Raw genomic sequence first — 112,387 nt, 5'->3', positions numbered from 1 at the left:
AAGGGAACAGAAACATGGCCCATATCGACTATTACTTCGCAACTGTGTCGCCCTATACCTACCTCGCCGGAACGCGGATGGAGGTGGTCGCCGCCAAACATGGCGCGACGATTGCCTATAAGCCGTTGGACGTGATCGCCCTGTTCGGGCGGACCGGCGGCATCAAACCTGCCGAGCGTCACGAAAGCCGCAAGGAAAACCGCCTGCAAGAGCTGCGCCGCCAAGCCAAAAAGAACGATATGCCGATCAATCTGCAACCCGCGCATTGGCCGACGAACCCGGCGCCGTCGTCCTACGCCTTTATCGCTGCCCAAAAGGCGGGTGGCGGTGATCTGGGTGCGCTGGTCCATGCGATCACGCGGCGGTGTTGGGCCGAAGAGCAGAATATCGCCGAAGACGATGTGATCCGCGCGGCTTTGGAAGAGGCCGGGTTTGATCCCGCCCTGGCCGATACCGGCATGTTGGCAGGTGCCGAGGAATATGCCGCCAATCTTGAAGAAGCCGTGGCCGCGGGTGCCTTCGGCGCGCCCTTCTACGTCGTCGACGGCACGGAAAAGTTCTGGGGTCAGGATCGGATCGGCGATCTGGACCTGTTCCTTGCCGGAAAACTGTGAGCGTCAAAAGCTGGGGGAAGGGGCCGGAGACGGCGCTGATGCTCCACTGCACATTGGCCCAAGGGGGCGCCTGGGCGGGTATGGCGCGGCACCTTCTGGCACGGCTGACCATGGTCGCGCCCGATCTTCTGAGCCATGGCACGGCACCCAACGCCGACCGCAGCCGTGACTATCATCTGCAAGCGACCCAGGCCGCAGCAGCCCATCTGCCACAGACACCATGTCACTTGATTGGCCATTCTTTCGGCGCAACCCTCGCCTTGTGCATCGCGCTGGACCATCCGGATGCGATCAAAACGCTCACCCTGATCGAACCGGTCCTGTTCTGCGCCGCCAATGGCCCGGGGCGTGCGGCACATGACGCCCATGTCGCGAGACTGCCGGGCGGATATTCCGGCGCGGCGCCCGAAGTGATCGCAAAGCATTTCCTTGCGCTTTGGGGCGCAGAGCCTTTCGAGACACTTCCCCAGGCCCACCGAGACTACATGGCAGCCCGGGTCTGGATCCCAGCTGCAACCGAACCCGCGCTGATCCACGACAATGCCAACATTCTGCCGCGCCTGCCCGAACTGATAGCGCCCACGCTGCTGATCGAAGGCGCTGCAACACATCCGGTGATCGGCGAGATCAACGCAAGCCTGGCCACGGACATCCCCTACGCCCGCCGCCATGTGATCGCAGAGGCCGCCCATATGGCACCGATTACCCATCCCCGCGTCACCGCAACTGCCATCGCGACCTTTCTCGACACGCTCTAAACCGCCTGTATTTTCATCTTGGTCAGCAAACTCCGGGGGAGCGCAGCGGGGGCAGAGCCCCCTCCACCCGCGACCCCCTTGCGCCGCCGCCCCAAGTCGCGCATCTACTGGGGCGACGCGAAGGGACATCCATGGCTCTACCGGTTCGGCAACAGATCATCTTTTGGAGCATCGCCGCGGCGGTGTTCCTGCTGGTTTTGTGGCTGTTGGGCAATGTCGTGCTGCCGTTCATCGTGGGCGGGGCCATTGCCTATTTTCTCGATCCGGTGGCCGATCGGCTGGAACGCATGGGCCTGTCACGGATCTTGGCAACGATCGTTATCTTCGTCATTCTCATTTTGCTGGTGGTGCTGATTTCGTTGGTGGTGATCCCCCTGGTCGTCGAGCAGGCGACGGGACTTTTCGAACAGGCGCCAGAATTGATCCGCAATCTCTACACCTTCGTGGAAACGCGCTTTCCAGATCTGATCGTCGAGGATTCGCCGGTCCGCCAAGCGTTTGACAATCTGGGGGAAACGATCCAGGCGCGTGGGGCAGAGCTATTGCAGACCGCCCTCAGCTCAGCGGCGAGCGTGGTGAATGTGCTGGTCTTCATGCTGGTTGTGCCGGTCGTGGCCTTCTACATGCTGCTCGATTGGGACCGGATGATCGCCCGGATCGATGACTTGCTGCCCCGCGACCACGCCCCTGTGATCCGCAAACTGGCGGGCCAGATCGATGACACCTTGGCCAGCTTCATCCGCGGGCAGGGCACGGTCTGCCTGATCCTGGGCACCTATTACGCGGTGGCACTGATGGTGGTGGGGCTGCAATTCGGTCTTGTCGTCGGGCTGATCGCGGGCCTCCTGACCTTCATCCCCTACGTGGGTGCCTTGGTCGGCGGTGCGCTGGCGATCGGCCTGGCACTGTTCCAGTTCTGGGGCGAATGGTGGATGATCCTGATCGTTGCCGCGATTTTCCAATCGGGCCAATTGGTCGAGGGCAACATTCTGACGCCGAACTTGGTGGGATCCTCCGTAGGGTTGCATCCGGTCTGGCTGCTGTTCTCGCTGTCGGCTTTTGGTGCGGTGTTCGGATTCGTCGGCCTGTTGGTGGGCGTGCCCGTGGCCGCTGCCATCGGGGTGCTGGTCCGCTACGGGATTGAGCGGTATCAGGACGGTCTGCTCTATCAGGGCACCACCAATGGCCGTCCATCGATCCCGGACGACGACGGCGCATGAAACCCAAACAACTGGCCTTCGAGCTTCCCCCGGCGCGTCCAGCGATGGGGCGGGACGATTTTTTTGTCTCCACCGCTAACCAATCGGCGGTGGCGCTGGTGGATGGCTGGCGCGATTGGTCGGCGGGCAAGCTGGTGCTGACCGGCGATCTTGGGGCGGGCAAGACCCATCTGGCCCATGTCTGGGCCGCGCAGACCGAGGCGCCCATCATCGCGGCAAAAGATGTCGCCGACCTGCCGCTCGACGGGTTGCCCCCGGCTCTGGCGGTCGAGGATGTCGATCAAATCGCGGGAAATGCCACCGCCGAAGAGGCGCTGTTTCATCTGCATAACGCATTGTCGCAGATTGGCGCGCCGCTGCTGCTGACGGCCCGAACGGCACCCAGCCGCTGGGGCCTGACCCTGTCGGATCTGACCAGCCGGATGGCACAGGCAAGCCTGGCGCGGCTCGACCCGCCCGATGATCAATTGCTGATTGTACTGATGATGAAACATGCCGCTGATCGCAAATTGGATCTGACGCCGAACATGCTCCAACATATCGCCGCTCGCCTGCCGCGCAGCTTTGCCGCCGCTGACCGTGTGGTGGCGCGCATCGACGTCCATGCCCTGGCGGCAAGAAAACCGGCCAATATGACCCATGTCAGGGCGGCGCTTGCAGATATTGGCGATGATCCGTCATTCTAATGTCATGCAGCACGCCTAAGGCCTTGATCCCATGAGTTTTGCCGATTTTCTGAACGCCCCGCTTCCCGACCCTGTATCGCTGCCTGATGATCAGACCAGCGGCCCGCGGCGGTTCTTCAACCGCGAGATTTCATGGCTCGCCTTCAATTGGCGTGTGCTGGAAGAGGCCTCTAATCCGAAAGTCCCGCTGCTGGAACGGGTGCGCTTCGTCTCGATCAGTGCGGGCAATCTCGATGAATTCTACACCGTGCGCGTAGCGGGCCTGCGGGAATTGGCACTGGAGGGCAATCTAAACCCCGCTGCTGATGGCCGATCTCCGGCGGAACAGCTTGAAATGATCAATGACGACGCCCGCTCGCTCATGAAACGGCAGCAGGCAACCTGGACCGATCTACGCGCCGAATGTGAAGCCCAGGGCATCACCGTGGTCAGTCGCGATGCGCTCAGCAAGGCGGACCAGAAATATCTGACCGACGAATTCCTGTCGCGTGTCTTTCCGGTTCTGTCGCCCCTGGCCATTGATCCGGCCCATCCCTTTCCGTTCATCCCGAATGAGGGCGTGGCCCTTGCGCTTCAACTCAAACGCGCGCGAGACGGGCGGCAATTGCAGGCCCTTCTGCCGATCCCGGCGCAGATCGACCGGTTCGTGCCGCTGCCTGCCGCGGATAACAAATTGCGGTTCCTGCCCCTCGAAGAGCTGTTGATGCTGAATATCAGCGCCCTGTTCCCCGGCTATGAGATCAAGGGCAGCTGCATGTTCCGCGTGTTGCGCGACAGCGATCTGGAGGTCGAGGAAGAGGCCGAAGATCTGGTCCGCGAGTTTGAGACCGCCCTGAAACGCCGTCGCCGTGGCGAGGTCGTGCGCCTGCAGATCTCGGACGGGGCGCCAAGCGATCTGCGCGAAGAGATTATCGAACAACTCCACGTGGCCGAACATGAGGTGGTCGAGGTCAAGGGCATGATCGGTCTGGTCTCGCTGAAAGAGTTGGTGGTCGAGGCGCGGCCCGATCTGCTGTGGCGCAGTTTCACGCCGCGTGTGCCCGAACGGGTGCAGGACCACGATGGCAATATGTTCGCGGCGATCAGCCAAAAGGACATGCTGCTGCACCATCCCTATGAGACCTTCGATATGGTCATCCGGTTCCTGGCTCAGGCCGCGCGCGACCCCAATGTGGTGGCAATCAAGCAGACGCTTTACCGAACCTCGAACGAAAGCCCCATCGTCGAAGCGCTGTGCGAGGCGGCGGAAAACGGCAAATCCGTCACCGCTCTGGTGGAGTTGAAGGCGCGGTTCGACGAGGCCGCCAATATTCGGCAATCGCGCAAGCTCGAACGGTCTGGCGCCCACGTGGTCTATGGGTTCATCAATTACAAAACCCACGCCAAGATCAGCACGATTGTGCGCCGCGAAGGCGATACGCTGGTCACCTACACCCATTACGGTACCGGCAATTACCACCCGATCACGGCGCGGATTTACACTGATCTGAGCCTGTTCACCTGCGATGCGGCCCTGGGGCGCGACGCCACGAAAGTGTTCAACTATATCGGCGGTTATGCTGAGCCGGATGGGTTGGAGAATTTGGCGATCTCGCCGCTCTCGATGAAATCCAGTATCATCGCGAATATCCGCGCGGAGGCCGAGCATGCCCGGGCGGGCAAGCCCGCAATGATCTGGGCCAAGATGAATTCACTGATCGAGCCTGACGTGATCGATGCCCTTTACGAGGCCAGCCAGGCGGGCGTGCGGATCGATCTGGTGATCCGTGGCATCTGTGGGTTAAGGCCGGGCGTCAAAGGCATGTCGGAGACTATTCGCGTCAAATCCATTGTCGGTCGCTTCTTGGAGCATTCGCGGATCGTGTGTTTTGGCAACGGCCATGGGCTGCCGTCGAAAAAGGCGCGGGTGTTCATCAGTTCAGCCGATTGGATGGGGCGCAACCTGAACCGGCGGGTCGAAACCTTGGTGGAATGCACCAACCCCACGGTGAAGGCGCAGATCGTCAGCCAGATCATGGCCGCGAACCTCGCTGATATGGCGCAAAGCTGGGTCTTGCAGGCCGATGGCTCGTTTCAACGCCCCGATCTCGAAGCCTTGGAAAACCCGTTTAACTGCCACCGCTTTTTCATGGAAAACCCCTCGCTATCGGGCCGCGGCAGCGCGGGGGCAAAGGATGTGCCCGAACTGACCCACAGCCACGATTGACCCGGCCCGCGCCATCGTGCCAGACATTCGGTCGGGGGACTGACGGGAGAGCGCCGATGAATGCCGAGCAGCAGGCCGAGTTTGGCCCGTTTGGTGTGCCCGTTTTCGACGGCCCCGAGGCGCGGTCGCTGGCGCGGGTGGGCGTGATCGATATCGGCTCCAATTCGGTCCGGTTTGTGGTCTTTGACGGCGCCGCACGGTCGCCTGCCTATTACTTCAACGAAAAGATCCTCTGCGGGTTGGGCGCGGGCTTTGCCGAGACGGGCCGTCTGAATGCTCGCGGCCGTGCGCGGGCCTTGGTGGCGTTGCGCCGCTTTGCAGCACTCGCCGCGGGTATGGCGGTGTCGCCTTTGGTCACCGTGGCCACGGCAGCGGTCCGGGATGCCGAAGACGGGCCGGAGTTTCGCGAGGATGTGTTGCGCGAAACCGGACTCAACATCCGCATTCTCGACGGCGAAGAAGAGGCGCGCCTCTCGGCCCAGGGCGTGCTTTTGGGGTGGCCCGGCGCCGAGGGGCTGATCTGCGATATCGGCGGATCGTCGATGGAATTAGCCGAATTGCGCGGCGAGGGCGAGGTCGGGCTGCGGCGGACCTCGGGCCTTGGTCCGTTGAAGCTAATGGGCATGAAGGGCGGCAAGAAGGCTCTGCGCGCCCATATCAAATCCGAGATAGCGGAGTTAGCAGATGATTTTCCGATGCGCCCTAAGCGCCTGTTTCTGGTGGGTGGATCCTGGCGCGCGATCGCGCGGATCGACATGGTGCGCCGCGGCTATCCGCTGAGCGTGCTGCATGAATATCGGATGACACCAAAGACTATTTTACAGACGATCAAATATATTGAAGCGACGGATGTGGATACGCTGCGCGCGCAAACCGGCAATTCAGCCGAACGGATGCGATTGGTGCCACTGGCCGCGCAGGTCTTGCGCGGGCTGGTTCGGCAGGTGCGGCCGGAAGAGGTGGCGATCTCAAGCTATGGGATCCGCGAGGGCCTGCTTTACGATCAGATGTCCGACACGTTGCGCCACCGTGACCCGCTGATCGAAGCCGCGCGCCATGCCGAGGCATCCTCGGCCCGCGCGCCGGGTTTCGGGCGTGCGCTTTATCGGTTTGTGGAGCCGTTATTTCCGCGCGCCAAGCCTGCCAAACAGCGGCTGATGCGGGCGGCCTGTCTGCTGCATGATGTCAGTTGGCGGGCCCATCCCGACTACCGGGCCGAGGTCTGTTTCGACAATGCCACCCGCGCCAATCTGGGCGGGCTGACCCATGGCGAGCGGATCTATCTGGGCCTGGCCTTGTTGCACCGCTACAAGTCCAACCGCGCGGGCACCGGGTTCAATGCCGAGCTTCTGTCGCTGCTGCCGGAGACACAGGTTCTGGAGGCTGAAATCTTGGGCCGCGCCATGCGGTTCGGCGCGATGTTTGCCGTCGCCAACCCGGTCGATCACGGTCGGCTAACCCTGCGCCCGAAGCGGCGGGAGGTCATCCTGAAGCTGACCTCCGACGAAGGGCGCGACCTGTTCGGCGAGGTCGCGGAGGCGCGCTTTAAGTCCCTGGTAACCGCGATGGAATGTGAGCCGATCATTCGCGGTCGCGCTTAACGCAAGGGTAGGGATTCCCGCAATAGTGTCCGCCTCAGCGATGGTCTAATCCTGGTTCATCGCGAAGGAACACTTCGTTGGAGAATCCACATGACCACGCTGAACTACATCGCCGTTTCAACTGTCCTAATGATCCTTGTGATGTTTGTTGTCATGATCGTCGCCCCTGAGGTGCCGGTGGAAAGCTCTCTGTTCTAAAGCGATTATGTCCCTAAGGATCTGGCCTGGCCCATTGTCCCCGGGCTGGCCAGATCCACCCTTGTCCCTCGACTTAGCGGCCCCATCCCCCGGGGCCGCTTTTTTCTTTTGAATCAGATGATTGACGCAGGGGTAGGGATACCCTGCCTGTCGGCACCGCGTTGGGCTTGTTAAAGGTTATGCACGATCAAGGGGAGATCCTGCCATGTCTTTGATGAATATCTTATCCGCCACTCTGATCCTGCTGATTATCGCCGCCATCGCCGCGTTGGTCCTGGGTATGCGCAGTGCCGAGGCGGGTCCTTGGTCGGGCGCGCATCTCTCGACGCCCGCAATCATGTGGTCCGATGATGTTGCGACTGTCTAGGACACCATCGCCCGGCCGCCTGCATTTGATCGCCACGCTTATCTTGCTGGCAACGCTTGCGGCCCTGACGTTCGCGCAGGCCGCGGGCTGGGCGCTCTAATGGGTTAAGCGACGCATTGCCGGGGCGCTTGTGAGCCTTTTTCCTTTGGCGTAGACCGGCTGGGACGACATTTCTTAAAGGTCCCGCCCGATGCGCCTGTCCCGCTATTTTCTTCCCGTTCTCAAGGAGACGCCCGCCGAGGCGCAGATCGTCAGTCATCGGCTGATGTTGCGCGCGGGGATGATCCGCCAAGCCAGTGCAGGGATCTATTCGTGGTTGCCGTTGGGCTACAAGGTGCTGCGCAATATCGAGCGGATCGTGCATGAAGAACAGATCCGCGCGGGCCACATTCCAATGCTGATGCCGACCGTGCAGTCCGGCGAGCTGTGGCAGAAATCGGGCCGGCATAACTCCTACGGTCCTGAAATGCTGCGATTTCACGACCGCCATGGGCGCGAGATGCTCTATGGCCCCACCAACGAGGAAATGATCACCGATATCGTGGCGAGCTACGTGACCTCTTACAAGGCGCTGCCGCTGACACTCTATCATATCCAGTGGAAATTCCGCGATGAGGTGCGGCCCCGGTTTGGCGTGATGCGCGGGCGCGAATTCCTGATGAAGGACGGCTATAACTTTGATTTATCAAAGGAAGCGGCGCTGCACGCCTATAATCGCCACCTGGTCAGCTACCTGCGCACCTATGAGCGGATGGGCTTGCAGGCGATTCCGATGCGCGCCGATTCCGGCCCGATTGGGGGCGACTATACCCATGAATTCCTTGTCCTGGCCGAGACCGGCGAAAGCGAGGTGTTCTATGACAGCGAGATCACCGATCTGACGCTGGGCAATCGTGACATCGACTACGATTCCGTCGATCAATGTCAGGCCGTGATGGATGAATTCACCAGCCGTTACGCCCGCACCGACGAAACCCACGACACCGCCGAATTCGACAAGATCCCCGCCGAACGGCAACGCTCGGCCCGTGGGATCGAGGTGGGGCAGATCTTCTATTTCGGAACGGAATATTCCGAGAAATTAGGGGCTTACGTGCAATCGGACAGCGGTGAGCGGGTGCCTTTGCATATGGGGTCCCACGGGATTGGTGTAAGCCGTCTACTGGGCGCGATCATCGAGGCGTCCCACGATGACAAGGGTATTATCTGGCCCGAGGGTGTGACGCCGTTCCATTGCGGGATCGTGAACCTGAAACAGGGCGATGCGGAGGCCGATGCGGCCTGTGAAAGCTTGTATGACGCGCTGTCGGGCCATGGTCTTGAGCCGCTTTACGACGACCGGGACGAGCGGGCGGGGGGCAAGTTTGCCACGATGGATCTGATCGGTCTGCCCTGGCGGATCACGGTTGGCCCACGCGGCCTGAAAAACGGTGTCGTGGAACTGACCAGCCGCCGGACGGGCGAGAGCGAAGAGCTGTCGCCGGAAGCCGCCGTGGCCCGCGTGGCAGAGATCTATGCCGCCCATAAACCGGTCAATTCCGGTGTATAGAACCGGTATATCTGACGGATATCTGCGGTGTATCCTCGGGCCATCCACACAATTTTAAGAAAACCACACGAATGTGGTCCCTCACCATCTGAGGGGCCATTCTGATGCACACCAAATTCGTCGACAAATCTCCGAACAAGACCGAACGCCACCACCACTATTACATGGTCGATGCGATGCGGCGGTTTGAATACGATATGCACGACGCGATTGCGATGAATGGGCGCGTGCCCCATGCATGGCATGACATTGCATCGCGCCGGGAAAGCGCCACGAAGAAGATCTGTTTTTCGGTCGATGAGGACGTGTTGAAATGGTTCAAATCGATGGGCCCGAAATACCAGCCGCGGATGAATGCGGTGCTGCGCTCGTTTATGCATGCCAAACTGATGGGATTGTTGCAGGGTGACGAGACATTGGACATGTTTCGGGACCCGATGCACGCCGACCACACCCAACCCGAATGGGGCGATGCCGAGCGGCTGATGCAGCGGAAAGACCGTAGATAGGAGAGCGCTATGCGTTTGTCTTTGATGATGGTGGCGGTGCTGGGCCTGAGCGGCTGCATCGTGGTGCCGATCCCGGTTGCGACCGGGCCGGTGGCGATTGGCCGGACCTCGGCTGAGACGCTGCCCGACTACGATTTCATCGACGGCGATGGCTGCCGAGTGGTGGTGAACCGAGACACGGGGCAGGAATTCCGCACGTGTGGATGATTGCACATAGCTGCGGCGCATAACGAGAGCGAGCGACCATGCCGAGTTGGATGCGATGGGCCCTGGCCATTTGTGCGATATGTGCGAGCGCTGTTCTTGTCGCGACCCGCTTTTACCTGCCGGGGATGGTGACTGTCGGTCCGGCCCAGCGGGCCGTCTTATCAGAAGGCGGCGCCGTGGTATCGCTGCTTGATCCGGGCTTGCATGCTTATAATCGCGCGACCCAGCAACTGACGATCTATGACGCACATGTTTCGCAACAGCTTCGGGTCCGGGGCGCTGTGATGGTCGAAGACTGCCCGGCAGACGTGACCGTCACATATAATATCGGGGACGTTTTGGTCTTTCATCAATCGGGTGGGAATGCGGACCAGATCGCTGCGATGGTATCCACGATCCGTGGCGTCTTGGCGGACATGGATCTGCGCTTGGACACGCCACTTGGTGAGGCGATGAATGCGGTGCGACAAGAGTTGCGAGAGATCGCCTCCGACGGAATGAACATAAGTCACGTTGCGGCTGATTTGGGAGAATGCGCGCCGCCGCCGCCGCGGATCCTCACGGATCGTGTCGAACGTTTGCCGATTGAGCTGGGCGGTGTTTTGGGGGCTCAGCGCGCAGATATGCCTGACTTGGAATTGTTCATGACCGATTCCGTGCGCCTGCAGCTTTTGAATGCCGTAGCGACCTACGATGTGGTCGATCCTAATCTGTCGGCGACATGTTTCGGCGAGAGAGGCGCTGACACCATTGTGACGGATTTTACTGCGGGCAGGCTGCGGTATCGGCTTGCATCGTATCCCAGCACGGAACTGACCACGGGTTTTGAAGCGGTTGCCGAGGCATTGGAGTCGGAAGGTGCCGATCTGGTAGAGCAATGTGGGGTTGAAGTTGGCGCGATTGATGTCAGCGACGCGGTGTTGTGGCGGATCGAACGCGTGAATTGCACCGAGACCCCGGAGGCCGAGATTTGCTTGGAAGCCGATTGACGCGTCTATACGCGACCGAGGCGCGGTTGGGGCGGCGCAAGACCGCCCACGTCGCGTCTATTTCGTTACAATCACCGGGACTTGCGTGGTGGCGCCGGGGGTGAGGGTTTCGAATTCGGCGGCGATGTCTTCGGCATAGACCGCCACGTTGCGGTCATAGGGTTGATCGGGCTGCGCATCGGTGCGGCTTTCGACGCCGACGATCCGGTAGTGGTGGCTGAACGGTTGGTTTGGTCACGTCGACTGACATGTTGGTCACCGCAGCGCGTTCGGGGTGATTTGACCGCGCAGCCCTTGCCGTACCGGAAGGTGACGAACCTAAGGCTCACCTGAAGGCGTGAAACCCGTCGCTCGTCAGAAACCATAGAAGCTTTCGGCTGCTGAAGCGGCCCGAACGATTGTTTCGCTCCGCAGACTGAGCGTTGGGCTGGCGCAGAGCGACGCGTTTGCATCGCATGGCGACGATATGGGCGGCGATCACAGAACAGCGTCGCCGCGCCGAGTGACCTCTATTGGTCGATATCGGTTCGCAGAGTTTGGCAAACGCGGCAATCAGCCACGATGCGGCGCGCCTTGGCCGGTATCCAGATATGTCTTGAGGCTGTCCAGGAAGAACAGATCCCAGCCCGCTTCGCATATATCGTAGCACAGCAATTGTGGGGTGAGCCCGGCATGTTCCAATTGGATCCGCGCACCGTCGGCTTGCCCGCTTATCTCCCACAGCACTTTGGTGTTGAGCCACTCGGTTTCGATTTCCTTTGGCTGGCCCTCATGGATATGCAGGGCGTCGACACAAGTCCATTCCACCTGTGAGGGCCGGTCCAGGCCGGTCAGTTCGAAGGTCCAGTACGACACGCCCGGCGGGAAGGTGAACTTTGCGCGATCGCCAAGGTGAACAAGCGGCTGATCCGGGCGGGTCCACCAATGTTCGACGCCGCGAGTGACGGCTTCGAATGCGGCGGCGGGCTCTGCGGCGACGTCGATGGATTTCTTGTAGTTCTGCGTGGTCATCTTGGCGCTCCTCAGGCGGCATCGGCCCAGTGGGGCGGGAAGGTTTGTGCGACGTTGGGAAGGGCTTCGACCCGGTGGACCCAATCCGCGATCTCGGGCGACAGCGCGTTCAAATCGGCTAGGCCGAGGTCTTGCATGATTTGCGGCTTCGTCTCCATCGCCCGTTGGATCAGGCGGACATGTGGGAAGGCGACGGCGTCGGCCGCGCCCGGACGTGCGCCCGACAGAAAGCGGTGACGGGCCAGAATATCGGTCAGATGGGTGAGTTCGGATCGCAAGGTTTCGGAGGCGATTTTCAGATCATTCGTGGCCTCACCTGCGCCTTGAAAGAAGATTGGGGACAGCACGGCACTGGTGGCGCCCGGCAGATAGTCGAAAATCTCCATGGTGCGCTGCCAGATGAGCCCTGCATCTTGCGGCGTCTCGCCGAACAGTGGCGCGGCCGGGTATGCGCGGTCGAGCCAGGCGAGGATCGCGATGGACTGACCCAGGGTCATGTCCCCTTCTTTCAGGGTCGGGACGGTGCCGCGCGGATTGATGGAGAGATAGGCGTCCGACTTATGCTCCTTCTGCCCGGCGGAGAGCAGGTGGACGTCATAGTCGAGACCTTTGAAGGCCATGCCGAGCGCTGCGCGCCAAGGGCTGGGTGCGCCGCTTACGGTCCAAAACTGCAAGGTCATGATCGAAGTCCTCTGTCGATGCGTGTTTACAGAGGCTTACCCGCGACAGTATGATCGGAAAAGTAGGCAGTATTTTTGTATATACTATCAAAAATAGTACTATTGAGGAAAACAGATGTCCGAGCCCCTTACGGCCAAGATCGTCTCCCCCGTCTCAGACGAAGTCCCGTGCCCTGCACCGCGGGTAATCGGGATGATTGGCGGCAAGTGGAAGCTGCTGATTCTGCAAATCCTGATTTTTCAGGGCACGAAAAGATTTGGGGAACTGCGTAGATCCATAGACGGGATCACGCAGACGATGCTGACCAACCAGCTTCGGGCGCTGGAGGCGGACGGGTTGGTCATCCGCAAGGTATATGCCGAGGTGCCGCCGCGGGTCGAATACTCGGCCAGCACGGATGGGTTGACCTTGGCGCCGGTGTTCACATCGATGCATGAGTGGTGGGTGAACCGTTCAAATGGTTCTTAGTGCCTGGTCGACACGGTCGATCTCGGCCTGATACCACGCGATGGCGGCTGCAGGATCTTCGGTAAAGCCCGCTGCAAATGAGGCGGGCGCCTCGGTCACCTCGTCATATCGCGTGGCCCAGACCATCATGGAAATCAGCGCAGGCAGGAAATCCTTGGCCTTCTGCGTGGGGAAGTAGCACACGCTGCTGGCCTTTCGCGGATCGGGCTCTCGGGTGAACATGCCGAGCGCTTCAAGCTTGGCAAGGCGGTTGGCCAGGATGTTGGTCGAGATGCCTTCGGGCGAGGCCAGAAACTCGCGGTAGGTGCGCTTGCCGTGCAGCAGCACGTCCCTGAGCAACAGGAAGCACCATTTGTCACCGACGATGCCCGCCGCATAGCGGGTTGGGCATCCATTCCAGTCCGGTTTTTCGCGCATTGCCATGGGAGTGGATATAGAAGATCGCAAGGTGCTTGCAATATGCAAGTGCAGTAGCTATCAATTTACTTGCAAAATGCAAGTGGAGAGAGAAAATGCCCGCACCCTTCGTCTGGTTCGACAACATGACCGCGCAGCCGCAAGACACCACGCACTTCCTGCACGCCATGTTCGGATGGCAGCGTGAGGACATCGGCGCGATGACATTTCTGACGGAGAAGGCTGGCGCCACGCCCTTTGCCGCGACGTGCCACGAGATGAACGGCATCACTGGCTGGGTGCCCTACATCGAAGTGGAAGACCTGACTGCGGCCGTTGCGATCGCCCGCCGAAACGGGGCCGACGTCGTTGCGGAAAACGTGGAGGGTCCGGCGGGGAACGCCAGCTTCATCCGCGATCCGGGCGGCAGCCCCATGGCGTTATGGAAGCGCAGCCAAAGCTGAGAGGTTCACCATGTTGAAGAAACAGATCTTGGCCGCTGCGATCTATCCGCTGATCGTCTTCCCCCTTGCGCTCGTCTGGCACCTGGTGCTGTTCAAAGACAGATACATGACCTTTGGCTATTTCGCGGGTGAGCCGAATATCCCGGTGGGCCTGGTCACAATGATCATTCAAGGCGTCGTGCTGGCCGCGATGTACCCGATGTTCAAACTGCGTCACACCGGCCATGCGCGCGCCTTCCTATTTGCGGGGCTCTTGGGTTTGTTCTTTTGGACAAGTCACGTGCTGGCACTGGTGGCCAAGCAGAATGTGCCGCAGGCCGGGACCTATATCGTAATGGAAACCGCGTATCTGAGCCTGCAATTCGGGCTTTTTGCGCTGGCCCTGGGGTTCATCTTTCGTGGAACGGAACAGGGGTCGATCACGCCCGCCTAAAGATGTGATGGGTGACACCATTCTCCAACGCCTCTGCCCCCCGTAGTGCGTAGCGGCGCGGCGTGACGCTGGGTTCGAACAACCGCTTCCCCGCGCCGACCACAACCGGGAAGGTCCAGATCCGGAACTCGTCGATCAGATCACTGGCCTGAAGCGTCTGTATCAGTGCTGCGCTGCCATGGATCTGCAACAGGGGGCCGTCTTCCGCTTTCAGCCGTGTCGTGGCCGCCGCGATGTCACCGGTAAGGGGGCGCGTGTTTTCCCATGTCAGTGGGGGCGACCCGGAGGTTGCGACGTATTTTCGGGCCGCATTCAACCGGTCGCCCAGATCGGATTTCGGTGCGTTTGGCCAATGGCCAGCGAAGATGTCATAGGTCTTTCGTCCGAACAGAATGTCATAGGGGTGCGCCATTGCGATACGTTCGACATGCGGCATCACCTGGTCCCAATAGGGGGCGGCCCATCCGCCTTCGATGAAGCCGCCGGATGTATCTTCCTCGGGCATGCTGGGGGATTGCATAACGCCATCCAGGGTCACGAAGGACAGGGCTGCGAGCGCTCGCATCTTAATGCGCAGCGCCGGTCATGGCGTGCACAAGCGCGACCATCTTGTCGAAGGCCTGGTTCCACCCACCTGCACCTGCGGTGCCCTCGACCACACCGACATGCACCATGACCATGCGGGTCTTGCCGTCGATCTCGTTGAGATCGATGATCACCTCGGTGATGTCGGGGAAGCTGTCCGGCATCCCCATGGCCTGTGGAGAGATGATCGTGCCATCCGCGTCGCACATGCTTTCGGTGTAGACGAGGCGATCGGGCGCGCGGACCTCCTTATAGACCCCGGTGAACCACATTTCCATCGATCGCTCAGGCGATTGCATCGCCATGCAGACCTTACGGGTCCCGCCAATTCTAACGTCCATCTCGGCCGCGGGAACCGACATGCCATTGGGACCGTACCATTGTTTGAACAACCCCGGATCGGTCCACATTTTCCACACAAGATCAATCGGCGCATCGAATTCGCGTTCAATCCGAACCCAGTTCTGGTCAGCACTCATTGATCGCTCTCCTTCATATCGTTCAGCAAGTTGTCCATCACGTCGAAGCGAGCGGCCCAGATATGCCGGTACTGATCCGTCCAGTTCGAGATATCCCGGATCGGTTCCGCTTCGAGCTTGCAGAGGCGGAATTGCGCATGCTTCTCGCGTGTGATCAGGCCCGCGCTTTCAAGCACCCGAATGTGCTTGGACACGGCCGGCAAGGACATATCAAACGGCTCGGCCAGAGCATTCACGCTGGCCGTTCCCTTCGCCAGATGCGCCAAGATCGCCCTCCGGGCGGGGTGCGCCAATGCGGAGAATGCCGCGTCGAGCTGATCGCTTTCATTCATACGGTTAGAATTATACCAACTGGTTAATTAATCAAGTGGTTTAATAAGGGGCGTCCAAGTGGCGATCGCGAAGCTGAAGAAATCCTGGGATCATTGTTCATCCGAGGTGCACCTTCAGCACGTGCTCCGAAGCCCGGCTTCCCGTTCTTTGATCATTCCAATGATCGGCGCTTCGGTGAAACGGCTCTTTCGCATCTGTTTGCGTCTTCGAAAGGTTGAGCAAACTCTACATCACAATGAGGGACGTTTCGGGGTAGCCGTCGTGACTGGCTAAGCAAATCCCATAGGCTCCAACATATCTTCAGCGTTGTGCCGCATGGTATGACACTCTGCGCTGAGATCATCGAGGCAGGCACGTCGCTCAAGGCCTCCCCTGCTTCAATGGCGCGCCGCTGCTTGATCCGTTCGCGACAGGATTGTGCTGACGCTATTTTCTCACATGTAACAAAACGGCTGAACTCGGCCGCGGGTTTGTCTGTTTGGCCTACCCGACCCTTTGGACGGCGGATCGGTGCGAGTATTGCCTGGGGTTGGTGGTCAAGGCGCAAACGGCCGTTTTAAGAGCATTCACAAAAGCGCATCGTCACGCGCCGACTAACCCAGCAGAGGCGCGCAGCGACGCAGGAGGGACGTGTCAGGCACCGGGTTAAGATCGCCCCAGAACCACTCCCTCCAACTGCGTCCGTTGGGCGCGTCGGCGTCGAAATGTGCCGACATGACGCGGTAATCACCCGGTACGACCTCGGCCACATTGGAGAACAGTTCGATTTCGGTGAAGTCGATCCCCGATGGTCCAAGCCAGGCTTGGTGGGTCAGCAGGCCGACAAGATCAAGGTCGATCTCGTAGCCCGCGACTTCCCCTTCGTGAGAGGCGTGGATCAGGCAGCCCAGACCCTCTCGTTCGTCCACGGCGATCCAGTCCCCATTGCCAGCGGTCATCACCGGCGCGCCGCGCGCCATGAAGTCCACGAGCAGCTGCCGGTGCTCCGCGTCCTCGGCATCATAGGCTCGGGCTGGGTCGTAGACGTCGATCCAGCCGAGGGCGCCTGGACGGTTCGCCGCCACCTCTTCGAGTGAGAACCGCAGACCGCCCGAAGAGGGGTTGGGGTAGCGAAATGCACCATCGGGCGGGGTCTCTCCCGCCGGGAAGCTCACGGACCATTCCAGGAATTGCTCGGGCGGCAACCTGTCGTATTCGATGTCTCGGAAGCCGTCACGAAGAACCGGTCGGCCGCGCAATTCCCAACTGATTTCGATATAGGCGGATACCTCGGACAATACTTCCCGCACGGATGCAGGCAGGGGAACGTCGCGCTCAAGTCCAGCGATTTGGGCCGGGGATGCGGGCGGATCAATTCGGACCACGGGCCGAAGATCGACATGTTCAACCCACTCGGCGCCCCAAGGCAGGTGGCCCATCACGCGATGGGTCATGGCGTCTGACTGCAGGTGAGCCCCGATCTGAAGCAGGAACTCTCTCAAAGGGTGCACTGCGACACCTCGTCATTGGTGGCGTGTTCGATGATCAAGATCGGCCCGCTATCGGGCAAGCAACGAATTGGATGATACGGTCGCTGCGCGGAAAACACCTACAAACCAATATCTTAGACCCCCTCTTCCAAACCGTGCAGACGCGAGATCGGGAGGGCCATGTCCCGGATATCGCTCAGCGGTGCGTGGTGAAGATCGACGCGATAGAAAGACGGGCAGATCTCCATCCAGGCCCGCCAGGTGAGGTCGAGCCGCATTTTGTCGACCCGGAAATCCAAATGCACACCGTCCAGGCTCAAGACCGCTTGCACCTCTCGCCCATCGCGGAAATGAAACCGCGCCCAGGGTTGTTGTGCTGGAAGCCGAATGTCGAACCGCTCTCCTCCCGGACACAGACCCACCGTTTGGATCACCTCGTCTCCCGTTAGAAACCCAGGCTGGATCAACGCGGGCGGGGCAGAATTGTAGAAACGGTAATCGAAATCCTTCGGCAGGCGCGGATGCCGGTTCGCCTGCCAATCCGCATCATAGGTGCCCGCAAATTGCTGCCGGTTGCGCCACCAGGGTGGCATCGGGCCAAAGCCCTGGGGGGCGGGTGGATGCGCGAGATCTTCGGTCACCGGCACATGCGCGCTATCGATCCTTGGCGCCGCGATAGGCGTGTCTTTTGGTGTGCGATCAGGGTCAATGAGGCCCGGCCCAATCGGATTGCGCGGATCAACCTTGCCGTCGGGATCACCGATGTGGCGCCCGCCGCTGGCAAGGCAGTAGGTGAGATCGGCTTGCTGAATAGGGTCAGGCTTAGTGAGGTGCCAAGTGTCCTTGTCGCAGATCCAAGACCGCTCACCCACGGCGCGCAGCACGGCAACATGGTCACCGATCTGTATCCCCGCAAGGATCGCATCGCTTGGCTCAGCGGCATGTATCGCGCCGAGATATGTCACATCGGTCGCGGGCTTGAACGGCACCAGATCTGAGGCGACCAGCATGTCGCTGTCCTGCGGCCCGCCTTCGAACACATCGCTCAGGATCAGATCCGGGCGGTCCGCGGCCTCCAGAGACCCATCGGGCTGCACCACATACCGCCCCCGCGCCACCACCACCGCCATCGTCGACCCATCCCGGTGCCATTGCTCAAAGCCTAGGCCAGAAAATGAGGTCGTGTTCTCAACTAGCATTGAGTGTCATCAATCTAAGATCAGCCTCTCTCTCGGGCTAAATCTATCGCAGGTGTTGGATTGGGTGTTTCGGTGTTTTCGACCCACGTCAGTTTGCCAATTGTGTTGCGATTGTTCATGTCCCAGTAATCATTGTGGCGCACCGCCCATTCGCCTTGGATGCGGACAGAGTTAGAGTGACTACGCGGGTGGCAGATGCTGCCCGTTGTACCGGATTTGATACCACCACCCGTGCCCGGCGCATCACCCGAGCATTGGGTGACAATTGACGCCATGTTGTGGGCCCTCTGACCGGTCATCCGCACGGTCGCTGCCGTATTCGCATCGTCACCCTGGATCGCATAGATCGAGTACGGGATCGGCGGCATCGAACTGCCAACGGGTGTCTTGCAGACATCGGGTGTGACGCTGACTATTAGTCCTTTGCCGGTGTCCCGGCTGCCCTCGTTAGGACCGCTCATAACTCTATGTCCTTTAGGTTATCTGATCGCCGGAAGTAGCACACCCGCTGTTTAAGTCCGATGCGAGCATCTGTGCAGCTACCGATCCCCGCTACTTTACGGAGACACGTGCCGACACCAAATACCAACATTTTACTCATCCCAGCTGTCAGCCCAACCTTCACCAAGAGGAACTGGGACTTCATTGGGATCAGGCGGCGGAACAGTGACCACCTCGAACGGCATTGCCGCTTCTAGAACTTCACGCAATGGTGCCCGGTAGATATTTTCTGCTTGGGGTTGCCCCCCTTGGGATAGCGGGACGCGCAATCCAAATGCTTCCATATATTCAAGTTCGCCCGCTGCTTCCCGCGCGACTGTCAGCAAGGCCCGCCCATCGGATGCCATCAAAGGGTGCTCATCAAGGTCATCAAGCGCACCGCCCACTTCCGATCCAAACCGAAGGGCCATCTCTACAGGTGAAGGCTGAGCAGACGCATGCATCAAATACAAAACACCCGTCAACGTATCAATTGTCACTTCTGTTCCATCTTGCAGTTGAGCCGAGGTGCCGCCGAATGCCGTGTAAAAGCCTGTCGCCACATGCGCGGAACCTTCTGGGAGGATACTGGCAAGTGCCGATCCCAGTGATCCCGGACCAGAAACGACCAAATCACCACTACGATAAGAACCAAGGCCTTTTTCTTCAAAAAAATCTGCTAGGACCTTTAAATCGTTTTCCTCCCACACAGAACGGTCATGCGGAGAAACGGGGAACGCGTCATCAGCCTGAGGAAAAGCTGATCGCAAGTAATCCATGACAACTTCATATTCTTCCTCGGTCACATTTTAACTCCCCAAACCTTGGCAAATTGCCAATTCCACTTGTGTTGACCCACATCCTAAAGCGGCCTGTTGCCGGGCGTGCGCGACCAAGCGTTCAGCGCGGGTTTGGCCGGGGTGGCCGCGTGGAGCTCGATTCCAAAGATTGCCTATCGAACTGTTCGTACCACGATGGCCTATCTCTGGGATCGGGCGTCCGAAACGTGCCGCTGCGATGCTTTGCGGTGACATAATAATCGTTGGGTTTCCACCTGCAATCGAGTCTGGATTGTGTAGTGCAGCAACGCGCCTCATATGACGAGCCAGCCGAGCTTCGACGGACGCATTTGCTGCCGCGAGAACGTAAGGATTAGCAGATGAGGTGCCCGGCGTCACTGAGCGCAAATAGGATCTATAGGCACGTCTGTACGCGCCCCTTACTGCTGTTCTTGACGTGTTAGAAGCTAACTCTGCGGCAGCGCGACCCGCTGGAGTCTGAAAGGTATCGTAGTTCTGAACCAAGTCTTGAGGTAACATCGCGTTGATGCCGTCCTGCTGGTTGCGCAGCTGGCGTTCATATTCCCGTCGCAAAGGGTTGCGACGATACTGCTCTCCCGGCCAAAAGCAGACTACAATGCGACGACATTGGCCAGCAATTCGGACGTCGCCCTCGGCTTCCGGCGGTGGAGGCACGATTGTCTGCTGGGCGAGTGCTTGACGAAATTCTTCTTCTTGCCGCGCGCTTTCCTCTCGATAGGCAGCGAGGATTTCGTCAACTTCTTCTGAACTTGCTGCCTGTCCTAGCAGACGATTGGTTTCGTTCATCCGATGAGTAAGTGCATCTGCATGGGCTTCGTCGGCGCCCGGCAGCGCTTGCAATGCAATCTGATCAGCAGTGTCGGCAAAAACATGAGATTGAGCCTCCATTGAACCCAGTAGGACTTCGCCCGCCTCGGGATATTGCTCAGCGAGCTGCGACTGACGAAGATAGCCGTCACCACCAGGTGCAAAAGATTCAGCCTGCGACCGCAGGTTGCCGATGTGTGTCTCAATTTTGTGTTGCGCAGGAATCAAGGCATCAATGAGCATGATGCCCTCGTAGATAGTCGAAGGTACCGCAACGATAGGAATGAGGCGGACACCTACACGAGCCATTGCAGCAGGGGCGCGGGCGATACGATTGAATGTGGTCGGCGCGTCTTGTGGCATATTCCGGGCGTCAATTCAGGTCGATGATCCGGGCGTTGGCCTGGATGTGGTCTGTGGCGGAGAAGTTGAACTTGGTGCCGATGATGGTGACATTGCCGTCGCTATCCATGACAAACTTGGACTTGCCGCAATTGATGATGAACTCGCGGCCCGCATGGATCGTCATGGTATGGCCGACGGAGGTGTTCTTGTAGGCGCCGATCTGCTCGGTGCGCGCCATGCCGATCGTGTCGGAACGGAAGCGCTCAACAACTGTGTTCAGCACGCCCGACATCGGCATGGTCGAGGATAAAAGCTGGCCCAGTCGCGCGCCCGCACCGGCTTCATCCGCGCCGGCCGCGTCCCGGTGGTTGCTAGCCCGCGCAAAGCTACCATTGGCCAGACCGGTCAGCCCCGCCATGGCCGTGCCCGCCTGGGCCAGGTTGCCGACAAATCCGCTCAGCACACTATCGCCCACGGCCTCGGACCCGGCCAGCGCGTCTGCGCCACCCGCCGCCGCGATGCCACCGAGCAGGCCGAAGACCCCAACTCCACCGCCGCCAACGCTGAGATTCATCGACCCCCCGATGCTCTCCTGGTGGTTCTGGGCCACATCGATGGCTTTGTTCGACCCCACGCTTTCGACCTGGTCCTGTTCCACCCGCTTGGAGCGATTGTGCAGGACTTTGATGGTTTGGTCCTTCTGTGCGTGGAAGAACATGTTTTCTTCGCCGGTTGCGTCTTCGAAGGAGATTTCGTTGAAGCCGTCTGCTTTGTGGGTTTGGGTGCGCATGACGGATTTGGTTTTATGTTCCGGCAGGGGATACGGGACGCGTTGGCGTTCGTTTGGGACGACGCCTGTGACGACAGGTCTGTCCGGGTCTCCGTCGAGGTAGGAGACCATGACTTCCATGCCGATACGGGGGATGACCTGGCCGCCCCAGCCGGCGCCGGCCCAGTTTTGGGTGACTCGGATCCAGCAGGTGTCGGACCCGTCTTTCGCCGCCCGCCTGTCCCAGGGGAACCAGACCTTGATGCGGCCATATTCGTCGGGGTGGATCTCTTCGCCCTCGGGGCCCGCCACAATCGCCACCTGTGTGCCATCGATCCGCGGGCGTGCTGTGGTCAGGGGCGGTGTGGCCGGCACATCGGCGGGCAGTGCCAGGAAGCGGTTGACGTAATCGGGCTGGTTCTCGACGCTCTCATAGCTCAGATCCACCGCCTCATGTTCCACCGCGAGGATCACATGCGGGTCGAACACGTTGTCGGGGTTCGCCACGTCATAGGGCGTGAAGCGCGACCCGGCGGCCAGGGTGCGAACGTCGCTGCCGCCTTCGACCCGCGCATGCTCGGCCTCCTGCACCTGCATCCGCAGCCGCGCCACCCGCTCGACACCACCCGCCTCGATCCCCTCCGACGCGCGACCGCCGGGCCCATAGCCCGCCTGCATCGGATAGGTGTAGCGCTCGTAATGGCCGTTCCGCGGCAGGCTCACCAGCGACGGCGTCGTCGCATCCGGCACCGTGCCCGGTGTGGTGAAGTTCCAATCCCGCCCCGCATGTCCGCCGGGGATATAGCGGAAGGTCGTCTCGAACCGGCTGATATGGTTGCGGTCGGTCGAGCCATGGGCAAAGCGCACATCCTCGCCGCCGATATAGCCCGCGGCATGGCTCGCGATATGCAGCTGATGCGCGCCGGGCTCATGGGTCCACCAATAGTAAAGCCCATCCTCTTCCAGCCGCCGCGTCAGGTAATCCAGATCGCTCTCGTTCCACTGCACCGAGTAATGCTGCGGCGGCACGGGCTCGACCACACCCGCCGTGACAGGGGCCGTGATCCCGTGTTCGCCGCAAAGATCGTTGGCGATGTCGAGGGCGCTCTTGTCCAGCCAGATCCGGCAATCCGAGCGCTGGCTCATCAGCCACAGATCCGGGCGCAGGGTCAGCGTGTATTCCCGCAGGCCCCGCGTGTGCCGCGCGCCCGCCATCAGATCTGTGACGATGGCGTTCCAGGCGCGCCTCTCGCCGCCGCCCAGTTCAAGGGAGAGATCGACCGCCTGACCCAGCAGGTCCTGCGGTGTCAGATCGGGCGACTTGGAGCGCACCACCATCTGCGCCTCAAACAGTTCCGAGATCGCCTCGCGCACGCGCAGCTTCTGGGCCAGAAGCTGGTCCTGCCCCAGCGGCGTCTCAATCCGCAAGATCCGCTCAGCCTGAATGAAATCAGCTTCCGCGTTCATCGGCGCCTCCCGGGAGAATATAGCAGGTCATAAAAATAATAGCGTGTGATGGCACAGTGGAACCCAACACACGCCATGGCGAGTCCACCCAAGCAGCGCCCCTTAGAACGGCAAGTCTTCGCCGATAAAAACCTGCCAGTATTCGACCCCGAGCGCACAGCTTGGCGGGGCCCCGACGGACACAACCGAAGGTGCGTATGACGATTGGATCGCTTCCAAGGCAGGGCACCGATCGCTTATCCTCTGTTCACACAGAGCCACTACAAATTGTACATGACCAAGCAACCCGCATCCACGCCCAAGAGCGGAGCCTTCGCCACGATAGGGTCGCCGCTCCAAAATCCGCCGCTTCTCCATCGCCCGCCTCGGCTAAGAGACCGCTAAAGCAGCGGCCAAAGAGGTCCGCCTCGACAGGTTCAAAAACCTCCAAAATGCCGAAGATCCAGCCCTCTGATTCAAAGCTGCGCAGCGACTGCATAGAAGACTGGGAGGGAAGGGGCGTAAAACTTAGGCGCCACAGATAAGTAGTCACAAATCTACGCTCGCCAGAGATCAGGACGATCAGGCACCCTGTGATAAGATCTACGGTTTGACGCGCACGGATTTTTTTACAATGGGTTTGTGCCCGGACGGTTGTCAGACCTTCCCCGCAATCGATGGTTGGGCTTGGGCATTACCATCACGCCCCAATTGGCGTGCCTTCTAAGCTGCCTCTGGCAATCAAAGGCAAAACTCGTTTGCCGAATTTGCCAATGCCAGAACGAAATTCATAGAGTCCCAATCGTTTGGACAGCGACTGAGAGATCGTCGTCTGACCGGTGCGGCTCCGAGCACGGCCGACGTTTGAGATATTCGGATTGGATTCCGGGTGTCTGATGGTTGTCGTATCTCATACCGCATTTGGACGATGGGATCCTCATGCCTCCCAAGTTCAGTGAAGTGTCTTCAACAAGACAACGAAAACCATTCGGCAAGATGAGCCGCAGCCTTCCGGCCTCGACCGGACGGGCCAAGCAATATTAGGGTCTTGGTCGAGGATGCTGATCGCGCTCTCACGCCGATCTGTCCAGCAAAGTGCACCTTTCGCCTCCTGCCGTGCAGGGGCGGATCAAACGCTTGCGCCGCGACGGCTTGATCAGGGGCAGATTGGCAAGGCTCGATGGTGACAGGATTGGATGTTCCCATCTTGTTGTCATTCACGTCATGACCGAAGGCTGGCGGATGATGGAACCGATCTAGGACCTGCAGAACCTGGCAAATGTAGAAGAAATTCACTGATCCCAAATATATTGATCAGAGCGAGAGCGAGAGCGAGAGCGAGAGCGAGAGCGAGAGCGAGAGCGAGAGCGAGAGCGAGACGAGGGCGTCTTTTGCTGAGACGCATGATGTCGCGGTCAAGAAATGCTTGAGCGATGTTGACGAAGACGTGCGTACCTTCATCGAGCGATCACCATGCGTCTGTATCGGGACACAGTCGAGCATTGGCGGCGCGGATGTAAGCTCGCGGTGAGACCCTTTTGGTTTTGAGGATTCCGGATGAAAAGACACTGTTGATCCCCAATCGGCCCAACACGCTGTCAAACGTCATAGCCTATCCTCAGAGAGGCCTTCTTTTCTCGTCTCCGGTTTCGATGATACTATGCACGTCAATGATCGCACCGAGCTGACACACGATCCTGACCTTCTTGCCAGGATGGCCGTGAAAAAGCGCGTTTCGGGTATCGTCATTGCGGTGCACAGTGAGGAGCGACTCATCCACTGCGCAAAGGCGCTTCAGGCCCTAGGAAGCGACATCGCACCGATATCGGCCAGAGGTCCCTCATTTATGAGGATTATCATGGGACAGTGCGAAGGTGCGCTAGTCGATCCGGTGGAACAAAAGCGGCTCGATGATGGTCTCGAAGACGAATACCGCCACACGATGGATTGGGTGTGGCGCTATTCGAGGTGTCGAGCCGCTGCATGGCCAATAGGCCATTGGTTCGGCCGCGGCGAAAGCTCACTTCCGACCGCAGACTGAACGTCCAGGCACGTATGGCTTACGGTGTCCGTCTATTTCGTCACGGTCACCGGGACTTGTGTGGTCGCGCCGGGGGTGAGGGTTTCGAATTCGGCGGCGATGTCTTCGGCATAAACCGCCACGTTGCGGTCATAGGGTTGATCGGGCTGCGCATCGGTGCGGCTTTCGACGCCCACGATCCGGTAGCCCGCGCCGTCCTCAATAAAGAGCGGTGAGCCGCTATCGCCCTGGAGCGTATCGCATTCATGGATCAGCAAATTGTCGTCGGTGACCTCGACAAAGGGGCAGGCGAGGTTGCCGGTCAGCACGCCGTCCTGGTCGAAACTGTAGCCCGCCTGCAGGATATCGGGGCCTGTTCCGCCCTCCAGGGCGCTGCGTTCCAGCGCACTAAGCGCCCCGAAATCCATGAAACCGACCTGGTTGCCGATGGGCTCGGCCAGGAAGAGGAAGGCGTAATCCGTCCCCTCTTGTTCCCCGGCGAGCCAGCCCTGGGGCAGGTGATAGCCGGTGATCGCCGAACGGGCGACCGCATTGCCCTGGGTGAAGCCCGCCAGGAATTCGACAGGCTGATTTTCGATCTGACCGTTATTGGCGATGCAATGGGCCGAGGTCAGCACGGTTGCGGGGCCGATCAGGGTGCCGGTGCAGCTGGCCGCCGACAGGTCGACGAAGCCGATCATGGTCCAGGGCGCCTCGGTGGGATCGAGCACGACGCGGTCGTCTTCGCCGAAAAAGGCGCGCTCGAACTGGCCGGAGAAAGCCTCAAGCTCGGTGATGTTCAGCGTGGCGGTGGGGTAGTCGTCGAGAATGGGGTTATAGGTGCCGACCCAGATGTCATATTGCCCCTCCAGCGGTTGCTCGAAGCTGAGCGCGGGGTTCAGGCCCGACGTGTCATCGTTGCAGTGCCAGGCGCCGTCGGGGGTGTTGATCAGCAGCACGGTGTCGTCGCCCGAATCCACGAAAAAGTTGAGCGGGAACGTGTCGCCGGTTTGGTAATGCACACGCAGGTCGGGCGCGTCGGCGAAATAGCCCACGCAGCGCCCGCCGGTATTGGCGTCGGGGTATTCGCTCTGGATATCACCGCCCGCCAGCAGCCGGATCCAGTTGGGGTCCGGCACGAACCCAGATTGCAGGGAGATGTCGCCGAAGGTGGGCGTGAGCGAGAAATCCTGGGCCGGGGCCTGCGCCGCGGGAAGAAGGGCGATGGCAGCGATAAGCAGAATGCGTGTCATGAAAAGCTGTCCTGTATAGTCCGTGCCGCCATGGTAGGCGGGCTAACATGGTCGGCGCAACGGCGGGAATTCCCGAGCGTGCGGCGCGGTTTTGATCGCGGGGGCGTGAGGCGGACGTGTTTGGCGGGTTTGAGTGAGCGATGAGTCGGACGCACTGTTTTGTGGGCCGCTTGGTCAGAGGGGATGTCGGTTCCCGCGCAAATTGCGCTCTGGCCAGCGCCAGCCCACTCCGGCGCATGGGAGCTACGATGCGCTCCATAGGCATGTACTTAGCGTGACGGGACAGCTTTGTGTGAGCGATCAGCAGCTCATGTTGTGCTTGCAAAGTATGTATTCCACAATTTGTTGCGAGTTCATCAATTTTTGGTGTAATCTCTAATTTGATGACCCAAGGAGACCAAGAAAATGCGTTCTGGATTTGGCAAAAGAGCCCTCGAACTCCGCCTCTTAAGGGGGCTGAGCCAAACCGATTTTTCGAAAAGAACTAGCTATAGCCTCCAGCGTATCTCGAACATCGAGCATCAAAGATCGAACATAAGCGATGATGTGGTTGGCACTTACATTCGCGTTTTGAATGCCTCAGGGCAGGAAGCTGACGCACTTCGAAAGCTTGCCCGTTTCTCGAACGCAGAGCGCAGGCAGGAAGGTGAAAACCGCGTTCTGCACCCTCTGCAAGCAATGATGGCGGAGTTCGGAGAGAAGATATCGCCAAAATCTGCTGCAAAGATTCAAGAGATCTTGGAACAAGAAACGGGTGAACGTTTAGCAACTTTGCGTTTCGCTTCCAATCAAGCCGCTGACAAGAAAAGCAAGAGCCGAAAATCCCAGCGAAGTGGCTGGTCGGAAATTACGCCGAGGAATATGGTCGACATTTGTGATCTGTCATTGGAGTTTCGGCGTCAATTTGTGGCTGACTCGAAGAAGCTAGACGTTGGGCACCTCCTGGAGCAACTCAGCCACACGAACTCCCGCTTCGACTATCAAGTTGTAGAAACAATGCAAGCCCAACTGAACGGTGCTTTCGCATGTATCAAAGGTCATGTCGATGGGCACACCGTTGTTCTTGAGGCTGAGCGGTTTGGAAGCGCTTTACGAGGAGTGACTTTTGCCAGGCACGTAATTTGCCATGAAGTGGCTCATCACCGATTGCATGCTGGAATGCTGGAGTCTGATCAAGAGATCTATGCTCTCCCTCAAAGCATTAGCCGGAACTCAGCAAGAATGATCGGAACAGACGAGCAAATCCGACAGGTTGTCGACACAGTAGAGGAGGCGGAAGCCGAGTTGTTTGCAGCGGGCTTGCTGGTTCCGTGGGTGGCTCACTTGAAGGGGACTGAACTTAGATACCTAGCGGATGATTATGGAGAAGAATTGGGTACCTTGAAGCGTTTCAATCATTTTCTTATGCAAGATTCTGTCTTGGACGGTTTGAGAGAGAGGCTCTGGCTCCGTGGTGAACGTCAGCATCTGATCTTCGGTTTTGAGAGATCGGGACGTTTCTAGGCTTCGTCTCTACAGCGCGTGCAAGCTCGCAACCTGATTATTGTTCGCGCCCCAGCGGGTTAACAGCGGCATAGCCGCCCGCCATTGCCGGGCCCACCCATGGCCCGGCGATTTGGTTGATCTTGGTGCCTTGATCAATCGGCGCGCGGATGTGGCTGCCATAAAGTGTGCAGAAGGGATGTTGGATCGCCGAACCTGGGCCCGGCAATGGCGGGGCTTGCTGTTGCTGCGACCGGTGGCTCGCCGAGCAGAGACCCGAAGATTAGGGGGGGCTCGGTGCCGGAGCGTTGGTTAGCCCTGCAACGCCCGCACCACCGTCTCACCTTCCTTCGCGGACATCATCGCCTGGGCCGCCGCGTGGCTGCCTGCCAGGGTCGTGAAGTAGGGGATTTTATCCATCAGGGTGACGGCGCGCATGGAGCGGCTGTCTTCAACCGCTTGGGCGCCTTCGGTGGTGTTCATGACCAGGTGCACGAGGCCGTCTTTCATCACGTCGACAATCGTCCGACCGCCCTCGTAATGCTTGTTGACCGTCTCCGATGCGATGCCGTGATCGGCCAGGAAGGCCGCGGTGCCGGAGGTGGCGAGGATCTTGAAGCCGAGATCGTGCAGCATATGCGCGGTCTCAACCAGATCGGGGGTCTTGTCGGCCTCTTTAATCGACAGAAAGGCGGTGCCGCCTTCGGGCAGGATGGTGCCCGCGCCCAGCTGCGCCTTGAGGAACGCGCGGGGGAAGGTCCGATCCCAGCCCATCACCTCACCGGTGCTCCGCATCTCGGGGCCGAGCAGCGTGTCGACGCCGGGGAAGCGGGCGAAGGGCATCACGGCCTCTTTGACCGAGAACCACGGCGTGCGGAAATCGGCCAGGCTCATCGGATCGCCGGGGATAATCGGCGTGTCCTCATCGACGGGTTTGTGCGGCTCGGCCATGGGGAAATCGGCCAGCGTTTCACCAGCCATCAAGCGGGCGGCGATGGAGGCGATGGCCGAATCCGTGGCCTTGGCGACGAAAGGTACGGTGCGCGAGGCGCGGGGATTGACCTCGATCAGGTAGATCTCGTCGGTGCCGGTGGCGGCGTCGATCTTGACGGCGAATTGCACGTTCATCAACCCGCGGACGTTGAGCGCTTTGGCCAGCGCCTCGGTCTGGGCGATGATCTGATCCTGGATTTCTTGGGAGAGCGTGTGGGGCGGCAGAGAGCAGGCGCTGTCGCCGGAATGCACGCCGGCCTCTTCGATATGCTGCATGATGCCCGCGACATGGACCGATGTGCCGTCGCAAAGCGCGTCGACATCGACCTCGGTCGCGCCGTCGAGGTAGCTGTCGAGCAGGACGGGGCTGTCACCCGAGACGACGACGGCGTCGCGGATGTACCGGTCGAGCTGCGCGGTATCGCGGACGATTTCCATCGCGCGGCCACCCAGCACGTAGGAGGGACGGATGACGAGCGGGTAGCCGAGGATGTCGGCGGCCTTCTTGGCCTCCTCATCGGTGGTGGCGATGGCGTTTTCGGGCTGTTTCAGGCCCAGCTTTTGGACAAGCTGCTGGAACCGCTCGCGATCTTCGGCAAGGTCGATGGCGTCCGGCGTGGTGCCGAGGATGGGGATCCCGGCCTCTTCCAGCGCATTGGCGAGCTTCAGGGGGGTCTGGCCGCCGAATTGCACAATCACGCCGTGCAGCGTGCCGTTTTCCTGTTCGACACGAAGGATTTCCAGCGTGTGTTCCAGCGTCAGCGGTTCGAAATAAAGGCGGTCGGAGGTGTCGTAATCGGTGCTGACGGTCTCGGGGTTGCAGTTGACCATGATGGTTTCATAGCCCGCGTCGCTGAGCGCGAAGCAGGCGTGGCAGCAGCAATAATCAAACTCGATCCCCTGGCCGATCCGGTTGGGACCGCCGCCGAGAATGACGATCTTCTTGGCGTTCGAGGGCCGCGCCTCGCATTCCGCATCCCCCATGACGGGCGTCTCATAGGTGGAATACATATAAGGCGTCTGCGCCTCGAACTCGGCGGCGCAGGTGTCGATGCGCTTGAACTGCGCGGTGACGCCCGCGCTGAGCCGGGCGCGGCGGATCTCGGCCTCGGGCTGGCCGGTGAGCTTGGCCAGGCGCGCATCGGCGAAGCCCATCATCTTCACGCGGCGGATATCGTCGGGCTTGGTCAGCAGGCCGTTGACGGCAATCTCGGCCTCAATGCGGACGATTTCGCGGATACGGGCGAGGAACCATGGATCGAACTTGGTGACAGCCTGGATATCGTCATCGCTGAGGCCGAGCCGCATGGCCTGTGCGATGACACGCAGACGGTCGGGTGTTTGCTGGCTGAGCGCCTTGGTGATGGCGGCACGGTTTTCGGGGGTCAGCCATTGGTCATCTGCGGCTTGCGTGTGGCCGGTATCGTTCAGGCTGAGGCCGGGGATCTCGATCTCGTCGAATCCGGTCAGGCCGGTTTCCATCGAGGTGAGCGCCTTTTGCATCGACTCGTGAAAGCTCCGCCCGATGGCCATGGCCTCGCCCACGGATTTCATCGCGGTGGTCAGATGCGGCTCGGAGCCGGGGAATTTCTCAAAGGCGAAGCGGGGGATCTTGGTGACGACGTAGTCGATGGTCGGCTCGAACGAGGCGGGCGTGACCTTGGTGATGTCGTTGTCCAACTCATCCAGCGTATAGCCCACGGCCAGCTTCGCGGCGATCTTGGCGATCGGGAAACCGGTGGCCTTGGAGGCCAGAGCAGATGACCGGCTGACGCGCGGGTTCATCTCGATCACGACCATGCGGCCATCATCGGGGTTCACGGCCCATTGCACGTTCGACCCGCCGGTTTCGACGCCGATTTCACGCAACACGGCAATCGAGCCGTTGCGCATGATCTGGTATTCCTTGTCGGTCAGCGTGAGGGCGGGCGCGACGGTGATCGAGTCGCCGGTATGGACCCCCATCGGATCGACGTTTTCGATAGAGCACACGATGATCGCGTTGTCGGCCTTGTCGCGCACGACCTCCATCTCGAACTCTTTCCAGCCGAGCAGGGATTCATCGACGAGGATCTGCGCGACTGGAGAGGCCTCCATCCCGGTGCGGCAGTAATATTCATACTCTTCGCGGTTATAGGCCACGCCGCCGCCCGTGCCGCCAAGGGTGAAGGCGGGGCGGATGATGGCGGGCAGGCCGACATATTCGATGGCGTCGATGGCGTCTTTCATGCCCGCCGCGATGTCGTATTTGCCGTCGTCGCCCTTGGGCGCGCTGACGATGGTGGCCTTGGGGTTTTCCAACCCGATCCGGTCCATCGCCTCGCGGAACAGCTTGCGGTCTTCTGCCATTTCGATGGCAGGGCGCTTGGCGCCGATCATCTCGACGCCGAATTGATCCAGCACGCCCATTTCTTCCAGCGCCAGCGAGGTGTTCAGGCCAGTCTGGCCGCCCATCGTGGGCAGAAGCGCATCGGGGCGCTCTTTCTCGATAATCTTGGCCACGACCTCGGGCGTGATCGGCTCGATATAGGTGGCGTCGGCCAGTTCCGGGTCGGTCATGATCGTGGCGGGGTTCGAATTGACCAGGATGACCCGGTAGCCTTCCTCGCGCAGGGCCTTGCAGGCCTGGGCGCCGGAATAGTCGAATTCGCAGGCTTGCCCGATCACGATGGGGCCCGCGCCGATGATCATGATCGACTTGATATCGGTTCTCTTCGGCATGGTGTCCCCCGACGCATTGGCCTTGCCCGCTGGGCGGCGGGCAACCTGTCGCCCCAAAGGGGCGCAGACAAACTCGTGGCGTTATAGTCGCGCGAGGCCGGGGCGCAAGGGCCGTTCGCTGCCGCGTGCGGGCTATTTGCCCTGGTCACGCCGCAATCCGCACTAAATCGCAAAGGGCCGGGATCGTTTGGCCCGGTTTGTGCGTTCACCCCGAAATGTTGTCTTCCCCAATCAAAGGAAACGCGATCATGACCCAAGCGCCCAAAGCCTTGTTTTTCGGTTCCATCGGGACCCTGACGGAAACTTCTGAGATGCAGCGCATCAGTTTCAATGCGGCCTTTCGCGATGCGGGGCTGGATTGGGAATGGGGCCGCGCAGATTACGCTGAGATGTTGAAGCAATCGGGCGGCGCGGCGCGGATCGCGCGCTATGCCAAGGCGCGGGGCGAGAGCGTGGATGCCGAGGCGATCCATGCGCTGAAAGTGGCGCATTTCGCGGCCCGGGCCGAGCAGGGGCTGGAGTTGCGCCCCGGCGTGGCCGAGGTGATCCGTGCGGCGCAAAACCGCGGCATCGACCTGGCTTTCGTGACCAGCACCGGGCGCCAGACGGTTGATCTGATCCTCGGCGGGTTGGGCGATGTGCTGACCCGCGGCGATTTCCGATTTGTGGGCGACCGCAGCATGGTGGAGGAGAGCAAGCCCGCCCCCGATATCTATCAACGTGCCTTGGTCGATATGGGTCTGGCGGCCAAAGATGTGCTGGCCATCGAAGATACGCCGGACAGTGCCAAATCCGCGCTGGCGGCGGGCATTTCCTGTGTCGCCTTTCCGGGCCATATGTTCTCGGCCACGGATTTCCCGGCAGAGATGCGGGTCTGCGATCATCTGAGCCCGGCTATGCTGGGGTTGGTCGCCGCCGCCGAATAGATGCCCGGCGCGAAAACGCCCCCGCCGGTTCGGTCGGGGGCATTTTCGTGAGGATGGTCTGAGGTGTCAGGCGCGGCGGTTGCGGGCGCGGCGACGGCCATGGGGCGCCGAAAGTGGTGAACGTGATCGCAAACTGCTTCATGAAATCCTGTCCCCGGGCTGAAAATGCGACCCAGCAATGGCGGGCACCCACTGAGTTGCGCGGCATGTGCGACGCAGAGGTGCAGCCGTAAAGCGGCTATCTATGGGCGGCAAATGCAAAACTGTGACCGCCTGGGCGCCAAGGTGTTGCGTCACAGCTCCTGGAGGGCGGGCGGCTAGGGCAGGAAATCGCCCGGATCCACGGCCTCGAAGCCGCGGCGCACTTCGAAATGCAGGAAGGACGGGTCGCCATCGCCAACCTCGGCCACGCTTTGCCCGCGACTGATCTGATCGCCGCGGCCGACCGAGATGTTGCGGACATTGGCGTAGACGGTCAGCAGCCCATCGGCATGGCGGATCACCAGGATCGGCACCTGATCGGTATCTTGCGTGATGGCTGCCACGGTGCCGTCCCCCGCCGCGCGGACATTGGTGCCGGGTGCTGCGGCAATATCGATGCCTTCATTGCCGCTGGAAAAGCCGCGGATGATCTGGCCGTCGACCGGGCGTGCCAAACGAGAACTCTCCTGCGCCGGAGCAGGGGCGGCGGGCACTGGGGCCGGTGCAGGGGTCGCCTGCGGCACGGCGGGGGGTGTGGCGCCCGTTCCGGTGCCGTCCAGCGGCGGAAGCTCGGCGGTTTCAATCGGGTCCGGCAGCGGATTGCCCGCCGAGGGCGGCGGCGGCGCAACACTGTCGCCGGGCGCCGCAACCTGAGGCGCTGCGTCGGTTTCGATGACGATCGGGATCAGCAGGATCTGATCTTCGCGCACGGTCAGGTCGGGGCCGAGGCCGTTCCATTCGGCCAGCGCGCGCACCGACACGCCGTAAAGCCGCGCGACGGAAAAGGCGGTTTCGCCGCGGGTGACGCGGTGGCGCACAGGCTCTCCGCCGGTCTGGCCTGCTGGGCCCGTAGCCGTGCCGGGCGCAGCATCGGCGGCATCGATGGCGCCGCGTGCGATGCTGGCAATGTCTGCACCGCCATCGGCGCCGCCCGGCACCCGGCGCGGCAGGGCCAAAACCTCACCGTCGCGCAGTACATCGCTGGATTGACGGCCATTGAAGCTGGCCAATTCGTCGCCGCCAAGCCCGATGCGGGACGCAACGCCGCTGACCGTGTCACCGGGGCGTGCGACGACCACCTGAAAACTGTCATAAGAGATGATGCCACGATCATCGGGCTGCGGGCGGTCGGCGGTGGCGGTTTCCGTTTGCGGTGCGTTGGGTCGGAAGTCGAAATCGAGGTCCAGCGGATTGCCCACACAGGCGGCCAGGAAAAACGGCGCCAACAATGCGACAGAGCGGGCGGGGAGACGTGTGTCGATCAGGCGCATGTCGCGCGAACCTTCCTCGGCTATCGGCCTCGTTTCGGGCCCTAAGCGGTTATCCTACCAGCGTTCTACATGGGAATGCCGGAAATGCGAAGGGGAATGGACCAATGTGAAGCGATGGGCAATGTGTCGCTCGGTAAAAAGGAAGCGACGCGGCGTAAGGTAAGACGGCAATTGGACGCAGGCGGGACGACAAGGTGCCGGTAGTCCGGGATGGATCGAAGGGCGCAGCGCGGCGGCGGTCGCTTTGGGCGCCTGCGGCTTGCGCATTTTGGCGCCGACCGCCTTCAATCGCGCGCGATGCCCTCCATCAGTGGCACGAAGCGGACCGGCATCAATTCGTCATAGTCCAGGCCGCTCTCGGTCCGGGTCACTTTGATCAGCATCTGGACATTGTCGGACTGACCTACGGGCAGCACCATGATGCCGCCGGGTTTCAACTGCTTGAGCAGCGGGCCTGGAGGATCCTCGGCGGCGGCGGTCAGCAAGATGCGATCAAACGGCCCCTGATCGGGCAACCCATAGGATCCGTCGCCCGTCAGCACGGTAATGTTCGCCAAGCCCAGCTTGGTGAATGCCAATTCGGCGTCCCGTGTGAGATTGCGATGCCGATCAATCGTATAGACCCGCCGCGCCAAATGACTGAGAATGGCGGCCTGGTAGCCCGAGCCTGTGCCGATCTCCAGCACCGTGTCGCGCGGCTGCACATTCAGCGCCTGGGTCATCAGCCCGACCACCGAAGGCTGACTGATCGTCTGCCCGGCATTGATCGGCAGCGGCATGTCGTCATAGGCCCGCGCCGCAAAATGACCCCGGACAAAGGCGCCGCGGTCGATCTCTTCCATCGCGGTAAGCACACGCGCATCCGTCACGCCCTTTTGGCGCAATTGGAACAGAAACTGCATCTTGCGTTCTGCGTCGGACGGCGCGTCATCGCTCATTCGATGGCGTCTTTCAATGCGGCCAGCCGATCACCGGCGGTCAGATCGGCGCGCATCGGGGTGACTGAAATGTACCCCTCCAGATTGGCCGTCGCATCCGTATCGACGCCGGAGGGCACGTTTTGCGGACTGCCCGTGACCCAAAGGAATGTCCGCCCATTGGGGGCCTTGTCCGACCGCACGCCAAAGCCCGACGGCGTGGCGCGGCACCCCTGCGCGACTGCGCGGGTGCCCTTGACCTCGGCAGCGGGCAGCGGCGGAAAATTGACATTGTAGAAGATCTTGTAGGGATCGCCCTCAAATGCGTTCGGCGTGGCAAGAATTTTACGGATTGTATCGGCCCCGTGGGTCGCGGCGGCCTCGAAGGAATTGTCGAGGGTCAGGTTGCCCGGCCCGTAATATTGCGACAAGGCGATCGCGGGAATACCCTGCAACGCCGCCTCGATCGCGGCGCCGATGGTCCCGGAATAGAGCGTGTTTTCCGCGGAATTGTTGCCCTTGTTCACGCCGGACAGGATCAGGTCCGGCGGGTCATCTTTCAGCACATGGTGCACGCCCGCCAGCACGCAATCCGCGGGGCTGCCCTCGGTCGCAAAGCGCCGCGGCGCCAATTCCGAGATCAGCGTCGGATGCACATATGAGATGCAATGTCCGACGCCGGATTGTTCAAAGGCAGGCGCGACAGTCCAAACCTCGCCGTCGGGTCCGGCGATCTCGGCGGCGATCTCGGCCAGGATAGCAAGGCCGGGGGCCGCGATGCCGTCGTCATTTGTGATGAGAATACGCATAATTGCGGTGTACCCCGCTCTGCGAGGGAGGTGAAGTGGCCTGCGACGCTGCGCAGGAAAAATCGCTTGCTGTGTGGTTAGAAGCGCCGAACGATGGCCAGGCTGACCAAGGCGGCCAGCAGCGTGGCGCCAGTTGCCGCCCCCCACGCAAAGCCGGAGGGCCAGTTTGCAACCGCGATCCCCATCGCGGCCCAGGCGGCGGCGGCGGGATAGGTCGGGGTCCACAGCCGAAGGGTGATATAGGCCGCGACAAGCACGGCGATGGGCAAGGCGATCCAGCTTGTGACCTGAGCGGAGGCCAGCCCATATCCCGCGGCCAGGGTGGCAAGGGACACGGCGCTGGCGGCCGTCAGCCACCCGGCATAGAGGCCGAGTGGCCACCGCGCAAAACCGTGATCCGCCATCGGCGCCTTGGCCAGCGCTATCAGCGCCGTGACCAGCATGACGAGGATCAGGATCGTCGCCCAAATCGGCGAGATCAGCGCGATGGGGATCCAGGCGGCACCGACGATCAGCGAGGCGAAGGCCCAGGGCCGGTGCGGCGCCCAGTCCGGCGCGTCGGAGCGCTTGATCAACCCGAACCCCGTGCCGATAATCAGCCACAGATAGATCACGCCCCAGATCGAAAAGGCCCATCCGACCGGTTGGATCGGTGGGTTGTCGACGGGGATCGGGAAACGGTCAGGGTCAAATCCGCTGAACGGGTCGCTTGCAAATGGGACAATCGCAAAGGCGATGGCAGTAACAAAACACAGCACTGCCCAAAGGCGTGCGGTGTCGGTCTTGGCGGAATGTGTCATATCACGCATGACCCGGTAACGCGTGATGCGTGACCGGGTTCCCTGTTGTCAGACCAGATTGCCGTCCGTATCGATCCGCGTTTTGCCGCCCAGCCATTGGTGCAGCACCTGCGGCAGCAGAACCGATCCATCCGCCTGCTGTCCGTTTTCTAGCACCGCGATCAGGCAGCGCCCGACGGCCAGGCCTGATCCGTTTAACGTATGGACGAATTCCGGTTTGCCGCCGCTTTCGGGCTTGAACCGCGCATTCATCCGGCGGGCCTGGAAATCGCCGCAGGTCGAGACCGAGCTGATCTCGCGATAGGTGTTCTGGCCGGGCAGCCAGACCTCGATATCGTAGGTGCGCCGCGCGCCGAAGCCCATATCGCCGGTGCAGAGCACAACGGTGCGGTAGGCGAGGCCGAGCTGATCCAGGATGCCCTCGGCGCAGGTCAGCATGCGCTGCTGTTCGTCGTCGGAGTGATCGGGATGGGTGATCGAGACCATCTCGACCTTCTCGAACTGATGCTGGCGCAGCATCCCCGCCGTGTCGCGCCCGGCGCTGCCAGCCTCGGACCGGAAGCAGAGCGAATGGGCGGTGTAGCGGCGCGGCAGGTCGCTTTCGTCAACCGTGGTGTTATTGACGATATTCGTCAGGCTGACCTCGGAGGTGGGGATCAGCCACCAGCCATTGGTCGTCTGATAGCTGTCTTCGCCGAATTTCGGAAGCTGGCCGGTGCCATACATGATGTCGTCGCGCACCAGCACCGGCGCGTTGACCTCGGTGAGGCCGTTTTCGGTGGTGTGGATGTCGAGCATGAATTGCGCAAGGGCGCGGTGCAGACGGGCGACGGCACCGCTGAGCAACACGAAGCGAGAGCCTGAGAGCTTGGCCGCGGTTTCGAAATCCATCGAGGGTTTAACCGCCGGAATATCGAAATGTTCCAAGGGCTTGAAGTCCATCACCGGGGGCGTGCCACGGCGGTGTAGCTCGACATTGTCGGCCTCGTCCGCGCCGTCGGGTACGTCATCGGCGGGCAGGTTCGGCAGCGCCTCCAGAAGGGCGGTCAGCTCGGCGTCTTTGGCCTTGGCCTCGTCTTCCAGGCGGGCGATCTCGTCCTTTTTGTCAGCCACCAGTGCGCGGAGCCGTTGGAACTCGGCCTCATCGCCGGAGGCCTTTGCTTTCCCGACATCTTTCGAGGCCGCGTTGCGGTCGGCGAGCGCGGTTTCGGCGGCAGTGATCGCGGCGCGACGGGCCTCGTCGATGGCCAGGATTTGCGACGAGACCGGCGCGAGCCCACGGCGCGAGATCGCCGCATCGAAGGCGGCGGGATTGTCTCGGATGGCGCGGATATCGTGCATGGTATGGCCTCCTGGCGGATCGTCGTGACGCGGGTATGCCAGAGGGCGAAGGGCGGGGAAAGGGGCAGATCGAGGCAGATAGAACCGGTATATCTGGCGGATATCTTCGGTATATCTGCGAGGCGCGCTCTGAAACGTGGCGAGGGGCGACGTTTCGCGCCGGTGATTGTCGCGATGAACGCCGGACGCGCTCGCCAATCGCCGCGTCAGTTGAGTGCGCAAGCGCATCCTCGGGCCATGGTGCTGCGACCCAACGGCTCATCAACTTGACCTATGGTGGCGGTCCCGACGTCTTTTTCGACTGCGCGCTTGCGGTGACCAAATCGCCGTGCCCGGGGGACGGCCCGTTTCCGCTCGGCAGATTTTTCGCTGAAACATCGCCTGTCGGGTGATGAATCGCCCGGCGGCCGCACCTTTGTTCCGCGTTATGCGTCGCGGTGATAATCGGGGGCGATGGTGATGTCGGGGTGGTGCTCGGCGGCCCAGGCGCGCCAGGCGGCAACGAAATCGTCGTAGTTCAGCTTTGCTTCAATCCAATGATCGGGGGCATCTTCTGGAAGCGTTTCCGCCGCATAAAAGAATTGGTCCCATTGGTCGCGCGTAAGATCGAGTAAAGCGTCGCTCACTTCGTAGAGCGCTGCGCCTCTCAGGGATGCGTAGCTAAAATCTGTTGAATCATTAGTCTGACACTTGGTGCACAAGGCGCCATTCAATACTGCGTGGCGTAGCGCTGTTGATTGGAGATTGGTATGGCCCAGCCACGCACCGGAAAGATCTGTCTTGGTAATCTGAGCTTGAGATAGGTCTGTGTTTCTGAGAACCGTTGCGCGCATATCTGCGTCTTGAAGCACTGCGAAAGGCATCTTTGCTTCGGCAAAGTTCGCGAATTTCATGCTCGTATTCACGAGATAGACTCGTTCAAGCTGAGCTTCGAAACCGCGGATACCATCAAGATTAGAGCGGCGAAGGTCACTTCCAGACAAATCGACTTGCCACAATGACATTCCTTGGAGATTCGCTTCGGAAAGATTGGCACCAGAGTTGAGCTTGATCTTGTCCGGAGTTTGCGACTGCGTGTTTATCCGGCCAAGGCTTTGAGCGGCGCGTTCCATGTCGGCGCGGGCTGGTTTTAGGGAGCGCGCCCAATCTCGAAACTCCTCCGGTGTCGCGCTTTCGGGTGGTTCTTCCGGTGGGTATTGGCGGCTGAGTTCCTGGACGTAGATTGACAGCATTCGGGCGATGCGTTGGGCGGCTTTGATGTCGCCTCGGTCGAAGGCTTCGAGCGCCAGGCCCTCCAGCCGGTCGATGGCGGCGGCGCGGGTGACGAGGTCGTCTTGCCATTCGGTCTCGATCTCTTCGGTCTCGGTGCCTTCGCGCAGCCTGGTTGTGACCTGGTGGCGGGCGGCGAGGTCCTTGGCGGCGGCGTTGATCTTGTCGTTGAACAGCGCCTCGTCCTGCAACTTGGTTTGAAATCGGGTCTCATCGAGCGTGCTTTGGCCCACCATGCTGCGCCAGATCAGGAACGGCGAGCCGAGCAGGGCCACGAGCAGGGCGCCGGTGCCGAAGCCGCGCGCGGCGCTGGGGTCGAGACCGCCCAGGATCGTACCGATGACAATCGTAAAGGTTGCGGCAATCGCCATCAGGAAAAGGACCGCCATGGCCATCAGGACGAAAGCGACGATCACGCGTTCGATAGGGCCGAGATCCATGATGCGGAACCACCGGATCACAAAGCTTTTGTCATCCGTCATGTGTGTCTTCGGGCCGCGCGGCAGGACAAGCGAGATCAGGGCGCTTGCGGCAAGCAATCCCAGCAAAATCCCGATGACCGAGAGAATATCGGACGAGATCGGGAGGGTGATGGTGGTGGTCTCGGACATGGCGCCATGAAACGCAGTTCTGGGGGCTTTGCCTAGGGCTTAATCGGCGGGCGCGGCCAACACCTCGGCCAAAGCGGGGAAGGTCGCCGGATCGAGGACGGCCATGAGGCTGCGCAGATTGCCCTGGGCCCCGGGAATGGTGGCCACGACGATGCCGGTCAGCACCCAGCCCTGGGGCGTGTCGCGCAGGAAGGCGCCGCCGGATTGGCCGCTGGCGGTGGTGCAATCGCTGGCGATCAGCGCCTCGGACAGCTGGGCGATGCCGCAGCCGTCATGCCCGTGCAACGGTCCGTCATTGGCGTTGAGATAGCCGATGAGCGCATGCGGGAGGGCGGCATCGAGGGACGCCAGGGGGATCGGCTGGGCGATCTCGGGCGGCACGGGCTCGGCGAGATGCAGAAGGCTGAGATCGAAGCCCGCCGTTTCCATGCTGAGTTCGGCGCCTTGGGGATAGTCGGGGTGAAGGCTGACCTCGGCCACCGCCACATGGTGCGGGCTGGGGCCGTCGGGGTCGAATATCACGTTGCCGCCGGATCCCCGGGCACAATGGCGGGCGGTCAGGGCGTAGTCCGCGGCGATCAGAACCGCGGTGCAGCCACCGCTATTGCGCAGGGGCGAGCGGAGCCGGGCGATGCCCGTCAATTCGGCAACCTGGAAGGCGGGCAGGGGCGGGGGCGGCGCGCCGACATCGGCCCGGCCCGGCAGCGGCAGGAGGGCGAGCAAAACCGCCAGGCGGCCAAGGGTCGGGGGCAAGCGCATGGGCCAAGCCTAGCAGATCGCCCCGCGTGGGGAAGCCGTGCTATTGTGGGGTGCGGGCCACGGCATGGCGCGCATTCTGCACCTGCCCCTTGCCCGGCCCGCCCGATGCGCCCATGTGGCAGCGGAGCGCGTGTTGCACTTGGCCCCGCCGGGCCATAGGGTGCCGCAAATTTCACGCCGGGCCGGTTACGGGTGGTGTGAGGAGTTGACGAAGGTGGCCGGTACAAGGCCCCGCCCCAAGCATAAGGAGCCCCTCCATGGAAGGTATTGGCCAGGTTGTCCCGCTGATCCTGATCCTGGTGATCATGTATTTCTTCCTGATCCGCCCTCAGCAAAAGAAGGTGAAAGAGCATCAGGCGATGGTGGCCGCCCTGCGCCGCGGTGACGAGGTTGTGACCCAGGGGGGCTTGATCGGCAAGATCAGCAAGGTGAAGGACGACACCGAGGTTGAGGTGGAGTTGACCAAGGATGTGAAGGTGCGCGTGTTGCGCCCGACGATTGCGCAGGTCCGGTCGAAAACCGAACCCGCCAACGACTAACCCGGCCTGCCCCTGGCTGAGGAGCCCGTTTGATGCTGCAGATCCCCCTCTGGAACCGGCTGTTGATTGTGCTGGTGGTCCTGACCGGTTTGACCTTTGCGATGCCGAATTTCTTCTATGGTCAGGTGGAGCGGCACAATGATGCCGTCGCCACGATCGAGCGGGAAGGGATCGAGACCGATGAATTGTTGGCCGACCGGGCCGAGTGGCCCGAGTTCCTGCCGTCGAGCCTGGTGAATCTGGGCCTGGATCTGCGCGGCGGGGCGCGGTTGCTGGCCGAGGTGCATGTCGAAGAGGTCTATTCCCAGCGGATGGACAGCCTGTGGCCGCAGGTGCGCGATGAGTTGCGCGAGCTGCGCGATGTGGTCGGCACGATCCGCCGGATCGATGCGCCCGACGGCGAACTGCATGTGCGGATCAGCCAACCCGAAGGCATGGCCTCGGCAGTGGCGGCGGTGCGCGCCTTGGCGCAGCCCACGGTCTCGCTGACCGGTGCGCTCGGGGAGCCGACACTGGATGTCAGCGGCCGCGGCGATACGCTGATCGTGCGCCTGTCGGAGGCCGAACAGGCCGCCACCAACGACCGCACGATGCAGCAATCGATTGAAATCGTGCGCCGCCGCGTCGACGAGGCGGGCACGCGTGAGCCGACGATCCAGCGTCAGGGCGCCGACCGGATCCTGATCGAGGTGCCGGGCATCGGTTCGGCCCAGGAGCTGAAAGACCTGATCGGCACCACGGCGCGGCTGACCTTCCACCCGGTGGTGCGGCTGGCGGGCGGCGCCGAAGATCGGGTGGAGGCGCGCCAGATCATCGTCCCTTCGGTCACGGTCGTGGAAGATGAGCAATATTACGTGTTGGAGCAAACCCCGGTCCTGACCGGCGATGACCTGACCGATAGCCGCCCCTCCTTTGATCAGCAAACCGGCCGACCGGTGGTGACCTTCCAGCTCAACAGCCGCGGAGGGCAGGCCTTTTGCGACTACACGCAGACAAATATCGGCGCGCCATTTGCGATTGTGCTCGACAATGAGGTGCTGAGCGCGCCGACGATCCAAGGCGCGATCTGCGCGGGGTCTGGCCAGATCTCAGGGCAATTCACCGTTGAAAGCTCCACCGAGCTATCGATCCTGCTGCGCGCGGGCGCGCTGCCGGCGGATCTGACCTTCCTGCAGGAAAGCACCGTCGGCCCGGAATTGGGGGAGGACAGCATCCGCGCCGGTGAGGTGGCCGCGCTGGTGGCCTTCGCGGCGGTTCTGTTGTTCATGGTGGCCAGCTATGGCACGTTTGGCGTCTTCGCCTCGATTGCGCTGGTGCTGAATGTGGGGCTGATCTTCGGCGTTCTGTCGGTGATCGGTGCGACGCTGACCCTGCCGGGGATTGCGGGGATCGTTCTGACCATCGGGATGGCGGTCGATGCCAATGTGCTGGTCTTCGAGCGGATCCGTGAGGAATTGCGCACCGCGCGCGGCCCGGCCCGCGCCATCGAATTGGGCTATGAACGGGCGCTGAGCGCGATTATCGACGCCAATATCACCACCTTCATCATCGCCACGATCCTGTTCGTTCTGGGCTCTGGCCCCGTGCGCGGATTCTCGGTGACGCTGGGCATCGGGATCCTGACCTCGGTCTTCACAGCGATCTATGTTACACGTCTGCTGGTGGTCATCTGGTTTGAACGCCGCCGCCCCAAAACGATCGAGGTTTGATCCGATGCGTCTTCGTCTCGTTCCACAGCAAACAAACTTCGACTTCTTCAAATATGCCCGGGCGACCTTCGGGGCCTCGATCGTGGCCGTTATCGCGTCAATTGCGATCTGGCTGAGTGTCGGCCTGAATTTCGGTATCGATTTCCTGGGCGGCACCACGATCCGCACCGACAGTTCGGTGGTGGTGGATGTGGGCGAATACCGCGCCGCGCTAGACCCGCTGAACCTGGGCGACGTGGTGATCAGCGAGGTGTTCGACCCAACCTTTGACGACGACCAATTTGTCGCCACGGTCCGCATCCAGGCCCAGGAGGGCGCCGAGGCGGTGACACCCGAAGTCATCACCGCCATCCAGGCGGCGTTGCGTGACGCGATCGATCCGGACATGACCTTTCCCAGCATCGAATCCGTCGGCCCAAAGGTGTCGGGTGAGTTGATCCAGACCGCGGTGATCGCGGTTCTGGCCTCGCTGGGGGCGATCCTGGTCTATATCTGGCTGCGCTTCGAATGGCAGTTTTCCGTGGGCGCGGTGGCCGCGTTGATCCACGACGTGATCCTGACCATCGGCGTCTTCAGCCTGTTCCAGATCCGGTTCGATCTGGCGACCATCGCCGCGCTTCTGACCATTGTGGGCTATTCGATCAACGACACCGTGGTGATCTTCGACCGCCTGCGCGAGAACCTGATCAAATACAAGCAACGCGCCCTGCGCGATGTCATGAACCTGAGCGCCAATGAAACCCTCAGCCGGACCTTGGTGACCTCGGGCACGACCCTGATCGCGTTGATCGCGCTGCTGGTTCTGGGCGGTGATGTGATCCGGGGCTTTGTCTTTGCGATTGCCTGGGGCGTTGTGGTCGGGACCTATTCGTCGATCTATGTCGCGAAGAACGTGGTTCTGATGATCGGCGTGAAGCGCGATTGGTCGAAACCGTCCGATGGCGGCGGGGCATCGGGCACGCAATTCGCGAATATTGATGCTTGAGACCCTGGCCGAGGCCCTGGCAGTGCCGGGCCTCGTCTGGGTCGCTCTGGCCTCTTTGACATCGGGGCTGGTCTATGGGTTCGCAGGCTTTGGCTCGGCCCTGATCTTCATGCCGATTGCGGTGATCTTCCTGCCGCCGCCCCTGGCGATTGCGGCCTTTTCGCTATCGGCGCTGGCCTCGATGTTCACGGTGATCCCCAAGGCCTGGGCGGTGGCGGACAAACGCCAGACGCTGGTGATGTTGGGGATGTCCCTGGTGACCATGCCGCTGGGCATCGCGCTGTTGCGGGTGACCGAAGAGGTCACGATCCGTACCGCGGTTTGTGTCGTCACATTGCTGACCCTGGCGGCGCTGCTGGCGGGGTGGAAAGTGCCGTTGCGCGGCGGGCTCGGCCTGCGCGCCGGGGTTGGCGCCCTGGCGGGGATCACGGGCGGATCGACCGGGTTAAACGGGCCCCCGGTGATCCTGTTCAATCTGGGCAGCGATCAGCCGGTCGCAGTGACACGGGGCAATCTGGCGTGTTTTCTGACGCTGAATTCGCTGCTGATGATGCCGATGATGTGGCTGCAGGGGCTGATCGACGGGCAGGCCTTTTGGCTCGGTGTCAGTCTGCTTCTGCCCTATGCGCTGGGCACCTGGACGGGCGCGCGGGTGTTTCGGCCCGAAGCGGCGGGCGTTTACAAGACCTTGGCCTATATTCTGATCGGTATGGCGGGCGTGATGGGCCTGCCGATATGGGGGTGACGCGATGCGGATGAACGAAGTGCATTACGATGACAGCCGTCCGGTCGATGGTTATGGGCCGGGTTTCTTCCGGATCGGCGGCGCGGTTGTGGAGGGCAATGTCTTGCTGACGCCGTCCGGTGTGACGATCTGGGACGGCTATGGGGATGTTGCGGGCCTGGTCGCGGCGGTGGCGGAGGTCGATGTGCTGCTGCTGGGCACGGGCGCCGAGATCGCGCATCCCCCGGCCGCGCTGCGCGATGCGGTGGAGAAAGCCGGGGCGGGGCTGGAGGTGATGGCGAGCCCGGCCGCCTGCCGAACCTATAACGTGCTACTCGCCGAGGGCCGCCGCGTGGGCGCCGCGATGCTGGCGGTCTGAGCAGGGGCCAGCGCCGGATTTTGGGTATTTGGGGCCAATGGAAGAGGGGGCGCGGTCGCCTGACCGGCGGGTCACTCGGCCAGGGTGCCGAAGATCATCGCCCGCAATTCGCGTTCCAGTTTGCGCCGCATGGTCTCGGCGAAATCGGAATGATTGAGCGCGTATTCCACGAAGGCGCCGGGGCCGTGGATGACCTCGGCGAGGAAATATTGCTCGATCTCACGCGACGCACCGCCGATGGCCAGCCCGTTCACGGTGATGCCGTCGAAATCGAAATGCTGATAGGCGGCGACCGGCGGGAAGCCGTCGTTGTTCTGCCCGTCGCCCGAGATATCGAGGGTCTGGAACAGGCAGGGCGGCGCCTCGCGAAAGCGGGTGGAGGCGAAGCCCAGCGCATAGCCGAGTGCGGTCGGGAAATCCTGGCTGCCGCGTTCGGAGGCGGCGATGTCTTCGGCGATGGTGAGGAGTTGTTCTTCGGAGGTGATCATCACCCAATCGAGCAGCACCTCTTGCTGGAACCGGCCCGACCATTCGAAGATCGACAGCGCGACCGGGCCCGGGCCGTTCAGAAACGCATCGACGACGCTGGGATCGATGAGAGCGGAGGCGAGGCCGTCGACCTGCAAGCGGTATTCACCCGCATCGACCGAGGCCGACACGTCGAGGCCCAGTTGCAGCGCCAGACGGCATTGATCCTGCGCCAGGGCAGGGCCGGCGGCCAGCGCCGCGATCAGCGCCGCAGACCTTACCAATGGCCTGTATTGTCCATTGAGGCCCAGGGTTCGGCAGGTTCCAGCGCGTCGCCCGCCTGCAGCAACTCGACCGAGATATTGTCGGGCGAGCGGACAAAGGCCATATGCCCGTCGCGCGGTGGCCGGTTGATGGTCACCCCATTGTCCATCAGGTGCTGGCAAAGCGCATAGATATTATCGACCCGGTAGGCCAGATGCCCGAAATGGCGGCTGTCGGAGGGCAGTTCATCATCGCCATCCCAGTTATACGTCAGTTCAACCGGGCATTCGGGCTGATCGGGGGGCGCCATGAAGACCAGCGTGAAACGCCCACCTTCGCTGTCATGGCGCCGCGTTTCCTCCAGCCCGAGCAGGCGATAGAAGGCCATCGAGGCCTCAAGATCCTTCACGCGGACCATCGTGTGCAGATACGTCAAACCCATCTTTGCGAGTCTCTCCCTTGTGTCATCGTTAACGCCAGCTTAACGAGGGTGCGCGGTTTGACTAGCCCTTGGTTGGTAAACTTCACGCGGGGCCGGACGGGTCGCGTCGGGTTGCATCACATCGCGCAGCACCAGCGACACCGTCACGAAACTGACATAGAGCAGCAGGTACCAGGAGCCGAACTTGCTGAGATCCACCAATTCGAATGTGCCCTGGCCCGCATAGGTCCAGGTCTGTGTCAGCGTCCCGATATTCTCGGCGATCCACAGGAAGATGGCCGAGAGAAAAGCCGCGACGGGCAGCGGCATCCAGCGTGGCGTGGGCCCGGGGAAAAACCAGATCCGGGTGCGCCAGAACAGCACCAGCGTGGCAGCGAACAGGAACCAACGGATGTCGTAGGTGTAGTGATGCGTGAAGAAATTCACATAGATCGCCGTGGCCAGTGCGACGGTGAGTGCGAAGGACGGATAAGGCGAAAACTCCATATGGAAGATGCGGATGACCCGCGCCATGAAGGATCCGACCGAGGCATACATGAAGCCCGAAAACATCGGGACGCCGCCGATTTCCATCACCCCCTGATCGGGGTAATCCCAGGATCCTTGGGCCAGCTTGAAGACCTCCATGATCGTGCCGGTGATGTGGAATAGCAGGATGACCTTGGCCTCTTCGATGCTTTCCAGACGCAGCCAAAGGAAGATCGATTGGGTGGCGATGGCGAAGAGGAACAGCGCATCGTAGCGGGCCAGCGTCCAATCCGCCTGCCAGATCAGACGGCTGAGAATGATCGCGGCCAGCATCAAGATGCCGAACAGCGCCGCCCAGCCCTGTTTCAACACAAACATTGCAAACTCGGCGACATGGGGATGCAGCCGTGCGCGCGCCCAATCGCCCATTGTCCGTTCCAGATAGGCGACACCTTTGTCGGCCATGTGCCCTCATCATCTTGCGGTGCTGGTGCGGCCTGGGGCAATATATAGCCTCACACCGCCTGCACTGATTCCCACCTCTGAGGACACATTCCATGCCCCTGACCCCCGAACAACTGGAGGAAATCCAGCACGCCCGCGCCAATCCACAGCCGACTTTGCGGGCCGTCGCGCCGGGGATGGAACAGCATTTGTATGAGGCGAAACCGGTCCTGGACCACGGTTTTGTGCGGGTCGTGGACTACATGGGCGATGACGCGGCCATCGTGCAGGCGGCGCGGGTCAGTTATGGCGCAGGCACGAAAAAAGCGCGCGATGACAGTGGTTTGATCCGCTATCTGATGCGGCACTGGCATTCCACGCCGTTCGAGATGTGCGAGATCAAGCTGCATGTGAAGCTGCCGGTCTTCGTGGCGCGGCAATGGATCCGGCACCGCACGGCGAATGTGAACGAGTATTCGGCGCGCTATTCGATTTTGGACCGTGAATTCTACATTCCAGAGCCCGATGCTTTGGCGGCGCAAAGCGTGGTCAACAACCAAGGCCGCGGGGAGACCTTGCAAGGCGAAGAGGCCGAGCGCGTCTTGCGGATGCTGAAAGACGATGCGGGCCGCGCCTATGACCACTACGAGGCGATGCTGTCGCAAGACGGACAGGCCGGGCTGGCCCGCGAATTGGCGCGGATGAACCTGCCCGCGAATATCTACACGCAATGGTATTGGAAAGTGGATCTGCACAACCTGTTCCATTTCCTGCGCCTGCGCGCCGACGACCATGCGCAATACGAGATCCGGGTCTATGCCGACGCGATCTGCGAGATGGTCAAGGACTGGGTGCCCGCCGCCTATGGCGCGTTCGAGGATTATCGCATGGGCGGTGTTCAGTTGAGCGGCAAGGGCGTGGAGGTGCTGAAGCGCCGCTTGGCCGGGGAAGAGGTGACCCAGGAAACGAGCGGCATGAGCAAAGGCGAATGGCGGGAGTTTGAGGGGGTGTTTGGGTGAGTGAGGCCGCGATGTTTGCACTTTCCAACGCTTTTTGGGTGTTTGTTGGAATAGTGGCTGGTGCGTTCATTCAGTTTTTATTGTCAAAAATCCAAGCGCGCTCGCAATTCTCAGCTATCTTAGATGTCATGAAAACCGAGTTGGCTTTGAACATTGACGAATACGAAAATCTCAAGCTGCGTTTGGCAGGGTTGAAGACAAGAATCGGAGCAGGTCAAGTCACCGACTCGGCGCTCTATATCCCAATGGAGGGTTTTGACTATTCAGCTACACTCGCACAGATAAGATTTGGAAATTTTCACTATATTTTAGGCAAGGACTACTCGCAAAGATCGCTTGAGTTTATGCGCTATTTTTCAACTGGGAACGGCCACATAAAAAGCCATATCCTTAAGGATCAGCACGCCAAAGATCGCTCACTGGATTTTATCGATCACTTTTTGAGGGAAGCAGATGATATCGTAGACAATCTGCGCCCATTGCTCAATGCGCGTCGGCAGTTCTGGAAAAGTGGCCTAGTTATGCAAGAAAAAGATATCTAGGCGGCGTAGGCCGATTTCTGCTTCACTTTGAAGTCGATATAAAAAAGTAGCACTCAAGAGTACAAGATCGCACGGATAGGGTCAGTTTGCTCTGACGTGAAGGAGCGGTCAATTAAGCATAGTAAAGAGCAATCACTGACTCGCGAGACACCAATTAATGCTTAGCGCGACAGAAACGTAGCATGAATGTACGAAATACAAATCATACCGCGCGAATTATCTCCCCGCGCGGGCATGTTGGTTGATCATCTTCGACCGAAACTAATCGTCGGTCTTCTGCAACTCCACGGCCGAGGCCCGGCCATCGCGGCCTTCGCGCAGCTCGTAGCTAAGCTTCGTATTGTCGGGCAGTCCCGTCATCCCGGCACGTTCGACGGCCGAGATATGCACAAACACATCCTTGCCGCCGTCATCCGGCGCGATAAACCCGTAACCTTTGGTGGTATTGAACCATTTAACAGTGCCAGTCGGCATCTTTCTCAGTCTCTCTTCTCAAGTCCCGCCCACAGTCGGTGCGGCGGTGCGGTTCAGCTGGGTCAGGTGACCTATTTCAGCCTTCTTGAGAGGGCGGTTCACGTCGAAACCTCGCGTCACGTTAGAAAGGATGATGCGATTTTGATGGAAAACAAGGGGCGGGTCGGTTTCTTTCTGGCGACGGGCATGTGTTTGCTTATGGAATGGGCAGAGGAGTCGAGAATGCGCATCTTTGGTTTGAAAAACTGTGACACGTGTCGCAAGGCGGCAAAGGCCCTTGGGGCGGAATTGGTCGATATTCGGGCGACACCGCTAGATCCGGGGCAGATTGATCAATTTTACAGCACATTCGGGGATGCGCTGGTCAACACGCGCTCGACGACCTGGCGCGGCCTGTCTGATGCCGATCGCGCCCTGACGCCCGCTGACCTGATTGCCGCCCATCCCAGTGTGATGAAGCGCCCGGTGATCGAGGCCGCGGATGGCCAGTTGCATCTGGGGTGGGGCAAGGATGTGCAGGCGGCGTTGGGCCAATGAGCCTGGTTTGGGGGAAATCGGCGCGGGCATTCCCACCGTGCCGGGCCTTGGGGTGGATCGCGTTTCACCCCATCTGATCCCCAAGACATTCAAACGGAGATCTTTCCATGCGCAATGCAGCGCTTGTTCTAGGCCTCATCGGCGGCATTCTGGCGATGATCGTCGGCTTTTTCGTCTATGGCTATACGGTCTTTATCGATTGGTTCGGTGAGATCCCGGATCTGGCGCGGCAGGTGGACGATGTTCAGACGTCGCGCCTGGTCTCGTTCCTGGCGCCGATCCTGGCGATTGCCGGCGGCGCCATGGCGCGGGCGCGGGCGCTTTGGGGCGGTGTGCTGATGCTGTTGGCCTCTGCGGCGATTTATGTGGGGCTGGGCTTTAGCGTCTTCACCATGTTCCCAATCGCCATGTGTGCGCTGGGAGGGCTGCTGGCGATTGCAGCTGGGCGTCCCGACGAAGAAAAGGCCCATTTCTAGGGCACATTCTCAAGTCGCTAGCGATCCGTCCTGCGCGAGTGGCACGCAGATCACCTCGATATAGGTGATGCCGTCCTCCGGGATCACCGGGCGGATCGACCCGCCATTGCACAATGCATAGGCGCGGGCCAAGCCGGGAAACGGGGTGCAGCCCGGATGATCGCGCCGCGCGATCGGTTGGCCGGGCGCGGCCAAAGTCGCACAACGGGGAAATCCCGGCGCGAGGGCCTCGGCATCGATGCGGATGGGACGCTGATCGGGGTGGTCCTGCAGATCGGCGGCGCTGAATACGCGCGCGCGCAGTGCCTGCACAATGGCCTTGCCGTGGCCGGGCATGTGCAGTTCATCCCCCGGCACCAGATCGAAGACCTGCTTCCTGCCCTCGGCTGTCGACACCCAGCCATCGGCCACCAACGCCGAGATCCGCGGCGCGAATGGGGCGTTGGCCTGCGCGCTGGGGCGCGGGGCGCTTTCGACCCAAGGGAGTGTTATCTGCGGCAGGTGCATCATCATACTCAATAAAACAGGGCCGACCGAGCAAACGGTCGGGTGGTTCATCTTTGTCTAAGATGCAACCGGTTAAAAAAGGGCTGAATTGAGGTAAAGCCAAGGCCCGCGCCGAATCCACGGCGCGGGATTTGAATTATCGCAGGTCTGGGGCCACCGCATCGGCGCTCAGATCCGCCAGGGCGACGTCCAGGGCGACAACCTGGGTCTGTTTTTCGCCCAAACGGCGCATGGTCACGGTGCGGTTTTCAACCTCTTGCCGTCCGATGGCCAGTATCACCGGCACTTTGCCGACCGAATGCTCGCGCACCTTGTAGTTGATCTTTTCGTTGCGAATATCAGCCTCGGCCCGGACCCCGGCAGCGTTCAACGCGGCCACAACCTCATGCACGTAATCGTCGGCATCCGAGATGATCGAGGCCACGACCACCTGCCGTGGTGCCAGCCAGAACGGCAATTTGCCCGAATGTTCCTCGATCAAAATGCCGATGAACCGCTCGAACGAGCCCAGACAGGCTCGGTGCAGCATGAAGGGACGTTTGCGGTCGCCATCGGTGTCGATGAAGGTCGCGCCCAGCCGGTCGGGCAGGTTCGGATCGACCTGGAACGTGCCGCATTGCCAGACCCGGCCAATGGCGTCGGTCAGGTAGAAATCAAGCTTCGGGCCATAAAAGGCGCCATCGCCCGGTTCCAGCACGTAATCCCGGCCAACCGCCTTGATCGCGTTTTCCAGCGCGCCTTCGACATGGTCCCAGCTTTCTTCCGAACCAACCCGCTTTTCGGGCCGCGTGGCGAAGCGGATCTCGAAATCTTCAAAGCCAAGCTCGCGGTAGATATCGGCCAGATAATCAATGAACCGCGCGCATTCCGCCTGGATCTGATCCTCGGTGCAGAAGATATGACCATCATCCTGGGTGAAGCCGCGCACCCGCATGATCCCGTGCAGCGCGCCTGACGGCTCATACCGCGCGCAGGATCCGAATTCGGCCAGCCGTAGCGGCAGATCGCGATAGGATTTCAGGCCCTGGTTGAACACCTGAACGTGGCAGGGGCAATTCATCGGCTTGAGCGCGTTGATCCGCGTGTGATCGTTGCTTTTGACCTTCGAGGCATCGTCGGTCTCGCCATCGCGGCTTTCATCGACTTCGACGATGAACATGTGGTGCTGGTACTTTTCCCAATGCCCCGACTTTTCCCAAAGGGTCCTGTCGACGACCTGAGGGGTGTTCACCTCATGATAACCGCCGGCGCGCTGTTTGCGGCGGATGTAATCCTGCAAGGTGGTGTAGATGCTCCAGCCATTGGGGTGCCAGAACACCTGACCGGGCGCCTCCTCCTGCATGTGGAAGAGGTCCATTTCCCGGCCCAAGCGGCGATGATCGCGCTTTTCGGCTTCTTCCAGGAAATTCATGTATTTGCGCAGGTCATCCCGGTTCTTGAACGCAACGCCGTAGATGCGCTGCAGCATGGGCCGGGTGTTGTCGCCAAGCCAATAGGCGGCGGCGACCGACATCAGCTTGAATGCATCGGCAGGCACTTGGCCGGTATGCTGCAGATGCGGGCCGCGGCACAGATCCATCCATTCGCCATGCCAATACATGCGAATGGGCTCATCCCCGGGGATGCGGTCGAGCAGTTCGACCTTGTAGGGCTCATCGCTGGCCTCGTAATGGGCGCGGACGCGGTCGCGATCCCAGACCTCGGTGCGGACAGCATCGCGGGCGTTGATGATCTCTTTCATCTTGGCCTCGATGGCACCCAGATCCTCAGGGGTAAACGGCTCTTCCCGGTCGAAATCGTAGAACCAGCCATTGTCGCGGACGGGGCCGATGGTGACCTTCACATCCGGCCAGATCTCCTGCACGGCGCGGGCCATGATATGGGCGCAGTCGTGGCGGATCAGTTCAAGCGCCTGGTCGTCATCCTTCAGCGTGTGGATCGCGATCTGCGCATCGGCTTCGATGGGCCATTGCAGATCGTAATGCGTGCCATCGACACTGGCGGAGATCGCCTTTTTCGCAAGCGAGTTTGAGATATCGGCGGCGACCTGCGCAGGCGTGACGCCCGCATCGTAAGATCGCGCATTGCCATCGGGAAAGGTCAGGGAAATCTGGCTCATTTTGCCGTCTCCTCGTCGGTTTGGCGCCCACGGAACGCCCGGTTGCGGGTATGTGTTCGGCGCTTTTGGCGATGGGGGGACGCGTTGTCAACAGTCGGGCGGATGCGCGTGTGCTGCACTGCGGCAATGCAGCCCTGGCGTGTGGTGCGAATTGGTGCAGAGTGCCGCCATGGGCATAGACATCCTCACCACCTTAATCGCGCCGCTGGGCCTGTTGATCTGGCTGGCTTATCGGGGGCTTCCCGTCATGGTCCTGGCGCCGCTTTGCGCGGGCCTGGCCGCCCTGATCGCGGGTGATCCGGTTCTGGCCACGCTGACTCAGCGCTTCATGCCGGCTTTGGGTCAATTCGTGATCGCGTTCTTCCCGCTCTTCCTACTGGGCGCGATTTTCGGGCGGTTGATGGAGGTGACGGGAGCCGCGACCGCCATTGCCGAGGCGATCATCCGCGCGCTGGGCACCGAGCGGGCGATCCTGGCCGTTGTGCTGGCCTGCGCGATCCTGACCTATGGCGGCGTCTCGCTGTTTGTGGTGGCGTTTGCGGTGTTTCCATTGGCCATGGCGCTGTTTTCGGCGGCAAAACTGCCGATGCAATTGATCCCGGCGGCCATCGCCTTGGGGGCGTTCACCTTCACGATGACCGCTTTGCCTGGAACGCCAGCGATCCAGAACGCGATCCCGATGGCGTATTTCGGCACGAACCTTTACGCGGCGCCGGGCCTGGGTGTGCTTGCGGCTGTGATCATGTTCGGCGGCGGGTTGGCCTATTGCGGCTGGGCGGCGCGGCGGATGGTGCCGCTCTATCCCGATTGGGGCACGCGCCTGGAGCAGCGGGCCGAGGCGGCGCCTCTGGGGGCGAGCCTGTTGCCTATCGCAACGGTTTTGGCCCTGAATTTGGTCTTGGTGATGCTGGTCTTCCCGCGGCTTGATCTGACCTTTTTGGCCGACCCCCGTTGGGGCGGGATCGAGGCCGATACCATCACCGGCGTCTGGGCGCTGATCGTCAGCCTGTCGGCGGCGATCGTGTTGCTGTGCATCTTGCTGCGGACCCGATTGGCTGAGGGTTGGGCTGAGGTGGGGCGCGGCGCGGAGGCGGCGCTGGGGCCCTTGTTCAACACGGCGAGCCTGGTGGGGTTCGGCGCGGTCATCGCGGCCCTGCCGGCCTTTGACGCCCTGCGCGAGGCGATTGATGCGGTGCCCGGCGGGCCTGTCATCGGCCTGGCGCTGTCGGCGGCGATCCTGGCGGGCATCACCGGGTCGGCGTCGGGCGGGATGACCATCGCGCTCGACACGTTGGGCGCGGAGTATCTGGAGGCGGGGCAGGCGCAGGGCGTCGCGCCGGGTGTGCTGCACCGCGTCACGGCCCTGGCGACGGGCGGGCTCGACGCGTTGCCCCATAACGGCGCGGTCGTGACCCTGCTGAACATCTCAGGGTTTTCGCACCGCCAAGCCTATGGCCCGATTTTCGTGGTTGCCGTGGTCATCCCGACCGTCGCGTTGGCGATTGTTCTGCTGGTCGACGGGCTGATGTGACGGGCCGCGTGGCGTTCCGCGGCCCATCCGCGGCTAGCCCAGCCGCAGGATTTCCACGAAGATCACCACGCAACAGAGCCAACCGGCGGTGAAGATGATCGGTCGCGCCGGGAACCCGGTGAGGCCGGTGATCATACCGAGGGCATGGACGCCGCGCAGCGTCACAAAGGCCCAGGCCGCCAGAACTGTCGCCGAACTGCTGACCGACAGCATATGGGCGATCAGGATCAGCACCGCGAACGGCATCCCCTGTTCCAGAAGGTTCAGATGGGCGCGATAGGCCCGGTGCACCCAGGGGCGTTGCAGCGAGGGGTCGGCGGGGCGCTTGAAATCCCCGGCATCGATGCGGGCGGCGCTGTCCGGTTCGGCAGTATTCACGCCGACAATATAGGGGATCCACATGGAGGCCGCGAGGATGGCGATGACCGCCAGGGCCAGTATTTCAGAGCTCATCAGACGCCACCTTTCTCGTTGAAGCGGCGCGCTTCGCCGGTTTCCAGGAAGGTTTTCAGACCGGCGGCCCACCGTTCCCACCCATCCGCGACCCCTTCGCCGGGCACGACCGGGAAATGCAGATCATAATGCTCGATCACCAGCTTCATATGGCCGGTCTCGGGCGTGATCAGAAACACCGTGCGCGACGCTGAGATATCCGGCGCCCAATGGGGTTCGAAGGTCTGTTCGACGCGGCTTTTTGGCTCTGTGTTCAGCGTTCGGGCCACCATCATCGTGCCCCCGTCGGCGGTGTGATAGGTGTAGACGCCCTCCGCATAGGTGATCTTGGGCGAGATGAAATGATAGGCCGACATCTGGCCGGGATCGGTCAGCGCGTCCCACAGGGCGTCTTGCGTGCAGCGGATGTAAGTCTGCATCATGAAATCGGGTTTGGTCAGCGCGTCCATCGTTCAGCGCCCCATCATTTCGGGCGTGACAGGCATGGCGGTGCCGGTTTCCAGCCAGGTTTTCAGGCGTGAGGCGATCAGGACCCAGCCATCGCGGATCCCCTGCATCTCGAGCGGCAGATCGTAATGTTCGATGGTCAGGCGGCAGGCGCCGGGCATCTCGTCGATCCGGTAGACATGGCGTGACGTGGGCATATCGGGCCCCGCGAAATGCGGTGTGAAGGTCATGTCGAGCCGTTGCGGCGGGTCACTGTCCAGCACATCGCATGTCAAAATCGCCGTGCCCTCTTTGTCGCGATAGATCAGGGTTTCGCCAGGCTTGGCCTCTCCCTCGATCACAGAGTCGAAGTAGTAATGGGGCGTTGCTTCGCCACTGATCAGCGCATCCCACAGGGCGGTTGCGGAACAGTGGATGATGGTCTGATGCACAAAATCGGGTGTCTCTAGTGTGGTGGTCTGAGCGTTCATGGAAGCCGTCTCCAATTTGGATTTCAGGTCAATCACCGCACGCGCGGCGGGCTTTGCCAAAAGCGGGTCGATCCAGCGATCAATCGCCTCCTGCAGGGGGAGGGCGTTGAGGTAATGGTGTTTGAACCGCCCCTTTTTGGTGGTCACGATCAGCGACGCCTCTTCCAACACTTTGAGATGTTTCATCACGCCGAAGCGCGTCATCTCGAACTGCTCTTCAAGATCGGTGAGCGTTTGGCCGTCGTGCGCCCGCAAACTGTCAAGGATTGCACGGCGGGCCGGATCGCCCAGGGCTTTGAAAATCGCATCCATGGGAGGCTTATATGTGATTATATAGTCACGTGACAATATGGTCACCTAAAAAACTATTCCGGCGAGCCGTCGCCCATCTGGGTCAGGGCCCATTGCGCAGGGCCCGTGGCCATTGCAATTTGTCGCCAAGTAGACGAAAGGGCCGTCGATGGCAGAGGCAGAGTTTCTAGAAACCCCCAATGGTCGGCGGCTGGCCTATCATCGGTTCTCGGGCCGACGGACCGGTGTGGTCTTTTTGGGGGGATTGCGGTCTGACATGACCGGCACCAAGGCGGTTCATCTTGAGGCCTGGGCGCGGCGATCGGGCCGCGAGTTTCTGCGTTTCGACTATTCCGGCCATGGCCAAAGCTCCGGCGAATTCACCGATGGGTGCATCGGCGATTGGGCCGAGGATGCGGTGGTGGCGATCACCGCCTTGACCGAAGATCCGGTGATCCTTGTGGGCTCGTCCATGGGCGGCTGGATCAGCTTGCTGGTCGCCAAGGCGATGCCCGAACGGGTGGCGGGCCTTGTCACCATCGCCGCGGCGCCCGATTTCACCGAAGACGGCATGTGGTCGGACTGGTCCGACGACCAGCGCAAAGCCTGTATGGAGGACGGCCAGGTCGCCCTGCCTTCGGAATATGGCGACGACATGATCATCACCAAACGCATGATCGAAGATGGCCGCGAACATCTAATCCTGCGCGAGCCGCTCGCGGTGAATGTCCCGGTGCGGATGTTGCAGGGCACGGCGGATGAAGATGTGCCCATGGATGTCGCGCTGCGCATATTGGAGCATATCGACGGGCACGATATCCGGTTGGAGCTGGTCAAAGGCGCCGATCATAGGTTCTCGGAGCCCGATTGCCTCGATACGATCACGCGCTCTGTGGAAGAAGTGCTGCTCCATGCGTAAGCTCGGGCGCGTCCTGGGCCGTCTCTTGGCCCTGGTTGTGCTGGTTGTGCTGCTTTTCGTCTTCGTGCTGCCGCCTGAGCAGATCAGTCGCGAGGCGCCGGTGGAGCCCGATCTTAGCGATCCGGCGGGTTGGCTGGCCGCGCGCGAGGCGCGATTCAACGACATCACTAACGGGACCGAGGCGCGGATCATTTGGGCCGGGGCCGAAGGGCTGCCCACCGATGTGGTCATCCTCTATCTGCATGGCTTTTCCGCCAGTTCCGAGGAAATCCGCCCGGTTCCCGACCGTGTCGCCGAGGCGCTGGGCGCCAATCTGATCTTTGCGCGCCTGCCGGGCCATGGCCGGGGCTGCGCCGCGATGGCAGAGCCGCGTGCGGGTGACTGGCTGGATGAAACCGATGCGATGCTGGCCCTGGCCCGCGGGATCGGGGAACGGGTGGTGATCATGGGCACATCCACCGGGGGCACGCTGGCCTCCTGGGCAGCCACCGATGACAGGATGGCCCAGAACCTGGCGGCGCTGGTGCTGATTTCCCCCAATTACGCCCTTGCCAATCCCGCGGGCGGCATTCTGGAACTGCCGCTGGCGCGTCAATGGGTGCCGCTGGTTGTGGGTGCCGAACGTACGTTCGAGCCGATCAACGATCTGCATGGCAGCTTTTGGACCACACGCTATCCCAGTTCGGCTGCCGTCACGCTGGGCACCTTGATGCGCGAGGCCCGGGCGCGTGATTATGGCAGCGTCGATGTCCCGGCACTGTTCCTGTTCTCGGATGCCGATCAGGTGGTTTCGGCGGCGGCGGTGCGTGACTTTGCGGCCAATTGGGGCGGGGCGTCGACGCTCATCCCGGTCGCCGTGCCGGACGAGGGCGGCGATCCCTATAACCACGTCATTGTCGGCGATGCGCTGAGCCCCGCGATGACCGACCGCGCGGTGGAAGATATCACCAACTGGTTGCGCGACACGCTGGCGCAATAGCCTCCCCACCCCTCGGTCGGTTTGACGGTTCAAATCTTTTCCCTTGCCGAAACCGGTTTCGAAGCCGACGCTTGGATTCGGGAGGAAGCAATGTCGCACAGCACTGCGCAGATGCAGGCCGCGTCCAAGAGGCGGGCCAGGCGGGTTACGATCAATGATCTGGCCGACAGTCTGGGGCTTGCCAAAGGCACGGTGAGCCGCGCATTGAACGGCTATCCCGACATTGCCGAAACCACCCGCGCCCGCGTCGCACGCGCCGCCGAACGGATGGGGTATCGCCCGATGGCCCAGGCCCAGGCGATCCGCACCGGACGGGCGCGCTCGCTTGGGTTGGTGCTGAACACCGGCAATGCCGATCTGCACCGCCCGTTCCTGACCGATTTTCTCGATGGGATCAGCCGCGCCGCCTCGGAAGAGACCTGGACGCTGACCGTTGCCACCGCCAATGGCACCGAGGATGAAGTCACCTCGATGGAGCGGCTGGTCGATGAACGGAAGGTGGATGGCTTCATCCTGCCGCGCGCGATGTATAACGATCCGCGCGTGGCGCTGTGCCGGGACCGTGGCGTGCCCTTCATCCTCTATGGCCGCACCGGCGACCCTGAGGATTGCGCCTGGTTCGATATTGCGGGCGAGGATGCCATGCAGAGCGCGGTCCGCCTTTTTGCCGCGGCCGGGCATCGCCGGATCGGCTTCATCAACGGCGCGCGCAAATACACATTCGCACATCTGCGCTACGATGCCTTCGTCGCCGGAATGGCGGAGGCTGGTCTTGCGGTGACCCCCGAGACGATTGCCGAGGGCGTTTTGGACATTGCAGCCGGTGAGAGCGCGGGTGCCCGGATCTTGCGCGCCGATCCCGGTCTGACCGCCGTGGTTTGCGCCATGGATCTCGCCGCCCTGGGCCTTTACCGCGCCGCCGAGCGCTTGGGCCGCCGCGTGGGACGCGATTTGGCGGTAATCTCCTATGATGGTCTGCCGCAAGCCGAGATCGCCGACCCGCCCCTGACCACCTTTGCCGTCGACAACCGCGCCGCGGGTCAACGCCTGGCGCGTCTGTTGATTGCGCGCATTCGTGGGGCCGATCCGGTGCATCTGCGTGAATTGGCGCCCGCCCGTCTGATCGAGCGGGCCTCACATCTGATCGAAGTCTCGCCAGCAGCGGCGGGGCCCCCGACCGACTTTGCCTGAACAAAACCAATGGGAGGATTGGCATGAACATCACCAAAACAGCAGGGCGCGCGGCGCTTTGGGCCGCCGTGTCGGGCCTGGCCCTGGCCAGCGCGGCCAACGCTCAGGACACGATCCGCTTCTGGACCACCGAGGAGCAACCCGAACGGCTGGAGCGGCAGGAAACCATGGCCGCCGCCTTCACCGAGGAAACCGGCATCTCCGTTGAGGTGATCCCGGTTTCGGAAACCGATTTGGGCACCCGCGCCACCGCGGCCTTTGCCGCCGGGGATCTGCCGGATGTGATCTACCACTCCCTGCAATACGCGTTGCCCTGGTACGAGGCGGGGATTCTCGACAGCGACGCGGCCAGCGATGTGATCGAAAATCTGGGCGCCGATACCTTTGCGTCCGGCGCGCTGGGCATGGCCGCGGTCGATGGCGGTTATGCGGCGGTGCCGGTCGATGGCTGGACGCAGATGCTGGTCTACCGCGCCGATCTGTTCGAAGAGGCGGGCCTTGAGCCGCCCAACACCTACGAAAACGTGCTCGCCGCCATCGAGGCGCTGCACAATCCGCCAGAAATGTATGGCTTCGTCGCGCCCACCAAGGTGGACGAGAACTTCATGAGCCAGGTCTTGGAGCATGTCTTCCTGGCCAATGGCGCCACGCCCGTCGGACCCGATGGCTTCACCGGGTTTGACGAGGCCGCCACGATCGAGGTGCTGGAATTCTATAACGCGATTGTCGAGGCCTCGCCCGAGGGGGAGCTGTTCTGGGATCAGGCCCGCACGCTCTATTTCTCGGGCAATACCGCGATGATCATCTGGTCGCCCTTCATTCTGGATGAGCTGGCGGGCCTGCGGGACAGCGCGCCGCCCACGATCAACGACGATCCTGAGACCCGCGATCTGGCGGCGGCCACCGGCATCGTGACCAATTTCGCCGGTCCGTCCAACCCTGATGGCGCAGCCTGGGGTGATGTCCGCTATTTCGGAATCACCGCCGATGCGGCCACCGATGAGGCGATGGCCTTTGTCGAATATTCGATGAACGAGGGCTATACGGCGACGCTCGCCATCGCGCCTGAGGGCAAGTTCCCGATCCGCCGCGGCACCGAAGACAACCCGACCGAATTTATCGAGGCCTGGGCGCAGTTGGATGTCGGCGTCGACCGGCGCGCGCCCTTGGGGGATCTCTACGAACAGGAGATGATCGATGAGATCGTGGGCGGCCTGGATGTGGCGCAACGCTGGGGTGTGGAAGAGGGCCAATTGGCGCTCGCCAGCCGCATCATTAACAGCCAGATCATCAACCGCCTGGTCCGTGAATACATGGACGGCGTGCGCGATGCGGCGGCGACCGTGGCGCTGATGAACGAGGAACTCGCCGGGATCGAGTGAGCCTGACCTTTTCCGGGGCTGCCGCCTACGCGGCCCCGGATCTTTCATTCCTCGCGGACAGATCTGTGTGATGACCGATAGCCCGAACACTCAAACGCCTCAGCCGCCCAAAGGCACCGGCCCGCTGGCCAAGCGCGAGGCGCGGCTGGCCTGGGGCTTGCTGCTGCCGACGCTGACAGCGGTGATGCTGGTCGTGTTGCTGCCGCTTCTGGCGATCATCTGGATCTCGTTCAAACCCGTGAACCTGGCCGATCTGCGCCCCGCCGCGCCGGTGGTGCGGGAGGATGTGCGCAATATCGGCGAGGCTGATCAACTGGTGCGCTACCGGATCCGCAATTCCAGCCAAAGCGACCCGATCCGCGCGGTTGTTTTGACCGACGAACTGCCCCTTGGCGTCGTCCTGTCCGGCCTGCCGGAATTCTGCATTGTCTCTGATGCCACGCTGACCTGCGAGATCGGTGAACTGCCGCCGGGCGAGCGGCTGACGCTGGAGATCCCGGCGGCCTTCGACGACCTGGCGCTTGAAGATGCGATCGAGGATGACACGCCCGTACGGATCACGGGCGAGGCGTCGAACGTGCTAACCTCAGGCGAGTTTACATTGGAAAACTTCGCCGACATCTTCTCGGCCCGCGAATTCGGCGCGGTGATTTGGGCGACCTTGTTTTACACGGTAGTGGGCACCATCGGCGCGCTGGTTGTCGGGCTGTTCGCGGCTTTGCTGCTCAACAAGAGCTTCGCGGGGCAGGGCGTTTTGCGGGGGCTCTATCTGTTCCCCTATGTGGCGCCGGTGATTGCAGTGGCGTTTTCCTGGGTGATCCTGCTGGACCCGTCATCGGGGTCGATCAATGCGCTTCTGGTGCAGATGGGTGTGGTGGACAGCCCAATCAACTTCTTCGGCACACGGCCCCTGGCGCTGATCATGGTGACGGTGTTCGAGATCTGGCGGTATTTCCCGCTGAGCTTCCTGTTCATCCTGGCACGGATGCAATCGATTGATACGGATATGTACGAGGCAGCCGATGTGGATGGCGCGACGCCGTTCCAGAAATTCCGGTATCTGAGCCTGCCGATGCTGATGGGGATCCTGTCGGTCCTGTTCCTGCTGCGGTTCATTTGGACCTTCAACAAGTTCGACGACATCTTCCTGCTGACGGGCGGCAATGCAGGCACGCGGACGCTGACGGTGAATGTCTATGAACAGGCCTTTGCGGTGTCGAATATCGGTGCCGGCGCGGCGGTGGCGGTGGTGATCCTGCTCTGCCTGCTGTGTTTCTCCTGGGCCTTCTTCCGCTTCATGTCGAAGGAGGAGGGGTTGTGAGCGGTTCGGCGCAGCTGATGAAACGTCCAGTGGACGTTGCAAGCGAGCAACGGGCGGCGCGTTGTGTCGAGTTGAGGGTTTTCGCCGACTGCGTCGTCGACCCGCTGGGGGGAGGCGCTGCCCCCCCCCAGACCCCCCTCCGGGGTATTTGGGACCAATGGAAGACAGGGGAGGCGCGGCTATGATCCGGCAGGGATATGTGACCGGCCCGGTTTTGGGGATCCTCTGGGCGTTCATTGTGGCAACGACGGTCGCCGTGATCCTGAGCTTTTCAACGGGGGAGGCGTTTCGGCCCGGCCTGTTCGGATCTGTGATCCTGGGTGCCGGGATGGGGGCGGTTTCGTTTCACCTGCGCTCGGGCTGGGTGCTGTCGGCGGGGGGCGCGGCGCTGGCATTGGCGGTGAGCTATACGCCGTTGAGCCCGGTGCATGTCGGCGACACGCTCGGCTTTGGGGCGCATCTGTCGATGGCGTTGTTTTTCGGGCTGGCGATGGGCTTGTCGCTCGCCACGATGCTGCGCGGCGCGCCGGCTGGCGTGATGACCCGTCATGAGTGGGAAGAGGCCGTGATCCGGTTTCTGACCGGCTTTGGCTTTGTCTTTTTCACCGCGGCGGTCTTCATCCCCTTCTACGTCATGGTGATGACGTCGCTGAAAACCCAAGGCGCGCTTCTGGCCAATCCGCTGGATTACTCCATCGATCTCAGCCGGGGCTGGAGCCTGTTCCGCAGCTATGACGAGCTGTTCCGCGACTTCAATTTCGGGCGCTACATGTGGACAAGCTTCTACATCTCGGTGATCACCGTGCTGGTAACGCTGCTGTTCAGCGTGCCCGGCGCCTATGCGGTCGCGCGACTGCGGTTCAGGGGGCAAAAGGCGCTGAGCCGGTCGATCCTGCTGATCTACATGGTGCCGATGATCGTGCTGGCCCTGCCGATCTATATCGTCTTTTCGATGACGGGCCTGCGTAACACGATCATAGGGATTGTGATGATTTATCCCGTCACGACGATCCCGGTGGCGCTTTACATGTTGCAGGGGTATTTCCGAGGGCTTCCCGCGGAGGTCGAGGAGGCCGGGCTGATGGACGGGCTCAATCGCCTGCAGGTGATCTGGAAGATCACATTGCCGCTCAGCCTGCCCGCGATGGTGTCGGTCTCGCTCTATGTCTTCATGATCGCCTGGAACGAGTTCCTGCTGGCCTTCATGCTGTTGGACGATCCGTCGATCTTCACGCTGACGCGGGGCATCGCCTCGCTCAATTCCTCGGAAATTCCCCGGCAACACCTGATGGCGGGGGCGGTGATCGCGACGGTGCCGGTCATGGTGCTGTTTCTAGGGCTGGAAAAGTTCATGACCAAGGGCCTGACAGCGGGGTCGGTCAAAGGATGACGATGATATCAAAAATCGACAATCAGGCGCTCGATGCCGAGGCGGAGCGGATCCTGCGCTTGAACGACAAAGGCACTTATACTGTGCCGACCCACGGGCTGTACCCCTATCAATGGAACTGGGACAGCGCGATCACGGCGTTGGGCTGGGCCGAGATCGATCTCGACCGCGCCTGGACCGAGATCGAGACGCTGATGGCCAGCCAATGGGACAGCGGGATGGTGCCCCACATTATCTTCCACGTGCCCGATGACAGCTATTTCCCTGGCCCTGACGTGTGGCAGGGGCGCGGGCCGGTGCCGTCGTCGGGCATCACGCAACCTGCCGTTGCGGCCAGCATGGTGCGCCGCATCCTGGCCCAAGACCCGGGCCAAGCCGATCGGATGCGTGCGCTTTACCCGAAATTCCGCGCCTGGCACGCCTGGTATATGGCGTGGCGCAGGGATACACGGGGCGCCATCGTCACGACGCATCCTTGGGAATCCGGCCGCGACAATGCGCCGGAATGGGATCGGCAATTCGCCGCGATTAACCCGGTTGGCGTGGGCGAGTATCAGCGCCGCGATACCGGCCATGTGGACCCGTCCATGCGGCCCACGAAATTCGAATATGACCGGTATATCTACCTGGTCCAGGAGGGCGCCAAATGCGATTGGAATGACGCGGCGGTGGCGGATCTGCCCTTCCGCGTCTCGGATCCGACGATGACATTCCTGTTCCTGCGCGCGCATCGCGATCTGTTCGAGATGGGGGGCGAGCTGGGCCTTGAGACCGAGGGGATGGCGCAGGATCTGACGCAGTTGGAGGCAGGCGCGCGCAGCCTCTGGAATGACGATATCGGCAGCTATGATGGCCGTGACGCCGATAGCGGCGAGTTCCGCCAATGCCTCTCGAACGCGTCCTATCTGTGTTGGTTTGCGGGTGTCGGCACGGCGCGCCAGAGAGCCCATCTGAATGCTGTCTTGGATCGGCTGCCCTTCGGAATTCCAAGCCACGATCCGGGCAGCCCTAATTTCGACGCCAAGCGTTATTGGCGCGGCCCGACTTGGGCCTTCATCAACATGCTGGTTGGGATGGGTCTGGCCGATGCGGGCGAAACCGCCCTGGCGCAGAGGGTGCAGCGGGTCACACGTGACCTGATCGCGGCCAATGGCTTTTCGGAATATTTCGATCCAACCGATGGCAGCCCCGCAGGCGGCACATCGTTCAGTTGGACCGCCGCCGTGTGGTTGGCCTGGGCGCGCCATGCGGTCGATGACGCGGTTTAGGAAAGGGCAGGACAGATGGGATCGATTGAACTGAACGCCGTTGAGAAATGGTATGGCGAGGTGCAGGTCATCAAGGGGATCGACCTGTCGATCCAAGACGGCGAGTTCGTGATCTTTGTCGGCCCGTCAGGCTGTGGGAAATCCACGCTGCTGAGGATGATTGCGGGGTTGGAGGAAACCAGCCGCGGCCAGATCCTGATCGACGGGCGCGATGCCACGGCAGAACCGCCCTCAAAGCGGGGGCTGGCGATGGTGTTTCAAAGCTACGCGCTCTATCCGCATATGTCGGTGGCCGAGAATATGGGCTTCTCGCTGAAAACGGCAGGTGCCTCCAAGGCCGAGCAGCAGGAAAAGGTGGCCGAGGCGGCGCGGGCCCTACGGCTTGAAGGGTATCTGGAGCGTCGGCCCAAGGATCTGTCAGGCGGTCAGCGGCAGCGTGTGGCCATCGGCAGGTCCATCGTGCGCGATCCGACCGCGTTTTTGTTCGATGAACCGCTGTCGAACCTCGATGCCGCGCTCCGCGTTGAGATGCGCTACGAGATCGCCAAGCTGCATCAACAGCTTCAGGCTTCGATGGTCTATGTGACCCACGACCAGGTTGAGGCGATGACGCTGGCTGATCGGATTGTGGTGCTCAACGCGGGGCGGATCGAACAGGTGGGTTCCCCGAAAGAGCTCTATGATCATCCCGATAATCTGTTTGTTGCGCAGTTTATCGGTTCGCCCAAGATGAACGTGATCGATCTGCCCTGCGCCGAATTGCGGCTGCATGATGCGCCCGAAGGCGCCGCGCATCTTGGCATCCGGCCCGAGGCGATGCGCTTGACGGCGCCCGGGGCGGGGGATTTGGACGGGCGCGTCGATGTCAGCGAATATCTGGGCGCGGATATCTTTCTGATCGTCGATTGCGGCGCAGCAGGCAAATTAACCATGCGCATCGATGGCGAAAGTACCCTGCCCCCGGGCGAGACAATCGGCCTGAGCTTCGCGCCCGAGAAACGCCATTTCTTTACCCGAGACGGCCTCGCTATCCGTTAGCATGTGCCTACAATCGTTGTATTGCAAACGTATGCAATTTTTCCTTGATGCGCCCGGCAGGCGCTGTATCCTCTGGCGCGAACCGGAGGGGAGAGGATGATATGGCCGAATATCTCAAGCGCGGCAAACCTGCCGATGAACGGGCGGAAGATGATGCCAAGGTGCGCCGGACGGTCGAAGGGATCTTGGGCGATATCGAAACCCGCGGTGATGCGGCGGTGCGGGAGCTGTCGGAGAAATTCGACGGGTATAAGCCGGACGCTTTCCGCCTGACCGCCTCGGAAATTGAAGCCGCCATGCAAAAAGTCACGACGCGCGAAATGGAGGATATCCGTTTCGCCCAGGCCCAGATCCGCCGCTTTGCCGAAGCGCAGCGCGCGTCCATGACGGATGTGGAGGTCGAAACGCTGCCCGGCGTGATCCTGGGCCATAAGAATATCCCGGTGAATTCCGTCGGTTGCTATGTGCCGGGCGGGAAGTTCCCAATGGTGGCGTCGGCCCATATGTCGGTGCTGACGGCCAAGGTGGCGGGTGTGAAGCGGGTGGTGGCCTCGGCCCCGCCGGTCGATGGTGCTCCGCATCCGGCCATTGTGGCCGCGATGCACGAGGGCGGCGCCGATGAGATCCTGGTTTTGGGCGGGGTGCAGGCCGTCGGCGCCATGGCCATTGGGACCGAGACGATCAAACCCGTCGATATGCTCGTGGGGCCCGGAAATGCCTTTGTGGCCGAAGCCAAACGGCAATTGTTTGGCCGCGTTGGCATCGATCTGTTCGCCGGTCCGACCGAGACTTGCGTGATCGCCGATGAGACCGTGGATGGCGAGATGTGTGCCACGGATCTGCTGGGTCAGGCCGAGCATGGGTACAACTCGCCCGCCGTCCTGATCACCAATTCCCGCAAACTGGCCGAGGACACACTGGCCGAGATCGACCGTCTGTTGGGTATTCTGCCCACCGTCGAGACCGCGCGGGTCAGCTGGGACGAATATGGCGAAGTCATCCTATGTGACAGCTACGACGAGATGCTGGCAGTGTCCGAAGATATCGCCTCGGAACATATCCAAGTGATGACCGACCGCGACGATTGGTTCCTGGAGAACATGACCAATTACGGCGCGCTGTTCCTTGGCCCCCGCACGAATGTGGCCAATGGTGACAAGGTGATCGGCACTAACCACACGCTGCCCACCAAGAAGGCCGGGCGCTATACGGGCGGCCTGTGGGTTGGGAAGTTTATAAAAACCCATTCTTATCAGAAAGTGGTGACAGATGAGGCGGCCACCCTGGTCGGCGAATATGGCTCGCGCCTGTGTATGCTGGAGGGTTTTGTCGGCCATGCCGAGCAATGCAATATCCGCGTGCGCCGCTATGGCGGATTGAACGTGCCCTATGGCGAAGGCGCGCCCTACCGGGATGCGGCGGAGTAATGGTCCGGGTGGGTGGGCCCGCCCACCCACCCCAACGGCCTGCGGCCTGTTTGGGGGCGTTGCCCCCGGCTTCGCCTCCCCCTGTTGTCATGTCTCAGATGACTGAACCGCGATGACTGAGAAGATCTCTTCCGCCAAGCGCGCCCTGTCCGGGATCGGGACGCGCTTTGCCTTGTCCGATATAGCGTCACCTGATTGTGTGGTCCGCCTAGCGCATCCGTTTGAGACGATGGATGTCTCAGCCTATGAGGCGCAGGCCTTGGGCGCCTTGGCGCGAGCCTTTCCTGACCTGGAGCGGCGCGTGACGATCGAGATCGCGGGGCAGGATGCGCGCGGCGAGCTTTGGGTGGGGCAGGCGGGCTATTATTGCGGTGTGTTCGATCAACATTTTCTGGACATCCCGCCCACCCGCCGCATGGCGGCGATGCGGTTCCATGATTTCTTTCAGGTCGACAGCGAAAAGGTTATCCAGATGCAATCGCTCTGGGATCTGCCCGAGGTGATGATGCAGGCCGGTGTTTGGCCCCTGTCGCCCTCGCTCGGGCGGGAATGGCAGGTGCCGGGCCCCGCGACGCAGGATGGCCTGCGTGTATCTGGCGATGGGGTCGCAGCCGTAGCGATTGTGGATGAGATGCTGGGCGCGCTCGGCAACGATCCGAGCGGCACACCATCCGACGTGATGGCACGCTATTGGCATTCGCATTGCTCCTGGTATGGCCCTGCCGGCATCGGAACCTGCCGCGGGATCGAGGGGTTTCGGAGACATCATCAGGCGCCGTTCTTGGGTGGTATGCCGGATCGCGTGGGTCTGATCGATCAGGGGCATCTCTTCGGCGAAGGGAATTATGTCGGCTTCACCGCCTGGCCCGGTATGGCGCTGACCTTGAGCGGCGGCACGTGGCTCGGCTTGCCTGGCGCCGGACAAAAGCTGGACATGCGCAGCCTCGACTTTTGGCGTATCGAGGACGGGCGGATTGCCGAGAATTGGGTATTAGTGGACCTGCTTCACGTCTATCATCAACTTGGAACCGACGTGTTGGCGCGGATGAAGGAGATCGCAAATTGAAATGCTGGACTAATACATATGCGATCTACTCACAGGTCTATTCGCTGATTTCACCTTCTGAATGTCATAATCTCGATATCTCATTCGGTCAGCCTCATGCCGCTTCCTAGGACCCCATCCTTCTCCTTGGCCGGAAAAAAAGCCTTCGTGCCGGGCGGGTCAAAGGGCATTGGCCTGGGATGTGCGGTGGCGCTTGCCGAAGCTGGCGCCCATGTGGTCATTGCAGCGCGCGGCGCAGAGGCGGTGCGATCCGCAGTGGAGCAGATCAATGAGGCTGGGTTCTCGGCAGAGGGTATCGCATTAGATGTCACCGATCTGGATTCGGTTGCAAATGTCATGGCTGCCGCCGGTCCGCTCGACATCCTGTGCAACTCCGCGGGGCTCGCGCGCCATGCGCCTGCGCTCGACACAACGCCTGCGGATTTCGACGCCGTCGTGAACATCAACATCCGCGCCGCCTATTTCTTGGCGCAGCAGGCGGCGCGCCAAATGGTCAATGGCGGCTCGATCATTCAAATCACCAGCCAGATGGGCCATGTCGGCGGTGCCGACCGCGCGCCCTATTGTGCGACGAAACATGCCGTTGAGGGGTTCACCAAGGCGATGGCCATCGAATGGGGGCCGCGCAACATCCGCGTGAACACGATCTGCCCGACCTTTGTGCGCACCGAATTGACCGCCGCCACCTTTGCCGATCCGAACAAGCGCGCCTGGATCGACGAAAAGATCAAGCTGCCCCGTGTGGCCGAGATCGAGGATGTGATGGGGGCGGTCCTGTTTCTTGCCTCCGATGCCAGCGCCATGATGACCGGCACTTCGCTGCTGATCGATGGCGGCTGGACCGCGGGGTAGACCATGCCCAAACGCCCGGAAAAACCCGATCGCAAAGTCACCTCCGTCGATGTTGCGCGCCATGCGGGTGTCAGCCAATCTGCGGTCAGCCGCGTGTTCACGCCGGGCGCCAGCGTGTCGAAAAAGATGGCCGAACGCGTGCGCGAGGCCGCCGACCAACTTGGGTATCGCCCCAACGTTCTGGCGCGGTCGCTGATCACGGGCCGGTCGCGGATCATTGGGCTTGTCGTCGCCTATCTGGACAATCCATTCTACCCCGATGCCTTGGAAAAACTGAGCGCCGCCTTACAGGCCCGCGGCTACCATATTCTTGTTTTCCTTGCCGGAAATTCCGATGAGGATGTCGATAGCGTGATCCAGGATCTATTGGATTATCAGGTGGATGGGATCATCGCCGCGTCGATCAATCTGAGCGGTGAATTGACCGATCTGTGCCGTGCGGCAGGCATTCCGGTCATGCTGTTCAACCGCGGGATCTCGGGCCTCGGGCTCAGCGCAGTGACCTCTGCCAATGAGATCGGCGGCGCCCGCGTGGCCGAGTTTCTGATCGATGGCGGGCACAAGAAAATTGCGCATATCTCCGGTTGGTTGGGCGCCTCAACCGGGCGCGACCGACGTGCCGGGTTCATTGCCGGGCTCGAGAAAGCAGGGATGCCGCTACATGCCGAAGCCGATGGCGGGTTTGACCGCGCCACGGCGGCCAGTGCCGCGCGCGCCATGATGGACAGCGCCGATCCGCCCGACGCGATTTTTGTCGGCAATGATCATATGGCGCTCGCCGTTATCGATACGCTTCGGTTCGAGATGGGTGTGGATGTGCCCGGTACGGTGTCCATTGTCGGCTATGATGATGTGCCCAATGCGGCCTGGCCCGCCTATGACCTGACCACATTGCGGCAGCCCGTCAATCGCATGGTGTCCAGCGCGGTCGATACGTTGCTGGCCGAGATCGAAGAGGGCCGAACACCCGGAACAATCACCGAAATTCAAGGAAATCTGGTGCTGCGCTCCTCTGCACGTCACCCCAAGGCCAAAGGACAAACGAGCATATGAAGGGTTTCGACGCCAAATTCCGCGACTTTCCCGACTACATCATTGGGATCACCAAAGAGATCTGGGAAGATCGCGGGATCGCCACGCTGCACCGTTATTACGCGCCGGATATCGTGGTTCGGGCCCCGGCCTCGATTGTCGTCGGAAATCAGGGCGTTATTGGCGCGACAATGGCGACGCTTGCCGAGTTTCCGGACCGCGTTTTGCTGGGGGAGGATGTGATCTGGTCTGGCTCGCCCGAGGAGGGGATGCTCAGCTCGCATCGTATTCTCAGCCAGGCAACCCATGCGGGCGATGGGGTTTATGGCGCTGCGACGGGCACCAAACTTGAATATCGCATCCTGGCCGATTGCCACGCCAAAAATAACGCGATCGACGATGAATGGTTGATCCGTGACCAAGGTGGGATCGTCCAGCAACTGGGTTGGACCCCCAAGGATTTTGCCGCCGATCAGATCGCGCGCGAAGGCGGCCCGCACTCGGCCACCAAACCGCTGACACCGGACAATGATCGGCCCGGCCCCTATACAAGCACCGGCAATGACAATCCCTGGGGCGCGCAGCTGGCCGATCTTCTGACACGCATCATGGGGGCGGATATGGCCGCAATCCCAGAGGTTTACGATCGTGCCTGTCATCTGGAATATCCCGGCCATGTCACGGCCCATGGCCCTGCTTCGGCGGATCGGTTCTGGATGGGGCTTCGCGCCAGTTTCCCGAACGCGGCGTTCAGCATCGATCACCAGATCGGTCGCGAGGATGCCCATATGCCGCCCCGCGCCGCCATCCGGTGGAGCCTTTGGGGCAAGCATGAAGGCTGGGGCGCGTTCGGTGCGCCGACTGGCGCGATGGTTTATGTGCTGGGTATCACCCATGCCGAATTTGGGCAGGTCGGCACCGAGGCGCCGAAGCTGCGGCGCGAATATACGCTCTATGATGAAACGGCGATCTGGAAGCAGATCCTGCTGGCGGAGGCTTAGGCCATGCGGAACATCCTGGCGGCCATCCTATGCATCGCGGGTCCCGGTATTGCGGCGGCCCAGGGCTTTGCGATTGACGATCTGCGGCAGCTATCGGTCGACACATCCGCCTTTCCAGGCAGCTTCACGGCCGAAGCAACATCGGCAGATCGGCTGACCATTGCCTGCCTCGATTGCGAGGCATTCGTCGCCATCGATGTGCGGCTCGGGCGGCAGGATGACGGCACCGAGGGGCGTGTCCGGTCCGGCGAAACCACGATCGACGATCTTGCGGCGATCTGCCAGGCGCGCGACGCCACCTGCCAGTTGGAGGGGGTAAATGTCGGCCAGGCCATCGGCTGGGTAACGAGTTTCGAGGGCATGCGCCCGGCCAGTACCACCGTTTTGCTGCGCGATGGGGATTTGTTGATGATCCGCGCCATTGCGGCAGATGTCGCAACGGCGCGTCGAATAGGGGAAATCACCCGCTCCGTTCTGGCGCCGACAATCATTGGGCCATAAAAGACGCAACAGTCCGATCCAGGGCCACAGACCAATTCGAGGAGCCTGACCATGACAATCCGCACCACCCACACGGGCAGTCTGCCGCGCAGCCAAGAGGTCGTGGATTTCATCTTCGCCCGCGAGAAGGAACAGCCTTATGACCCCGCCGCTTTCGATGTGGCGATGACGCAGGCCGTTGACGCAACCGTCGCGCGGCAGGTGGCAGCGGGGGTGGATGTTGTCTCCGACGGTGAGACGTCGAAGATCTCCTACGCCACTTACGTGAAAGACCGTTATACTGGATTTTCCGGTGATAGTCCGCGTAATGCGCCTGCAGATCTCAAGCAGTTTCCGGGTTTCTTAAAGCGTCTGGCCAATGATGGCGGCACGCCCACCTATGCAAGGCCCATGTGCACCGGCGAGGTGCGCTCGAAAGGGCAGGGAGAGCTTCAGAAGGATATCGACAACCTTAAGGCCGCGATGGCGAACCATGGGGCCGTCGATGGGTTCATGAATGCGGCCTCCCCCGGCGTGATCTCGTTGTTTTTACAGAACGATTTCTATCCCAGCCGCGATGCCTACCTCGCAGCGCTCGCTGATGCGATGGCCGAGGAATACCGCACCATCGTCGATGCCGGGCTGATGTTGCAATTGGATTGCCCCGACCTCGCGCTCAGCCGTCATATGCTGTTCAACGATCTCAGCGATGCCGAGTTTCTGAAGATTGCCGCCTCCCATGTGGAGGCATTGAATCACGCGCTGACTGGCATCGATCCCGCGCGGGTGCGGGTCCATATCTGCTGGGGCAATTACGAGGGCCCGCATATCTGCGACGTGCCGATGGAAACCGTTTTTTCCACGTTTATGTCGGTAAATGCGAGCCAACTCTTGTTCGAAACCTCGAACCCCCGCCACGCCCATGAATGGACGGTATTTCGCGACCGCGTTGCGGAAATTCCCGACGACAAGGTCCTTGTGCCGGGTGTTGTGGATACGACGACAAACTTCGTGGAGCACCCTGAGCTGGTGGCCGAACGGATTGCGAAATTCACCAATATCGTCGGCGCCGATCGGGTCATCGCCGGGTCGGATTGCGGCTTCGGTACCTTCGCGGGGTATGGGGCCGTCGACCCGGATATCGCTTATGCGAAGCTATCGGCCCTTTGCGAGGGCGCCAAGCTCGCGACGGAGCGCCTCTAAGCGCGTATCGTAGAAACATCAGAAAACGCCAGAAAATGCGCAGATAGCCTTGTGGATAGATCCGGGATTCACAAGACTAGGCGCGTCCGGCATCTTTGGGCAGGATCTCAGGCTCAGCTGTAGGCTTACCTGTGGCAACGTCAAAGAAGGGCGTCTTGCGCCACCGGCCCGATGTCAGCGCGCCCAAAGCGCGGCCCATCAAGGCCATGACGACCCGCCCGGTCCCATAGGACTTCGTTCCACCGCCCGCCTGCTGTACGAAGACATGGGCGCGGACCCGGCCAAGTGTGTTCGGGTCCTCAACGACCGAGTCTACAACGCTGACAAATGGAAACTTCGGCGTGCTTGCCGTTACACCGATTTGACGCCCGCAACAGCCCGCATACCACCGATAAGACCCTTTCGGCGTCAGCCGCGCGAGCCGCAAATGCTCAGAACCGGCTTCAATCGAAAAGCGGTCAGGTGAGGTCTGGAAAACACCAACCCCATCGACGGGCGTTACCTCAATGCCGAAATGCCGTTGTGCGCGTACGCAGCAACTGCAATGGCACACCGCCCGCGTCCCGCCATCGGCTTTGATATGCCCCTTCATCGCGCCGCACGCGCAAGACCAGGGGACATCCGCCATGGGTTACTTGCCAGCTGCTTTGCCGACGGGCATGGTGACAACATTCGATCCGGCATTCGCATCGATGAAGTCCAGCACCAGCGGACGGATATTATTGCGCCAGCTCTTGCCCGCGAAGATCCCGTAATGGCCGGCATTGGGCTCCAGATAGCTGGCTTTTTTCCCCTCGGGCAGGCCAGTCAACAGATCCAGCGCGGCGACGCATTGGCCCGGCGCCGAGATGTCGTCTTTGCCGCCCTCCACCGTTTTGACCGCCACCGTGGTGATCTTGCCCATATCGACCTGCTTGCCGTTCACGGCGAACACGTTCCGCGCGATCTCACGGTTCTTGAAGATCCGCTCGACCGTCGACAGGTAGAATTCGGCCGTCATATCCATAACCGCCAGATATTCATCGTAAAACGTGTTGTGCTTGTCGTGGTCGCCCGCTTCGCCCTTGGCCACGCGCATCACCTGGTCGGTGAAGGCCTTGGCGTGTTTTTCTGCGTTCATCGCCATGAACGAGTTCAGCTGTTGCAACCCCGGATAGACCATGCGGCCCGCGCCCGCATATTTGAAGCCAACGCGCTGCAGAACATAGCGCTCAAGCTGGCCCATCGTGACGCGGCGCCCGAAATCGGTCACATCCGTTGCCGCTGCGTCGGGGTCAATCGGTCCACCGATCAAGGTCAGCGTGCGCGGCTGCGCGTCGGGATCCATTTCAGCCAGATAAGCCGTCGCGGCCAATGCCAGGGGGGCGGGCTGACAGATCGCGATCACATGGGTATCGGGGCCCATCTCGCGCAGGAAATCCACCAGATACAGCGTGTAATCTTCAACGTCGAACTTGCCCTCGCTGACGGGAATATCGCGGGCATTGTGCCAATCGGTGATGTAGACGTCGCAATCGGGCAGCAGCGAGCGCACGGTGGACCGCAGCAGCGTCGCGTAATGGCCCGACATCGGCGCGACCAGCAAGACATTACGCCCCGTCGGCGCACGATCCTGCACCTTGAACCGGATCAAGTCGCCAAAGGGGCGCTCCACAATTGTATCCACGCTGACCAGATGATCGCGGCCATCCTCGCCCGGGACGGAGGCGATTTCCCAATCGGGCCGGGCGACCATGCGCGAAAAACTCCGCTCGGTCACTTCGCCCCAGGCCGCCGCCATCTGGAACATGGGATTCGCCACAAGGCCCAAGGCCGGGTACGAACACATCGCACGCGTCGATGCGCCAAGCCACTGATTGGTCACACGGATTGATTCCATGAGGTCGTAGGTGAGCATATATCGCATGTCGTACTCCAAGAGCCGCTACCGGTAGTCCCGGTTCATTTCGTCGCGTGGCTCCCTCACCCGAGCCTATGTATGTATGCAGATGCAGCAAAGAGCACGGGAAATCAAGGTGGGACACGACACAACCGAGACGGGCGACGGGAAAGAACACCTCGATCGCCTGAACGAAAACCTCGCAAAAGTTGAAGATCTGTCCAAACGTCTTGTCGCTGCGATGGGCCACCGTGCCCCGGCGGATGTTGGCCTTCAGGGCCCGGGTCAGGATCTCTATTTGAAGACCGGCGCGGCCTATTGGTCCGAGATGATGTCAAACCCCGGTAAGCTTCTGGAAACCCAGGCGCAATATTGGGGCCAGACCATGACACAGTTCATGGAGATGCAATCGGCCATGGCCGAGGGGAAGCTGCCGCTGTTCGACGATCACGCGCTCGATGGCGACAAACGGTTCGCCAACCCGCTGTGGCGCACCCATCCCTATTTCAACTTCGTGCGTCACCAATATGTGATGGGCGCCGAGGCCATCCGACAGGCGGTTGAAGCGCTCGACGGTCTCGAACCGCGCGACAAGTATCGAATCGAGTTCTTCGCCAATCAGGTGATCGAGCTGTTCTCGCCCACCAACTACTTCGCGACCAACCCCGACGCGCTGGAAAAGGCGGTGGAGACCGAAGGCGCCTCGCTGGTGCAGGGGCTGGAAAACCTGGTCCGCGATATCGAGGCCCATGGGGGCGAATTGCTCCCGACCCTGGCCGATCCCTCCGCCTTTGAGGTCGGCGGCAACATCGCCACCTCCGAGGGTGCCGTGGTCTATCGCAACCGCATGATGGAGCTGATCCAATACACGCCCACCACCGAGACGGTGCACAAAACGCCGCTGGTGATCTTCCCGCCCTGGATCAACAAGTTCTACATCCTTGATCTCAAGCCGCAAAACTCGCTGATCAAATGGATCGTCGATCAAGGCTACACGCTGTTCGTGGTGTCCTGGAAGAACCCTGACGAGGGCTACGAGGATATCGGGATCGAGGATTACGTTCAGGAAGGCTATCTGACCGTCATTGACGAGATCAAACAGATCACGGGCGAGGCACAGATCAACGCGATCGGTTACTGCATTGCGGGCACCATGCTGAACATGACACTGGCATTGTTGAAGGCGCGCGGCGATAAATCGGTGAAATCGGCCACGTTCTTCACGACGCTGACCGATTTTGCGAACCAGGGCGAATTCACCCCCTTCCTGCAGGACGATTTCGTCGATGCCATCGAACGTCAGGTGGATCAGGATGGTGTGCTCGACAGCTATTTCATGTCGCGCACATTTTCCTATCTCCGCTCGAAGGATCTGATCTACGGGCCCGCCGTGCGCAGCTATATGATGGGGGAGGCACCGCCCGCCTTCGACCTGCTCTATTGGAACGGCGACAGCACCAACCTGCCCGGCAAGATGACCGTCCAATATCTGCGCCGCCTGTGCCAGGGGAATGAGTTCGCCGATGCGGGGTTTGATCTGTTGGGCGAAACCGTGCGCCTGAAGGATGTCACCATCCCGGTTTGTGCGGTGGCCTGCGAGACCGACCATATCGCCGCCTGGAAGGATAGCTTCCGCGGCGTGGCGGGCATGGGCGCGCGGGACAAGACCTTCATCCTGTCGGAATCCGGCCATATCGCCGGGATCGTGAACCCGCCCAGCAAGAAGAAATACGGCCATTATACAAATCCCGGCGTCAAAGGCGCCCCGGAGGAATGGCTGGAAACAGCCAGCTACAACGAAGGCTCGTGGTGGCCGCTTTGGGAAGCCTGGCTGAAAAAGCGCTCGGGCAAGCAGGTGGCGGCGCGTCAGCCCGGGGCCGATGGCCATAAAATCTTGGCGCCAGCGCCCGGCACCTACGTCAAAGAAGGCAAAGCGGCCTGATTTCACTCCATAAATCGCGCTTATGCTGCAGTGCAGAAAAATCTTGACATTCTGCACTGCAGCATTCATATTCTGTGCACACGCAGCAATCGCCTGAGACGGGATTGCGCCGCGCGCAGAACAAGGATTGGAGATTTACAATGGCTACCGCCAAAACACCCGACTTCAGCAAGTACATGACCGAAATGATGGCATCGTTCCCAATGGACATGTCCGCCATGAACGATGCGTTCAAGTCGCAGGCCACGATGGCCGAGAAGATGTCGAAAGTTGCCCTGGACGCAGCTGAAAAGTCGACCGAGATTTCCTCGAAGTGGACCAAAGACACCATCGCAAAGATGGGCGACGTCGCTTCCGTGAAGCCCGAGCCCGCCGATTACACCAAATCGGTCACCGACTTCGCGTCCGCTCAGGCCGAAATGGCTGCTGAATCCATGGCCGCCTTCGCTGAGGTCGCCAAGAAGGTTCAGATGGAAACCGTCGAGCTGATGATGGCCGCTGGCAAAGAAGCCACTGAAGAGGCCACCGCCGCTGTGAAAAAAGCCACCTCCGAGGTGACGACGGCTGCCAAGAAAGCAACCGCGAAGTAATCGCGACACGGATTGCGCGGCGGGTCACACACGTACCTCCCATCCCGCCGCGCAGATCGATCCCCGTCCCTCCCGGCGGGGATGGCGCAAACCCGGCGGCTCTGGTCCTCCCCCAGACCGTCAGGATTGCGCCACGTGAAAGGCGGATTGGGCAACCGGTCCGCTTTTTGCTTTTTGCGGGCAAACTTCCCGCAATCCTTTATAAGAACTCGAAAAAACGCCGATTGCTTTTCTGAGCCAGCGGCGTAGGCTCGTTCCATGCTGCGCCGCAATAGCGACGGTGCAGCACAAACGGGAGGGGATAAGAATATGGCCAAACCCACCGCCAATGCCGACGAACCGCTGTTGATCAAACGCTATGCGTCGCGCCGACTCTATAATACCGAAACCTCCGACTACGTGACGTTGGAGGATATTGCGGGGTTTATCCGCACCGGGCGGGACGTGAAGATCGTCGATCTGAAATCCGGTGATGACCTGACCCGGCAATATTTGCTGCAGATCGTCGCCGAACATGAATCCCGGGGTGAAAGCGTGCTGCCGATTGCGGTGCTGAACGATCTGGTGCGCAGCTATACGACCCAGGCGCAATCGGTCGTGCCCGATTTCCTCGCCGCAAGCTTCGAGATGCTCAAGCAGGGCCAGTCCAAGATGATGGACAATATGGCTGCTATGAATCCGATGGCCACGATGCCCGGGTTCGAGGCGATGCGCGCCCAGCAAGAGGCGTTCTTCAAGGCCATGACAGGCGGGATGGGCGGACAATGGTCCGGCCCCACGGGCGACGAGACCGAGATCGCCGAGGATGCCGCACCCGCCGAGGAATTGGACGAGATCAAGCGCCAACTCGCCGAATTGCAGAGCAAACTCAGCAAGATGTAACCCGCCATGGGCCGATTGCTCCGCGCGCTTGGCAGCAAATTGATCAATGCATTGCTCTATTGGGGCGTGGTGTTTGTTGTCAGCTATTTTGGGACCGTCATGGCCTATTGGCTGATCTATCTGTTCGTCAGCCTCGGCGGTCTGGTCGGTCTGAGTGATGGCGGCTGGGACCGCCCCTGGCGCGGCGCCATTGGTCCCGGGCTCATCTCTTTCGCGGCTATCTGCGCTACTCTGGCGACCCTCGCCAACCTCCGCGACTGGTGGCGCGTCGACCAAAGCTGAGCCCGAACGCTGGCAGGCGCCCACGGCTCCGGCATGTGGGACAAACTGCCCTTCGCAAGCTTAGGCTTTTCGCCAGACGGATACATGCTGTGTACTCAATCTATCAAATGGCGAGCGATCCCAGTCGGACCATCTGAATTCCAGCTCAAGCCCCGCCATCATCGCCATAAGATCGAGTTCGGACGGCCAAGCGTAGCGAAATGGAATCGACTGATACTTGTGATTGTCCTCCGTCATCCAAACATGGTGCGAAATGTAGCTTTGCGTCGTGATGTCGAATTCGTCGATACCGACATGATGATCGCTGCGCGCGAAGGCGAGCCTCGTTTCTCCGAATGGCAACTTCTGGAGAGGCGGCAACAGCGTTTCGACGAGAAATCGACCTCCGGGCGCCAGATGCCGCGACGCGTTCTTGAAGCATGCGATCTGCGCGTCTTGCGCTGTCAGATTGTCGATGGTGTTGAATACTAGAAAAACCAGCGAGAATTCTCCCGCAACGCGTGTGGAGGTCATGTCGCCCAAGACGACCTCGATCGGCTCCCCACTCTCCTTTTCTCGCAGCTTACGCACCATTGCACTTGAAAGCTCGATGCCTTTGACGCGCGCGCCCCGTTCGGCCAAGGGCAAGGCCACGCGTCCGGTTCCGATTGCAAATTCCAGGATGTCGCCGTCGCAAGACAGGTCGATCAGACAATCCACCGTCTTACGGATCAGCGATGGATCCGTGTCGCTGAGGTTCTGATCGTAGGTTTTTGCGACCTCTTCATCAAAATACCCGTCGTCGCCCATTGGATTATGTCCTCAATTGCTCCGGCGCAGGGACGGCCCCTGAGATAGCGGCTGAGGGAGCGAAAGGCCCACCGGGCAAGGGCGCAAATCGCCTGTCACCGCGCCAAGTCCGTAAAGACCTGCCGCAGCGCGGCGTCCAGTTTTTCGCACATCTCGTCCATTTGCGCGTCGGTCAGGGTGAAGGGCGGGCAGAGCACCACCGATTGCCCCAGCGGGCGGCAGATCAGCCCGTGATCGGTGCAGGTATTGGCGATGCGCTCGCTGACGCTCAATTCGGCCTCAAACGGCACTTTCCCCTCCCGGTCGCGCACCGCCTCCAGCGCCCACATATAGCCGATCCCGCGCAGCTCTCCGATATTCGGATGCTGGGCGATCTGGCGCAAACCGGTCTCCATCCGTGCTGTGCCCGCGCGGACCATCTCCATCAGCCCTTCCTCCAGCACCACATCGATGGCCTTCAAGGCAACCGCGCAGCCCACTGGATGGCCCGAGGCCGTGAAGCCATGGGGGAATTCCTCGACCGGGTCGATGGCGGCCTGCAACCGGTCGGTCATGTCTGGCCCCAGCATCACCGCACCCATTGGAAAATAGCCCGCCGTCAGCGCCTTGGACGAGATGATCGCATCGGGCACGAAGTCATAGGTCTCGCAGCCCCAGACATTGCCGGTGCGCCCAAAGCCGCAAATCACCTCGTCGGAGATCAGCGGAATGCCGTGGCGCTTCAGCACCGCCTGGATCGCCTGGAAATAGCCCTTGGGCGGGGGAATGACCCCGCCCGCCCCCAGCACCGGCTCGGCAAAAAACGCGGCAATCGTGTCGGCCCCTTCGCGGGCGATCACCGCGTCCAACTCGGCGGCCAGGCGTGCAGTGAAACCGGCCTCGCTTTCGCCGTCGCGTCCCTCGCGCCAATAATGCGGGCAGGTCAGGTGCACAAACCCGTCCAGCGGTAGGCCGAATAGCGCGTTATAGGGTTTGGCCGTCATCGAGGCGCTGACCACCGTGACCCCATGATAGGCATTGCCCCGCGTCAGGATTTTGCGCTTTTCCGGCGTGCCCTCGGCCTGGCCCATGAACCACAGCATCTTGACCAGCGTGTCATTCGCCTCGGACCCGGAATTGGTGTAGAACACCTTGCCGCGATCCCAAGGCGACACCGCGATCAGCCGTTCTGACAAAGCCACGGTCTGGTCCGACATCCGCCCGAAAAACGCGTGGTAGCCGGGGAAGCGGTCATATTGCGCTTTGGCGGCCTCAGCCAGGCCAGCATAGTTGAACCCGGCCACCATGTTCCAGAGGCCCGAATTGCTGTCGAGATAGCGGTTGCCATTGGTGTCGAACACATAGGGCCCGTCGCCATGGGTGAGCACCACAGTGCCGCGGTCGCGGATCGAGGGCAGGTCGGTGAACCCGTAAAGCGAGTATTCCTCGGCCCGCGCCTCCCAGGAATTTGGCTGATGGGTGTTCATATCTCGCCTCCGTTTCCGCCAGGACGCTACGCCCGGCGGGAAGAGGGCTCAATAGGGAAAAGGGTAACGTCGCATGCCCACCACCGGCGCCAAACGCGACAGCGCGGAGTCAAGGCCGAAGGCCGCCGCGCATCGCCGGGTCGCCCCCTCGGCACGGCGATGTGTCTAATCTTGGTGCCCCGAACATGCGGAGCGCGGGGTTGAGGGATAAAGTGAAAAGAACACCCATCGGATCGCCATGCCGCGGCCCGGCGATGCGCGTCTCAGCACACCCTTACGCCACCGCGCGGTCATCGCCTTTCACATCCCGCGCCGCGGCGACCAGCGCTTCGGCGATGAAATCCAGATCCGCCTTTTGTAACCGCGCGGGCAGGCGCACATCGCAGGCGCGCATCAGCATCGCCCGGGTTTGCGGCAGGTCCGGCACATCGCCGGGAATGAACTGCCAGTTCCAGAAGGCGCGCGCATTGTCGTTGGACAGGCCAAAGACCTGCACCTTCACACCGCGCTCCGCCGCTGCATCGGCAAAGGCTTTCGCCTCACTATCCGAGACAAAGCCTTGCAAGTTAAACTGGATCGAATCCGGCGCGCGATCTTCGGGCGCTAACGCATCGGGCACCGCCAGCCAGGGCGAGGCATTCAGCAAATTCGCGACATAATCGTGGTTCGCGCGCCCATCGCGCACCCGGCGTGCCACTTCGGGCAATTGTGGGCGGATCACGGCGGCACTCAGGTTCTGCATCCGCAGATTGTAAAGCGGCAGCTTGTTCTGCCAGCGTGCGAAGGCGATCTCCAATTCCGGGTCGTTCTGCCCCTCGGGGCCCTTATGCTTTTTCCAGTTATGCTCATAGGCGCCCGACATGATCACCGCCCGCGCCACCAGATCGGCATCGTCTGTCACCAGGATCCCGCCCTCACCGGCATTGACCAGCTTGTAGCTTTGGAAGCTGAAGCAGCCGACCTTGCCAATCGTCCCGATCTTGCGGCCATGCCAAGTGGTGCCAAGCGAATGGGCGGCGTCTTCGATCACCGGGATATCGGCGGCCTCGCAAGCCTCTATGATCGCATCCATATCGCTGGTATGGCCGCGCATATGGCTGATGATCACCGCATCCACGCCGGGCAGTTTCGCCAGGAAATCAGCCACATCGATCCGGTAATTCTCGCCGACTTCGCACAGAACCGGCTGCATCCCCGCATGCACGATCGAGGATGGCACGGCGGCAAACGTAAAGGCCGGGATCATCACCTTGGCGCCCTTGCGCAGGCCCAAAGCCTCCAGCGACAGGAACAACGCCGCCGAACAGGACGAGACGGCGAGCGCGTATTTCGTGCCCATCAATGCGGCAAAATCCTGTTCCAGCAGAGCCACAGGCGCATCGGCGGGCGCGGTATAGCGAAACAGATCACCCGATTGCAAAAGCCGGTCAATCTCGGCCCGGGCCGCCTCGGGAATGGGCTCCGCATCGTAGACATTCGGCGCCGGCACATGATCGAGAGACATATATTCACCTTTTTGAAATGTGTCTTTTCAAAAATCTTATACTGCAAAACCGGCGCGCTGCGAAACCCCCATATCGACCCCATGGCGATAGCCTGCCATCTCAGTCCGCGCGAGGGCCCGCCACCACGTCCGACACGCCCAAAATCATGCGCGAATTCTCGCCGTTTGGGGGATCGGATCCGTGCATTTCGCCTTGCATTCCCACAGCCCCGCCGGGACTGTTCCCGCCACGGCAGGGACGGCGTAACGCTCTGTTATTGTGGACACTCATGGACAAAAGACTGCTTATCGAATTCACTCCCGGGATCGCGTTCTGGATCGGGAATTCCATCGACGGACTCTTTCTGGGCGCGGGCCTGGCCGCCATCGCGACAATCTTCGCAATCATCCTGCGATGGCGCTGGGATCGACGGCTTCCTTGGCTGGCGATCACGATTTTCGCCGTCTCGATGGTGATGTTGATCCTTGGCCTGTTCAACGACGACGCGACCTTTGTGAAGATCAGCGGCACGGTCACGTCGGTGGCATTCGCCGTGATCCTGGCCTTCGGTCTTCTGTTGCGCCCGCCCATGCTGCAACAAAGCATGGGGTACAAACTCTTCCTTACCCGCGAGGGCTGGCAGGTGATGCATTTCACCTGGATCGGCGTGTCCCTGATCCGAGCCGCCGCCAATGAGGTCGTCTGGCGCACGACCTCGGATGACACCTGGGTTCTCTATTCGGTGATCTCCGATTTCGGGTGGTTTGCGGTCTTGTTCGTGGCAACGGGTGTGATCATCCACTTCTACTGGGATGAGGATGAGGATGAGGATGAGGATGAAGAGGAGGAGGAAGATTAGCTTTCTCCGATCTCGGGCCTTCTCCGATACCGGGGTGGCGGCGCCTAGACGCCCAGCCGGTCGCGCAGGGCAAACCAGCTCATCGCCAGGGCCAAGATCGGCGCGCGGAACGCGGTGCCGCCGGGAAAGCTGGGCACAGGCAGCGCGTCAAGCGTCGTCAGACCCTTCGCCTGGCCCAACACCGCCTCGGCCATCACCCGGCCCGCCACACCCGACAACGATACGCCCAGCCCCGAAAAACCCGCCGCCGAGATCACGTTTTGCCCAACCCGCGCCACATGTGGCAGACGCGTGGGGGTGATCGCCAATGTGCCGCCCCAGGCATGGTCGATCCGCGCCGCGGCCAGTTGTGGGAACATTCGGGCGATCTTGGCCTTTAGCGGCTGTTCAATCTGCCGTGGGAACCCCAGCCCATAGCTTTCCAGCCCACCAAACAGAAACCGCCGGTCGGCGGTGAACCGAAAGTAATTCACCACAAACCGCTCATCAGAGATGGCGATATCCTCGGCCAACACGTCCAGCCACAGATCGGGCAGCGGTTCGGTCACCGCGATGAACGAATTCATCGGCATCACGCGCCGGTTCACCGGCGGCATCAACCCCGGCAGATATCCGTTGCCCGCCAGGATCGCATGGTCGGCAGTGACGGTGCCGCGCAGACACCGCAACTGCACCGGCGCGCCGGGGCGGATCTCCAACACTTCGCTGCGTTCATGGATCACGGCGCCCGCCGCCTCGGCCTCTGTCGCCAATGCATGGGTATAGGCCAGCGGATGCAGATGCCCGCCGGACCGGTCGTACCAACCGCCCACATAATCCTCGGTCTTCACCAGATCGCGAAACGCTTTTGTGCCCAGAATCTCGACATGATGATCGAAAGTCGTCGCCAGAAACGCGGCCTCGGCAGGGTAGGCGGCAAAGTCGGACACATGGGGTTCGGCCTGGGCCCAGCCGGTGCGAAACGCCGTGTCCGGGTGGCGCGCGCAGACCTCTTTTAGCTGCGCCAGGCCCGATTGCGACAGATCCCACAGATCGTGCGCGGCCTTGTCGCCCAGCCGCGCGTGGAGCGCGCTCATATCCCAATTGTAGCCGGGGATGACCTGCCCGCCATTGCGGCCCGAGGCGCCGAAGCCCACGCGATGCGCTTCCAGCACGACAACGCGCAAGCCCGCTTCGGCCAGGATCTTGGCTGCCCAGAGCCCGGTGAACCCGGCGCCCAAAATCACCACATCGGCGCGTGCATCTGCGGTCAGCTTCGGGCGCAGGGGCCGCTCGGGCACGCTGGCCGCGTACCAGGATGGTGCATGCTGCCCCGGTTTGTCGTTGCGATACAGGGCGCTCATTGAAACTGACGGGGCACCGGTGGATCGGCAGCGCCGTCGAGGTCGCAGAACACCCGCACCTCGCGCCCCTCGCGCAGGGCCAGAAGATGGTCGGCAGTGATGCAGCCCGCATCGATCAATTCCCCCAGTGAGCGCGGCTGCGCCTCGGGCCCCGGCGCTGTTTGCGCCGCGTCACGCAGATCTGCATCGCTGCGCGCCAAGATCGGGCCGTCCCACAGCCACACCGCCAGCGCGACGCCGCTTGCCGCGATCAGGCCGGTTTCGATCCACCACATCTGAGATCCGGGCAGATGATCAGACATTTAACAACAGATGCTCCCGCTCCCAGGGGCTGATGACATGCAGAAATTCACGATATTCCAACTGCTTCACAGCTGCATAGACTCGCACGAAATCGTCACCCAGGACCTGACCGATGGCCTGGTTCGCCTCCATCAGACCCAGCGCATCGCCCAGACCACGTGGCACGCCCGACTCCGCCGAATAGGCGTCACCGTGATATTCATCCGAAGGCGGCTGACCCTCGATCAGGCCGAGATAGCCGCAGGCCAGCGAGGCGGCAATGCCCAGATAGGGGTTGCAATCCATCCCCGGCAGGCGATTTTCGACCCGCCGGCTATCGGCATCGCTGACCGGCACGCGCAGGCCGGTGGTGCGATTGTCCCGGCCCCATTCCAGGTTAATCGGCGCGGCAAAATCCGGCACATAGCGGCGGTAGGAATTCACATAGGGCGCCAGCAAAGCGATCACCGCGGGCAGATGGCGCTGCATCCCGCCGATGAAATGCGCAAAGGCGGGCGTTTCGGCGCCGCTCTCGTCGGAAAACAGGTTCCGCCCGGTCTCGGCATTCACGACCGAATGGTGGATATGCATCGCGCTGCCGGGCTCACCCGCTATGGGTTTGGCCATGAAGGTCGCATAGCACTCGTGGCGCAGGGCCGCTTCGCGGATCATCCGCTTGAAATAGAACATCTCATCGGCCAGCCGCACCGGATCGCCGTGGCGCAGGTTCAGCTCGATCTGGCCCGCGCCGCCCTCGTGCAGGATGCCGTCGATCTCCAGCCCCATCGTGTCGGCGAAATCGTAGATATCGTCGATGATCGGGCCGTATTCATCCACCGCGCTCATCGAATAGGCCTGACGCGCCGCGGCGCGGCGCCCGGATCGGCCCATGGGCGGCTCGATCTCGCGGGCCGGATCGGTGTTGGGCGCGACCAGGTAGAATTCCATTTCGGGCGCCACAATCGGGCGCCAGCCCCGCGCCTGGTACAGATCGACCACCCGTTTCAACACGTTGCGCGGCGCAAACGGCACCGGCTGACCCGATTGATCGGCAATGTCGTGGATCACTTGCAGCGTCCAATCCGCGGTCCAGGGCGCCGGGATCGCAGTGTCCCAATCCGGCGTCAGGATCATGTCGGGCTCGGTAAAGCCTTCGGCGACCGCATCGGCCCAATCGCCGGTAATGGTTTGGAAGAAGATCGAATTGGGCAGGTAGAACTGGCTTTGCTTAGCGAATTTCGCGCCGGGCATCGCCTTGCCCCGCGCCACACCGGCCAGGTCCGAAACGATGCATTCCACCTCGTCCAGAACCCGCCCGTCCAGATAGGCGCGGGCGGTGTCGGGCAGGTGATCCAGCAGGGCGGAGGTGGCGGAGGATTTGCTCATGTTGCCTCAAGCCGGGGCGCGTGCCGGGCATCGGCGCCCTCCAACACATCGGCCAGCCAATCGGCCATGGCGCGGTTGTCATTCGGACGGTCCAGAGCGTTGCGCGCGGCGGTAATTTGGCCCGCGCTGAGGGGGTCGGAGCGAACCTCAAGCAGCGTTTCGATGACCGAGCTGGGGAATTCCGGATGCGGCTGCACGGTCAGGATCCGCGGGCCGATGGCCAGGATCGCGGCCGCGCAATGCTCGGTCTCGCCCAGGATCTGCGCGTCGGGCGGCAGGGCGGTCACCTGATCCTGGTGCCAGGCATTCATCGCTAGATGATGATCGCCGACGCGATAATCGCGCCGCCCGACCTGCCACCCGCCGTGAAACTTTTCGACCTGGCCGCCCAGGGCCTGGGCGATGATCTGGTGACCGAAGCAGATGCCCACCAACGGACGATCCGTCGCGGCGATGGCGCGGATCAGATCCTCCAGAGGCGGAATCCAGGAATGGGCTTCATAGGCACCATGTTTCGAGCCGGTGACCAGCCAGCCATCGGCGGCATCGGGGCCCGGGGGAAAGTCATGGTCGACCACGGACCAGAGTGTCTGGTCAAAGCCGCGATGCGCGAAAAGCGTGCCGATCAACGCCCCGTAAGCGCCGTCCGTGGCAGCGACTTCATCGGGCACGTGGCCGCATTGCAGGATACCGAGACGCATGGAGATGCCTTCGTTTGACGTGGTGCGAGCCTATGGGCGCTGGGGACGGGCGGCAAGAGTGGCTGGGGGCTCTGCCCCCTCGGCTGCGCCGCCCCCCGGGATATTTTTGAAACAAAGAAAGGCGGAGGTGCTCGGATCAGACCGTATCGAGATAGAGATCCTGCTGTTCCTCGGGCGTCAGATCGGCCATGTCGCGCAGTTCCTGGCGTTTGGTGGCGAGGAAATTGGCGCGCAATTCTGGCGCAAGGATCCGAGCGATTTCCGGGCTTTGATCGAAGGTGGCGATTGCGTCCGCCCAGGTGATCGGCAGGCGCGGCAGATCCTGGGCATAGGCGTTGCCGGTGACGGGCGGGCCCGGATCGGTGGCGCGTTCGATCCCGTCCAGGGCGGCGCCGAGGATTGCGGCGAGGAACAGATAGGGGTTGATATCGCCCCCCGCGACGCGGTGTTCGATGCGGCGTGCGGCGGGGGTGCCCGCGGGCACGCGCAAGGCCGTGGTGCGGTTTTCATAGGCCCAGGCGGCGGCAATCGGCGCGTGGGCCCCGGGCACAAACCGGTCGTAGGAGCTGGCATGGGGCGCGAAGATCAGCATCGACCCCGCCATCGCTGCGAGGCACCCGCCGATGGCATGATGCAGCGCCTCTGTGCCTTCGGAACCACCATTGTCGAAGATGTTGCGTCCCTCGGCGTCCAGCACGCTGAAATGCGTATGCAACCCGTTGCCAGCATAGTCGGGATAGGGTTTCGCCATGAAGCTGGCCGCAAATCCATGGCTGCGCGCCAGGCCGCGGGTCAGGAGTTTGAACAGCCAGGCATCGTCGGCGGCCTTCAGGGCGTCGGCCTGGTGGTCGAGATTGATCTCGAACTGGCCAGGCCCGGCCTCGGAAATCATCGTATCGGCGGGGATATCCATCGCCTCGCAGCCGTCATAGAGCGCGGTCAGAAACGCGTCGAACGCATCCAATTGGCGCAGGGCCAGGATCTCGGCCTGGTGGCGCCGTTTGCCGGAGCGGGGGGAGGGCGGCACGCGCAGCTCGCGGCCCCTGTCGTCGATGATGTAGAATTCCAGCTCGGTCGCGACGACCGGGGTCAGGCCCCGCGCGGCATAGCGGTCGAGCACAGCGCTAAGCGCATGGCGCGGGTCACCGGGATAGGGCGCGCCATCCTCGTCGAACATCCAAATCGGCAAGAGCGCGGTGGGCGTGTCGAGCCACGGGACGGGGACGAAGCCGCGCTCGGTCGGGCGCAGCACACCGTCCGGGTCGCCCGCCGCGAAAAGCAGCGGGCTGTCTTCGATATCCTCGCCCCAGATATCCAGGTTCAGAACCGAATAGGGAAAGCGCGTGCCGTCTTTGATCGCCTTGCCCGCCGAGCGCCGCGCGATGCGCTTGCCGCGGGCCTGACCGTTGAGGTCGGCGGCGATCATACGGATCGATTTGATCTCGGGGTGTTGGGCCAGGTAATCGTCCATGGCCGCGACGCGCGGGGGATCGGTGGGGCGGGTCACGGCTATCGGATCAGGTTGGGGCGGATGCGCAGCTTCGGCCGTGCCGCCCGCGGCAAATGCCGGTTCAGACGGCGGTTCACCGCACCGAACAGCACGATGATGCCGAGGGTCAGCAGGACGAAATAGGTCGCCACAATGGGATAGGGGATAAAGGGGTTGAATGTTCGATCTGCGAAATAGCGCGCGTAATACAGCGCATCTCCGCTTTGCTGGAAGGCGGGGAAAGAGCTGAAAAAGACAAGTGCCGTGGCGTGGAACAGGAAGATCGCCTCGTTCGTATAGGCGGGCCAGGCCAGCCGCATCGTGGTGGGAAAGGTGATGCGACGGAACTTCGTCCACCCGCTTAGGCCATAGGCATCCGCGGCCTCCAGATCGCCTTTGGGCACCGAGCGCAGGGCGCCGTAAAAGATCTCGGCGGCATAGGCGGAGGTGTTGAAGAACAGCACAATCAAGGCGCCCAGCCAGGCGCGGGCGAACCAGCGTGTCTCGGCCTCGATCGCGATACCGAGGATCTCGAACTCGACGCCGACACGGGGCAGCAGAACAAACGCCTCATAGGCCATGAAGAACTGAATGAACAAAGGCGAGCCGCGGAACAGGAAGATGAACCATTCTGCCGGTTTGCGCAGGATCCGACGCGGCGAGGCCTTGGCCACGGCCAGTGCCACGGCAAAGAAGAAGCCCAAGGACAGGGCCAAGACACCGAAATAGACGTTCCAGATCATGCCGGAGCCGATCAGCACCACCTGTTCGCACAGGCCGATATCGCCCTGGGGCAGGCGCCGTTCGCCCATGCCAAGCGCGCGCAGGGCGTAGGCGTTGAAGGCCTCGGCGCAGGTCATGCCGCCGCCTTTCGCATGGCCTCACCGCCCGCCGTGGCCTGACCACGCGACAGACGGCGGGTCAGGCGGGACAGCACAATTTCGGAGATCCGGGTGAAGCCGAGATAGAAGATCAGCAGCGCCAGGAAGTACCAGAACCGCCAATCGGGATGGGGATAGGCGAAGCGGGAATTGCGCGAGCCGCCGATTTCCCGCGCCCAATAGACGATGTCTTCGATCCCCAGCAGGAACAGAAGCGGCGTCGCCTTGATCAGGATCATCCAGATATTGCTGAGCCCCGGCAGCGCGTAGATCCACATTTGCGGCACCAGAACACGACGGAAGATCTGGCGTTGGGTCATGCCATAGGCGGCGGCGGTTTCCAGTTGTTGCTGGGGCACCGCATTCATCGCGCCGAACAGGACATTGCCGCAAAACGCGCCGAACACGATGGCATAGGTGAAGGCGGCGAGCCCGAAATTATAGCCTTCATGCACCCATTGCGGGGCGGTGCCGGGCGGCGTGCGGGCGCTGTCGCAGACCAGGAAATTGGCGCCCTGGCGCACGGGCTCGGTCCAAGTGGGGCATTGCACGACATGGCGCAGATATTCGATGCCCTGATCCAGGACCAGAACGAAGAACAGGAAGAACACGATATCCGGCACGCCGCGCACCATGGCAGTGTAGCCTTTGCCCAGCCAACGCGCGGGTGCCACGTGACTGCGCGATGCGGTGGCGGCGGCAAAGCCAAACGCCAGCGACAAGGGCGCGGCCACGGCGATCAGGGTGAATACCGTCAGAAAGCTCTGATAAAACAGCATATGCACGCCGTTGGTCAGATAGCATGAGAACCAGCGGAAGGTGCCCAGAACGGAGGGGTCGGCGCAGAATTCGAACATCAGGCGGCCTCCAACGCGTTGAGCAGGGCGTCGGCGGTGCGCGCGGGATCTTCAAGCTGCGGCAGGTGGCCCAATCCGGACAGCTCGGTCAGCGGGGCGCCGATGGCCTGGGCCAATGCCTGCCCGCGCGCGAGCGGGATCCAGGGATCCGCGCTGCCCCAAAGCACCTGCGCCGCGATGCGAAGATTGGGAAATTCAGGTTCGATCTCAGCGGTATAGCGCTCATCAGCCAGGGCGAATTGGGCGTAGAAGGCGGCCTGACCCTCGGCGCCGCGCCAGGGCACTTCCAGCGCCTCAAGATCGTCATCGGGCAAATCGCGGGTCAGTGCGCCCTGAATATAGGCGCAGACGATGGCCGCATGGATATGGGGCGGGACGCCGGTAAAGGCGTCGATATGGCGGCCGACATGGGCGAAGAAATCCGACCCCCAGGGCCGCATCGCCACCACATTCATCAGCACATAGGCGCCGTAATCGCGCCCATGCAGAAGGTGCGCGCGCAAGGTGACGGCGCCGCCGAAATCATGGGCGATGATGGCAGGCGCATCCAGGCCCCAATGGTCCAGCATCTCGCCGAACACTTCGCCCTGGGTGTCGAGCGACATGGGGCGCGGACCGGTTTTCGCCGATTGGCCAAAGCCGGGCATGTCATAGTAATGGCAGGTGTAGTGCCGCGCCAAAGCGGGCAGAACCCGAGACCAGGCATAGGATGACCAGGGCCAGCCATGGGCCAGCACCAAAGGCGGACCATCCCCGTAGCGCGCTGCGGCGACACGGCCTGCCGATGTCTCATATATCTCGGGAAGGGACCACATGGGCGGTGTGGGCAGGGCCGCGCGGGCCCCGCCCGATGCCAATCACCAGGTTTCGGCTTCCTCGCCGAACCATTCGACGATCAGAGCGTTCAGCGTGCCGTCTTCCTTCATCGCCGTGATCTGCTCGTCGAAGGCTGCGATCAGCTCATCGCCTTCGCGCAGGCCCATGCCGACGCCGCCGCCCAGGGCGACCGGATCGAGGATCACGTCGAGATCGCTGTCTTCGGCTGCGATGCCCAGGATGAAATCGCCATCGGCAAAGACCGCGTCGGCCTCGCCATTGCGCACGGCAGCGACGGTTTCATCGGGGGTGGCGAACTCGATCAGCGTGACGCCTTCGATCTCGGCAATGTAGCCCGCCTGGATCGTGTTGGTCTGGGCCGCGATGACCGACCCGTCGAGCTCGATCTCATCCATCGCCATGAACAGCGACGAGGTGGGCGGCAGGTAACCTTGGGTGAAATCGATCACCTCGTCCCGCTCATCGGTGATGCTCATCCCTGCGATGATCGTGTCATAATTGCCCGAAGTCAGGTTGGGGATGATCGAATCCCAATCGTTCAGGACCCATTCGCAGGTCAGTTCGGCGCGAGCGCACAGCTCATCGCCAAGCGCACGTTCGAACCCGTCAACCTCACCATTGTCGTTGATGAAGTTATACGGAGGGTAGGCGCCCTCGGTGCCCATCCGCACAACGCCATGGCCATCGGCCAAGACGGCGCCCGCGGTCAGGGCCAGAAGGCCGGTCGTCAGTAGGATCTTTTTCATGGTTTTCTCCCTGTCTGAAGATATTGCCCTGCGGGCAAGAGGCATCCTCATGCCGCGTCTGAATGGCTGAGGAATTGGCGGAGGCGCGCGGATTGGGCGCGGCCAAAAAGGTCGGAGGGCGGGCCTTGTTCTTCGACCAGCCCCTCGTGCAGAAACACGATATGCGATGACAGATCGCGCGCCATGCGCATGTCGTGGGTGACCAGGATCATCGTGCGGCCTTCTTCGGCGAGGCCGCGGATGACGCGCACGACTTCCTGTTCCAGTTCCGGGTCGAGCGCCGAGGTCGGCTCGTCGAACAGAAGCGCGCGGGGTTGCATGCAGAGCGCGCGGGCGATGGCGGCGCGTTGTTGCTGTCCGCCGCTGAGCTCCGCGGGCCAGGCATCGCATTTGGCGCCGATGCCGACTTTATCGAGCAGTTGGCGCGCGCGATCCTCAACCTCGGCCTTGTCTTCACCCAGGACGGTGACGGGCGCTTCCATCACGTTTTGCAGGATGGTCATATGCGACCAGAGGTTAAACTGCTGAAACACCATCGACAGATTGGTGCGAATGCGGCGGACCTGTTCGGGGTTGGCCGGGCGGCGGGCATGACCCGTGCCGGTCCAGTCGAGCGGCTCCCCCTCGAACCTTATCTCACCCTTTTGGCTGTTTTCCAGCAGGTTGGCGCAGCGCAGAAGGGTGGATTTGCCCGAGCCCGACGACCCGATCAGCGACACGACATCCCCCGCCCGCGCGGTCAGATCGACGCCCTTCAGGACGTCGAGATCGCCAAAGCTTTTGTGCAATCCGGTGATCTCGATCACCGGGGGTGTGGGGTCTGACACGAGGCACTCATACGTTTCGATCCGCTGATATGTCCCATAAGGGAATGGAATTGCAACGGATTCGCACAGAGTTTCCGCGCGGGAATGCCCGGTTTTTGGACTTGGGCGGGGCGTGTGCCCAAAAACTAAGCGGGTGAGGCCGTGGTCAAGGGCGGCGCGGGCGGGACGCTGAGCATGGTGTAATCGCTGTCGGGCAGGGTCACCAAACCGCGAAGGCCCGTTGCGGCGCGGTCGTCCGGGCTTTGCGTGGCGATGGCGTCTGAGATCACCGCGCGGAACGGCGCCGGATCGGGGTGGCGCGTGATCAGCGTCATTCCCGGCGCAGAAGGCGTTTGGCTGATCATCCGCAGATCGCGCAGGGCGGGATGGTCTTCGCGCCTGAGGATCGCCAGCGTGATCAGGTCGATTGCGGCGATATCGGCCGTGCCCTCGGCGACCAGGGCCGCGCTGTTGCGGTGCGCGCCGGAGACCACCGCGCGCCGCCAGCTATGCCCAAGGCTGGCCGCATGGGTCTGCGGGGCGCCCCAGCCGGAATGGCTTTCGGCATCATTGATGGCGAGCGTGCCGCCGGTATAGGCCATCGGATCGTCGGCGGAGGCGTTGCGGTGGACCATATAGGCCGAGGCGTAGTGGCCCGGCGGCACATCGGCGACGCCATGATCGCAAGTACCGATGAGGGTCGCGCCGTTGGAGCGCCCCAGTCGCAGGGGTAGGTTGCAGATCTGGCCCAGGATCAGATCATCGCGCGCCCAGCCCTCGGCCGGGGGCGTATCGTGATCGAGCGCGTCGGGCGCCGCGATCCCGTGGTCGCGCAGCCCGTCGCGGATGCGCGCCCACAGCCGCCCATAGGGCCCCGCTGTGTCCGGGGCCAGATACATCGGCAGGCTGGCAAACATCAGCTAAGTGCGTCTTCGACCCGTTTGCGGGCCAGGTTGCTGTCGCGGTCATTGACGCCGAGCATGGGCGAGACCATCCGCAAAAGCGCGTCCTCTTCCTCATCCCGTTCCCCATCGGCCAGGACGATGGCCCAGAGCGCCTCCACCACGCCGACGCGGTCGTCATAGGGCACGGCATCTTTGATGGCGCGGGTGAAGCGGACGGTATCGGGCGCCTCGGATTCGAGGATCTCGGCCTCGGTCCGGAGGGCCTTGGTTTCCGTCTGCCCAAGGGCATAGCGATGCGCGATCAATTGGTCGATCCGGTCAGCCTCGATTTGGGCGTAATCGCCATCGGAGCGCGCGATGCGCACCAGCAACGCGGTGAGCGCGAGGCGTGCATCGTCATAGGGTAGGGGTTCGGGCGCGGGTGCCGTCAGGCGTTTCAACAGGTCAGCAAACATGCGGGTGATATAGGGTGTTGGTCTGGCGGGGGAAAGGCAGGGCGAAGGCCAATGTCCCGCCCACCCACCCCCATCGGCCTTCGCCCTGCCCGCATAAAGGTGGCCCGTTTTTGAGATTTGGGTATTTAGAGCCAATGGAAGGGGTTAGGGGATGCGGATCTGCCCCGAGGCGATTTTGACGGCCTGGCCCGCGACCCGGATTGCGGTGATCTCGTCCTCGGCCGTGTCGATGGTCAGCCGCAGCTGTGACGGGCGGCCCATCTCGACGCCCTGTTGCAGGTCGAAGCGGGTGGTGCCGGTCGCGGGAAGGTGGCCGGTGGCATTGAGTTGGGCGGCGAAGATGGCCGTGGCAGAGCCGGTGGCGGGGTCCTCGCCGATCCCGGCATGGGGTGCGAACATGCGGGCCTGGGCGCTGCTGGGGCCGGTCAGGACATAGGCGTAGATCGCGTCGGTGGGCCCGGCGGCGTCGGTGGCACGGGTGAAGGCCGGTTCGCTGAGCCGTGTGCGGGCGAGCGTCTCGAGCGAGTCGATCTGGACGTAGAGAAAGCTAGGCCCGCCTTCGAGATTGCTGATCGGGGTGTCTTTGAGATCAGTTGGATCGAGCCCCAGCGCCGCGGCCACAAGGCTGCGGTCCGGTATGGCGGGGAGGGCGCGCGGCAGTTTCGGGGCGGTGAATTCGGCGGTGTTGTTGTGGAGCGTGACGGGGACAAGGCCTGCGACCTCTTCCAAGGTGACGGTGTCGGCGCCGTTGGCTAGGTGGATGGCGCAGCCGATCGTCGGGTGGCCCGCGAAGGGGATTTCGGCGGTGGGAAAGAAGATGCGAACCTTGGCCGTGTGGGCCGGGTCGTCAGGTGTCTGGACGAAGATCGTCTCGGAGAGATTGAACTGCCGCGCGATGGTCTGCATCTGCGCGGTGGTCAGGCCATCGGCGCCTTCGACAATGGCCAGCGGATTACCGTTGAAGGGGGTGTCGGTGAAAACGTCGTAGATGTGGAAATTGAGCATGGGACGGCCTCCGTTTAGGGGGAAGGTCGCGCGCTGGCACCATGGGCGCAAGAGGGTGTGCCATGACGATCCGTGATGGGGGGCGTCAGGCGCTGTGATCTCTCGTGGCGGTGTCTGGCTCGGTGTCTGATTGGGCCTGAATTCCTGTAGAAGAAAGCGGCGCCGCTTTGACAACGGGGGCGTATCCCGCCGGGCTTTAAGCGGCGGGCAGGGAGGTGCGCGATCCTGTCGAGGAGCCTCGGCCCAATGAGGGGGCTGTCTTTGGCCTCCCGACGCATCCGTCTGGGGTTGCCCTTGGCGCCGCGAGAGCGCGGCCGGGCCGATGATCATCGAGGGCAGGTTATAGCGCGGGAGGGGCGGGTGTTGCGCGCCGGATGGTCCATGCGCGCGGTGGCGGCGGCGGATATGTCGGCTTTGAGCCCTACTCCCCGATGCTGCGGTGCGAATGAATGTCGGCTCAAACGATGAATACGCTTTAAGTTGCCCTAAAACTTAGTGGACAAATTTCATTTTAAGGATCTATCGTTTTGTCCGCGATTTCCATCCTCAGAAACCGCAATTTCGCGCGCTTGCTCCTGGCCAACACTATTCTTGGCGCTGCATTTCCTGTTCAATTGATAGTTGGGGGTTTGGCAGGGCTGATGCTGGCACCAAGCCCGGAGCTGGTAACTTTGCCCTCATCGGTCCAGACCCTGGCGGGGATGGTCGCAGCGGCACCCTTTTCGCTCCTTATGGGACGAATGGGTAGGCGAGCAGGCTTCGCTTTTGGAGCTGTGTTGACGCTACTCGGAGCGATCCTTGCCACCCAAGCGCTGGTCTCTCAGAGTTTCGCCCTTCTGTGTGCTGCGCATTTCCTGATGGGGGCTGGTTGGGCGTCGTTCCAATACTTTCGCTTCGCTGCCGGAGAGATAGTCGAACCGAACTGGCGGCCGGTCGCAATCTCGCTGATGCTAAGCTCCTTACTGGTCGCAGCCATTGCCGGACCACAAGTGTTCATCATGGCGCAGAACGCGCTTGCACCCATCCCGTTTGCCGGAGCTTACGCAGCGACCGGGCTGATTGCCGTCCTTGGTCTTGTTCCTCTTGCGGCGGTTCGGATTCCGCGACCCGCAACAGACGCATCCACCGAGTGGACGAGTAGGTTCGCCGCTCTCGCCGCGCTCCACCGCCCCGCTATCAGACGGGCGGTGGGTATCGCCGCAATCTCACAGGGGGTCATGGTGTTCCTGATGATCCCGACGCCAATCGCGATGGTTGGATGCGGGTTCAGCGAGGCGACTGCCAGCGATGTCGTGCGCTGGCACATCGTAGCGATGTTTGCGCCAAGCTTCGTGACTGGATTTCTGATCAAAAGGTTTGGCGCGCAGCGCATCGCCGTAACCGGGCTTGTGATCATTATTGCCGCAGCGGTCGCAGCTGCACTCGGTCTGTCGGCTCTGCATTTCTATGGATCGCTCATCGTTCTGGGCGTCGGATGGAATTTCGGATTCATCGGAGGCACGACCATGCTGGATGCGGCTTTGGCAGAGAAGGAAAAGGCGGCTGTTCAAGGTGCAAACGACACAATCATTGCGCTTGTGTCCACTATCTGTGCCTTCGCTGCCGGGGTCGTGATTTCCAGCCTTGGATGGGCGGTGCTTGCAATGATTTCCGGCGGAATGGTCCTGTTGGCCATCGTCGCATTGGCGTTAGACCAAGTCAGATTGGCGAGAAGCTAGAAAGCTTGCAGTCGACCTGTTTACTAGGTCGAGCGTGCTTTTGAAAACCAGACATTGCCCATCAATCCGTAGATGACCGCTTTTTCCGCAAAGGAGGCCGCTACCAAACTGAGTTGTGGCAGCGCGCGTCAGTTTTGGGTTTAAGGATGCCTGCGTCTATTGATTGTCGGGTGCGGGCCGACAGGCATCTAAGCGAGAGAGGCCGATCGGCCAGGTCCCGCACCGCGTCGGAGCTGCGCGACGGGTGTAAGCGTTGCGGATGCCGTGGCCAGTCCAGTGGCTGCTTTGTGGTCCGGCGCGATCTTTGGCTATGCTGAATGGGCCTGAAACCCGAGTTTTCGACCGAGAAGGTGTCCGATGCAAAATCTCACGAATGCGCCCCTGCTAACGACCGCGCGGCTGATTTTACGTGGACCCGAGCGGAGTGATCTGCCGGAATTCACCCGGTTCATGACCAGTGCGCCGTCGATGTATGCGCAGGGCGAGACGGTTACAGCGGAACAGGCTTGGATCGGGTTTATGGCCGGCATCGGCCATTGGCAGTGGCACGGCTTCGGGTTCTTTACACTCGTTGAACAGCGCACGGAGCTCCCCGTCGGCCGGGTGGGCTTGATCAAGCATTCGGGCTGGCCGGATGTCGAACTGGCCTGGCATCTGTTCGAAGGCGCGGAGGGAAAAGGCTTTGCCACGGAGGCCGCGATGGGCGTCAAAACCTGGGCCCGTGAGGATTTGGGCCTGGACAGGCTCTATAGCTACATTGACCGCGAGAATACGCGGTCTCAGGCTGTGGCGAAGAGGCTTGGCGCCATGACGGACGGCACGCGGGCGCCGCATGAGCCAGAGGCGGAGATATGGGTTCATCCAATGGGACGCCATTGAGCGGGACCGGAGCGGCGTTGCAAAACCGCCATCCGGGTCTTCATGGACAAGCGGGGAGTTCAGGCTTTCCCGTGATGGACCGGTCCTTTCAAACATCCGGCGCAACAGCCGCACCGTGGTAGCTTACTTTCACTTGCGGTCATTCGCGTGCCTCCGGCGACAGGTCGTTTGTCTGCCAAGCAAGTTTTGCATCGCGAGGTTCTGGGTTTTGGGGCGCGCGGACGAACCGTTGGGCATGCTGCGACTTTGGGTTCAGGGCTTCCAGGGCTGTTCCTTTTGACTCATGCGGCGGAGCGCGTTAAATGAACAAGTGTTCAATTCTTGGCGCGGGGAGGCGTTGCGATGTTTCTGGGGTCCATGAGTTTCGATCTGGGAGAGGATGTCGCCGCGTTGCGCGACATGGTGCATTCCTGGGCGCAGGAACGGGTGAAGCCGCTGGCCGCGAAGACGGATCAGGAGAATGCGTTCCCGAATGAGCTGTGGCCCGAGATGGGGGAGCTGGGGCTTTTGGGCATCACCGTGGACGAAGATTTTGGCGGCGCGGGTATGGGCTATCTGGCCCATACGGTCGCCGTGGAAGAGATCAGCCGCGTCTCGGCCTCCATTGGGCTGAGCTATGGGGCGCATTCGAACCTTTGCGTAAACCAGATCAAGCTGAACGGGACGCCGGAGCAGAAGGAGAAATATCTGCCGCGGCTGGTGTCGGGCGAGCATGTGGGTGCGCTGGCGATGAGTGAAGCGGGCGCGGGCTCGGACGTGGTGGGCATGTCCCTGCGCGCCGAGAAGCGGAACGACCGCTATGTGCTGAACGGGACGAAATACTGGATCACCAATGGGCCCGATGCGGATACGCTGGTGGTCTATGCCAAGACCGACCCTGACGCCGGATCGAAAGGGATCACCGCGTTTCTGATCGAGAAGGAGATGGTCGGCTTCAGCACCTCACCGCATTTCGACAAGATGGGGATGCGCGGAAGCAATACGGCGGAGCTGATCTTCGAGGATGTCGAAGTGCCGTTCGAGAATGTGCTGGGCGAGGAAGGGCGCGGGGTTCAGGTGCTGATGTCGGGGCTCGACTATGAACGCGTGGTTCTGTCGGGCGTGAATATCGGGATCATGGCGGGCTGTCTGGACGAGGTCATGCCGTATCTGAAGGAGCGCAAGCAATTCGGGCGGCCCATCGGCGACTTCCAACTGATGCAGGGCAAGATTGCGGATATGTATACCAGCATGAATTCGGCGCGCGCCTACGCCTATGAGGTCGCCAAGGCCTGTGATCGGGGGCAGGTGACGCGGCAGGATGCAGCGGCTTGTGTGCTCTATGCCTCGGAAGAGGGCATGAAGGTCGCGCATCAGGCCGTTCAGGCCATTGGCGGGGCGGGCTTCATGAATGATTCAGCGGTCAGCCGGATGTTTCGCGATGCGAAGCTGATGGAGATCGGCGCGGGCACGAGCGAGATCCGGCGCATGTTGGTGGGGCGCGAATTGATGGGCATGATGTAGGTGCGGCTGGAGGTCGTTGGATCGTGGGTTTTTGGCCAAGATGAACGGGGGTGCGGTTTTGCTTGGTGCCCTGGCGCTGGGCTCGGCGGCGCTGGCCGAGCCCGAGGGGGACCGCGCCGCCTTCGACGCCTGTGTGACGGAAATCTGGGCCGAAGAGCAGGGCAATCTTCTGGCTGAGGTTGCGATCCCGGCGATCTGCGGAGCGGACAGCTTCGAGATGCGGCAATCTTGCGGGTTTTTCGGATATCTGCCGCCATCGGGGGTGGAGGCCTGTCTGACGGAGGACAAGGCGCTTTGGTTGGCTGCGTTGGAGCAGGAGGAAGCGACCGCGCTGGCGGATGGACGCGCGGGCCGCGGGGCGATGTACGACCAGGGCCTGGCGCGGTGCACGGAGAGTGAGACCAACATGGCCCGGCTTGAATGTGAGGTCGAAGTGGTGTGGCGCACCGTGATGGAGTTCTACGCGGCGTCGATCTTTTTCGCTGACGTTGAGGAGGCGGCGGAATGAGGCTGCGTCAACGGGCGCAACATGTCTTTGGCGCACTGGCCCTGTCGGGATGGAGCGCGCTTGGCTGCTGCCCCGTGGCCGCCGAGGCGATGACTGCGTGTGCCGCAGAGCAGGAGGCGCGAGGGTCCATCGGAGCGTGCGCGGCGGCCTGCATCGCCGAGGACCCAGGCGCCATTGCCCTGCGGGCGGGCCCGTGTCTTGCCGCGGAAGCAGATTTTTGGGCCCAGGCGGCCAGCAGCGCGATGGCGGATCTGCAGAGAGTGTTGGACTCCGAGACATTGGCGCTGGTGGAGCAGGGCGCAGCGGCGTTCGAGGGCTATCGGGACGCGATCTGCGCGGCAGAAAGCGCGGCTTGGCCCGGCATGACCGGCGCGGGCGAGGCCTGGGCGGAGTGCCGGATGCAGGTCACCGCGCAGCACGCGCTGCGGTTGGAGAGTTGGTTGGAGGCCTTGGAATGACGCGGTTGCGCGGTCTTTTGGCAGGGTTGGCGGGCATGACCGCCTTGGTTTTGGCGGATGGCGCGGCGGCGGATGTCCGGTTCGGTGTGGATGTGATCCCGGGGTCTTTGACCCGGTGCGAGGCTGGACATGGCGCAGCCGCCTGTATCGGCGCTGGCGCTGCGTGGTGTCGCCGAAGCACCGGGATGCGTCGGTCTGAGTGTGAAGTCGCGGAGATGCAGATCTGGAAGGGCCGCCTTTCCGAGGCGCAGCGCGCTCTGATGTCGATGGGGAATTGGGACAGTCACGATTGGCGAAGCGGTCGTGTGATGCCGGGGCCGTTCGATTGGGAAACGGCCGAAGCGGCATTCGCGGAGTATCGAGAGGCGTTCTGCGCCGGGGCTGGGTTCGGATTTGATCAGGAGCGTGACCAGCTCAGCACAGCTTGGGGTGTCGAACCGGTGCGCTGTCAGCTCAGATTGACCGCGGAACAGGCGATCATGATGGAATGTTCAGGCGAGGTGCCCGGGTGATCCGCCGCATCGCATTGCCGCTCGCCGGTCTGCTGATCGTTGTCGGGTTGGTGGGCCTTTATCTGGGGTTGCGCGCCACGCCGCCCTCCGAGACCGAGATCATCACCGCCCAGGCGGCCCGTTATGTGGCCGAGACCGGTGGCGCGCCCACCGATTGTTACGGTGTGCCCTCGGGCGTGGAGGGTGTGCGCCTGGTCGTGATTTGTGAGGCTGAGGGGGCGGAGGCCTGGTTCGCGGCCATCGGTCCGGCGGGCGAGCTGCTTGACCCCGGCGCATTCGATGCGGAGTTGGGCGCGTGAGGCGGGGCGGGTTTTCTTTGCACCCTCGGGCGCGTCTTTGGCATGGTACGCGGGATGCGACACGGAAATGGGGACGCGCGATGTCTTGGAAACTGGCCGGGGCGGCCATGGTGATGCTGGGGGCCACGCCCGTCGCGGCGCAAAGCTGGGCTGCCGGGGCGCCGGATATCCTGCGCTTCGAGCAATGCCTGCCCGAGCAGATGGCCGCGTTTGAGGCGCGCTTGTCGGCGCTGCCGGGCTACGGCGTGACGGTGCCGATGGATGCGTTCAATGTTCATTGGGTGCAGCATTGTGGGTATCTGGCGATTGGAATTTGTGATGTGTCGGCGGAGACCTTCACCTGCCAGCGGCGCATGCGGGAGGTCTGGCTGGCCCGTGCCGCGGAGTTGCGCGCCGCCTTGCCCGCGCCCGACAGCGTCACGGGCGATCTGGCCCCGCTTTACGCACAAGTCTACGTGCTGTCGGAAGGCAGCAATGCAGGTGATGATTGCGACGGGCAATCGGCGCGGGCGGTGACCTGGTGCCAAGCCTTCCAGGCGGTGCTGAAATTCGAGCAATCGGTCTGGGCCTGGCAGGTTGGGCGCCTGGCGGGCGTGACAGGGCCTTTGGATTGGGCGGATTGGGCGGAACTGGAGAGATGAGATTGGTGCGGCACACGGAGTGGCGGATATGATCGGGGCTTTTCGGCGACGGCTGGCCGGGCTGCGCTGTCCGCGTTGCGGGGCGGGAGATGTCCGGTTTCCAGTCAAACTGTCGACACTGCCCGCGCTGTATCATGCATTTTGGCCGCTGATGCAGGCGCAGAGTGCAAAGGGGTTGGGGTGTCGAGCCTGCGACGCCCGGCTTGTCTGCACCGCACGGCCCAGGATCTTTTGGTTATGGGGCGCGGTCGGTTTGGCCTCGATGGTGGTCTATGTGGCGCTGGTGCCCAATCTGGTGCCATCCGGGGTGTTTTCCGGTCTCGGGTTTTTAGCCGGGCTGATAATTTTCGATCCGCTGATCGCACGCTTTTCGCTGATTTTGGAGACGGTATGAGGCTTTCATCTTCTTTCATGGCTGGCTCCGAAGACGCCCAGGCCAACCGCGCGGCGCATCTGGAGGCGTTGCGCCTGGTGCGCGAGGCCGCCGAGATGGCGGCTGAGGGGGGCGGGGCGCGGTCGCGGGATCGGCATGTCGGCCGCGGCAAGATGTTGCCGCGCGAACGGGTGGCGAATTTGCTCGATCCGGGGTCGCCCTTCCTTGAGGTCGGCGCGACGGCGGGCCATGGCATGTATGGCGGTGCGGCGCCCTGCGGCGGTGTGGTAGCCGGGGTGGGTCGGGTCCATGGGCGCGATGTGATGGTCGTGTGCAACGATGCCACGGTGAAGGGCGGGACTTATTATCCGATCACCGTGAAGAAGCATTTGCGCGCCCAGGAAATCGCGGAAGAGTGTGGATTACCCTGTGTGTATCTTGTGGATAGCGGCGGGGCAAACCTGCCCAACCAAGATGAGGTGTTCCCAGATCGCGACCATTTCGGGCGCATCTTCTACAACCAGGCGCGGATGAGCGCGAAGGGCATCGCGCAGATCGCGGTCGTCATGGGCTCCTGCACGGCGGGGGGCGCCTATGTGCCAGCGATGAGCGATGTGACGATCATCGTGAAAGAACAGGGGACGATCTTTTTGGCAGGCCCGCCTTTGGTGAAGGCCGCGACCGGAGAGGTCGTGACATCCGAAGATCTGGGCGGCGGCGATGTTCACACACGGCTATCGGGTGTGGCGGATTATCTGGCGGAGGACGATGCCCATGCCTTGGCCCTGGCGCGGCGGGCTGTGAGCAACCTTGGCCCGGCGGCTGGAGTGGCGCTGGGCGGGCGGCCACCGGCCTATGATCCGGAAGACCTGCTTGGCGTCGTGCCCGCCGCATTGACCACACCCTATGACATCCGTGAGGTGATCGCGCGGGTGGTCGATGACAGCTATTTCGACGAATTCAAGGCGCGGTTCGGCGAGACGATTGTTTGCGGATTCGCTGAGGTGATGGGCCTGCCCGTGGGCATCATCGCCAATAACGGCGTGCTGTTTTCCGAGGCCGCGCAAAAGGCGGCGCATTTCGTGGAGCTGTGTTCGCAACGGAAGATCCCTTTGGTGTTCTTGCAAAACATCACGGGCTTCATGGTGGGGCGGAAATACGAGAATGAAGGCATCGCGCGGCATGGCGCCAAGATGGTGACGGCGGTTGCGACCACGGCGGTGCCGAAAGTGACGATGCTGGTGGGTGGGTCCTTCGGGGCGGGCAATTACGGGATGGCGGGGCGGGCCTATTCGCCGCGCTTCCTGTGGTCTTGGCCGAATTCGCGGATCAGCGTGATGGGCGGGGCGCAGGCGGCAGGGGTCTTGGCGACGGTCAAGCGGGTCGCAATGGAGAAGGCGGGCGAGGCGTGGAGCGCCGAGGAGGAGGCTGCGTTCAAGCAGCCGACAATCGACATGTTCGAGGAACAATCGCACCCGCTCTATGCCTCGGCGCGGCTCTGGGATGACGGGGTTGTGGATCCGCGGAAGAGCCGCGAGGTTTTGGGCCTGTCGCTGGCGGCGGCGCTGAATACACCGATTGAGGAGACGCGCTTTGGCCTGTTCCGGATGTGACGAGCGGCCCGGCTGGTCCGGCCGCGTCGGACCCCGTGGTCGTGTCAATCGCTTTGAACGCGGATCCGAGACACGCAAGCGGCTTGGGGCAGCACTCGGAAGGCTCGGTTGCGCCATGCGGGGTTGGCGGAGGGCCCGCCCGCCCTCCCCCCTCCGCCAACCCCGCAATTGGTGGGTGTCGGGCGCGGGTGATCCGACCGGGAATTGGGTATTTTGGGCCAGTGGAAGGGGCGCGCTGTGACATCGGATCTTCTGGCGCGGTATCCCGGGGCTCAGACCTACAGGTTTGGCGATAGCGCCAAGCTGTCGGCGGAGTTGCTGGCGCTGGTGCGGGCGGGGCCCAAGCGGGCGACTTGCGCAGCGATGGTCGATGTTCTGTCGGGCGAGGAGACGCTGCCGCAGATTGGCCGTTACGATATCGCGACCACCTTCGATGGGCGGCCCGCTTTGGTGACGCGCACTATGGAGCTGCGCCTGGTGCGGTTTTGCGACATGCCCGAGGATATGGCGCTGGCCGAGGGTGAGAATGACACGCTGGAGGGCTGGCGCGCCGGGCACGAGGGCTATTACCGGCGTTTGGGCATTTTCGACCCGGAGATGGAGCTGATCTGGGAGCGGTTCGAGGTGGTCGAAGATTTGGGGGCGGTTGATGAGTTGGATTAAGGGCCTGAGCGACCGATTGCCCGAGATGTCGTTGCCGACGCTGGGCCGAGAGGCCGAGATTGCGGTCTATCTGATCCACAATTCCGGCGATGCGGAGGATTACTTCTTTCTGTTCGATTTCGAGGAATTCGTGGACCGCTCCAAGGGTGGGATTTTCGTGCGACCGGTTCTGCGGGTCTTGGCGGGGCGGGACGATTTCAACCGGGTCGTCTTTGCGCGGCAATTCCGGGAGGTGTTTGCTCGCGAATTCGACCGGATGCGTGCCGAGCAGGGGGCGAAATCCGGCAAGGGCTGGTTGAGTTTCGGCGGCAACAGCATCGTCGACGTGCTGGGCGGGTTTGTCGCCAACCTGGTGCTCGCTGTGGCACTTTCGATGGGCAAGCAGGTGCTGAGCATGGTGGGGCTGAAGGATCTGTTGCAGGGGAAATCGGCGGAAGCGAAGCTGGCCGATGAAATCGACCGGACCAAGGACAAGGTCGAGGCGGCGCTGGCGGGTTTGGAAGTGCGGTTGCATCCCGAATTGCTGGACCATGCGGAGCGGGTCGGCGGACCCCAGAAGCGCGCCGATCTGGACCGGGATGCGTGGCCCTTGCCGGACTACGTGCGGGCGCATTTGCGGGACGGGGAGAGTGGGTCGTGGTGGTGACCCGCGCGGATATCCCTATGCCATGTCTCGCGGCACTGACGGCAATCGTTATGTGCGCTCCGTCCCACGCGGATGTCTGGTGGCCTGCGCTTGGATGGCAATGCCAGGAAAGGGCGGGTGCCTTGGTGGCCTACGAACTACGCTACGAGGCAAATCGCGATGCGCCGGACAGCGGGGTTGGGTTCTATGTGCCACAGACAGGTGAGTGGGACGCTCCAAGCGAACCTGTACACGTGGCAAGCTGCGTAACCGCCCTTGGACGAACGGCGGAGCTTTCGAGAACCTACCTGAACTCGCCGCGCCCCTCTGATATGTGCGGTGGTTCGCCTTGGTCCGGTTATGAGCTGCGGTTGGATGGAGAGGTCGCCGCGGTCTTTGTTATCGGATGCTTGGGCCGTCCGCTCTTGCGCGTCGATGTGCATGGGGTGGAGCTATGCCACCGTGGCTCCGGAGCGCGGAGTGAGTGTTTGCGCAGAACGGAAGGGATCGTCGAGATGGGCTTGTTTGGCGATCTACATGAGAGGTTGCAATGATGTTCACGAAAATTCTGATCGCGAATAGGGGCGAGATTGCCTGCCGCGTGATTGAGACGGCGCGTGCCTTGGGAGTGCGGACGGTGGCCGTCTACTCCGACGCCGATGCAGGGGCGCGGCATGTGGCGATGGCCGATGAGGCGGTGTATATAGGCGGGCCGAAGCCTGCGGACAGTTACTTGCGCGCCGAGGAGATCATCGCGGCGGCGCAGGCCAAGGGCGCGGAGGCGGTGCATCCAGGCTATGGGTTCCTCAGTGAGAACCCGGAGTTTGTGGAGGCATGCGCGCGCGGGGGGCTCGTGTTTGTCGGGCCATCGGCCAAGGCGATCCGGGCGATGGGGCTGAAGGATGCGGCCAAGGCGCTGATGGAGGAGGCCGGGGTGCCGGTCGTGCCGGGTTATCATGGTGCCGCGCAGGACGGACTCGCCGAACGGGCGGCGGAGATCGGTTATCCGGTTCTGATCAAGGCGGTTGCGGGCGGCGGCGGCAAAGGCATGCGCCGGGTGGACCGGGCTGAGGATTTCGCCGATGCGCTGGCCAGCGCGCGGGGCGAGGCCGCGACAGCCTTCGGCAACGACGCCGTGCTGATCGAAAAGTTCGTCGCCACGCCGCGCCATATCGAAGTGCAGGTCTTTGGCGACGGCACCCATGCAGTGCATCTGTTCGAGCGCGATTGCTCGCTGCAGCGGCGCCACCAGAAAGTGATCGAAGAGGCGCCCGCGCCGGGGATGACGGCGGAGATGCGCGCGGCGATGGGACAGGCGGCGGTGCGCGCCGCAGAAGCCATCGGGTATAAGGGCGCAGGCACGGTGGAGTTCATCGTGGATGCCTCGGATGGCTTACGGCCCGACCGGTTCTATTTCATGGAGATGAACACGCGGCTCCAGGTAGAGCATCCGGTGACCGAGGCGATTACCGGCATCGATCTGGTGGAATGGCAATTGCGGGTCGCCGCGGGAGAGGCGTTGCCATTGCGGCAGGAGGATCTGTCGATCAACGGCCACGCCTTTGAGGCGCGGCTCTATGCCGAGGATGTGCCGAAAGGGTTTTTGCCCGCAACGGGCACGCTCGCTCATCTGAAATTCCCAGACGGGGCGCGGGCTGATACGGGTGTGCGGCCGGGGGATGAGATCAGCCCGTGGTACGATCCGATGATCGCCAAGCTGATTGTCCACGCTCCGACGCGCGAGATTGCCCTGTTAAAGCTGGATCAGGCGCTGGCGGGCACGGAGGTGGCGGGGTCGGTCACCAATCTGGCCTTCCTGCGGGCCTTGGCGCGCCATAATGGCTTTGCTGCTGGGCAATTCGATACCGGCCTGATCGACCGGGACGTGGACGCGTTGTCGGTGCCGCCGACGCCCTGCACCCGTTGCCGGGCGGTTGCGGCGATGGGCGCGATGGGTCTGACGGCCACCGCTGCGGAAGGCTTCAGCCTATGGGGCGCTGCGCCCTATACGGTCCATCTAACCCATGCGGATGAGACAATTGCACAGCGCGTGACGATGATGGGCCCGGGCCATGGGCGGGTGACGCGGGAGGATGGCGGCACCCATGAGGTGCAGATCATCGGTGGGACCTGGCACGTGGATGGCGCGGCGGTTCCTGCAAAGGTGGTCCGGCATGAAGCGGGCTTGTCGGTATTTTGGGGCAACAATTACCATTTTGGCGTGCCGGATCCTCTGGATGTGGCCAGCGATGTCGGCGCTTTGGCGGGCCGGATCGAGGCGCCGATGCCGGGTCTGGTGAAGGCCATTTTTGTGGAAGCGGGCGCCAAGGTGGCCGCCGGGGACCGTTTGGCCGTGTTGGAAGCGATGAAGATGGAGCATGCCTTGACCGCCGGGCGGGACGGGATTGTGGCCGATGTCTTGTGCAGCGCAGGCGCACAGGTCGATGCGGGCGCGACGCTGATTGTTCTGGAGGAGGACACGTGATGGCCAATCCAATTCGGCTGCATCACGTGCCGTGGGGACGCTCTTTCCGGGTCCTATGGATGCTGCAAGAGATGGGGATCACCCCCGAGATCACGCGCTATAAGATTGGCGACAAGGCGATGCGACAGCCCGGTCTGACCGATCTGTCCCCTGCCGGGCGCATCCCGGCGCTTGAGATCGACGGGATCACGATTTTCGAGAGCGCGGCGATCCTGCAATATCTCTGCGAGAGCCGCCCGGACCATGGGTTCGGGCGCGCGCCGGGCGATGGCGAGCGCGTGTGCTATCTGGAGGCGTTGGGATTTGCCGAGACGATGGCCTCGCTGATCGAGCAGCTCAACCTGAACCATCTGTTTCTGCGCCCGCCCGCCCGACCCTCGGCGGCGGTGGTGAAGCTGAACACCCTACGCCTGGGCGCGACGCTGGGCGCGTTGGAGCGGATGATCCGGGGGGATTACCTGCTGCCCTCGGGGTTTTCGGCGGCGGATATGATGCTGGGCTTTAACCTGTTCGCGGCGCCGTTCTACGTGCGAATGGACGCGTTTCCGGCTGTGAACGCCTATTGGGCGCGGCTGCAGAAGCGGCCCGGATTTCAGGCCGCAGCCGCCATTGAAGGGCCGCAGGAATTCTACGCGAAAGACTTCTACGAGGTGCCCAGTGAGTAGGTTTGCCTCCGGCGGGGGTATTTGGCGCCAATGGAAGGGGGGCGCGCGCGATGGGTGAGACGGTTGAGATCTTTGAGGTCGGTCCGCGCGACGGCTTGCAGAACGAGGCGCGCGCGATCCCGACGGCGGAGAAGATTGCGCTGGTCGACTGCCTGTCGCGGGCGGGGTTTCGGCGGATTGAGGTGGCGTCTTTTGTGAGCCCGAAATGGGTGCCGCAGATGGCCGACGGAGCCGAGGTGTTGGCGGGGATCACGCGGGTGCCGGGTGTGCGCTACGCGGCGCTGACCCCGAATATGCGCGGCTATGCGAGGGCTAGAGCGGCGCGTGCCGATGAGATCGCTATTTTCGCCAGCGCCTCCGAGGGGTTTTCGAAGGCCAATCTGAATGCCTCGATTGATGAGAGTCTGGTGCGGTTTGCTGACGTGGCCGAGGCTGCGCGCGGGGATGGGGTGCCTGTGCGGGGCTATGTTTCTTGCGTGACGGATTGTCCGTTTGATGGGGCGGTGGTGCCTGCGGATGTGGCGCGTGTGGTCCGCGCGTTGGTGGACATGGGCTGCCATGAGATCAGCCTGGGCGACACGATTGGGCGCGGGCGCCCGGAGGCCGTGGATGCGATGCTGGCCGCGGTGTTGAATGTCGCCGAGAGCGACATCTTGGCCGGGCATTTCCACGATACGAGCGGGCGCGCTTTGGCGAATGTGGACGTGGCGCTGGCGCGCGGCCTGCGGATTTTTGACGGGGCCGTGGGCGGTTTGGGCGGCTGTCCCTATGCGCCGGGCGCGGCGGGCAATCTGGCGACCGAAGCCCTTGCCGCGCATTTGACCGCGCGGGGCTTTGAGACGGGGCTGGATGTGGCGGTGGTGGCCGAGGCCGCCGAGATGGCGCGGGCCATGCGAGGGGCAAAAGATGCAGACGCTTGAGCAAGAGATCGACGCGCGCGGTGTAGCAACGCTGCGGCTGAACCGGCCCCAGGCCCATAACGCGATGGATGCGGTGATGATCGCTGAGTTGCGGCAGGCGGTCGAGGATCTGGGCGCCGATCCTGCGGTGCGGGTGGTGGTGCTGACGGGCGCCGGTGAGAGCTTTTGCGCCGGCGGTGATCTGGGCTGGATGCAGGATCAGATGGCCTCCGATGCCGCGACGCGGGCAGCCGGGGCGCGGGCGCTGGCCGAGATGCTGGGTGCGCTCGACGCGATGCCAAAACCGCTGATCGGGCGGATCAATGGCCAGGCCTATGGCGGCGGGATCGGCCTGATGTCGGTCTGCGATGTGGCGATTGCACTGGACAATGCGCGGTTTGGACTGACCGAGGTGCGGCTGGGCCTGATCCCGGCGACGATCGGGCCTTATGTAATCGCGCGGATGGGGGCGGCGCGCGCCCGGCGGGTGTTCTTCTCAGGGCGATTGTTCGGGGCGGAAGAGGCGGTCGCCCTGGGGCTTTTGGCGCGGGTGGTCAGCGCCGATGATCTGGACGTGGCCATCGCACGCGAGGTCGCCGCTTATCTGGCTGCGGCGCCGGGGGCGGTGGCCGCGGGCAAGGCGTTGGTCGCGGAGCTGGGCGGCAGCACCCGTGCCGCAGATGTCGAGGCGAGCATCCAGGCGCTGGTGACCCGCTGGGAGGGCGATGAAGCCGCCGAGGGGATCGCGGCGTTTTTCGAAAAGCGCAAACCGGCCTGGCGCGCCGACTGATCCCGGCGGGCTTTACAGATCGCCAGACGATCCGCCATCCTTTCCGCTGACATATAGTGTGCGGAGACGCCGCGCCGTTTGGGAGGATGATATGGCGATCTATGACAGTCCGTTTGGGCAAATCGATGTGCCCGAAATGTCGATCACCGAGTTGTTGTTTCAGGGGCTTGAGGCGCGCGGGGACAAGCCCGCGATCATTGATGGCCCGTCCGGGCGGACATTGAGCGCGACAGAGGTTGCGACCGCGATCAAACGCCTGGCCGGTGGTCTGACCGAACGGGGCATCTTGCCGGGCGGCACCGTGGCGATCCTGGCGCCCAATATCCCGGATTATCCCATCGTGTTCCACGGCGTGGCCTGGGGTGGCGGCACGGTCACGACGATCAACCCGACCTACACGGCACCGGAAGTGGCGCATCAACTGACGGATTCCGGCGCCACGATGCTGGTGACCCTGTCGATGTTCGCCGATCTCGCCCGGACCGCGATGGAGGGCACGGCCTGCCGGGATCTGGTGGTGATCGACGGCAATGGGGACGGGGCTTTGACGCTTGAGGCGCTGATGGGCGCACCGCTGGAGGCGCAGGCGCCGGTGGATCTGGCTGAGGATGTGTTGGTGCTGCCCTATTCCTCGGGCACGACCGGGCGGCCCAAAGGGGTGATGCTGACCCATCGCAACCTGGTGGCGAACGTCTTGCAGACCGGCGCCGTGTCCACAATCCGGCCCGATGACACGGCCATCGCCTTTCTGCCGTTCTTCCATATCTACGGCATGACGGTTCTGATGAACCTGTTTCTCTATGAACAGGCGCAGTTGATCACGATGCCGCGCTTTGATCTTGAGATGTATCTGACGTTGATCCAGCAGCACCGCGCGACGCATCTTTATATCGTGCCTCCGGTCGCCCTGGCTTTGGCCAAACATCCGATGGTCGATCAGTTCGACGTGTCCTCCGTTGAAGAGATATTCTCCGGCGCGGCCCCGCTGGGCGCCGAGATCGAGGCGGCGGTCGGCACGCGGTTCAATGCGGTCTCGGTCCAGGGCTATGGCATGACGGAGATGAGCCCGGTCAGCCATCTGACCACGCGCAGCAATCTGCGCCACGGCTCCAGCGGCCAGACGGCGCCGTCGACCCAGTGCCGCATCGTGGATCCCGAAACGTTCGAGGATTTGCCCACTGGGATGGAGGGCGAATTATGGGTGCGTGGCCCGCAGATCATGAAGGGCTATCTCAACAACGATCAGGCCACCGCCGAGACGATTGTGGAGGGTGGCTGGCTGCGCACCGGCGATCTGGCTGAGATCGACGAGGATGGCTTCATGTTCATCCGCGACCGGTTGAAAGAGCTGATCAAGTACAAGGGCTTTCAGGTCGCTCCGGCAGAGGTCGAGGCGGCACTATGTGGTCACGAGGCGATTGCCGATGCGGCCGTGATCGGGCGCCACGATGCCGAGGCCGGAGAGGTGCCGATTGCGTTCGTGGTCGCCTCTGTCGATGTGACGGAGGCCGCGTTGCGGGCCCATTGCGAGGCGTGCCTGGCCCATTACAAACATCCGGTCGAGTATCGATTTGTCGAGGCGGTGCCAAAGTCGGCCAGTGGCAAGATCCTGCGCCGGGAATTGCGGGACACTTTGGCGGGGTAGGACAGACCCTTCGCGACAAAAAAACGCCCCCCGGAACACGGATCCGAGGGGCGTTTTTGTTTGCGTATGCCGCGTTACTGCGCGGGTGTGCCGTCCAACCCTTCGGCTGGGCCAGCGCCCTCGACCTCATCATGGGTGGTGGCGACGCCCGCTTTCTCGCGCCGTGCGTCATTGGCGATGGCTTTGATCAGCGCCACACATTGCAGCAGCATCACCACCGAGAAGGGCAGCGCGCCGATCACCATGGCGGTCTGGATCGCTTTGAGCCCGCCTGCCGGATCTTCTGGAGTGGCCCCCGCAATCAGTAGACCCGCCACAACCGCGCCCAGGGCAACACCCCAGAAGTAGATATGCGGCTTGGCCTTGGGTCCTTCATCACCGGCTGCGTTGATCGTGTTCACGATCAGAACCGCCGAATCCGCCGTGGTGACCAGATAGGTCATCAGCAGGACCACGATGATCACCGACATGATCCAGCCCAGATTTGCCCCCAGCATATGGATCACCATGGCGAAGATCTTGTCGCCATCGGGGGCGCCCAGGATCGCACCGGCCGCGTCGCCGTTCAGCTCCAGGTCGATGGCGGTGCCGCCGGCCCATGTGAACCAGACAAAGCACATCAGCGACGGCACCAGGATCGCACCCACGACGAATTCGCGGATGGTCCGGCCCTTGGAGATGCGTGCCAGGAACAGGCCCACGAAGGGCGCAAACGCGATCCACCAGGCCCAGTAGAACACCGACCAGCCGCCCTGCCAGCCTTCGAGCTGTGCCGCGACCGAACCGTCGACACCGTCCGACCGCCACACGGTGAACAGGGTTTGCGGCAGGCTGATGATATAATCCCAGATGCCCAGAACCAGCGATTGCAGGCCGAAGAACGTCGCTCCGAAGATCAGGAAGAAGGCCAGCAAGAAGATCGACAGACCCATATTCAAGTTCGACAGCCATTTGATGCCTTTGCCCACGCCCGACAATGCCGAGGCGGTGGAGGCTGCCATGATTACCAGGATCGCCACGATCACACCGGTGGTGTTCGCGGTGCCAGCTTCGTTGGTCAGCCCGCCAATTCCGATCCGCGTCAGACCGGCGACGAATTGCTCAACACCGAAGCCGAGCGTCTGTGCCACGCCCAGAATGGTCGCAACCACAGCCACGATATCAATGACATTGCCCAAAGTGCCCGAAAGCGCCTTGCCGAACAGCGGTGTCAGCGAGGAGCGCATCGTCAGCGGCAGGCCGCGGCGATAGCAGAAAAAGCCCAAGGATAGGCCCGCGATCGCATAACAGGCCCACGCCCCCAGACCCCAATGCACGAAGGACCATTTATAGGCGTTGCGGATGTTTTCTTGGCTCGACCCCTCGGCCAGACCCATGATCACTTCGGGGTTGTTTTGGAAGTGGTAGACCGGCTCGGCCACCGCCCAGGTCAACATCCCCACGCCGATCCCGGCGCCGAACATCATCGAGAACCACGAGAAGTTGGAGAATTCCGGCTTGTCGCTATCCAGGCCCAGCTTCAGGCGACCCGCCGCGGGCCACAGCGCCAGCGCGAAACAGATCAGGATGAACGCCGTCACCAGGTAAATGTACCAATAGGCGGTGTTGGCGAGGATGAAGCTGTTGATGCTGTTCAGGATTGCACCCGCCGTTGCGGGAAACACGATCGCCCAGATCACCAGAGCCGCGATAATGAATTTCGAGATCACCGCGACGCTTGTGCTGAACCCCGAATAAAAACCTTTGTCTGCCGTCTTGATTGGCAGATCCATGAGAGGTGGATCGAGTGCCATATCTTTCTCCCTTGAGTTGTTGTTACCGGTATCAATGCACAACAGGGTTGGTTCGGGAAGGAAAAGTTACATTTTGGTAACAATTCTTTCACTGTTGGACTTATGCGTGCCGCAAATTTGCGCGCGCAGCTTTGCCGCAGTGTCTGGGCGTT

The 112,387-nt window shown here is 62.0% G+C and carries 112 protein-coding genes and 1 pseudogene; 64 read left to right on the top strand and 49 right to left on the bottom strand.

What is annotated here, in order from left to right; genetic code table 11:
- Nucleotides 1-14: 14 nt before the first annotated feature.
- The 11 genes from V8J82_RS03920 to V8J82_RS03870 all read left to right on the top strand — a co-directional run bounded on the left by V8J82_RS03920 (nucleotide 15) and on the right by V8J82_RS03870 (nucleotide 10,904).
- A complete protein-coding gene (locus tag V8J82_RS03920; protein WP_339972361.1) occupies nucleotides 15-614 on the top strand; it encodes a 2-hydroxychromene-2-carboxylate isomerase in 600 nt (199 codons plus the stop codon).
- Between the two features lie 38 nt (nucleotides 615-652).
- Nucleotides 653-1,372, top strand: a complete 720-nt coding sequence (locus tag V8J82_RS03915) for an alpha/beta fold hydrolase (RefSeq protein ID WP_339972359.1) — start codon at nucleotides 653-655, stop codon at nucleotides 1,370-1,372.
- Between the two features lie 131 nt (nucleotides 1,373-1,503).
- The gene (locus V8J82_RS03910) at nucleotides 1,504-2,592 is read left to right on the top strand and encodes an AI-2E family transporter (protein ID WP_339972357.1); all 1,089 of its coding nucleotides are present in this window, start codon (nucleotides 1,504-1,506) and stop codon (nucleotides 2,590-2,592) included.
- Entirely contained in the window at nucleotides 2,589-3,278 is a 690-nt protein-coding gene (locus V8J82_RS03905) for a DnaA/Hda family protein (RefSeq protein ID WP_339972355.1), read from the top strand. The genes V8J82_RS03910 and V8J82_RS03905 overlap by 4 nt, the downstream gene beginning before the upstream one ends.
- Before the next feature lie 31 nt (nucleotides 3,279-3,309).
- Nucleotides 3,310-5,484: an RNA degradosome polyphosphate kinase gene (locus tag V8J82_RS03900; RefSeq protein ID WP_339972353.1), complete on the top strand. Its 2,175-nt coding sequence runs from the start codon at nucleotides 3,310-3,312 to the stop codon at nucleotides 5,482-5,484.
- A gap of 56 nt (nucleotides 5,485-5,540) precedes the next feature.
- Nucleotides 5,541-7,085, top strand: a complete 1,545-nt coding sequence (locus V8J82_RS03895; protein ID WP_339972351.1) for a Ppx/GppA family phosphatase — start codon at nucleotides 5,541-5,543, stop codon at nucleotides 7,083-7,085.
- A 412-nt stretch (nucleotides 7,086-7,497) separates the two neighbouring features.
- A complete protein-coding gene (locus tag V8J82_RS03890) occupies nucleotides 7,498-7,650 on the top strand; it encodes a hypothetical protein (protein WP_339972349.1) in 153 nt (50 codons plus the stop codon).
- A gap of 190 nt (nucleotides 7,651-7,840) precedes the next feature.
- Complete coding sequence (gene proS / locus V8J82_RS03885; RefSeq protein WP_339972346.1) at nucleotides 7,841-9,199, top strand: proline--tRNA ligase; 1,359 nt, start codon at nucleotides 7,841-7,843, stop codon at nucleotides 9,197-9,199.
- Nucleotides 9,200-9,303: 104 nt separating this feature from the next.
- Entirely contained in the window at nucleotides 9,304-9,708 is a 405-nt protein-coding gene (locus V8J82_RS03880) for a BrnA antitoxin family protein (RefSeq protein WP_339972344.1), read from the top strand.
- Nucleotides 9,709-9,717: 9 nt separating this feature from the next.
- Entirely contained in the window at nucleotides 9,718-9,915 is a 198-nt protein-coding gene (locus V8J82_RS03875; RefSeq protein WP_339972342.1) for a hypothetical protein, read from the top strand.
- Between the two features lie 50 nt (nucleotides 9,916-9,965).
- The gene (locus V8J82_RS03870) at nucleotides 9,966-10,904 is read left to right on the top strand and encodes an SPFH domain-containing protein (protein WP_339972341.1); all 939 of its coding nucleotides are present in this window, start codon (nucleotides 9,966-9,968) and stop codon (nucleotides 10,902-10,904) included.
- Between the two features lie 552 nt (nucleotides 10,905-11,456).
- Here V8J82_RS03870 and V8J82_RS03865 read toward each other — a convergent pair.
- Nucleotides 11,457-11,915 carry an SRPBCC family protein gene (locus V8J82_RS03865; protein ID WP_339972339.1) on the bottom strand — a complete coding sequence of 153 codons (459 nt, stop codon included), beginning with the start codon at nucleotides 11,913-11,915 and terminating at the stop codon, nucleotides 11,457-11,459.
- 11 nt (nucleotides 11,916-11,926) lie between these two features.
- Nucleotides 11,927-12,595: a glutathione S-transferase family protein gene (locus tag V8J82_RS03860; protein ID WP_339972337.1), complete on the bottom strand. Its 669-nt coding sequence runs from the start codon at nucleotides 12,593-12,595 to the stop codon at nucleotides 11,927-11,929.
- Nucleotides 12,596-12,710: 115 nt separating this feature from the next.
- Here V8J82_RS03860 and V8J82_RS03855 point away from each other — a divergent pair, with 115 nt between their 5' ends.
- Nucleotides 12,711-13,064: a winged helix-turn-helix transcriptional regulator gene (locus V8J82_RS03855; RefSeq protein WP_339972335.1), complete on the top strand. Its 354-nt coding sequence runs from the start codon at nucleotides 12,711-12,713 to the stop codon at nucleotides 13,062-13,064.
- Here V8J82_RS03855 and V8J82_RS03850 read toward each other — a convergent pair.
- Entirely contained in the window at nucleotides 13,050-13,487 is a 438-nt protein-coding gene (locus V8J82_RS03850; RefSeq protein ID WP_339972333.1) for a winged helix-turn-helix transcriptional regulator, read from the bottom strand. The two genes, V8J82_RS03855 and V8J82_RS03850, sit on opposite strands and share 15 nt — an antisense overlap.
- 89 nt (nucleotides 13,488-13,576) lie before the next feature.
- Here V8J82_RS03850 and V8J82_RS03845 point away from each other — a divergent pair, with 89 nt between their 5' ends.
- Complete coding sequence (locus tag V8J82_RS03845) at nucleotides 13,577-13,924, top strand: VOC family protein (RefSeq protein ID WP_339972330.1); 348 nt, start codon at nucleotides 13,577-13,579, stop codon at nucleotides 13,922-13,924.
- A gap of 10 nt (nucleotides 13,925-13,934) precedes the next feature.
- The gene (locus V8J82_RS03840) at nucleotides 13,935-14,357 is read left to right on the top strand and encodes a hypothetical protein (protein WP_339972328.1); all 423 of its coding nucleotides are present in this window, start codon (nucleotides 13,935-13,937) and stop codon (nucleotides 14,355-14,357) included.
- Here the strand turns inward: V8J82_RS03840 and V8J82_RS03835 are convergent.
- The 9 genes from V8J82_RS03835 to V8J82_RS03795 form a co-directional block, all read right to left on the bottom strand.
- Entirely contained in the window at nucleotides 14,344-14,922 is a 579-nt protein-coding gene (locus V8J82_RS03835; protein WP_339972326.1) for a dihydrofolate reductase family protein, read from the bottom strand. The two genes, V8J82_RS03840 and V8J82_RS03835, sit on opposite strands and share 14 nt — an antisense overlap.
- 1 nt (nucleotide 14,923) lies before the next feature.
- Nucleotides 14,924-15,421, bottom strand: a complete 498-nt coding sequence (locus V8J82_RS03830) for an SRPBCC family protein (RefSeq protein WP_339972324.1) — start codon at nucleotides 15,419-15,421, stop codon at nucleotides 14,924-14,926.
- A complete protein-coding gene (locus tag V8J82_RS03825; RefSeq protein ID WP_339972321.1) occupies nucleotides 15,418-15,753 on the bottom strand; it encodes an ArsR/SmtB family transcription factor in 336 nt (111 codons plus the stop codon). The genes V8J82_RS03830 and V8J82_RS03825 overlap by 4 nt, the downstream gene beginning before the upstream one ends.
- 594 nt (nucleotides 15,754-16,347) lie before the next feature.
- Entirely contained in the window at nucleotides 16,348-17,187 is an 840-nt protein-coding gene (locus tag V8J82_RS03820) for a hypothetical protein (RefSeq protein ID WP_339972319.1), read from the bottom strand.
- A gap of 170 nt (nucleotides 17,188-17,357) precedes the next feature.
- Entirely contained in the window at nucleotides 17,358-18,422 is a 1,065-nt protein-coding gene (locus V8J82_RS03815; protein ID WP_339972317.1) for a DUF2169 family type VI secretion system accessory protein, read from the bottom strand.
- Nucleotides 18,423-18,442: 20 nt separating this feature from the next.
- Nucleotides 18,443-18,883, bottom strand: coding sequence for a DUF4150 domain-containing protein (locus V8J82_RS03810; RefSeq protein WP_339972315.1), 441 nt, complete (start codon nucleotides 18,881-18,883; stop codon nucleotides 18,443-18,445).
- 132 nt (nucleotides 18,884-19,015) lie between these two features.
- Nucleotides 19,016-19,708 (bottom strand): hypothetical protein, encoded by a 693-nt coding sequence (locus tag V8J82_RS03805; protein WP_339972313.1) that lies wholly within the window; start codon nucleotides 19,706-19,708, stop codon nucleotides 19,016-19,018.
- Between the two features lie 3 nt (nucleotides 19,709-19,711).
- Nucleotides 19,712-20,893 (bottom strand): polymorphic toxin type 15 domain-containing protein, encoded by a 1,182-nt coding sequence (locus V8J82_RS03800; protein ID WP_339972311.1) that lies wholly within the window; start codon nucleotides 20,891-20,893, stop codon nucleotides 19,712-19,714.
- A 10-nt stretch (nucleotides 20,894-20,903) separates the two neighbouring features.
- The gene (locus V8J82_RS03795) at nucleotides 20,904-23,111 is read right to left on the bottom strand and encodes a type VI secretion system Vgr family protein (RefSeq protein ID WP_339972309.1); all 2,208 of its coding nucleotides are present in this window, start codon (nucleotides 23,109-23,111) and stop codon (nucleotides 20,904-20,906) included.
- A gap of 1,056 nt (nucleotides 23,112-24,167) precedes the next feature.
- On the opposite strand from V8J82_RS03795, the pseudogene V8J82_RS03790 reads away from it, so the two are divergent.
- A pseudogene (locus V8J82_RS03790) lies at nucleotides 24,168-24,350 on the top strand (winged helix-turn-helix transcriptional regulator); the annotation flags it as partial.
- A gap of 813 nt (nucleotides 24,351-25,163) precedes the next feature.
- Here the strand turns inward: V8J82_RS03790 and V8J82_RS03785 are convergent.
- Nucleotides 25,164-26,363 carry a trypsin-like serine peptidase gene (locus tag V8J82_RS03785; protein WP_339972307.1) on the bottom strand — a complete coding sequence of 400 codons (1,200 nt, stop codon included), beginning with the start codon at nucleotides 26,361-26,363 and terminating at the stop codon, nucleotides 25,164-25,166.
- A gap of 405 nt (nucleotides 26,364-26,768) precedes the next feature.
- Between V8J82_RS03785 and V8J82_RS03780 the strand changes: the two genes are divergently transcribed.
- Nucleotides 26,769-27,866, top strand: a complete 1,098-nt coding sequence (locus V8J82_RS03780; RefSeq protein WP_339972305.1) for a helix-turn-helix domain-containing protein — start codon at nucleotides 26,769-26,771, stop codon at nucleotides 27,864-27,866.
- A gap of 291 nt (nucleotides 27,867-28,157) precedes the next feature.
- Here V8J82_RS03780 and carB read toward each other — a convergent pair whose 3' ends face one another.
- The gene (carB, locus tag V8J82_RS03775) at nucleotides 28,158-31,559 is read right to left on the bottom strand and encodes a carbamoyl-phosphate synthase large subunit (RefSeq protein ID WP_339972303.1); all 3,402 of its coding nucleotides are present in this window, start codon (nucleotides 31,557-31,559) and stop codon (nucleotides 28,158-28,160) included.
- A 248-nt stretch (nucleotides 31,560-31,807) separates the two neighbouring features.
- On the opposite strand from carB, the gene V8J82_RS03770 reads away from it, so the two are divergent.
- Nucleotides 31,808-32,485 (top strand): HAD family hydrolase, encoded by a 678-nt coding sequence (locus V8J82_RS03770; protein ID WP_339972301.1) that lies wholly within the window; start codon nucleotides 31,808-31,810, stop codon nucleotides 32,483-32,485.
- A 317-nt stretch (nucleotides 32,486-32,802) separates the two neighbouring features.
- Here V8J82_RS03770 and V8J82_RS03765 read toward each other — a convergent pair whose 3' ends face one another.
- From V8J82_RS03765 to V8J82_RS03735, 7 genes are all read right to left on the bottom strand, one after another.
- Entirely contained in the window at nucleotides 32,803-33,957 is a 1,155-nt protein-coding gene (locus V8J82_RS03765; RefSeq protein WP_339972299.1) for a peptidoglycan DD-metalloendopeptidase family protein, read from the bottom strand.
- A 284-nt stretch (nucleotides 33,958-34,241) separates the two neighbouring features.
- Nucleotides 34,242-34,895, bottom strand: a complete 654-nt coding sequence (locus tag V8J82_RS03760) for a protein-L-isoaspartate(D-aspartate) O-methyltransferase (protein ID WP_339972296.1) — start codon at nucleotides 34,893-34,895, stop codon at nucleotides 34,242-34,244.
- Complete coding sequence (gene surE, locus V8J82_RS03755; protein ID WP_339972294.1) at nucleotides 34,892-35,683, bottom strand: 5'/3'-nucleotidase SurE; 792 nt, start codon at nucleotides 35,681-35,683, stop codon at nucleotides 34,892-34,894. The genes V8J82_RS03760 and surE overlap by 4 nt, the downstream gene beginning before the upstream one ends.
- A 77-nt stretch (nucleotides 35,684-35,760) precedes the next feature.
- Nucleotides 35,761-36,492 (bottom strand): TspO-related membrane protein, encoded by a 732-nt coding sequence (locus V8J82_RS03750; protein ID WP_339972291.1) that lies wholly within the window; start codon nucleotides 36,490-36,492, stop codon nucleotides 35,761-35,763.
- 39 nt (nucleotides 36,493-36,531) lie between these two features.
- Nucleotides 36,532-37,824, bottom strand: a complete 1,293-nt coding sequence (gene serS, locus V8J82_RS03745) for a serine--tRNA ligase (RefSeq protein WP_339972289.1) — start codon at nucleotides 37,822-37,824, stop codon at nucleotides 36,532-36,534.
- A gap of 425 nt (nucleotides 37,825-38,249) precedes the next feature.
- Entirely contained in the window at nucleotides 38,250-39,704 is a 1,455-nt protein-coding gene (locus V8J82_RS03740; protein WP_339972287.1) for a pentapeptide repeat-containing protein, read from the bottom strand.
- 39 nt (nucleotides 39,705-39,743) lie between these two features.
- Complete coding sequence (locus V8J82_RS03735) at nucleotides 39,744-40,463, bottom strand: trypsin-like serine peptidase (protein ID WP_339972285.1); 720 nt, start codon at nucleotides 40,461-40,463, stop codon at nucleotides 39,744-39,746.
- A 257-nt stretch (nucleotides 40,464-40,720) separates the two neighbouring features.
- Between V8J82_RS03735 and yajC the strand changes: the two genes are divergently transcribed.
- Genes yajC through V8J82_RS03710 form a run of 5 tightly spaced genes read left to right on the top strand, consistent with a single transcriptional unit; the run spans nucleotide 40,721 to nucleotide 44,799 of the window.
- Entirely contained in the window at nucleotides 40,721-41,002 is a 282-nt protein-coding gene (yajC, locus tag V8J82_RS03730; protein WP_339972283.1) for a preprotein translocase subunit YajC, read from the top strand.
- Between the two features lie 32 nt (nucleotides 41,003-41,034).
- Nucleotides 41,035-42,711 carry a protein translocase subunit SecD gene (secD, locus tag V8J82_RS03725; RefSeq protein WP_339972281.1) on the top strand — a complete coding sequence of 559 codons (1,677 nt, stop codon included), beginning with the start codon at nucleotides 41,035-41,037 and terminating at the stop codon, nucleotides 42,709-42,711.
- Nucleotides 42,712-42,715: 4 nt separating this feature from the next.
- Complete coding sequence (gene secF, locus V8J82_RS03720) at nucleotides 42,716-43,696, top strand: protein translocase subunit SecF (RefSeq protein WP_339972279.1); 981 nt, start codon at nucleotides 42,716-42,718, stop codon at nucleotides 43,694-43,696.
- A complete protein-coding gene (locus V8J82_RS03715; protein ID WP_339972277.1) occupies nucleotides 43,689-44,441 on the top strand; it encodes a sulfite exporter TauE/SafE family protein in 753 nt (250 codons plus the stop codon). Before secF ends, V8J82_RS03715 begins: the two co-directional genes overlap by 8 nt.
- A gap of 4 nt (nucleotides 44,442-44,445) precedes the next feature.
- Nucleotides 44,446-44,799 (top strand): Mth938-like domain-containing protein, encoded by a 354-nt coding sequence (locus V8J82_RS03710; RefSeq protein ID WP_339972275.1) that lies wholly within the window; start codon nucleotides 44,446-44,448, stop codon nucleotides 44,797-44,799.
- A 71-nt stretch (nucleotides 44,800-44,870) separates the two neighbouring features.
- Here V8J82_RS03710 and V8J82_RS03705 read toward each other — a convergent pair whose 3' ends face one another.
- From V8J82_RS03705 to V8J82_RS03695, 3 genes are read right to left on the bottom strand one after another with little or no spacing between them, the layout of a single operon-like run.
- Nucleotides 44,871-45,551 (bottom strand): DUF1194 domain-containing protein, encoded by a 681-nt coding sequence (locus V8J82_RS03705; protein ID WP_339972273.1) that lies wholly within the window; start codon nucleotides 45,549-45,551, stop codon nucleotides 44,871-44,873.
- Complete coding sequence (locus V8J82_RS03700) at nucleotides 45,545-45,973, bottom strand: VOC family protein (RefSeq protein ID WP_339972271.1); 429 nt, start codon at nucleotides 45,971-45,973, stop codon at nucleotides 45,545-45,547. Before V8J82_RS03700 ends, V8J82_RS03705 begins: the two co-directional genes overlap by 7 nt.
- 39 nt (nucleotides 45,974-46,012) lie before the next feature.
- Nucleotides 46,013-46,906, bottom strand: coding sequence for a DUF817 domain-containing protein (locus V8J82_RS03695; RefSeq protein WP_339972268.1), 894 nt, complete (start codon nucleotides 46,904-46,906; stop codon nucleotides 46,013-46,015).
- 92 nt (nucleotides 46,907-46,998) lie between these two features.
- Here V8J82_RS03695 and thyX point away from each other — a divergent pair, with 92 nt between their 5' ends.
- Both thyX and V8J82_RS03685 read left to right on the top strand, forming a co-directional pair.
- Nucleotides 46,999-47,904, top strand: a complete 906-nt coding sequence (gene thyX / locus V8J82_RS03690) for an FAD-dependent thymidylate synthase (protein WP_339972266.1) — start codon at nucleotides 46,999-47,001, stop codon at nucleotides 47,902-47,904.
- The gene (locus V8J82_RS03685; protein ID WP_339972264.1) at nucleotides 47,901-48,446 is read left to right on the top strand and encodes a hypothetical protein; all 546 of its coding nucleotides are present in this window, start codon (nucleotides 47,901-47,903) and stop codon (nucleotides 48,444-48,446) included. Before thyX ends, V8J82_RS03685 begins: the two co-directional genes overlap by 4 nt.
- Nucleotides 48,447-48,707: 261 nt before the next feature.
- On the opposite strand, the gene V8J82_RS03680 is transcribed toward V8J82_RS03685, so the two are convergent.
- Nucleotides 48,708-48,920 (bottom strand): cold-shock protein, encoded by a 213-nt coding sequence (locus tag V8J82_RS03680; protein ID WP_339972262.1) that lies wholly within the window; start codon nucleotides 48,918-48,920, stop codon nucleotides 48,708-48,710.
- 222 nt (nucleotides 48,921-49,142) lie between these two features.
- On the opposite strand from V8J82_RS03680, the gene V8J82_RS03675 reads away from it, so the two are divergent.
- Both V8J82_RS03675 and V8J82_RS03670 read left to right on the top strand, forming a co-directional pair.
- Nucleotides 49,143-49,457 (top strand): arsenate reductase family protein, encoded by a 315-nt coding sequence (locus V8J82_RS03675; RefSeq protein WP_339972260.1) that lies wholly within the window; start codon nucleotides 49,143-49,145, stop codon nucleotides 49,455-49,457.
- Nucleotides 49,458-49,564: 107 nt separating this feature from the next.
- Nucleotides 49,565-49,933 carry a hypothetical protein gene (locus V8J82_RS03670; RefSeq protein WP_339972258.1) on the top strand — a complete coding sequence of 123 codons (369 nt, stop codon included), beginning with the start codon at nucleotides 49,565-49,567 and terminating at the stop codon, nucleotides 49,931-49,933.
- 9 nt (nucleotides 49,934-49,942) lie between these two features.
- Here the strand turns inward: V8J82_RS03670 and V8J82_RS03665 are convergent, their stop codons facing one another.
- Together V8J82_RS03665 and thrS are read right to left on the bottom strand one after the other, a co-directional pair.
- A complete protein-coding gene (locus V8J82_RS03665) occupies nucleotides 49,943-50,440 on the bottom strand; it encodes a Hint domain-containing protein (RefSeq protein ID WP_339972256.1) in 498 nt (165 codons plus the stop codon).
- A 136-nt stretch (nucleotides 50,441-50,576) separates the two neighbouring features.
- Complete coding sequence (thrS, locus tag V8J82_RS03660) at nucleotides 50,577-52,559, bottom strand: threonine--tRNA ligase (RefSeq protein ID WP_339972254.1); 1,983 nt, start codon at nucleotides 52,557-52,559, stop codon at nucleotides 50,577-50,579.
- 169 nt (nucleotides 52,560-52,728) lie between these two features.
- On the opposite strand from thrS, the gene V8J82_RS03655 reads away from it, so the two are divergent.
- On the top strand, nucleotides 52,729-54,090 hold the full coding sequence (locus tag V8J82_RS03655) for a GntP family permease (RefSeq protein ID WP_339972252.1): 1,362 nt from the start codon (nucleotides 52,729-52,731) through the stop codon (nucleotides 54,088-54,090).
- 33 nt (nucleotides 54,091-54,123) lie between these two features.
- On the opposite strand, the gene V8J82_RS03650 is transcribed toward V8J82_RS03655, so the two are convergent.
- Genes V8J82_RS03650 through V8J82_RS03640 form a run of 3 tightly spaced genes read right to left on the bottom strand, consistent with a single transcriptional unit; the run spans nucleotide 54,124 to nucleotide 55,772 of the window.
- Nucleotides 54,124-54,543 carry an MAPEG family protein gene (locus tag V8J82_RS03650; protein ID WP_339972250.1) on the bottom strand — a complete coding sequence of 140 codons (420 nt, stop codon included), beginning with the start codon at nucleotides 54,541-54,543 and terminating at the stop codon, nucleotides 54,124-54,126.
- A complete protein-coding gene (locus V8J82_RS03645; RefSeq protein ID WP_339972247.1) occupies nucleotides 54,543-54,992 on the bottom strand; it encodes an SRPBCC domain-containing protein in 450 nt (149 codons plus the stop codon). The genes V8J82_RS03650 and V8J82_RS03645 overlap by 1 nt, the downstream gene beginning before the upstream one ends.
- 3 nt (nucleotides 54,993-54,995) lie before the next feature.
- Nucleotides 54,996-55,772 (bottom strand): ArsR/SmtB family transcription factor, encoded by a 777-nt coding sequence (locus V8J82_RS03640; RefSeq protein WP_339972245.1) that lies wholly within the window; start codon nucleotides 55,770-55,772, stop codon nucleotides 54,996-54,998.
- Nucleotides 55,773-55,920: 148 nt separating this feature from the next.
- Between V8J82_RS03640 and V8J82_RS03635 the strand changes: the two genes are divergently transcribed.
- From V8J82_RS03635 to V8J82_RS03565, 15 genes are all read left to right on the top strand, one after another.
- The gene (locus tag V8J82_RS03635; RefSeq protein WP_339972243.1) at nucleotides 55,921-56,670 is read left to right on the top strand and encodes an alpha/beta hydrolase; all 750 of its coding nucleotides are present in this window, start codon (nucleotides 55,921-55,923) and stop codon (nucleotides 56,668-56,670) included.
- Nucleotides 56,663-57,649 carry an alpha/beta hydrolase gene (locus V8J82_RS03630; protein ID WP_339972241.1) on the top strand — a complete coding sequence of 329 codons (987 nt, stop codon included), beginning with the start codon at nucleotides 56,663-56,665 and terminating at the stop codon, nucleotides 57,647-57,649. Before V8J82_RS03635 ends, V8J82_RS03630 begins: the two co-directional genes overlap by 8 nt.
- Before the next feature lie 90 nt (nucleotides 57,650-57,739).
- The gene (locus tag V8J82_RS03625) at nucleotides 57,740-58,840 is read left to right on the top strand and encodes a substrate-binding domain-containing protein (protein ID WP_339972239.1); all 1,101 of its coding nucleotides are present in this window, start codon (nucleotides 57,740-57,742) and stop codon (nucleotides 58,838-58,840) included.
- Between the two features lie 23 nt (nucleotides 58,841-58,863).
- Nucleotides 58,864-60,222, top strand: coding sequence for an ABC transporter substrate-binding protein (locus tag V8J82_RS03620; RefSeq protein ID WP_339972237.1), 1,359 nt, complete (start codon nucleotides 58,864-58,866; stop codon nucleotides 60,220-60,222).
- Nucleotides 60,223-60,292: 70 nt separating this feature from the next.
- Entirely contained in the window at nucleotides 60,293-61,543 is a 1,251-nt protein-coding gene (locus V8J82_RS03615) for a carbohydrate ABC transporter permease (RefSeq protein WP_339972235.1), read from the top strand.
- 181 nt (nucleotides 61,544-61,724) lie between these two features.
- On the top strand, nucleotides 61,725-62,933 hold the full coding sequence (locus V8J82_RS03610) for a carbohydrate ABC transporter permease (RefSeq protein WP_339972233.1): 1,209 nt from the start codon (nucleotides 61,725-61,727) through the stop codon (nucleotides 62,931-62,933).
- On the top strand, nucleotides 62,930-64,201 hold the full coding sequence (locus V8J82_RS03605; protein ID WP_339972232.1) for an MGH1-like glycoside hydrolase domain-containing protein: 1,272 nt from the start codon (nucleotides 62,930-62,932) through the stop codon (nucleotides 64,199-64,201). Before V8J82_RS03610 ends, V8J82_RS03605 begins: the two co-directional genes overlap by 4 nt.
- A 15-nt stretch (nucleotides 64,202-64,216) precedes the next feature.
- Nucleotides 64,217-65,239 (top strand): ABC transporter ATP-binding protein, encoded by a 1,023-nt coding sequence (locus V8J82_RS03600; RefSeq protein ID WP_339972230.1) that lies wholly within the window; start codon nucleotides 64,217-64,219, stop codon nucleotides 65,237-65,239.
- A 101-nt stretch (nucleotides 65,240-65,340) separates the two neighbouring features.
- Nucleotides 65,341-66,666 carry a histidinol dehydrogenase gene (gene hisD / locus V8J82_RS03595; protein WP_339972228.1) on the top strand — a complete coding sequence of 442 codons (1,326 nt, stop codon included), beginning with the start codon at nucleotides 65,341-65,343 and terminating at the stop codon, nucleotides 66,664-66,666.
- A 112-nt stretch (nucleotides 66,667-66,778) separates the two neighbouring features.
- The gene (locus V8J82_RS03590; protein ID WP_339972226.1) at nucleotides 66,779-67,732 is read left to right on the top strand and encodes an ester cyclase; all 954 of its coding nucleotides are present in this window, start codon (nucleotides 66,779-66,781) and stop codon (nucleotides 67,730-67,732) included.
- A 96-nt stretch (nucleotides 67,733-67,828) separates the two neighbouring features.
- Nucleotides 67,829-68,584 carry an SDR family NAD(P)-dependent oxidoreductase gene (locus V8J82_RS03585; protein ID WP_339972224.1) on the top strand — a complete coding sequence of 252 codons (756 nt, stop codon included), beginning with the start codon at nucleotides 67,829-67,831 and terminating at the stop codon, nucleotides 68,582-68,584.
- Between the two features lie 3 nt (nucleotides 68,585-68,587).
- Nucleotides 68,588-69,637: a LacI family DNA-binding transcriptional regulator gene (locus V8J82_RS03580; RefSeq protein ID WP_339972222.1), complete on the top strand. Its 1,050-nt coding sequence runs from the start codon at nucleotides 68,588-68,590 to the stop codon at nucleotides 69,635-69,637.
- Nucleotides 69,634-70,617: a nuclear transport factor 2 family protein gene (locus tag V8J82_RS03575; protein ID WP_339972220.1), complete on the top strand. Its 984-nt coding sequence runs from the start codon at nucleotides 69,634-69,636 to the stop codon at nucleotides 70,615-70,617. Before V8J82_RS03580 ends, V8J82_RS03575 begins: the two co-directional genes overlap by 4 nt.
- Before the next feature lie 3 nt (nucleotides 70,618-70,620).
- The gene (locus V8J82_RS03570; RefSeq protein WP_339972218.1) at nucleotides 70,621-71,118 is read left to right on the top strand and encodes a hypothetical protein; all 498 of its coding nucleotides are present in this window, start codon (nucleotides 70,621-70,623) and stop codon (nucleotides 71,116-71,118) included.
- Between the two features lie 51 nt (nucleotides 71,119-71,169).
- On the top strand, nucleotides 71,170-72,300 hold the full coding sequence (locus V8J82_RS03565; protein WP_339972216.1) for a cobalamin-independent methionine synthase II family protein: 1,131 nt from the start codon (nucleotides 71,170-71,172) through the stop codon (nucleotides 72,298-72,300).
- 76 nt (nucleotides 72,301-72,376) lie between these two features.
- Here V8J82_RS03565 and V8J82_RS03560 read toward each other — a convergent pair whose 3' ends face one another.
- Nucleotides 72,377-72,928, bottom strand: a complete 552-nt coding sequence (locus V8J82_RS03560) for a DUF6151 family protein (RefSeq protein ID WP_339972214.1) — start codon at nucleotides 72,926-72,928, stop codon at nucleotides 72,377-72,379.
- A gap of 3 nt (nucleotides 72,929-72,931) precedes the next feature.
- A complete protein-coding gene (phaZ, locus tag V8J82_RS03555) occupies nucleotides 72,932-74,206 on the bottom strand; it encodes a polyhydroxyalkanoate depolymerase (RefSeq protein ID WP_339972212.1) in 1,275 nt (424 codons plus the stop codon).
- A gap of 82 nt (nucleotides 74,207-74,288) precedes the next feature.
- On the opposite strand from phaZ, the gene V8J82_RS03550 reads away from it, so the two are divergent.
- The 4 genes from V8J82_RS03550 to V8J82_RS03535 all read left to right on the top strand — a co-directional run bounded on the left by V8J82_RS03550 (nucleotide 74,289) and on the right by V8J82_RS03535 (nucleotide 77,875).
- Complete coding sequence (locus V8J82_RS03550; protein ID WP_439650045.1) at nucleotides 74,289-76,121, top strand: PHA/PHB synthase family protein; 1,833 nt, start codon at nucleotides 74,289-74,291, stop codon at nucleotides 76,119-76,121.
- Nucleotides 76,122-76,261: 140 nt separating this feature from the next.
- On the top strand, nucleotides 76,262-76,711 hold the full coding sequence (locus V8J82_RS03545; protein WP_339972209.1) for a Phasin: 450 nt from the start codon (nucleotides 76,262-76,264) through the stop codon (nucleotides 76,709-76,711).
- 309 nt (nucleotides 76,712-77,020) lie between these two features.
- Nucleotides 77,021-77,593 (top strand): polyhydroxyalkanoate synthesis repressor PhaR, encoded by a 573-nt coding sequence (gene phaR, locus V8J82_RS03540; RefSeq protein ID WP_339972208.1) that lies wholly within the window; start codon nucleotides 77,021-77,023, stop codon nucleotides 77,591-77,593.
- A 6-nt stretch (nucleotides 77,594-77,599) separates the two neighbouring features.
- Nucleotides 77,600-77,875: a hypothetical protein gene (locus V8J82_RS03535; protein WP_339972207.1), complete on the top strand. Its 276-nt coding sequence runs from the start codon at nucleotides 77,600-77,602 to the stop codon at nucleotides 77,873-77,875.
- A 60-nt stretch (nucleotides 77,876-77,935) separates the two neighbouring features.
- On the opposite strand, the gene V8J82_RS03530 is transcribed toward V8J82_RS03535, so the two are convergent.
- From V8J82_RS03530 to V8J82_RS03520, 3 genes are all read right to left on the bottom strand, one after another.
- Complete coding sequence (locus V8J82_RS03530) at nucleotides 77,936-78,664, bottom strand: class I SAM-dependent methyltransferase (protein WP_339972206.1); 729 nt, start codon at nucleotides 78,662-78,664, stop codon at nucleotides 77,936-77,938.
- Nucleotides 78,665-78,759: 95 nt separating this feature from the next.
- Nucleotides 78,760-80,130 carry an aminotransferase gene (locus tag V8J82_RS03525; protein WP_339972205.1) on the bottom strand — a complete coding sequence of 457 codons (1,371 nt, stop codon included), beginning with the start codon at nucleotides 80,128-80,130 and terminating at the stop codon, nucleotides 78,760-78,762.
- Between the two features lie 274 nt (nucleotides 80,131-80,404).
- On the bottom strand, nucleotides 80,405-81,634 hold the full coding sequence (locus V8J82_RS03520) for a DegT/DnrJ/EryC1/StrS family aminotransferase (protein ID WP_339972204.1): 1,230 nt from the start codon (nucleotides 81,632-81,634) through the stop codon (nucleotides 80,405-80,407).
- A gap of 269 nt (nucleotides 81,635-81,903) precedes the next feature.
- Here V8J82_RS03520 and V8J82_RS03515 point away from each other — a divergent pair, with 269 nt between their 5' ends.
- A complete protein-coding gene (locus V8J82_RS03515; protein ID WP_339972203.1) occupies nucleotides 81,904-82,473 on the top strand; it encodes an inner membrane-spanning protein YciB in 570 nt (189 codons plus the stop codon).
- A 44-nt stretch (nucleotides 82,474-82,517) separates the two neighbouring features.
- On the opposite strand, the gene V8J82_RS03510 is transcribed toward V8J82_RS03515, so the two are convergent.
- The 13 genes from V8J82_RS03510 to V8J82_RS03450 all read right to left on the bottom strand — a co-directional run bounded on the left by V8J82_RS03510 (nucleotide 82,518) and on the right by V8J82_RS03450 (nucleotide 94,166).
- Nucleotides 82,518-83,816 carry an NAD(P)/FAD-dependent oxidoreductase gene (locus V8J82_RS03510; RefSeq protein ID WP_339972201.1) on the bottom strand — a complete coding sequence of 433 codons (1,299 nt, stop codon included), beginning with the start codon at nucleotides 83,814-83,816 and terminating at the stop codon, nucleotides 82,518-82,520.
- Nucleotides 83,813-84,118: a hypothetical protein gene (locus V8J82_RS03505; protein ID WP_339972199.1), complete on the bottom strand. Its 306-nt coding sequence runs from the start codon at nucleotides 84,116-84,118 to the stop codon at nucleotides 83,813-83,815. The genes V8J82_RS03510 and V8J82_RS03505 overlap by 4 nt, the downstream gene beginning before the upstream one ends.
- Nucleotides 84,111-85,484: a glutamine synthetase family protein gene (locus V8J82_RS03500; RefSeq protein WP_339972197.1), complete on the bottom strand. Its 1,374-nt coding sequence runs from the start codon at nucleotides 85,482-85,484 to the stop codon at nucleotides 84,111-84,113. The genes V8J82_RS03505 and V8J82_RS03500 overlap by 8 nt, the downstream gene beginning before the upstream one ends.
- Nucleotides 85,481-86,185, bottom strand: a complete 705-nt coding sequence (locus V8J82_RS03495) for a type 1 glutamine amidotransferase (RefSeq protein ID WP_339972195.1) — start codon at nucleotides 86,183-86,185, stop codon at nucleotides 85,481-85,483. Before V8J82_RS03495 ends, V8J82_RS03500 begins: the two co-directional genes overlap by 4 nt.
- Nucleotides 86,186-86,321: 136 nt before the next feature.
- Nucleotides 86,322-87,656 (bottom strand): glutamine synthetase family protein, encoded by a 1,335-nt coding sequence (locus V8J82_RS03490; protein ID WP_339974503.1) that lies wholly within the window; start codon nucleotides 87,654-87,656, stop codon nucleotides 86,322-86,324.
- 38 nt (nucleotides 87,657-87,694) lie between these two features.
- Complete coding sequence (locus V8J82_RS03485) at nucleotides 87,695-88,534, bottom strand: ABC transporter permease (RefSeq protein WP_339972193.1); 840 nt, start codon at nucleotides 88,532-88,534, stop codon at nucleotides 87,695-87,697.
- On the bottom strand, nucleotides 88,531-89,412 hold the full coding sequence (locus V8J82_RS03480; RefSeq protein ID WP_339972191.1) for an ABC transporter permease: 882 nt from the start codon (nucleotides 89,410-89,412) through the stop codon (nucleotides 88,531-88,533). Before V8J82_RS03480 ends, V8J82_RS03485 begins: the two co-directional genes overlap by 4 nt.
- Nucleotides 89,412-90,227: an alpha/beta fold hydrolase gene (locus tag V8J82_RS03475; RefSeq protein WP_339972189.1), complete on the bottom strand. Its 816-nt coding sequence runs from the start codon at nucleotides 90,225-90,227 to the stop codon at nucleotides 89,412-89,414. The genes V8J82_RS03480 and V8J82_RS03475 overlap by 1 nt, the downstream gene beginning before the upstream one ends.
- A gap of 42 nt (nucleotides 90,228-90,269) precedes the next feature.
- Entirely contained in the window at nucleotides 90,270-90,995 is a 726-nt protein-coding gene (locus V8J82_RS03470; RefSeq protein ID WP_339972187.1) for a transporter substrate-binding domain-containing protein, read from the bottom strand.
- Between the two features lie 47 nt (nucleotides 90,996-91,042).
- Nucleotides 91,043-91,822 carry an ABC transporter ATP-binding protein gene (locus V8J82_RS03465; protein ID WP_339972185.1) on the bottom strand — a complete coding sequence of 260 codons (780 nt, stop codon included), beginning with the start codon at nucleotides 91,820-91,822 and terminating at the stop codon, nucleotides 91,043-91,045.
- A gap of 125 nt (nucleotides 91,823-91,947) precedes the next feature.
- On the bottom strand, nucleotides 91,948-92,718 hold the full coding sequence (locus tag V8J82_RS03460) for a phosphate/phosphite/phosphonate ABC transporter substrate-binding protein (RefSeq protein WP_339972184.1): 771 nt from the start codon (nucleotides 92,716-92,718) through the stop codon (nucleotides 91,948-91,950).
- Nucleotides 92,718-93,161, bottom strand: coding sequence for a tellurite resistance TerB family protein (locus tag V8J82_RS03455; RefSeq protein WP_339972183.1), 444 nt, complete (start codon nucleotides 93,159-93,161; stop codon nucleotides 92,718-92,720). The genes V8J82_RS03460 and V8J82_RS03455 overlap by 1 nt, the downstream gene beginning before the upstream one ends.
- A 144-nt stretch (nucleotides 93,162-93,305) precedes the next feature.
- Nucleotides 93,306-94,166, bottom strand: coding sequence for a PhzF family phenazine biosynthesis protein (locus V8J82_RS03450; RefSeq protein WP_339972182.1), 861 nt, complete (start codon nucleotides 94,164-94,166; stop codon nucleotides 93,306-93,308).
- 527 nt (nucleotides 94,167-94,693) lie between these two features.
- Here V8J82_RS03450 and V8J82_RS03445 point away from each other — a divergent pair.
- The 17 genes from V8J82_RS03445 to V8J82_RS03365 all read left to right on the top strand — a co-directional run bounded on the left by V8J82_RS03445 (nucleotide 94,694) and on the right by V8J82_RS03365 (nucleotide 110,442).
- Nucleotides 94,694-95,884: an MFS transporter gene (locus V8J82_RS03445; protein WP_339972181.1), complete on the top strand. Its 1,191-nt coding sequence runs from the start codon at nucleotides 94,694-94,696 to the stop codon at nucleotides 95,882-95,884.
- A 357-nt stretch (nucleotides 95,885-96,241) separates the two neighbouring features.
- Nucleotides 96,242-96,763 carry a GNAT family N-acetyltransferase gene (locus V8J82_RS03440; RefSeq protein WP_339972180.1) on the top strand — a complete coding sequence of 174 codons (522 nt, stop codon included), beginning with the start codon at nucleotides 96,242-96,244 and terminating at the stop codon, nucleotides 96,761-96,763.
- A 342-nt stretch (nucleotides 96,764-97,105) separates the two neighbouring features.
- On the top strand, nucleotides 97,106-98,266 hold the full coding sequence (locus tag V8J82_RS03435) for an isovaleryl-CoA dehydrogenase (RefSeq protein ID WP_339972179.1): 1,161 nt from the start codon (nucleotides 97,106-97,108) through the stop codon (nucleotides 98,264-98,266).
- 16 nt (nucleotides 98,267-98,282) lie between these two features.
- Entirely contained in the window at nucleotides 98,283-98,774 is a 492-nt protein-coding gene (locus V8J82_RS03430) for a hypothetical protein (RefSeq protein ID WP_339972178.1), read from the top strand.
- Nucleotides 98,771-99,232, top strand: coding sequence for a lysozyme inhibitor LprI family protein (locus V8J82_RS03425; RefSeq protein ID WP_339972176.1), 462 nt, complete (start codon nucleotides 98,771-98,773; stop codon nucleotides 99,230-99,232). Before V8J82_RS03430 ends, V8J82_RS03425 begins: the two co-directional genes overlap by 4 nt.
- Entirely contained in the window at nucleotides 99,229-99,744 is a 516-nt protein-coding gene (locus V8J82_RS03420; protein WP_339972174.1) for a hypothetical protein, read from the top strand. Before V8J82_RS03425 ends, V8J82_RS03420 begins: the two co-directional genes overlap by 4 nt.
- Nucleotides 99,741-100,043, top strand: a complete 303-nt coding sequence (locus V8J82_RS03415; protein WP_339972172.1) for a hypothetical protein — start codon at nucleotides 99,741-99,743, stop codon at nucleotides 100,041-100,043. The genes V8J82_RS03420 and V8J82_RS03415 overlap by 4 nt, the downstream gene beginning before the upstream one ends.
- 80 nt (nucleotides 100,044-100,123) lie before the next feature.
- Complete coding sequence (locus V8J82_RS03410; protein ID WP_339972170.1) at nucleotides 100,124-100,684, top strand: hypothetical protein; 561 nt, start codon at nucleotides 100,124-100,126, stop codon at nucleotides 100,682-100,684.
- A 28-nt stretch (nucleotides 100,685-100,712) separates the two neighbouring features.
- A complete protein-coding gene (locus V8J82_RS03405; RefSeq protein WP_339972168.1) occupies nucleotides 100,713-101,078 on the top strand; it encodes a hypothetical protein in 366 nt (121 codons plus the stop codon).
- A complete protein-coding gene (locus V8J82_RS03400) occupies nucleotides 101,075-102,670 on the top strand; it encodes a carboxyl transferase domain-containing protein (RefSeq protein WP_339972166.1) in 1,596 nt (531 codons plus the stop codon). Before V8J82_RS03405 ends, V8J82_RS03400 begins: the two co-directional genes overlap by 4 nt.
- 237 nt (nucleotides 102,671-102,907) lie before the next feature.
- The gene (locus tag V8J82_RS03395; RefSeq protein ID WP_339972164.1) at nucleotides 102,908-103,333 is read left to right on the top strand and encodes an ASCH domain-containing protein; all 426 of its coding nucleotides are present in this window, start codon (nucleotides 102,908-102,910) and stop codon (nucleotides 103,331-103,333) included.
- Nucleotides 103,320-103,979, top strand: a complete 660-nt coding sequence (locus tag V8J82_RS03390) for a hypothetical protein (protein WP_339972162.1) — start codon at nucleotides 103,320-103,322, stop codon at nucleotides 103,977-103,979. The genes V8J82_RS03395 and V8J82_RS03390 overlap by 14 nt, the downstream gene beginning before the upstream one ends.
- 532 nt (nucleotides 103,980-104,511) lie before the next feature.
- The gene (locus V8J82_RS03385; RefSeq protein ID WP_339972160.1) at nucleotides 104,512-106,443 is read left to right on the top strand and encodes an ATP-binding protein; all 1,932 of its coding nucleotides are present in this window, start codon (nucleotides 104,512-104,514) and stop codon (nucleotides 106,441-106,443) included.
- Nucleotides 106,443-107,108 carry a glutathione S-transferase family protein gene (locus V8J82_RS03380; RefSeq protein WP_339972157.1) on the top strand — a complete coding sequence of 222 codons (666 nt, stop codon included), beginning with the start codon at nucleotides 106,443-106,445 and terminating at the stop codon, nucleotides 107,106-107,108. Before V8J82_RS03385 ends, V8J82_RS03380 begins: the two co-directional genes overlap by 1 nt.
- 50 nt (nucleotides 107,109-107,158) lie before the next feature.
- The gene (locus tag V8J82_RS03375; protein ID WP_339972155.1) at nucleotides 107,159-108,028 is read left to right on the top strand and encodes a hydroxymethylglutaryl-CoA lyase; all 870 of its coding nucleotides are present in this window, start codon (nucleotides 107,159-107,161) and stop codon (nucleotides 108,026-108,028) included.
- Nucleotides 108,015-108,797, top strand: coding sequence for a crotonase/enoyl-CoA hydratase family protein (locus V8J82_RS03370; protein WP_339972153.1), 783 nt, complete (start codon nucleotides 108,015-108,017; stop codon nucleotides 108,795-108,797). The genes V8J82_RS03375 and V8J82_RS03370 overlap by 14 nt, the downstream gene beginning before the upstream one ends.
- 91 nt (nucleotides 108,798-108,888) lie before the next feature.
- Nucleotides 108,889-110,442 (top strand): AMP-binding protein, encoded by a 1,554-nt coding sequence (locus V8J82_RS03365; protein ID WP_339972151.1) that lies wholly within the window; start codon nucleotides 108,889-108,891, stop codon nucleotides 110,440-110,442.
- A gap of 74 nt (nucleotides 110,443-110,516) precedes the next feature.
- Here the strand turns inward: V8J82_RS03365 and V8J82_RS03360 are convergent, their stop codons facing one another.
- Nucleotides 110,517-112,235, bottom strand: coding sequence for a BCCT family transporter (locus V8J82_RS03360; RefSeq protein WP_339972149.1), 1,719 nt, complete (start codon nucleotides 112,233-112,235; stop codon nucleotides 110,517-110,519).
- Nucleotides 112,236-112,387: the final 152 nt, after the last annotated feature.

This window comes from Gymnodinialimonas mytili, from assembly GCF_037544085.1.
In the GTDB taxonomy this organism is placed as follows: Bacteria; Pseudomonadota; Alphaproteobacteria; order Rhodobacterales; family Rhodobacteraceae; genus Gymnodinialimonas; species Gymnodinialimonas mytili.
This window is presented reverse-complemented; position numbering and strand designations above follow the sequence as displayed.

Coding starts and splice junctions, on each gene's coding strand:
- V8J82_RS03570 (WP_339972218.1), top strand. CDS start 70,621: ATGCGGAACATCCTGGCGGCCATCCTATGCATCGCGGGTCCCGGTATT.
- V8J82_RS03835 (WP_339972326.1), bottom strand. CDS start 14,922: ATGCGAGCGCTCGCAGCCCTGTCCTTCGTGACCCTGGATGGCGTTATG.
- V8J82_RS03490 (WP_339974503.1), bottom strand. CDS start 87,656: ATGGACGATTACCTGGCCCAACACCCCGAGATCAAATCGATCCGTATG.
- V8J82_RS03625 (WP_339972239.1), top strand. CDS start 57,740: ATGTCGCACAGCACTGCGCAGATGCAGGCCGCGTCCAAGAGGCGGGCC.
- V8J82_RS03545 (WP_339972209.1), top strand. CDS start 76,262: ATGGCTACCGCCAAAACACCCGACTTCAGCAAGTACATGACCGAAATG.
- V8J82_RS03560 (WP_339972214.1), bottom strand. CDS start 72,928: ATGGCGGATGTCCCCTGGTCTTGCGCGTGCGGCGCGATGAAGGGGCAT.
- V8J82_RS03655 (WP_339972252.1), top strand. CDS start 52,729: ATGGGCATAGACATCCTCACCACCTTAATCGCGCCGCTGGGCCTGTTG.
- V8J82_RS03735 (WP_339972285.1), bottom strand. CDS start 40,463: ATGCGCTTGCCCCCGACCCTTGGCCGCCTGGCGGTTTTGCTCGCCCTC.
- V8J82_RS03520 (WP_339972204.1), bottom strand. CDS start 81,634: ATGTCTCTCGATCATGTGCCGGCGCCGAATGTCTACGATGCGGAGCCC.
- V8J82_RS03500 (WP_339972197.1), bottom strand. CDS start 85,484: ATGAGCAAATCCTCCGCCACCTCCGCCCTGCTGGATCACCTGCCCGAC.
- V8J82_RS03780 (WP_339972305.1), top strand. CDS start 26,769: ATGCGTTCTGGATTTGGCAAAAGAGCCCTCGAACTCCGCCTCTTAAGG.
- V8J82_RS03860 (WP_339972337.1), bottom strand. CDS start 12,595: ATGACCTTGCAGTTTTGGACCGTAAGCGGCGCACCCAGCCCTTGGCGC.
- V8J82_RS03765 (WP_339972299.1), bottom strand. CDS start 33,957: ATGCGCCTGATCGACACACGTCTCCCCGCCCGCTCTGTCGCATTGTTG.
- V8J82_RS03620 (WP_339972237.1), top strand. CDS start 58,864: ATGAACATCACCAAAACAGCAGGGCGCGCGGCGCTTTGGGCCGCCGTG.
- V8J82_RS03700 (WP_339972271.1), bottom strand. CDS start 45,973: ATGGGTTTGACGTATCTGCACACGATGGTCCGCGTGAAGGATCTTGAG.
- V8J82_RS03375 (WP_339972155.1), top strand. CDS start 107,159: ATGGGTGAGACGGTTGAGATCTTTGAGGTCGGTCCGCGCGACGGCTTG.
- V8J82_RS03580 (WP_339972222.1), top strand. CDS start 68,588: ATGCCCAAACGCCCGGAAAAACCCGATCGCAAAGTCACCTCCGTCGAT.
- V8J82_RS03710 (WP_339972275.1), top strand. CDS start 44,446: ATGCGGATGAACGAAGTGCATTACGATGACAGCCGTCCGGTCGATGGT.
- V8J82_RS03850 (WP_339972333.1), bottom strand. CDS start 13,487: ATGGCAATGCGCGAAAAACCGGACTGGAATGGATGCCCAACCCGCTAT.
- proS (WP_339972346.1), top strand. CDS start 7,841: ATGCGCCTGTCCCGCTATTTTCTTCCCGTTCTCAAGGAGACGCCCGCC.
- V8J82_RS03665 (WP_339972256.1), bottom strand. CDS start 50,440: ATGCACCTGCCGCAGATAACACTCCCTTGGGTCGAAAGCGCCCCGCGC.
- V8J82_RS03645 (WP_339972247.1), bottom strand. CDS start 54,992: ATGGACGCGCTGACCAAACCCGATTTCATGATGCAGACTTACATCCGC.
- V8J82_RS03435 (WP_339972179.1), top strand. CDS start 97,106: ATGTTTCTGGGGTCCATGAGTTTCGATCTGGGAGAGGATGTCGCCGCG.
- thyX (WP_339972266.1), top strand. CDS start 46,999: ATGCCCCTGACCCCCGAACAACTGGAGGAAATCCAGCACGCCCGCGCC.
- V8J82_RS03900 (WP_339972353.1), top strand. CDS start 3,310: ATGAGTTTTGCCGATTTTCTGAACGCCCCGCTTCCCGACCCTGTATCG.
- V8J82_RS03670 (WP_339972258.1), top strand. CDS start 49,565: ATGCGCAATGCAGCGCTTGTTCTAGGCCTCATCGGCGGCATTCTGGCG.
- V8J82_RS03695 (WP_339972268.1), bottom strand. CDS start 46,906: ATGGCCGACAAAGGTGTCGCCTATCTGGAACGGACAATGGGCGATTGG.
- V8J82_RS03820 (WP_339972319.1), bottom strand. CDS start 17,187: ATGACCCATCGCGTGATGGGCCACCTGCCTTGGGGCGCCGAGTGGGTT.
- V8J82_RS03600 (WP_339972230.1), top strand. CDS start 64,217: ATGGGATCGATTGAACTGAACGCCGTTGAGAAATGGTATGGCGAGGTG.
- V8J82_RS03485 (WP_339972193.1), bottom strand. CDS start 88,534: ATGACCTGCGCCGAGGCCTTCAACGCCTACGCCCTGCGCGCGCTTGGC.
- V8J82_RS03920 (WP_339972361.1), top strand. CDS start 15: ATGGCCCATATCGACTATTACTTCGCAACTGTGTCGCCCTATACCTAC.
- V8J82_RS03450 (WP_339972182.1), bottom strand. CDS start 94,166: ATGCTCAATTTCCACATCTACGACGTTTTCACCGACACCCCCTTCAAC.
- V8J82_RS03795 (WP_339972309.1), bottom strand. CDS start 23,111: ATGAACGCGGAAGCTGATTTCATTCAGGCTGAGCGGATCTTGCGGATT.
- V8J82_RS03890 (WP_339972349.1), top strand. CDS start 7,498: ATGAATATCTTATCCGCCACTCTGATCCTGCTGATTATCGCCGCCATC.
- V8J82_RS03370 (WP_339972153.1), top strand. CDS start 108,015: ATGCAGACGCTTGAGCAAGAGATCGACGCGCGCGGTGTAGCAACGCTG.
- V8J82_RS03510 (WP_339972201.1), bottom strand. CDS start 83,816: ATGAGCGCCCTGTATCGCAACGACAAACCGGGGCAGCATGCACCATCC.
- V8J82_RS03740 (WP_339972287.1), bottom strand. CDS start 39,704: ATGTCCGAGACCACCACCATCACCCTCCCGATCTCGTCCGATATTCTC.
- V8J82_RS03505 (WP_339972199.1), bottom strand. CDS start 84,118: ATGTCTGATCATCTGCCCGGATCTCAGATGTGGTGGATCGAAACCGGC.
- V8J82_RS03565 (WP_339972216.1), top strand. CDS start 71,170: ATGACAATCCGCACCACCCACACGGGCAGTCTGCCGCGCAGCCAAGAG.
- V8J82_RS03905 (WP_339972355.1), top strand. CDS start 2,589: ATGAAACCCAAACAACTGGCCTTCGAGCTTCCCCCGGCGCGTCCAGCG.
- V8J82_RS03605 (WP_339972232.1), top strand. CDS start 62,930: ATGACGATGATATCAAAAATCGACAATCAGGCGCTCGATGCCGAGGCG.
- V8J82_RS03785 (WP_339972307.1), bottom strand. CDS start 26,363: ATGACACGCATTCTGCTTATCGCTGCCATCGCCCTTCTTCCCGCGGCG.
- V8J82_RS03360 (WP_339972149.1), bottom strand. CDS start 112,235: ATGGCACTCGATCCACCTCTCATGGATCTGCCAATCAAGACGGCAGAC.
- V8J82_RS03760 (WP_339972296.1), bottom strand. CDS start 34,895: ATGAGCGATGACGCGCCGTCCGACGCAGAACGCAAGATGCAGTTTCTG.
- V8J82_RS03515 (WP_339972203.1), top strand. CDS start 81,904: ATGGACAAAAGACTGCTTATCGAATTCACTCCCGGGATCGCGTTCTGG.
- V8J82_RS03400 (WP_339972166.1), top strand. CDS start 101,075: ATGAGGCTTTCATCTTCTTTCATGGCTGGCTCCGAAGACGCCCAGGCC.
- V8J82_RS03750 (WP_339972291.1), bottom strand. CDS start 36,492: ATGCGTGATATGACACATTCCGCCAAGACCGACACCGCACGCCTTTGG.
- V8J82_RS03650 (WP_339972250.1), bottom strand. CDS start 54,543: ATGAGCTCTGAAATACTGGCCCTGGCGGTCATCGCCATCCTCGCGGCC.
- V8J82_RS03470 (WP_339972187.1), bottom strand. CDS start 90,995: ATGAAAAAGATCCTACTGACGACCGGCCTTCTGGCCCTGACCGCGGGC.
- V8J82_RS03855 (WP_339972335.1), top strand. CDS start 12,711: ATGTCCGAGCCCCTTACGGCCAAGATCGTCTCCCCCGTCTCAGACGAA.
- V8J82_RS03525 (WP_339972205.1), bottom strand. CDS start 80,130: ATGAACACCCATCAGCCAAATTCCTGGGAGGCGCGGGCCGAGGAATAC.
- serS (WP_339972289.1), bottom strand. CDS start 37,824: ATGCACGATATCCGCGCCATCCGAGACAATCCCGCCGCCTTCGATGCG.
- V8J82_RS03840 (WP_339972328.1), top strand. CDS start 13,935: ATGTTGAAGAAACAGATCTTGGCCGCTGCGATCTATCCGCTGATCGTC.
- V8J82_RS03585 (WP_339972224.1), top strand. CDS start 67,829: ATGCCGCTTCCTAGGACCCCATCCTTCTCCTTGGCCGGAAAAAAAGCC.
- V8J82_RS03640 (WP_339972245.1), bottom strand. CDS start 55,772: ATGGATGCGATTTTCAAAGCCCTGGGCGATCCGGCCCGCCGTGCAATC.
- V8J82_RS03800 (WP_339972311.1), bottom strand. CDS start 20,893: ATGCCACAAGACGCGCCGACCACATTCAATCGTATCGCCCGCGCCCCT.
- V8J82_RS03455 (WP_339972183.1), bottom strand. CDS start 93,161: ATGTTTGCTGACCTGTTGAAACGCCTGACGGCACCCGCGCCCGAACCC.
- V8J82_RS03410 (WP_339972170.1), top strand. CDS start 100,124: ATGTCTTGGAAACTGGCCGGGGCGGCCATGGTGATGCTGGGGGCCACG.
- V8J82_RS03380 (WP_339972157.1), top strand. CDS start 106,443: ATGGCCAATCCAATTCGGCTGCATCACGTGCCGTGGGGACGCTCTTTC.
- V8J82_RS03420 (WP_339972174.1), top strand. CDS start 99,229: ATGACGCGGTTGCGCGGTCTTTTGGCAGGGTTGGCGGGCATGACCGCC.
- phaR (WP_339972208.1), top strand. CDS start 77,021: ATGGCCAAACCCACCGCCAATGCCGACGAACCGCTGTTGATCAAACGC.
- carB (WP_339972303.1), bottom strand. CDS start 31,559: ATGCCGAAGAGAACCGATATCAAGTCGATCATGATCATCGGCGCGGGC.
- V8J82_RS03915 (WP_339972359.1), top strand. CDS start 653: ATGCTCCACTGCACATTGGCCCAAGGGGGCGCCTGGGCGGGTATGGCG.
- phaZ (WP_339972212.1), bottom strand. CDS start 74,206: ATGCGATATATGCTCACCTACGACCTCATGGAATCAATCCGTGTGACC.
- V8J82_RS03895 (WP_339972351.1), top strand. CDS start 5,541: ATGAATGCCGAGCAGCAGGCCGAGTTTGGCCCGTTTGGTGTGCCCGTT.
- V8J82_RS03680 (WP_339972262.1), bottom strand. CDS start 48,920: ATGCCGACTGGCACTGTTAAATGGTTCAATACCACCAAAGGTTACGGG.
- V8J82_RS03610 (WP_339972233.1), top strand. CDS start 61,725: ATGATCCGGCAGGGATATGTGACCGGCCCGGTTTTGGGGATCCTCTGG.
- V8J82_RS03440 (WP_339972180.1), top strand. CDS start 96,242: ATGCAAAATCTCACGAATGCGCCCCTGCTAACGACCGCGCGGCTGATT.
- V8J82_RS03630 (WP_339972241.1), top strand. CDS start 56,663: ATGCGTAAGCTCGGGCGCGTCCTGGGCCGTCTCTTGGCCCTGGTTGTG.
- V8J82_RS03815 (WP_339972317.1), bottom strand. CDS start 18,422: ATGCTAGTTGAGAACACGACCTCATTTTCTGGCCTAGGCTTTGAGCAA.
- V8J82_RS03845 (WP_339972330.1), top strand. CDS start 13,577: ATGCCCGCACCCTTCGTCTGGTTCGACAACATGACCGCGCAGCCGCAA.
- V8J82_RS03715 (WP_339972277.1), top strand. CDS start 43,689: ATGCTTGAGACCCTGGCCGAGGCCCTGGCAGTGCCGGGCCTCGTCTGG.
- V8J82_RS03405 (WP_339972168.1), top strand. CDS start 100,713: ATGATCGGGGCTTTTCGGCGACGGCTGGCCGGGCTGCGCTGTCCGCGT.
- V8J82_RS03535 (WP_339972207.1), top strand. CDS start 77,600: ATGGGCCGATTGCTCCGCGCGCTTGGCAGCAAATTGATCAATGCATTG.
- V8J82_RS03880 (WP_339972344.1), top strand. CDS start 9,304: ATGCACACCAAATTCGTCGACAAATCTCCGAACAAGACCGAACGCCAC.
- V8J82_RS03830 (WP_339972324.1), bottom strand. CDS start 15,421: ATGAGTGCTGACCAGAACTGGGTTCGGATTGAACGCGAATTCGATGCG.
- V8J82_RS03590 (WP_339972226.1), top strand. CDS start 66,779: ATGACTGAGAAGATCTCTTCCGCCAAGCGCGCCCTGTCCGGGATCGGG.
- V8J82_RS03480 (WP_339972191.1), bottom strand. CDS start 89,412: ATGTTCGAATTCTGCGCCGACCCCTCCGTTCTGGGCACCTTCCGCTGG.
- V8J82_RS03385 (WP_339972160.1), top strand. CDS start 104,512: ATGTTCACGAAAATTCTGATCGCGAATAGGGGCGAGATTGCCTGCCGC.
- V8J82_RS03770 (WP_339972301.1), top strand. CDS start 31,808: ATGACCCAAGCGCCCAAAGCCTTGTTTTTCGGTTCCATCGGGACCCTG.
- V8J82_RS03615 (WP_339972235.1), top strand. CDS start 60,293: ATGACCGATAGCCCGAACACTCAAACGCCTCAGCCGCCCAAAGGCACC.
- V8J82_RS03365 (WP_339972151.1), top strand. CDS start 108,889: ATGGCGATCTATGACAGTCCGTTTGGGCAAATCGATGTGCCCGAAATG.
- V8J82_RS03910 (WP_339972357.1), top strand. CDS start 1,504: ATGGCTCTACCGGTTCGGCAACAGATCATCTTTTGGAGCATCGCCGCG.
- surE (WP_339972294.1), bottom strand. CDS start 35,683: ATGCGTATTCTCATCACAAATGACGACGGCATCGCGGCCCCCGGCCTT.
- yajC (WP_339972283.1), top strand. CDS start 40,721: ATGGAAGGTATTGGCCAGGTTGTCCCGCTGATCCTGATCCTGGTGATC.
- V8J82_RS03675 (WP_339972260.1), top strand. CDS start 49,143: ATGCGCATCTTTGGTTTGAAAAACTGTGACACGTGTCGCAAGGCGGCA.
- V8J82_RS03390 (WP_339972162.1), top strand. CDS start 103,320: ATGAGTTGGATTAAGGGCCTGAGCGACCGATTGCCCGAGATGTCGTTG.
- V8J82_RS03875 (WP_339972342.1), top strand. CDS start 9,718: ATGCGTTTGTCTTTGATGATGGTGGCGGTGCTGGGCCTGAGCGGCTGC.
- secD (WP_339972281.1), top strand. CDS start 41,035: ATGCTGCAGATCCCCCTCTGGAACCGGCTGTTGATTGTGCTGGTGGTC.
- V8J82_RS03495 (WP_339972195.1), bottom strand. CDS start 86,185: ATGCGTCTCGGTATCCTGCAATGCGGCCACGTGCCCGATGAAGTCGCT.
- V8J82_RS03475 (WP_339972189.1), bottom strand. CDS start 90,227: ATGTGGTCCCTTCCCGAGATATATGAGACATCGGCAGGCCGTGTCGCC.
- V8J82_RS03635 (WP_339972243.1), top strand. CDS start 55,921: ATGGCAGAGGCAGAGTTTCTAGAAACCCCCAATGGTCGGCGGCTGGCC.
- V8J82_RS03530 (WP_339972206.1), bottom strand. CDS start 78,664: ATGGGCGACGACGGGTATTTTGATGAAGAGGTCGCAAAAACCTACGAT.
- V8J82_RS03825 (WP_339972321.1), bottom strand. CDS start 15,753: ATGAATGAAAGCGATCAGCTCGACGCGGCATTCTCCGCATTGGCGCAC.
- V8J82_RS03425 (WP_339972176.1), top strand. CDS start 98,771: ATGAGGCTGCGTCAACGGGCGCAACATGTCTTTGGCGCACTGGCCCTG.
- V8J82_RS03550 (WP_439650045.1), top strand. CDS start 74,289: ATGCAGCAAAGAGCACGGGAAATCAAGGTGGGACACGACACAACCGAG.
- V8J82_RS03810 (WP_339972315.1), bottom strand. CDS start 18,883: ATGAGCGGTCCTAACGAGGGCAGCCGGGACACCGGCAAAGGACTAATA.
- V8J82_RS03870 (WP_339972341.1), top strand. CDS start 9,966: ATGCGATGGGCCCTGGCCATTTGTGCGATATGTGCGAGCGCTGTTCTT.
- thrS (WP_339972254.1), bottom strand. CDS start 52,559: ATGAGCCAGATTTCCCTGACCTTTCCCGATGGCAATGCGCGATCTTAC.
- hisD (WP_339972228.1), top strand. CDS start 65,341: ATGGCCGAATATCTCAAGCGCGGCAAACCTGCCGATGAACGGGCGGAA.
- V8J82_RS03575 (WP_339972220.1), top strand. CDS start 69,634: ATGAAGGGTTTCGACGCCAAATTCCGCGACTTTCCCGACTACATCATT.
- secF (WP_339972279.1), top strand. CDS start 42,716: ATGCGTCTTCGTCTCGTTCCACAGCAAACAAACTTCGACTTCTTCAAA.
- V8J82_RS03865 (WP_339972339.1), bottom strand. CDS start 11,915: ATGACCACGCAGAACTACAAGAAATCCATCGACGTCGCCGCAGAGCCC.
- V8J82_RS03460 (WP_339972184.1), bottom strand. CDS start 92,718: ATGTTTGCCAGCCTGCCGATGTATCTGGCCCCGGACACAGCGGGGCCC.